This is a genomic window from Pedobacter nyackensis (genome assembly GCF_032678475.1).
Taxonomy (GTDB): Bacteria; Bacteroidota; Bacteroidia; order Sphingobacteriales; family Sphingobacteriaceae; genus Pedobacter; species Pedobacter nyackensis_A.
On sequence record NZ_JAVTSF010000002.1, the window covers coordinates 346,030 to 461,372 of the forward strand.

Here is a 115,343-nt window from a genome sequence, read left to right on the forward strand (position 1 = left end):
TACGCACAGCAGATTGCCGATGCAATGAAACTCGCTGGTGCTCCTGCCGATGAAGTGGCTAAAAAAATGGCTACGAATCTAAAAATATTTACAGCAATGAAAGACGCCAAAGATTCTCCGTTAGAGCAGGCGGCCCTGGAAGTTGAGCTTGCACTTCGCAAAGAACTTGATCTGATGCCATTAGAGAAACTGGACCGGGCCGGGAAGGAAACTATAGTTCAACAAACCCTTAACAATTACAAAAGACCCTGGTTCAGATATTTTATAGGCTTTGACCCAAGCCTTTACTTAACGAAGGTAAAATGTCCGGTATTAGCCCTTAATGGCACCCTCGACTTTCAGGTTGAATCCACTGCAAATTTAGCAGGAATTAAAACGGGACTTGAAAAAGCGGGGAATAAGCGTTTCGAAATCGTTCCAATGGAAGGACTAAACCATTTGTTTCAAAAGGGAACAACAGGTGCAGAGACAGAATATGGCAATATTGAAGAAACCATAAATGCTGCTGCACTTGAAAAAATTTCGACCTGGATAAAAGGTATATAATGCCTTTTATTGATGGGATTAGTTTAGCGTTAAACCGATCTGTTTCAGCAATAATGCAGCATTAAACGTTTTACAAGGGCCATGTTTTAATTTATAATCAAATTCCATTTCACCTTCGGCTATCTGTATATCGAAATGATAATTCCGGATCTTCGTAGAATGGTCTCCTTCCATCTCCGATAATTGCAGGTCATGTGTAGCAAATAATGCCGGAGTTCCTTGTTCAATCAGCTTCTCGATAAAAACCTTTGAACCGAGGTATTTATCTTTACTATTCGTTCCCCTTAACATTTCATCAATCAATACAAAGGAGTTTTGATTTGACTGTATTGCATCTAAAATCATTTTAAGCCTGTTCAGCTCTGCTTTAAATGTTGAGGTCTGATCATTTAAGGAATCTTTTATACGCATATACGAAAGCACTTTAAAGATAGATAAGGACATTTGCGCTGCGCATACCGGCGCGCCTGCAAAGGCCAACGTCATATTTATACCTACGGTTCTTAAAAAAGTACTTTTACCTGCCATGTTAGAACCCGTCACAATGTCAACGGTAGGTTTAGTTTCTACATTAAAACTATTTAATACCCTCACCTGCTCAGGTATAAGCGGGTGCCCTAATTCAACTGCTTTCAGTGTAAACGAAGGAACTATACCAGGGAAATTCCATTCTGGTTGATTATAAGTAAGAGTAGCAAAAGAGATTAACTCTTCAAAGCGACTAATCCTCCTCATTCCCTCTACAGTCTGTTCTGCAAACTGATCATGCCACTTACACAGTGCAATTGAACACCTTAAGTCCCAGGTCATAAAAACATTTAGAAAAAGGCTTACAATATCGTTAAGCCTGGCATCGAAGTCCTGTATAATGGAAGACAATTTATGAATCTGCTTACTAATGGGTTGCGTATGATTGGCATCGCCAAAAAGGCGTTGTATATAAGAACTTTTCCAGGCTACATCTTCCGTCCATTTAATTGTATCCGCAAATGCGCTTAGCAAACTGGACTCTTTACTAAACCCGTAGTAAACCTTATTAATATGGCTCATCTTAAAAAATGTTAAGCCCATATTAACCAGTGCAGCAAAGCCAAATAACTGCCAGGCCCAACTACCAAATATTAGTCCCAATCCAAATATTCCAACCATAATGAATGGAACAATTTTAACATATAAACGTAATGGCTTATTACGGGTAAAATTTAACTGTTCCGGCAATTGCTCCTGAAGTTTTCGAGTAATAAGCCCTAATTGTCCAGGTTTGTGGTTCTGAAGTTCCGCTCTAAAATGAAAAGTTTGATCAATATGTTCTTTTAATTCTACAATTGCGCCCTGTCTTTGCTCAATCGTAATTTGATCATTAGGCTGATTTAAATTAGCAGCCAAAATATCCATTCCTTCCTGGGTGTTACAACGGTTGACAAAAGCGTACAATGACCCCTGACCAAATATATCAAGATCCGATGTATAGGGGTGATATTCATCTACATAAATCGTCCCATCATTATAACCATTTTTTCCTATAGTCAGTTGATCTACTTCATTTTGATAAACCCAAAGCAGTTTCTCTGCATAGGTCAATTCCTTTTGTACTTTAATCTGTTTTTTTACAAGAGCCATGAACAGCAAAACCGGCACTACAGCCAATGCACCAAAGTACCATTCGTATCCAAAATTAATGATGAGGACAACAATAATAATCTCCGCAATAAATAATCCCAACCTTGAAAAAGAGATCGCAGTCAGCTTCCGTTTAAGGTTCGTAATTTCTTTTTGTTGCTTGTCTGTGTTATTTTGATAGTTGGATAAGATGCTATGTTTTGTTTTTACCATTATATTTGATTCCTGAATAATTGATGGGCTTTAGACTTTGACCCAGGTCAACATAAGATGTTACGAATTGTTTTAGGTATAAAGATAAAATAAATGAAGATCACTTTACTGGTTGTAGGTAAAACAGAAGATAAGTACCTGATTGAAGGTATTGAAAAATACCTAAACAGGTTAAAACATTATATAGGCTTTAACCTAACGGTTATTCCGGAGATTAAAAACACTAAAAACCTTAGTGAAGCACAGCAGAAATCTAAGGAAGCAGAATTGATCCTTAAACAAATCAGCAATCTTGACACTGTTATTCTGATGGATGAAAAGGGCAAAAAATACACTTCGGTTGCATTTTCAAGTTACCTCAACAAACAAATGATTGGCAGTGTTCAACATATGGTATTTATTATTGGAGGCCCTTATGGCTTTGATGGAAGCATTTATGCACGGGCGAATGGCAGCATGTCATTATCTGATATGACTTTCTCCCATCAGATGGTCAGGTTGTTCTTTGTAGAGCAGCTATACAGGGCATTCAGCATATTAAAAGGTGAACCTTATCACCACGAATAGTTTAAACTTACTTGTGGAAATTGTAACCGCAAAGCATCATTAAATAAAAGGAGGTTCTTATGTTACCCGGAGATTATAAAAGAGATTATAAATTTAGAAGCGACAAGAAAAAAGACAGAGTAACTTATATCATTGCAATCGCGATCTCAATTATTGCATTTTTGCTCATCTGGTTTCTGGTTTAAAACAGCTGTAAATCATTCCATAGGGGTAAACAGCCTGATTAAACCGAAGAATAAACGGGTACATACCGGCACATAGCAAAATAATGAGTCCATAGTCTCTCCATGTTAAGTCCATATCAGGTCCATGTTTCTACCTAAAAACGTGGATCTGAAATAGAAATATATTTGATTCATAATAGATTTATATGCCGGGAACTACCTTTTTAGTAATATTTCACTACGAAAAAAGGATACCCTTTTGAGATATCCTTTCTATTATTTTATTAAAAAGACGTTTAATTAAACACCTTTTTTACTTGTCATGTTTGCTTTTTTAGCTGGCTGAGCAGTTTTACTTGGAGCCTTAGCATTTGATGGCTTAGGAGCAGCTTTAGGCTTTTTATCCAACTTATCATCTGCTTTCAACGCATCGTGCTCATCTGCAGTGGTAGGAGCTTCCTCAGTAAATAAAGGAAGATCTTTAAGGATATGATACCAGCTTACAATTTTCTTCATATCAGAAGCGTAAACCTTTTCTTCATCATGTCCCGGTGCTACCTCTTTGAAAAATGCTCTTAAAACACCAGATTCAGCTTTTGCATCAGGAACATTACCTTTAGCAGCAACTATATTTGCTAAAACATCTGTTAATTTTAAATCGTCATCTTCACCATATACGGTAATATCTTCCAATGATGCAAGTTTTGTTGAAGTCATATTGGCTACAATTTTAACTTTCTGTGCATCCAGGCTTTCAAGAACATATCCTGCTTTATTCTGACCAACGAGTTTAAATAAACCTGGTCTTCCAGATACTGCTACAATTCCTCTTAAATTCATATCGTTTGTTTTTGAGAAGTTAAGAACTAATCTTCTATTACTTCTATGCTTAAAATCTTGTCACCTTGTTTGATGGCGTCAACAACATCAACATTCTCCACTACTTTACCGAAGCAAGTATGGTTTCTGTCAAGATGAGCAGTGTTATCTCTGCTATGGCATATAAAAAACTGAGAACCACCTGTATTTCTACCAGCGTGTGCCATCGACAATACGCCGCGGTCATGATATTGGTTCTCACCAGTTAACTCGCAATCAATTTTATAACCCGGGCCACCTGCACCAGTACCGGTTGGATCACCACCCTGAACAACAAAATTAGGAATTACCCTGTGAAATGTTACTCCGTTATAAAAGCCATCTTTCGCTAACTTTAAAAAGTTAGCAACTGTATTTGGTGCATCCTGATCGTAAAACTGAACAGTCATGTCACCTTTATCTGTTTTAATTATTGCTTTGCTCATGATAAAATTTTGTAGATGGCAAACTTAGAGAAATTTGCGCTGATATGCAAAAGCAGCTTTAGTCATTTAACATACACGATAGGATTAGTCGTCGTTGGCCTTTATTTCACTTGGCAAAATGCCAAAATAACGTTTAAAAGCATCAGTAAGATGGCTTTGATGATTGAAACCAACTGCAGTTGCAACTTGTCCCACACTTTTTTTCTCATCCAGAATAAGTCTGCGGGCTTCTTCCATTCTTAATCTTGTTACGTAACCATACACTGTGGTCCCGAAATATTCTTTAAATGCGCGTTTAAGTTTAAACTCATTTAGCGCAATTTGCTTTGAAAGTTCTATGATGGTTGGCGGATAGGTGTATTCCGCATCAAGAATATCTCTTGCTCTTTCAAGCTTTCGCAAATCATCCTGCTTAATGACATATTTATCAACCTCTTCAACCCCTGATTGCATTTGTTCCAGCTGAAGCATCAGAAGTTCGAGAATCCTGGATTCGGTATGCATCCGTTTCAATTCACCTGTTCTTTTACATTCGCAAATGTCATTGATTACCCGTTTCATTTCAGTCGTAACAGGTAGATCCTTAGCGGAAAAAGAGGTGTATTTCCCTTTTAAAATCCCCCGTACAAAATCAGTATGCAATAAAGAATGCTGATCGATCAGGTGAAAATAATATTGTTTGGAAAGCACCAGCAAGAAGTACTTATACTCAATATCAGGCACCATAGGATACTTACCCTTTATAGAGGGTATGTAACGTATATTATGCCTGCTTCCTTCTCTCCTACTACTTTTCGTATCCTTTTTATCAGCATTTGGACTAGCTCCATAGAAAATAAACTGGGAAGTAATGCTCTCCCCTTCTACTTCAGAAAGCACTTTAACGTTGGCATTAAATTGCATGGTCGAATGTACCAAAAACAAGCCCCCTGCGCTAAGCTGGTAATTAACCAGCTTCTGCGCAGGCAGACTTTTAATGTTTACATTCTTTTCTGAAAGCGGGGTATTAGGTGAGTAGTTGTCAGAAATTTCCTCGATAAACAACCAGTCGTCCGAGCCCTCGATTTTAGATTTAATTTTCATTGGAATATAATTTCATTACGCTACGGTAACTTCTCCAAAAACTTCCCCAAAATTCGAGAAAGTATCATTTGCAGTATCAATCGCTTCTTGCTCTTCAGCCTCGCTATTAGCCTGGGCATTTAATACAGCAACAAACTTACCCCACATCTGCCCGGTCGCTTCTCCGTAACCTGAGAAAAAAGACACACCTTTAGTGATGCCAAACTTTTCCAGCATTTTTACAATGATTGGTCCCCCCATGATAGAACCTTCCATTACGTACAAAGCGCCGAGGGCCTGTACGGCATTTTTAATCTCAGGTGCAGTTGCTGCAGGAAGTTCATTGACATTTGAACCTAACTCTTCAATATCTTGTTTTAAGTAAGAAGAATTACGGCGTTCTGCCTGATCTGGCAATAATTCTGTTGTAATATATGGTGCAATTGCTTGCTCAACCTGGTTAAAATAGGTGTAGAAATGTTTAAGAAAATCAGCGTAATCAGCATCACTGCGAATGGCTTTCATTTTTTGTACTACTTTTTTTTCGAGGTTTAAGTGAGCTTCTTTTGTTGCTTCTTTAATTGCGGTGCTTAACATGTGTTTATATATTTTAAGGTGTTATTGAGTTATTTAATTTGGAATTTGGTACTCCCTTTAGGCACAACTACGTATTCAAACGTAAAAAATGGTTTTGGTGTATCTATAAACATTTTATCTGCTGTAAATGCGTCTTTGTAAATGCTAATCATTTTTATTTTTGCGTAATCACCTTTTGCCGTACGGATCACCAGTGTACGTTTTTCAGGCATGGCATAAGCTACATGTTTTTTTCGTGCACTGCCATCACCTTTTATCAGTCCGGTCTCATCATACAAAAGCCATCCGGTTTCAGTAGCGCGGGAACCTTCTTTATCCAAACCGAACACATTTTTGCCCGTTTTAAACTCCGTAGCTGCAGGCACATCAGTTACCTGATCAAAAGGCTTTTCGATGATTGCAATCCCACCTATAGCATGACTTCCTGTACCATAGTTAGCATCATCAGTACTGTTGTTGCCACTTAAAAAACTGGTTAACATTCCACCAAATGCAAGGTCCCATTCCGTTGTTTTCACTTGTGTTGCTGCAACCTCCTTTTTAGTTTCAAAATTAAAATAAATTGTAGTCGCTTTATCTGTAGCAGAAACAAAATTCTCTACGCGCTCTAGCTTATAATAATGATTTGCAACCTCTTCAGTCGGTTCCTTATCTTTTTTGCACGAAGATAGAATTCCTACCGTCAGCATTAATAAACTACTGATTTTTACTGTTTTTGATATTAAATTGTTCATGATAAAATAAAAAATATGAATTGAATAATGTTTTAACTAGTCTTTAGTTGAGAGGTTTGTACTGCCATCCTGTTGTACGTAATATCTGAAAGTGAAGTAAGGCGATGGCCAGTTTAAATCGCTTACAGTAGCTGGGGCCCCTTTGTACATACTTACCAACTGCAATTTTGCATATTTGCCTTCGGCAGTCCGAAGAATATACGTTCTGTTTTTTACAGGAACAGCGATATGGGTATTCAATTCATAGAAATACCAACCATTGCCACTGCCCGAATCCCAACCAGCAACGTCAATGCCTTTACTGCTGAATTCAGCATCCGAAGGTGCTGTTTTTACATCGTCATAAGCCTGATTAACCACCATCATGGCTCCTTTTCCTGGCCCGCCAAAACCGTAACTCTCATTATTGGTACCGCTGTTAGGTGAGATATAAGAATTGTACTCTTTGGCAAAGGCAATATCCCATTCTGATGTCAGTACTTTACTTTTATCTACTTTGCCATTTGTTTTAAAGCTGAAATAAAATATTTCAAAAGGTTTTGCCCCACCTACCGTATTCCCAACATCACCGGGAACATCTTTTGCTACGGTGCTCTTCCCGTCTTCCAATTTAGGTTTAACCTCCTCTTTAGTACAGGAAACAGTTGCAATAGCCACTAAAGCCAATACTAGTGTTTGTTTTAAATAATTCGTTCTCATTGTTTTTCACAATTTATTGTTCAACTAAATCTGACAGCGTTAATTACTTTATTTCAAATTTTGTACTCCCTGCCGGTACAATGACATATTCGAATGTAAAATACATATGAGGGGTATTTCTAAACCATTTATCAGGTGTAAAAGCATCTTTGTAACAACTGATCATTTTTATCTTGGCATAGTTACCTTTTGCGGTACGCACAATCATGGTACGCGCTGGCACCGTGGTTCCATCCTTTAATTTTAAGGCACTACCCAAGGCATAAGCTACGTGCATTTTGTCGTGACTCGCATCACCTACAACATCACCACCAAAATCGTATAGGTACCATCCTATTCCTTCTCCAAATGCACCAGCATTATCGGTACCGATCAATATATTTCCTGTCTTAAATTGACTTTCCGCAGGTATTTCAACGACTTCATCAAAAGGTTTTTCTACAATCAGAATCCCTCCTTTACCCGGACCGCCAGTACCCGAATTTTGGCTATTAGCACCATTGTTGCCTGAAAAAAAACTATTATAAAGTCCGTTTAAGGCGATGTCCCATCTTGCAGTTTTTGCGTAAGTCAGTGGCATTTCAAGCTTAGTTTCCAGACTAAAGAATACTGCTTTTTTAGCCACGGTCGGGTTTTTATCATCTGCTTCGGCAGCAAGATTCTCAACTCTATGTACCTTATAGAAAGTTACCTGGGCCCCTTCCGGTGGCAATTCCGGTTCAGTTTCGGGTGAATTACTTTTTGAGCAGGCCAATAGCACTGTACCCATCACAAATACCATTAAAAAGTCCCTAAAGTGTTTCATATCAAATGTTTTGTTGTTATTTATAGTTCTAATACATAAGGCTCTTTAACTATTCATCTTTAAAAAACCGCCAGCTAATCCCAGCAATGATTGCTCTTCCTTGTTGAGCAGGCATTAACTGATCACGATAATTCATTAAGTTGTCTGCTGTAAGCTGAAACTGTAAATGTTTGTTGTAAAATGTTTTTTGTACCGCGGCATTTAACAAAAAATAACTACGAACATAGGTATCATAAGGATCTAAGAATTTATTAGCCATACCGTCTTCCATAAAGCCATATTTACTTCTGTAGTTCACTCTAAAACTCCCACTTAGACCAGATTTTTCATGCGTATAACTGACTTTTATATTGGCCATATGACGCGATCTGTTGTTTAAACCTACATAGTCTTTACGGGTCGATCTTCGAGGCTTATTGATTTCGGTATCATACACCATGGCATATAAACCAGTTCCATTTTTTATGGAATCAACAACCCCTTTATCTACCGCATAAAGGAGTTGATAACCTGCAGAGAGATTTAAAGATCTGGTAGCCGACCAGTTTAATCCGATTTCAGCTCCTGTGGTATAGGCCTTTGCAATATTCATATAAGAGTAAATCTCCTGCCCGTTTGTTTTTACTGCCACGCGCTCGGAATTGATGAAATCTTTCAGATCATTGTAAAAGACGTTGACATCAAACTTTAAGTTGCTGAATGGGCTGTAGTTAAAACCTCCACTGTAAGAGACTGATCGTTCAGGCTTAAGATTTCCTATATTCTGTGCACTTGGAAATACATTCATAACCTGCCCGGCATCCTGCAACAACTTTATTTCCTGCCAGAACTCTTCCGAGCCCAATACCGTATACCCGGTTTGGAGGTTTGTAAACACCATGTACAACTGTTGAAAATTAGGTGTTTTAAAACCTGTGGCAACCGCGGCTTTCAGGGTAAGATTTTTAAACATATGATATTGCAATCCCATACTTGGATTAACTTTCGCCCCATATCGATCATGATAATCATAGCGGGCACCAGTGGTAACCGAAAGGTTATTGGTTGCCTGCCAACTGGCCTGAACATAGCCGAAATAATTGGTCATGCTTTTTGCCCCCCTGTATGCGTTATTATTTAAAGATTCGTGGGCCGCACCTGCGCCACCCGTAAGTTCCAAAACGTTAGACAGAGACTTCCCGGCTTGAATTTCGGCACGATGTATATACTGCTCAAAACTATTACCCGGCATAATCACCCCACTATTGAGATCGGTAATATTCTGTTGTGTTTTATAACGTGTTATGTAGTATTGGCTTTTTAATTTCAGTCCGTTACCGAAATTATTATTTAAAGCAATTGACCCATTTAAGTCCTGCTCATCCAGCACGTCTTTAGTAGGCTGAACACCATAGGAGATATTGTTGTCGGAATGCCTGGTTACATACCTGCCATTAAAATTCAATGTACTTTTATCACTGAGCAGATACCGGCCCCTACCCTGAAATGCAAGGCTGTTAAATGGTGGTGCAGTTTTACCTTGATTAAGATACGGATTGGCATTAAAGCCATCCGTACGATAGTAATTCCCTGATAAATAAGCAGATCCTTTTTTACCTGCAAAAGGTGTCTCGCCTTCAACGGTAGCATCAACCATATTAAAACTTCCGTAACGTAAAGCGGCCATGGCTTGTGGGTGATTGATATTTTTACGGGTAACAATATTGATTACGCCCGCAAGCGCCTCGCTACCAAACAAACAAGATGATGCGCCCTTTATAATTTCTATTCGTTCTATGTTAGACACGGTAATACGTGAAAGATCAAAATTACCATTGTTACGACCGATCATTGGCTGTCCATCAATCATAATCATGGTGTAACCACTGTCAAAACCCTGCATCTGTAAACCTACAGCCCTGCTTCCTGAACCGATATCATTAACGATAGCCAGACCGGTTTGTTCTTTCAATACTTCATCAAGCCTTCTGCTACCCATCATTTCAATTTCCTGCCGGCTTATCACTTTGCTGGGCATTGCAGTCCGAATCATGTCTATGAAATTATCCGGATTACTATGAACACCGCTTACACTAACTTCGTTTAACTCCTTGCCACCCGGCTTTAACTGGATGCTGACTGAACTTGTTTCTCCATCCGCTACTGCAACTTCTTGCTTATATTTTATAAACCCAATTGCATCAATGGTTAAAGTATAGGTACCTGCATACAAATTCCCGTCAAATACAAACTTTCCCTGTGCATTGCTAACAGCTCTTTTGTTATCAGGTTGCAGGACAATTGTAATTCCGGCAAGGGGCTTCCCGGATTCATCAGCAACCAGCCCCATTAGTCTACCTTTTCCATTTCTGGCAAACGCCGAACTACTGACGAACAGCATTAGCATTAAGAAACGAATTTTTAGAATTTGGGAACAAGACATCTGCATCACCTGTATTTATTTTTAATCAGTCTAAATAAGGTCACAAATATGCTTACATTTGTCAATAATACAGCAACGCTAAAGGGATTATTTTTAACCATTTCGGGATTATATTAATGGAATCGGGATATTTTAAAGAGAAATCGGGATAAAAACAGGCGATAACCCGAGAAAAAACAAACAACATAACTAACTAAAAAACAACTATTTAATTACGATAAAAACACCACAGAAGCAGAATTAGCAGTTCAAAAAATAAAATATACCAATACCGTTAATCAATAGTAAATTATTTGGAATGATTTTAATTAAAGCTTCCTTTGTAAAACAAATCAAGAATAAAAACACCTTAAAATGTATAAAACAGTAACAACTCTGCTCCTTGTAATGCTTGGACATCTGGTTTCAGCTGGTACGGCAAAGCGCATTATTACTTTAAGCGGTGCGCTTACTGAGACAGTTGACGCCCTGGGTTATGGCGCTCAGATTGTAGCGGTTGATGTAACCAGCATCTATCCTTCTTATATTAATAAAATACCAAAAGTAAGTAAAGACAGAGCAATATCGGCTGAGGGAATCATATCCTTTTCGCCTGATCTGGTTCTTGCTCCTGAGAACATGATTTCAAAATCTTTGGAGTACCAACTGAAATCTACGGGGATAAAAGTTACAATTATCAAACAGGAATATACACCTAAAGGTGCGCTGACTTTCATCAGGCAGGTAGCCTTGGCAGTTGGAAATCCTGCTAAAGGGGAACAGTTGGCCAAACAAACTGAAGCAAAAGTAAATCAAGCAATTGAAGTAGTAAAAAAGAACCCCAAATCTCCTAAAGTATTATTCTTATATGCTCGCGGAACTGGGGTCATGATGGTAGCAGGTAAAGACACCAGTATGGATGCCATTATCAGAACTGCAGGTGGTAAAAATGCTGCGCAGGGTTTCTCAAAATTTAAACCTTACACTACGGAAGCTTTGGTAAACGCGAACCCCGACATCATTCTTATGTTTGATTTTGGCTATAAAAGTCTCGGAGGTATCAATAGTATATTAAAAATGCCTGGGGTAATGCTGACCAATGCTGGAAAGAACAAAAAAATAGTAGAGATGGACGGGGATTTACTGGTAAATTTTTCTGTAAGACTGGCCGAAGCGATTACTGAATTGAATAGTAAATGGTAAATAAACGCTTTTTTCTATACTTTTCTTTAAGTATTGCATTGATCGTTGCCGCGGCCTTTTCTATGAGTCTTGGCGCTGTAAAAATACCATTAGGTGATGTCATAATTATCATTGGCAAAAAAATCGGCCTCTTTAGCAAAACTGAAATTGCGATGCAACATGAAGGAGTAATGAACATTGTTCGCATTCCCAGGGTACTGCTTGGTTTACTGGTGGGCGCTGCTTTAGGGATCTCCGGAACAGCTATACAAGGTATCTTCAGAAATCCACTTGCTGAACCTGGATTGATTGGAATCTCTGCCGGTGCATCCTTAATGGCCGTTATTATTATTGTATTAGAGATTAGCCTGTTGACAAGCTTAAGTAATTTACTGGGTTATTATCTACTTGCCTTTGGCGCATTTTCGGGAGCTGGTATTGCGGCTTTAATTGTTTATCAGATTTCGCGCACTGACGGAAAATCGAACGTTGCAACTATGCTGCTTGCAGGCATTGCAATCAACGCCCTTGCTGGTGCACTTACCGGTTTGATTACTTTTGCCGCCGATGATCAGCAATTAAGAAATATTACGTTCTGGATGCTTGGTAGTTTAGGGGGCGCAACATGGGAAACGGTAATTGCTGTGTTACCTTTTATTGTTCTTCCTATATTATTACTCCCGCGCATGGGTAAAGCGTTAAATGCTTTCGCCCTGGGAGAAAACCAGGCAGCCCAGCTCGGTCTAAAAGTAAACACCATAAAAAGAAACGTAGTAATCCTTGCAACCATGGCTGTTGGTGCTGCAGTAGCTGTATCCGGCATCATTGGTTTTGTGGGCCTGTTGGTTCCACATACCATCAGACTGTTGATTGGGGTTGACAACAGGCATGTACTCCCCGCTTCGGCTTTATTAGGTGCACTGATGCTAACGCTCGCCGATATGCTTTGCAGAACAATCATTGCTCCAATAGAACTACCTATTGGCGTAATTACCGCCTTGCTAGGCACGCCATTGTTTTTATATATTTTAATCAAGGACAAAAAGAAACTCGTTTTATAATATGCTTGTAGCAGATTCATTAACATTTAAAGTAGGAAAAAGGGCACTTGTAAAAGACATTTCTTTTAGCATGCGCCCCGGCGAACTGCTGGTAATATTAGGCGCGAATGGTGCGGGAAAATCTACACTATTTCGTTTACTAAGTGGCGAAAAACCACCATCGACGGGTAGCGTAAAACTACAGGGAAAGTCCATTGCCGAATACTCCTTGTCGCAACTTGCTTTACAACGCGCAGTACTGAACCAGCAAAACATTGTAAGCATGGCTTTTACTGTCCTGGAAATCGTAATGATGGGCAGGTATCCGCATTACCGTAATAGTCCTTCTTTAAAGGATGATGAAATTGCAAAAGAGGTGATGGAACTAACAGGTATTTCTGCTTTTGCGGATCGCTCTTACCTAAGCCTGTCTGGTGGCGAGCAACAGCGTGTACAACTGGCGAGAGTGCTTGCACAGATCTGGAATGTACCAAATGCGCTATTACTTATGGACGAACCTGTTGCCAGTCTGGATTTACAATATCAGCAACAAACGCTTGCTATTGCAAAAATGTTAACCAAACGTGGCTTTATGGTCATCAGTATATTACATGACATTAATCTTGCCGGACAGTACGCCGATCGGATTATTATGCTTAAAAATGGAAGAAAGTGGTACGATGGTACCGTTGCAGAAGTGCTAAGTGCAAAAAACATTTATGAAGTCTTCGAGATCAACTCTGATGTTTATACGAATCCTAGAACATTAAAGCATTTCTTCATTCCAAGAAACGTTTTAGTTAATGCAAATGCCAGATAACATGTCAGAAAAAAAAACAGTTTTACTCAAGTGGTTGAAAAAAGTTGGTGTATGGGGCTTTTTATTCTTTTTGATCAAAGGATTAATCTGGCTCGCTTTAGGATATTGGGTTATTAAATAATGAGGGTTGATTGCCTTTCTACAATTGTAGGCTCCAAAACAACATGGCGTATATCATCGTATGGATTATTTTGTTTGATCATCTGTAAAAACATCTCTGCACAGTCCCGTCCCATTTGATTGGGGTGCTGATCTACCGTAGATAGGCCTGGTGTGATATATGCAGAAAAAGTTTCGTTCGCAAAACCTATTACCCCAATCTTTGGTGGAATCAGATCAACTTCTTTAAGCTTTTTAATTACTCCCAACGCTGTAAAATCATCTCCCGCTATTATAGCGTCGGGTATATTGTCTCCAAGTAGCAGCTTTTCAACGCCAGACTTACCATCTTCTATGGACAGCCCCCCCATAATAATCTGGTCATCATTTACAGGCAAATTATTAATTATCATCGCTTCTCTGTACCCACTCAAGCGATCTTCAAAAATTTTTACTTGATGACCAGTAGTTACAAATGCAATGTTTTTATAGCCCTGGTCAATTAAATGTTGAGTTGCCAGAAAACCAGCTCTAAAATCGTTCAGCGTTACAGTAGGTACTTTTAATTTTGTGCTGATTCTATCAAATAAAACAAGTGGTTTATTCTGCTTTATGATCTCCTGAAAGTGGGACACTTCACTGGTTTCAAGAGAGATAGAAGCAACGATCCCATCTACTTGCGCTTCCAGCAGTGTCTTAACTCCATTTATCTCATTTTCAACAGACTCGTTGGATTGATAAAGAATAATCCGGTAACCACTACCTTTCAATCCCTTCTCAATACTATGAATAACTGATGCAAAAAACTGTGATTGAACACTTGGAACAATTACGCCTACAATAAACGTCTTACCCGATTTAAGGGCAGAAGCTAATCTATTGGGACTGTAATTTAGTCTTTTTGCTACATCAATTACAGATTGCCTGGTCGATTCGCTAATTGCCGGGAAACCGCTGAGTGCCCTGGATACCGTTGAAACGGTTATGTTCAGTTCCTTTGCAATATCGTATATGGTTGCTTTTTTCTTCAAAATCTGGGATTTACAAAGTTTGTACAATTATACCAAAAATATTTTTAGGTCTTTATAAGCACCAGCTACATTACAATAAAGAGCCTGTATCACACAATCATGATCAGGCTCTTTAACTATGCTCATCCGTCTAAAGACGAGCCGTTTTTATTTTTACCAATATACACTATAAAGCGCTACAAGGAGGCCAACTACAATTAAAGCACCAACGGCAAAACCTGTTGAAGTTTTAAACATTGTTGCATCAATTTCAAGTCCTTTAGGATCTTCTTCTCCTTTGTTTTCAACCAGCGAAATGATAACCATCCCAATGATACAAAACAGGAATACAAAGCCCATTCTATCGATAAACGGAATTTCATAAATACCTGCAGAATTCTGAACAGCAAATCCAAACTCTGACATCCAGGAAAGATCAGTCATACCTGGCAGGAATTTAAGCAACAACGAAAGTGCAAAACCTCCTATTGTTGCAAATAAAGCTGCATTTGAAGTAGATTTTTTCCAGAAAAATCCCAAAATAAACATGGCAAAAATACCTGGTGATACAAAACCGGTATACTCTTGAATATATTGGAAACCACCTTTTTTATCAATACCTAAATGCGGAGCAATTAAAACCCCCAAAACCATAGATACAATAATTGCAATTTTACCTGTCACAACCAGATTTCTTTCCGTCGCGTCACGCTTAATTACTTTTTGATAAATATCTAAGGTAAATATGGTAGCGATACTATTTGCTTTTCCTGCCAGTGAAGCCACAACCGCCGCAGTTAACGCTGCAAAAGAAAGTCCTTTTAAGCCTGCTGGCAAGAGGTTAAGCAATACAGGATAAGCCCGATCCGGATTTACGGAACCATCCTGAAGCATTTCGGACTGAAAAGCACCATCTTTGTACAACACATAAGCTGCAATACCAGGAAGTACTACAATAACAGGCATCAATAATTTTAAAAACGCAGCAAATAGAATACCTGCACGAGCGGTTTTCAAGTCGGCACCCAAAGCACGTTGCGTGATGTATTGATTACAACCCCAGTAGTTCAGATTCACAATCCACATACCTCCTACCAAAACACTTAGTCCGGGCAGATCAATATAATTTTCATTCTCAGGTTTAAGAATCATATGGAAATGTTCTGAAGCTTTATTAGTCATCAGATGATAACCTTCCAATATACCTTTTGTCCCATAATGCTCAGACACCAGGCTCAATGCCAAATAGGTAGTCGCCAAACCACCCAGAATTAAAAAGAATACCTGGATTACATCTGTATAACCTATTACTTTCATCCCACCCAGTGTTATGATAATTGCAAAGGCAGCAATGGCATACATACAAAGTTCAATGCTAAAACCAGAAATACTGCTTACTGCCAGTGCTCCTAAATAGAGTATTGATGTTAAATTTACCACCACGTACAAAAGCAACCAAAAAACCGCCATTATCATTGCTACTGTTCCATTGTACCTTTGATGCAGGAACTGTGGCATGGTAGAAATTTTGTTCTTCAAATAAACGGGAATAAAAAAAACTGCGACTACAATAAGTGTTGCAGCAGCCATCCATTCATACGTTGCGATTGCAAGTCCCATTTTAAAGCCTGAGCCACTCATACCAATAAATTGCTCAGCAGAGATATTTGAAGCGATTAAAGACGCTCCTATGGCCCACCAGGTTAAAGAACCCTCGGCCAGAAAATAATCCTTAGATCCGCTTGCCGCAGATTTTTTCTTGTTATAAATGTAGAGCCCATAGGCTGCAACAATTATAAAGTAAATTAGAAATACGATGTAGTCTTTCGTATCCAGTACATTGGTTCTCATTAATATATTTAGGTTAGGTTTAGCTTAGTTGTCTGTAATAGACCTATTAAGGTTTTAAATATAGCGATTTATTACATTTTCCAAATATTCTTGTTTTCCGCTACGAACTTCGGGTTCACCATTTTGTGCTGCATAGTCTCTTAAATCTTCCAAGCTTAATTTTCCCTGCTCAAATTCTGCTCCTTTACCGCTGTCGAAAGAAGCATACCTATCCGTTCTTATTTTCTTATAATCTGATTTTTGCAATATCGCATCCGCGGTGATCAAAGCACGTGCAAAAATATCCATACCTCCCACATGTGCATAAAACAAATCAGCGGGATCAGTTGAATTACGACGAATTTTGGCATCAAAATTCACACCACCACCTTTTAATCCACCACCTTCTAAAATAATCAGCATGGCTTCTGTCAATTCATTGATGTCATTAGGAAACTGGTCTGTATCCCAGCCATTCTGGTAATCACCACGATTCGCATCAATTGACCCTAATAAACCACTATCTACCGCAACCTGTAGCTCATGTTGAAAAGTGTGTCCGGCCAAAGTAGCATGGTTAACTTCCAGGTTCAATTTAAAATCTGCCAGCAAATCATACTGCTGCAAAAATCCTCTAACCGTTGCAGCATCATAATCATATTGATGTTTGGATGGTTCACACGGCTTTGGTTCAATAAAGAAAGTACCTTTAAAGCCCTGTTTACGGGCATAATCTTTAGCTGTATGTAAAAACTTGGCCAGATGTTCCTGCTCACGTTTCATATTGGTGTTAAGCAAACTCATGTAACCTTCTCTTCCACCCCAAAAAACATAATTCTCTCCACCCAGTGCAATAGTTGCGTCTAATGCGGCTTTCACCTGTGCAGCACCATGTGCAAGTACATGAAAATCCGGGTTTGTAGAAGCACCGTTCATGTAACGCCTATGACTAAATAAATTGGCTGTTCCCCAAAGTAATTTCACACCACTGCTAGCCTGCTTCTCTTTAGCATATTCTACCAAAGTTTGTAATCTCCGTTCGTTTTCAACAACATCATCGCAATAATCAACCACGTCAACATCATGAAAACAATAATATGGCAATTGCATTTTGGTAATGAATTCAAATGCTGCATCCATTTTATCTTTTGCTCTTTCTACTACATCTTTCTTTTCATCCCAGGGAAAAATATGTGTAGCACCACCAAATGGATCGCTGCCGTTTCCGTTAAATGAATGCCAATAGGCACAAGCAAACTTAAAATGCTCATTCATTGTTTTTCCCGCGACTACTTTATTTGCATCATACCATCTAAATGCAAGTGGATTATCGCTCTGCAAGCCTTCAAATTGAATTTGTTCAATTCCTTTAAAAAATTCTTTAGCTCCTGTTACTACTTTTGTCATGTTGATATATTTTTATTTATAATGCTTTATTTAAAAGATCTTTCCATTCGGCATATACGCTTTCATATGCTTCAGAATTCTTTGGTTCTAAATACCTGATCAATTCATGTTGGGTAAATGCTTCTTCAGCGCTCTTAAAAATCCCTGCTCCAATTCCAGCTCCCAATGCCGCACCTACACTACCATCATTTTCGTATAATTCAACCGGGATCCCGGTTACATCCACAAATGTCTGGGCAAAAACATCGCTTAAAAATAAGTTCGCCATTCCTGCCCTGATGACTTTTGGCCGCATACCATTTTCTCGCATAATGTCGAGACCATAACGAAATGAGAAAGCGATTCCCTCTTGTACAGCTCTAAAAATTTCTGCCTGCGTATGTAAATTGAGATCAATACCCAACAATTGAGCACCGGTATATTTATTATTGAGCATCCTTTCAGCACCATTACCGAAAGGCAAGACCTTTAAACCTTTACTTCCAATAGGAGCTGTTGCAGCCAATTCATTAAGTGTTGCATAAGATAAGTTAGGAGCAAAATTGTGCTTTGCCCACCTGTACATACTTCCTGTACCATTGATACATAACAATACACCTGTATGTTTTTGTGCACTGGAATAGCTTACATGTGCAAAAGTATTTACCCTGGATTGCGGATCGCAGGTAAGGTCATCACTCACACCATATATTACGCCTGAAGTTCCGGCAGTCGCCGCTACTTCACCAGGCTTAAACACATTTAAAGAAAGTGCATTGTTAGGCTGATCACCCGACTTATAAGAAACAGGAATTCCTTCCCTTAGTCCCAACAATGCAGCAACCTCAACTTTAAGCGTCCCATGTACAGAAAAAAGCGGTTTAACTTCAGGGATTAAATCCTCATTAAACCCATAGTATTCCATCAATTCTTTTGACACTCCATCTTTTCGGAAATCCCAAAAAACCCCCTCAGACAGTGCTGCAATACTGGTACCTATACTTCCCGTTAATTTCATAGCGATAAAGTCACCCGGTAGCATTATTTTATCAATCTTGTTGTAAAGTTCAGGCTCATTATTTTTAACCCAGGCTAGCTTTGATGCTGTAAAATTTCCGGGAGAATTGAGCATATTATTCAAACAATGTTCATGACCTATTACATCGAATGCCCTTTCTCCAAGTTCAACGGCGCGGCTATCACACCAGATAATACTATCCCGTAAAACCTGTCGGTCTTTGTCCACTACTACCAGCCCATGCATCTGATATGCAATACCTATAGCCAGAATATCTTTTGTATTAAAACTTCCCGAATCCTTTAATTTTAGAATTGCATGAATAGCATTTGTCCACCAATCAGCCGGCGACTGCTCTGCCCAGCCCGGCTTAAGAGATTTAATCTCCGTTTCTTCTTCAGGGTATTGTGCCGTAGCTATCCTTTTCTGAGTCGCTATATCCACGACAGAAACTTTTATAGAAGATGTGCCTATATCAAGGCCTAGTAAATACATATATTCCTCGTTTTATATCTGATTAATGCAACCGTTTGCATAAAGATAACTGTAAATTCCTAAATCCCATATGTTTTGAAAAGAAATATACAAAATCCTTCTTAAGCGATTAATTTTTTTGCCTAGAGCAAAGCGCTATAATTTCCTTTTTTTTGTACCGTTATATAAGTACTTTCGTAATATGTGCCTGTTTATGATTTCAAAACGAGTAAGTCTTTTCTTTTTCTTCCTGCTATTGTGCATTACGCTTAAAGCTTCGTCTATTTTGATTTATATGGATGAAGACCAAAAAAATCACTTGAAAGCTTATGGTTTAGCATACTGGGGCATTAAACAACAGGCTGATGTGAGCTGGCTTTTAAATTACCGTGGAGGAAGTTTTTTGATTAAATACAATAAAGCGGTTGAAGATGAATGTAAGACCCGCGGTATATCCTATCAGATACTTGCCGACGGAAAGGTCACTGCGATTTTAAATGAAATTAGTGACCCCCAGGTAAACATGGAGATGGTGAAACTTGAAAAAGCACCTAAAATTGCCGTCTACTCTCCTAAAAGTAAACTGCCATGGGATGATGCGGTAACCCTGGTGCTTACTTATGCAGAAATACCTTATGATGTAATTTATGACGATGAGGTATTAAAAGACAAATTATCGGGTTATGACTGGCTACACATGCACCACGAAGACTTTACAGGCCAGTATGGCCGTTTCTGGAGCGCATTTAGAAATGCGACATGGTACAGAGAAGATGTAAAAAATCAGGAGGCTGCAGCAAAACGTAATGGTTTTAAGAAAGTTTCCGAAATGAAACTGGCTGTAGCCAAAAGAATAAAAGAATTTTGTGCGGGTGGAGGATTCTTATTTGCGATGTGTTCTGGGACAGACAGCTTTGACATTGCTTTAAGTGCCGATGGAATAGACATTTGTGAAAGCATGTTCGATGGTGATTCAGCAGATCCTCAGGCGCAAGCTAAAATCAATTTTAACAGAACTTTTGCCTTTAAAGATTTTCAGTTGGATCTGAATCCTGCCAATTATGAATTCTCGGATATTGATGTTACGCAAACACGAACATTAACACAGAATAATGACTTCTTCACGTTATTTGATTTTTCGGCGAAATGGGACCTGGTACCAACAATGCTTACCCAAAACCACGACAAGGTCATCAAAGGATTTATGGGACAAACTACAGCCTTTAGAAAGCGTCTGGTAAAACCTAGTATAACTGTACTTGGCGAAAATAAAGGCGCCGAAGAGGTTCGTTATTTAAATGGAGAAATTGGTAAAGGACAATTTACCTTTTATGGAGGACACGATCCTGAAGATTACCAGCATGCAGTTGGTGATCCCCCTACTGATTTAAACCTGCATCCAAATTCACCCGGATACAGGCTGATTTTAAATAATGTATTGTTTCCCGCAGCTAAAAAGAAACCACAGAAAACCTAATCATAGAAATTCCACTGTACACCGAATTTGAATAACAAGCGGTCTTGCATAGGATATTGATTAACGGTATAATAACCTTTAATAGGGAAGCCCTGGTTTACATAATCACATTTCACAAACAGATTGGCTTTCCTTAAGCTCGCTTTTACCCATACATCAATAATTGGTGTAGCATCAAAGGTTCTATCCTCGCCAATATAAAACTGACTGGCAGCAGGAGAATAAGAATAGTTTTTATAGGGAGTATTGTAACGAATATCGAAACCGACATTGGTTTTAAGCGCTTTAAAAAAAGTTTGGTTCAGATAGAAGCTATTAAAAGTATAAAACTCAGGTGTTCTTAATACCCCAGGATTATCTGTTTTCTGATATACGATATAACTGTCTAAATGAAACTTACCAAATTGAAATTTCTTGCCCACCGCAATTTTTAAAAGATTAATACTTCCACTAAGCTGGTCGGGCATAATTGTAAGGCTATCTGCCCGGCTTGAACCCACTACACCATATCCCCTGGATTTAAAATACAGGTAGTTATTTATCAGGTAATAATCTGCTGTGGCATCCAGTTTCAATTTATCGTTTAAATATTTAAAGGAGAAATTAACCGTTTTTGTTCGATCGAAGTTATTAATCCATTGATAATGGTTCCCAAAATACCGGTTATAGATTTCCTCAGGAGATTTGTTCTCAAAATAAGCTCCCAAAACAACTCTCCCCACCTTATTGCTAAGTAGAACATTGCTTTTAGCTTCATATAGGAAGTCACCAGTGTTTCTGCCCTGAAATATTTGTTCTACATCTACATTCAAATCTATACGGTTACTAAATCTATAACCTGCCGACCCCAGCAAAGTAATATTCTGAAAACTAGCGTTGTAATCGTAAAAATTAGTCCTGTCTTTATAAGCACCTATTTGTGTATAATTATAATATTCATGCCTTATTCCCGCATCCAGTTTCAACTCATTTTTAATGATAGAGCTTGACTTTGCTCTAAGGAAAAAGCTGTATATAAATTCATTTTGAATACGGTTATAACTAGTACTATCGTTGGTAAAAGTACTATCTGCAAACCCTTTTGGAATTACAGTATGATCATCGACCTCATCTTTTTGAAATGCATAGGACTTTTTATCGTATTTAAACGTATAGGTAATTTTGTTGGTAGGTAATATCTTATCTGATATTTCCTGCGCCGTGCTATCTATACGCCCCACAAAATACGACTGTTTAATCAAGAATGAACCTTGACGCCATATTTGCCTCGAATTATTTAAACGTGTCCTTTCCGCAATCCTGTTAATGATCTGATCAGGCGCACTGGTATAAATAGCTTTATTTTCGATAGAGCCATTTTCAGCAGCCTTTAAAGTATTAAAGACTCCATTACTCCATAAATTATAGCGCTTATTAGGTGACTGGTACCAGGTAAATAATGCTCCGTTGAGGTCATCACCTCTTTGTCTGGTGAATATTCCATTGGCTCCAATCCGATTAAAATTGGCCCCTATATTGAAATTTTTCTTTACATTTTGCGAGTGGATGACCTTAAAAACCTGTTCTGCGTCTCCTGCTGTTGCATAATAAAGGCTGGTAAAAGGGGTTCTTGCCTGATAATATTTAACATCATCATGGGTCATCGCATAAAAATCCAGGGAATGGAAACCCGGATCAAAACCTATTGTCTTTACCGGCTCGAATAACATTGGCATAGCAGCCAGGCCTAAATTTCCCGTACTAATTGTGGGCCTCCTTGGCTGAACAAGGACACTGAAATTTTGAAAGCCATTTAAACTGGTATCTAATGGGAGGGTCTGTATACTATCTTTAGTTAGTTTCAGTGTAGTATACCTTACATATTTTGAAGTAAACACAACCGAATCCAAGCCCTCTTCATCTTTTTTCCTCAAAGAATCCAGCTCCTTATTGTCTCTTACCGTGGTCTTCAAATCTTGTGCAAGCAAAGACCCTGTACTTAAACACAACAGCAAAAGAACAAATAAAACAATGCGTTTATACATTACAAAGTAGAAATTAACTGGCTCAATATTTTTGTCATCATTGGTTCTGCGGTTTTAGCAGTTTCCAGTATCTCTTCTAGACTTACTGGTTCAAGTACCTCTGTAAAACCTTCATCTGTTAATACAGAAATTGCAAATACAGGCACCTGCATATGGTTGGAAACAATAACTTCAGGAACAGTACTCATCCCAACTGCGTCCCCTCCAATTATTCTCAAATATTTATATTCTGCTTTTGTTTCCAGATTAGGCCCCGTCACAGAAACATATACGCCCTGATGACAGTTGATCTTTTCCTTTTTGGCAATTTTCAAGGCGCTATCGATCAGTTTACGGCTGTATGGCTGACTCATATCCGGAAATCGGGGGCCCATATCAGCATCATTATGCCCTCTCAATGGACTCTCAGGCTGTAAATTGATATGGTCATTAATGATCATCAAATCACCTTTTTTAAAATCCGGATTTAAAGATCCCGCAGCATTTGACACGAACAAACAATGGATACCTAAGGCCTTCATTGCTCTGATTGGAAAAGTGATCTGTTGCATACTATAGCCTTCATAATAATGCAAGCGCCCTTGCATAGCAATCACTTTTTTACCTTTTAAAGTTCCAAATATTAACTTTCCTGAATGAAACTCAAGGGTAGAAATCGGAAAATTAGGAATGTTAGAATACATTAAACTATACTCAACTTCTATTTCGTTAACCAGGCCACCGAGACCGGTCCCCAATACAATTCCAATTTCCGGTTCGAAATTATTGGTTTTACGTTTTATATATTCAACGGTTTCGTGTAGTGCTTGAAACATAGTTTAAAATCTTTTGATCAAATGTAGCTTTATCTTCTTTCTGTAAGTCAATTTTAATTGGCAAATAAAAGACTGGTAAATTTAGTAGTAATTCTTTGAAAGTAACATCTAATAAACGCTGTGCGTCCTTTTCTGTTGTAATAATGATTTTTTCTTTTCTAACATCACTATTAAACGCCTTAATCAGGTTTTCAATATTACTTTTACTAAACTGATGATGATCGGGATAATCGTGATGCTCAATATCAGTAGTGTAATTTTTAAGGTGATTTAACAGTGGCAATGGATTAGCAATACCAGTAAGCAGAAAAACAGCGGTATCCTTTGTAATTTTATCACAGGCTTGACTTGTTGAGGAGAACAAGTGTTCTAAATTACCATAGGTGATAAAGGAAAAAGACACATCGGCCACTGACTTATGATTAAACTTATCAATGCATTTTTCTCTGTCAATTTTGATTATTTGTACTGGAGCCTTTGTCACCAGTAAAGCCTGAGCTCTTTTATACCCAGCAAAGGGTTCTCTTAAATTACCGGCAGGTAAGAGAAATTGCTGCTTCAACAATTTTTGATATTCGAAAAGCAGTATACTAAAACCCGGCTTTACACTACGGTGCTGATAAGCATCATCCATCAGTATGATGTCGTGACTATCCTTTAACAGGTTAATGCCTTTTACCCGATCTTCACATACGGCTACAGTTACCTGCGGAAATTTATTGTAAAACTGCATTGGCTCATCACCTATCGTCTGTGCAGTTGCGTTATGATCAGCCAGCACGAATCCTTTGGTTTTCCGACCGTAGCCTCTACTCAATATTGCGATTTTATGTCCCTCAAGCAAATGAACAAGGTATTCAGTTACCGGACTTTTCCCGGATCCACCAACAACCAGATTACCTACACAGATGACCGGAATATCAAAACCTGTTGATTTAAGCAAGCCGAGATCATACAGTTTATTTCTGAGTACAACCACCAGTCCATACAGGATAGAAAAAGGAAATAAAAGTAATCTCAGGTATTTAATCATGCTTAGGGCTCAAAAATAAGAATTATTACAGCGTATTGTATCAACATAATACAGAATGAGCATTACCATCGTAATAAAAATAAAACCTACCTTTGTGGAAACAACTTATTACAATATGCTTAAAGGATTTTTTAACGTACCAATTCCTGTTAATGAGCCCATTTTGGGTTATGCTCCAGGAAGCAAAGAACGTGAACTTTTAATGGCAGCTATTGCCGATGCCCGTGCAAATCAGATTGATATACCAATGCATATTGCCGGTAAAGAAGTACATACTGACAATAAAGGGAAGGTAACTCCTCCACACGATCATCAACATATACTTGGACAATACAGCAAAGGCGAGAAAGCGCATGTAACGCAGGCTATTGACGCTGCTCTGGCTGCTAAAGCCAATTGGGAAAACCTGGCATGGGAACACCGTGCAGCAATCTTCTTGAAAGCGGCAGATCTAATTGCAGGACCATACCGTTACAAATTAAATGCAGCAACTATGCTTGGTCAGTCAAAAAATGCTTATCAGGCTGAAATTGATTCTGCATGTGAACTGATAGATTTCCTGCGTTTCAACGTAAGTTATATGTCGGATATATATAAGCAACAACCTCCTGTTTCTCCAAAAGGATCATGGAACAGAGTTGAACAGCGTCCGCTTGAGGGGTTTGTATTTGCTTTAACACCTTTTAACTTCACCGCTATTGCGGGTAACCTTCCTACTTCTGCAGCCATGATGGGTAATGTTGTAGTTTGGAAACCAGCAAATACACAGATCTATGCAGCCAATGTATTGATGCAGATCTTTAAAGAAGCAGGTTTGCCAGACGGTGTAATCAACCTTGTTTATGTATCAGGACCTGATGCCGGCGATGTCATTTTCAGTCACCCTGACTTTGCTGGTATTCACTTTACCGGTTCTACCGGCGTTTTCCAAAACATCTGGAAAACTATTGGTAACAACATTCATAAGTTTAAAACTTATCCTCGTATTGTTGGTGAAACTGGTGGTAAAGATTTTATTCTTGTTCATGGTTCTGCTGAAGCTGAAGCTTCAAGTACAGCAATTATTCGTGGTGCTTTTGAATACCAGGGACAAAAATGTTCTGCTGCTTCACGCGTTTATATCGCTAAAAGCATCTGGCCTAAAGTAAAAGAATTTATGTTACGCGATCTGGCTACCTTTAAAATGGGCGGTACAGAAGATTTCAACAACTTTATCAACGCAGTAATTGACGAGAATTCTTTTGACAAGCTGACCAAATATATTGACGAAGCTAAAAAAGATAAAGGTGTGGAAATTATTGCAGGTGGCGCTTATGATAAAAGCAAAGGATACTTTATTGAACCAACTGTTTTAGTTGTAGATGATCCTAAATACACAACCATGTGCGAAGAATTGTTTGGCCCTGTTTTAACAGTCTATGTTTATGAAGACAAAGATTTCGATCAGGTTTTAGACATTATTGATACTACCTCGATATATGCTTTAACAGGTGCTGTAATTGCACAGGACCGTTATGCAATTGAGAAAGCTTCACATGCCTTAAGAAATGCAGCAGGAAACTTCTATATCAATGATAAATGTACAGGTGCAGTAGTTGGGCAACAACCATTTGGTGGTGCTAGAGGGTCTGGTACAAATGATAAAGCCGGATCAATGATCAACTTATTGCGCTGGGTATCTCCACGTGCTATTAAAGAGACTTTTGATATGCCAAAAGATTACCGTTATCCGTTTTTAGGGTAAAAAATAACCGTTCGCCTCTGCATCCGGCATTTAACCCGGAGCTTAGTTGATTTTAATGGTCTCGTTGAGCTCCTTAAAGTCTACTTTTGCTGAAAAGCAAAAACGTCTTAGGCCGCTTCGGAGAAGGTAATTTTTATTCCACTAGACACAATAAAAAGGCCCTGACATATATTCTATGTCAGGGCCTTTATCCGTTTAAACAATAGACTATATGCTACTATTTCTTTGCTTGCATTTTAAATACCGGAGAAATCTCTTCAGCACCTGATGCGCTTACCTGCAAATCTTTAATCAATCCAGTCTCCAGGCTATATACCCAGGCATGAACAGCAAGTTCCTGACCTGATGCCCAGGCATTTTGAACGATAGAAGTACTCATAACGTTTGCAGCGCCTTCAATTGCATTGAGTTCAACCAAGCGGTTAGATCTCTTTTGAGGATCTTTAATCGTTTGCATCTCACGCTCATGCATCCGGATAACATCCTTGATATTTCTTAACCAATTGTCAATTAAACCAACTTGTTTATCACCCAGAGCCGCATTTACACCACCACAACCATAATGGCCACAAACGATAATGTGTTTTACTTTTAACACATTAACTGAATAATCCAACACACTCAGCAGGTTCATATCTGTATGCGTAACCACATTTGCAATGTTACGGTGCACAAAAATATCACCAGGCATAGTGTTCGTAATTTGATTGGCCGGCACACGGCTATCAGAACATCCGATCCAAAGAACCGGTGGAGCCTGTCCCGCTGAAAGTCTTTCGAAAAATTTTGGATCTTCTTTCAGCGTCTCCGCTACCCAATCCTTATTTCCTTGTAGTAAACCTTCGTATGTTATTTTATCTGTCTCTTGTTTTTCTAATTTTGCGCACATAATATTTTAATTATTAATTTCTTCGATTACTTTATTGTTCAATTTTGGGACGGTATATTGTTGTTTAATATTTTCTAAAACCACAATAATCCCTTTAGTATAAGCATTGTGCTTATAATTAAAAATGGTTTCCAATACATCAGGGTCTATATACCTGGAATTGGTCCCGTCAATAATTACATTTGTTTCTTTAGGAATTTTATTCAACACCACCTGAATGGCAGCTTTATTTAGAAAAGATACTTCTTCCGCCAGCTTAATTCTGATATTCTTTTTATTTCCTTCTTCCTGAATTTTATAGAAATAAGGGTTACGCATATTGGTACGCAACAAATAAAAGACAGAGAACAGCATACCTACGGCAACGCCTTTTAAAAGGTCAGTAAGCAATACAGCTATGATTGTGATCACGAACGGGACAAACTGGTCCCAGCCTTTATGATACATATGCTTAAATAATGCCACCCTTGTAAGTTTATAACCGGTTACCAATAGTATAGCAGCTAAACATGCCAAAGGTATCATATTTATCAGACCTGGAATAAAAAGTAATGATAAAAGTAGCCAGCAGCCATGAAAAATTGCTGACATCTTGGTTCTACCACCTGCATTTACGTTCGCAGAACTACGTACAATAACTGATGTCATTGGTAATCCACCAACCAATCCACTAACAATATTTCCCGTTCCCTGGGCCATCAACTCGCGGTTGGTTGGAGTAACTCTTTTTATAGGGTCTATTTTATCAATAGCTTCTATACTAAGCAAGGTTTCTAAACTGGCTACTACAGCAATCGTTGCTGCAACAACCCATACCTTCCCATCCGTTATCGCAGAGAAATCAGGAGTTGTAAATAAACCAATAAATTGAGAAAAGTCATTTACCACCGGAATTTCTACCATGTGACTTGCACCAAGTGCATAAGGTGTTCCCTGAAAAGCCAGAGCTAATGAAATTCCCAAAACAACCACCAATAGCGGTGCTGGTATTATACTTAACTTTTTAAACTTCGGCCAAAAAATAAGAATGGCAATTGATAATGAACTAATGACAATAGCAGCCAGGCCAAAATGGCTTAGCGCATTTCCTATGGCGGAGAATGTATTCTCGTTATCATTTTGGAAAAAGCTTTGATCACCAAAAAAATCTGAATCAACACCCAGCGCATGCGGCAATTGCTTTAGAATTAGTGTTAATCCAATCGCTGCGAGCATGCCTTCTATCACGCTTGACGGGAAATAATTTCCTATTGTCCCACCCTTTAATAAACCTAAAATAAGCTGCATTACACCCGCTAGTACTACTGCAAGTATAAACACCTGGTAACTACCTAATTGTCCTATAGCACCTAATACGATCGCTGTAAGTCCTGCAGCAGGGCCGCTAACGCTTAACTGCGATCCACTGAAACTGGCCACAATGACACCTCCAACAATACCAGTTATAATACCGGCGAATAATGGCGCACCCGATGCCAGCGCAATCCCTAAACACAAAGGTAGGGCAACCAGAAATACCACAATACTGGCAGGTAAATCCTTTTTTAAATTCTTTTTTAATATATACTTCTTCACTTCCAATCTTGAGAAGATTGAGCTTCCACTTTGCATAAAACTAAGTTTTAATGTTGTTACTAATTTAAAAAAAATGCATAGCTATCCCTTGCAGGACGATATGCTTCGAAAAATTAGCAATAGTTAGGAGGCGGTGTCGGCACCGATGGGTGAAATGGATCAAAATACCGTTTAAAGTGATCCAGAAAACTGTTACTTATGCCAAAATGACTAAGTATAGCTGAAAAACCATGATCATAATGCGTTTCTATTCTATAATCGAAGAGCTTCACCTTAGCTTTACCAGCATCACCATCTGCACTATGCTCTACTTCTATTTGCATAATAACAGAATTCATTATTTCCTTGTCGATATGGTTAAAAAACACAGGCGCACCAGAGATTATCATCTTTATTGAAAAGATGCCAAGAAAGGCTATGATAATATGTAAACGATATTTCCTTAAGAACATCTATCTCTGTTTTTTAGTTTTACAACTCATCAAAAATAACTCCAAAATAGCCGAAATCGCAAATCAACATGTAATAAAAATGTAATTTAGTTGTTATAAAAAGATTATTTTGAAAGTGACTTTCAAAATCTATACGCTTATTAATGGTAAAATGAACCATTAAGCGTAATTTAGCAGGCTTACAATATTTTCCGCCATTTATGAGACGTTTATTATTCTCTTTATTGCTTTTATGTCCTTTTTTCACATTTGCACAAAGTAATAATTCCCCATCCAGCTATGATGCACATGAGATTGCTATTACTGGTTATCTGCAAACTCAATACCAACGTGCACAGTCAGAAGGAATAGGTTCCTTTTCAGGTGGTGATTTTTCAAAAAACTCAAAGGATCGTTTCATGATTCGAAGAGGAAGGCTAAAAATCGACCGAGCAGATAAATACTCAAGCATTGTCTTTCAGATTGATGCAACACAAAATGGCGTTGCTTTGATGGATGCCTTTATACAGTTACATCAACCTGATTCCAAAGCCTTATTATTTACCGCCGGTTTATTTAACCGTCCTTTTGGACATTCAATTGTATATTCTTCCGGATACAGGGACTTCCCTGAAAGGGCCAGGGTATTCCAAACACTAATGCCGAGAGAAAGGGATTTGGGAGCCATGGTAACTTTTAAACCAGACCATAAAATGTTTAATTTTTTAACAGCAGAGCTAGCGGTAATAAATGGAAGCGGATACTCGGCAAGAGATTATGATTCTAAAAAAGATATTGTGGGAAATCTCGGCTTTAAGTTTGACAGTCTGGCCAACAAAAAACTACATATCGGTTTTGGCGGTTCAATATACAAAGGATCTGTACGCAATGACACGGAAAACTATTATACCTCTACGGCAGGCGGGTTTGTTAAAAACAGCAGCCTTGATAATGTAGGATGGAACGCAAAACGAGATTATTATGGTGGGAATCTGCAAATTCAATACGACAACACTTTTGGATCTACTCTTTTTAAAGCTGAATATGTAGGTGGTACACAACCAGGGGTAGCTAGTTCATCAAGCATTTCAGGACCTTTGGCTAGCCAGAGTTTTTCTACTCAACCTGCTACGGATCTTTATTTACGTCAATTCTCAGGATATTACCTTTGGTTGAGTCAGCGAATAGCTAAAAGCAGATTTACGGCGTTGGTTGCCTACGACTCTTATGATCCAAATACCGACGTAAAAGAAAATGAAATTGGCGTGATGAATAGCAATACAACTGCTGGTGACATTAAATTCAATACTTTAGGATATGGCATGACTTGCCAAATCAATGGCAGAATGAAATTAACGGTATACAATGAACATGTGCTAAACGACAATACTCAACTAGCTGGTTATATGAATGACCTAAAAGATGACGTATTTACAATGAGGTTGCAATATCGCTGGTAAAAAGTATATTTATAAAATTTGATAAAATCATTTTTTAATGAAGAGCAAAATAGAACTATTACAAGATAAAATAAACGAGGCTCAGAAAGGCGGTGGCGCAGCCAGAATTGAAAGTCAACATAAAAAAGGTAAACTTACGGCAAGAGAAAGAATTCATTTTTTAATGGATGAAAACTCTTTTGAAGAGATTGGTATGTTGGTTACCCATCGTAGTACCGATTTTGGAATGGAGCGCGAAAAATATCTTGGTGATGGTGTAGTTACAGGATATGGAAATATAAATGGCAGACTTGTGTATGTATTTTCTCAGGATTTCACTGTATTTGGAGGCTCATTATCAGAAACCCACGCTGAGAAAATCTGTAAGATTATGGATATGGCGATGAAAAATGGCGCTCCGGTTATAGGTTTAAATGACAGTGGTGGTGCACGTATTCAGGAAGGGGTCGTTTCCCTTGGCGGATATGCTGATATATTTTACCGGAATGTACAGGCATCGGGAGTTGTCCCACAATTGTCAGCCATTATGGGTCCTTGCGCCGGGGGTGCAGTATATTCTCCAGCAATTACTGATTTTATATTAATGGTTGAAAACACTTCTTACATGTTTGTTACAGGACCTAATGTGGTTAAAACGGTAACACATGAGGAAGTAAGTTCCGAGGAACTTGGTGGGGCCTCAACTCATGCTACCAAGTCAGGTGTAACACATTTTGCTTGTAGCAATGAACTAGACGCCATTAATCATGTAAAAAGATTACTGAGCTATATGCCTCAAAACTGTGAAGAAATACCTACACAGCTACCTTACGAAATAAGCAACGAAAACCGGCCGGCATTAAACGAAATCATGCCACAAAATGCGAACCAACCTTATGATGTAAGAAGCATTATTGAAGAAACAGTAGATACTGACAGCTTTTTGGAAGTACATAAAGACTACGCTGAAAATATTGTGGTTGGATTTGCCCGTTTAGCTGGCAGAAGCATAGGAATCGTAGCCAATCAACCGGCATATCTTGCGGGAGTTTTAGATAATCACGCTTCAACAAAGGCCGCAAGATTCGTTCGCTTTTGTGACTGCTTTAATATCCCTTTACTTGTTTTTGAAGATGTTCCGGGATTTTTGCCAGGAACCGACCAGGAATGGAACGGCATCATTACCAATGGTGCAAAACTACTTTATGCATTTAGCGAGGCAACTGTACCACGTATAACTGTGATCACTAGAAAAGCATATGGCGGTGCTTACGATGTAATGAACTCCAAGCATATTGGGGCCGATTTAAACTACGCATGGCCTACTGCTGAAATTGCTGTAATGGGGGCAAAAGGCGCAGCGGAAATCATCTTCAAAAAAGAAATCACTAGCGCAGAGAAACCTGAAGAAAAGTGGCTGGAGAAAGAAAAACTTTATTCAGATACCTTTGCAAATCCTTATAGAGCAGCAGAACGTGGTTTTGTTGACGAAGTAATCGAACCAGCTCAGACAAGAAATAAACTAATCAAAGCCTTTAAAATGCTGGAAAATAAAGTAGTTAATAATCCGCGTAAAAAACACGGAAATATTCCTTTGTAATGGAGCTGAAACGTACAGATGTCTTATTGATGGCCTTTTGTACAGGATTGATTGTAGCAAATATTTATTATTGTCAACCCTTAGTAATATTGGTTGCAAAGGAATTTAGTATTACAGAAAGTCATGCTGGAAAGATCACTTACCTAACACAAGCTGGGTATGCACTGGGTTTATTTCTGATTGTCCCTCTTGGGGATATGTTTGAACGCAGGAAGCAGATATTACTCATAACAGGAGTAGCTGTGGTGGCATTGCTAATGGCCGCACTTTCACATACTTTTTTTCTACTACAAATTGCATGTGTACTGATTGGCGCAAGCTCTATAGTTCCACAATTGATCCTGCCAATGGCTGCCAACCTTACTTCTGATGAAAAAAGAGGTCCTACAATTGGCATCATCATGAGTGGCTTACTGATTGGCATACTCGCATCGAGGGCGCTTAGTGGTAGCATTGCATTTATATGGGGATGGCGAACAATGTATTTTATTGCCGCAGGTATCTGCTCCCTACTATTACTATTGATGGCGGCTCGATTTCCGCAAAGCAAACCAACATTTAATGGCAATTATAAAGAACTGATGCAGTCTATGTGGCATTACGTAAAAACTCAACCAGTTCTTCGTGAAGCATCCATTATAAATTTTCTGGCATTCGCTATTCTTAGTGCCTTCTGGACAACCATGGTTTTGTTTCTTGCAAATCCACCTTTCAGCTATTCAACTTTACAGATCGGCTTGTTTGGAATTGCCGGAGCTGCCGGTGCACTTGCCGCACCCCTGGTTGGCAAATTAAGCAGTGGAAAAAATCCACGCAAAAATTTGCTCACCGGTCTGATTTTACAACTGCTAAGCATTGCTGGTTTTTATTTTACCGGCAGTCATCTGTATTTGTTCATTGCAGGAATTATTTTAATCGATATTGGCCAGCAAGCCATTCATGTAACCAACCAAACACGAATTTATGCACTAGTGCCTGAAGCAAGAAACCGGCTCAATACAGTATTTATGTCCGTTAGTTTTGTCGGTGCTTCCGTTGGATCTGCATTGGGGTTATGGCTGTGGGATAAAGGCCAATGGCCATTATTCTGCCTGGGAACAGCGCTCGTAGTTGTCCTTAACATACTTATTTACAATTTTTACAGCAGAAAGCTAACAACCTGACATGGAAAAAATTCAGATTGAACAAATCAGATTTGAATTAACCTGGCGAATAAGACATCAGGTGATGTATCCTGACTTGCCCTTTGACTCGATTAAGCTGGAAAATGATGCAGACGGAATCCATTTTGGTTTATATGCACAAGATCAGCTAACAGCCGTTGTCTCTCTTTTCAATATCGACCAGATCTATCAGTTTAGAAAATTTGCAACTATTGTTTCCGCTCAGGGTAAAGGATACGGCTCAATGCTGTTAAAATATATCATCGATTATGTAAAAAATATAGGTGCCGAAAAACTATGGTGCAATGCGCGCGTCTCTGCTACTGGTTTTTATAGTAAATTAGGATTCATACAAACAGACCAACGGTCTGTCAGCAATGGCATTGACTTTGTCATTATGGAGTTACAACTTAATAATTAACTTGAGGCTTAAGCCCAGATTTATATATTTGCTTATAATAAAAAACTGAATAATGGCTAAAAAGAAAGACGACAAGCACAATCATGTTGCTGTGGTTAATAAAAAATCACTGCAATTTTTTGAAGAATATATCAATAATCCCTCTCCAACCGGCTTTGAGTACCCTGGCCAGAAGCTTTGGTTAGACTATTTAAAACCTTATATCGATGAAAGTTTCATCGATAACTATGGCACCGCAGTAGGTGTAATCAATCCAAAAGCAGAGTTCAAAGTAGTTATTGAAGCTCATGCTGATGAAATATCATGGTTTGTAAACTATATTACATCAGACGGTTTAATCTATGTAATCCGCAACGGTGGTTCTGATCATCAGATTGCTCCTTCCAAAAGAGTAAATATCCATACCGATAAAGGAATGGTAAAAGCTGTATTCGGATGGCCAGCCATACATACCCGTAATGGCGGCGAAAAAGAAGAAGCTCCAGCATTAAAAAACATATTCCTGGATTGCGGTTGTACTTCAAAAGAGGAAGTGGAGAAACTAGGGGTTCATGTAGGTTGCGTAATTACCTACGAAGATGAATTTATGGTACTTAACGACCGTTATTATGTTGGGCGTGCACTTGACAACAGGGCGGGTGGTTTTATGATTGCTGAAGTAGCTCGCTTGCTTAAAGAAAACAAACAAAAATTGCCTTTCGGTCTATATATCGTTAACTCTGTACAGGAAGAAATTGGCTTACGTGGTGCTGAAATGATTGCACACAGAATTAAACCTCATGTAGCAATCATTACTGATGTAACACATGATACAACGACTCCAATGATCAATAAGATTACACAAGGAGACTTAGCATGTGGAAAAGGGCCAGTGGTTTCCTATGCTCCTGCAGTTCAGGTAAACCTGAATAAATTATTGATTGAAACAGCTGAAAAGAATAACATACCATTCCAACGCCAGGCATCATCGCGTTCAACTGGAACCGATACTGATGCTTTCGCCTATTCTAATGGAGGCGTTCCTTCAGCGTTGATTTCACTGCCATTGCGTTATATGCATACTACAGTAGAAATGATTCATAAGGAAGATGTTGATAACGTAATCAGCCTAATCTATCATTCGCTTTTAAATATCAAGAAAGATCACGATTTTAAGTACTCTAAGTAGGTATTTGAATTTAAAAAGAAAACGCGTGTTTGAAATTTCAGGCACGCGTTTTCTTTTTTACTTAAGTCTGTTTTACTACTTTTATATACAGCGCTTACTTTTTAACAAAAAACAACCGCCATATGAATGATCAGTCAGCAAATTTTATAGAAAAGATTAAAACGTCTTACAAACCAAGCGGTTCTTACATTTATTTAGGAGCAGGAATATTAGAGGGTAAAGTATTGGCTGAAGCCGAAGTAAACCTGCCGCTACATATGATGAACAGACATGGTCTGGTTGCAGGGGCTACCGGAACAGGAAAAACACGTACATTGCAACTGCTAGCTGAACAACTATCAGACGCAGGTGTTCCTGTATTTATGCTGGATGTAAAAGGCGACTTATCAGGATTAAATCAACCGGGTGCTATAAACCCAAAAATTGAAGAAAGGGCAACACAGCTGAACAAACCCTTCTCCCCTAGCGGATTTCCACTTGAGCTTTATTCACTATCTGGCAAGCTTGGTGCACAAATGCGCGCAACAGTCTTAGAATTTGGCCCTACATTACTGGCAAAAATCCTTGATCTGAATGATACGCAAACCGGTGTACTTGCTGTGATCTTTAAGTATGCTGATGATCATAAAATGCCAATAATCGACCTAAATGATTTAAAAAAACTTGTTGCTTACCTTTCTGATGAAGAAGGTGCTGAAGAAATTAAAAGTACTTATGGAAAAATATCAACGGCAACTTCGGGTACTATATTAAGGAAAATTGTAACCATTGAACAGCAAGGTCTTAGTGGCATGTTTGGAGAACGTTCTTTTGACATTGAAGATCTTTTTGGGAAAGTTGACGGCAAGGGTACGATTAGCCTCCTAAATATTTCCGACGTACAGAATCAACCTATTTTATATTCTACTTTTTTACTTAGTCTGCTTGCCGAAATATTTTATAATATGCCGGAGGCCGGAGACCTCGATAAACCCAAACTCGTCTTCTTTTTTGACGAAGCGCATTTACTATTTAAGAACTCGTCTAAGGCATTTCTAGAACAAATAGAAACAATCATCAGGCTAATCCGATCTAAGGGCATAGGCGTCTTCTTTTGCACTCAATCGCCGTCAGATGTACCCGAAAGTGTATTATCACAATTGGGTAACCGCATACAACATGCACTACGTGTATTTACACCAAATGATGCTGATGCCTTAAAGAAAACCGTAAATACTTACCCTCGCTCCGACTTCTATAAAATAGACCAGATATTGACAGCTCTGGGAACTGGTCAGGCCTTGATTACTGTATTGAACGAAAAAGGTATCCCCACCGAAGTAGCAGCAACTATGCTTACCGCTCCAAGATCTATTATGGGGCCATTAACGACCGCAGAATACGTTGCTCTGACGCAAGGAAGCGCAATGACAAAAAAATACCAGGAGACTATTGATCCAGAAAGTGCCTACGACATACTTACAAAACGGGTAAATGATAAACAGGCGGAACAAGAAAGTCAACCAGAGCCAGAGGAAGCGACTAAAAAAGGAGAAAAGAGCATTATTGAACAGGTAATGGGAGCGACAATAACCAGACAAATTGGTAAAGAAATTGTACGTGGTTTATTTGGCATGTTAACCGGAAAAAAAACAAGAAGCAGCGGTGGGAAGGGGATATTTGGATTTTAACTCAAAAAACTCTCTATACCTAGATCAAAAAATGTATTTTAGCCATATTATTTTACAGTTCACATTGACTATTAACCTTTTCATTATTTTATTTGCATGAAACCCACTTTATTAATACTAGCTGCCGGTATGGCAAGCCGTTATGGCAGCATGAAACAAATTGATGGCTTTGGCCCAAATGGCGAAACCATTATCGATTATTCTATTTATGACGCTATCAAAGCAGGCTTTGGCAAAGTAGTCTTCATTATTAAAGAAGAATTTGTAGATAACTTCAAAGCTATTTTTGAGCCTAAATTAGCTGGAAAAATTGAAACTGAATATGTATTCCAAAACTTCGATTTAAAGCAGTTTGGCATCGAAGAAGAAATCTACCGTGAAAAACCATGGGGAACTGCACACGCTATTCTTTCTGGAAGAAATGTAATCAAAGAACCATTTTGTGTAATCAATGCTGATGATTATTATGGATTTGATGCCTTTAAAAAAATGGTAGATTTTCTAAGCAACGAAGCAACAGATAGCAATTATGCTATTGTTGGTTATCAGATTGGAAAGACACTGTCTGATTTTGGTTCAGTATCACGTGGTGTCTGCAAAACGAATGACACTGGTTATCTGGAAGAAATTACAGAGCGCACACAGGTTTATAAAAAAGACGATCTTATCGTTTATGAAGAAAACGGTGTAGAGTATCCTCTAGAATATAACACCCCTGTTTCTATGAACTTCTGGGGATTCACACCAGCAGTTTTCAAATTAACTGAAGAGCTATTTAAAGTATTTGCACTGGAAAATAAAGATAAACCTAAGGCTGAATTCTTTATTCCTTTAATCGGAGAAAACCTGGTAAAAAGTAAAGCAGCAAGTTTTAAAGTAATTCCTACAGACAACCAATGGTTCGGTGTTACTTACAAAGAAGACAAGCCCTTTGTACAAAACAGCATAGATGAGCTGGTAAAAGATGGCACTTATCCTGAAAATCTTTGGGAATTAAGCATTTACTAATACAGTACGTCGCGGCCTAAAATAGGTTGACCGTATAACAAGAAAGGCCCCTGATCAAATGATCAGGGGCCTTTCTTGTTATAATTCACTTAACAATTACTTTTTATCGTCTTTAACTTCTTCAAAGTCAACATCAGTAACGTTATCACTGTGATCAGCAGCTTGTCCGTCAGCCTGAGCGTTTCCACCTTCTGGCTGTGCAGCACCATCCTGACCACCTTTATACATTTCTTCAGAAGCTGCATTCCATGCGTTTTGCAATTCTTCCTGAGCTGCATCAATATCAGCAAAGTTTCTCGCAGCATGTGCATCTTTCAGTTTTTTCAAACCTTCTTCGATAGGCGCCTTTTTATCTGCAGAAAGTTTATCGCCAAACTCTTTCAATTGTTTCTCAGTTGAGAAAATTAAAGCGTCAGCACTGTTGATTTTTTCAGCTTCTTCCTTAGCAGCTTTATCAGCATCTGCATTTTGTTCTGCTTCTTCTTTCATCCTTTTGATTTCCTCATCAGTCAAACCTGAAGAAGCTTCAATGCGGATTTTTTGCTCTTTACCAGTAGCTTTATCTTTAGCACTTACGTGTAAGATACCATTCGCATCAATATCAAATGCCACTTCTACCTGAGGAACTCCACGTGGAGCTGGTGGAATACCATCTAAGATGAAACGACCAATTGTACGGTTCTGAGCAGCCATAGGACGCTCTCCTTGCAAGATATGGATTTCCACCGAAGGCTGGTTATCAGCAGCAGTAGAGAAAGTTTCTGCTTTCTTAGAAGGAATAGTAGTATTAGCCTCAATTAATTTAGTCATTACACCACCCATAGTTTCAATACCTAAAGAAAGTGGAGTAACATCTAATAACAATACATCTTTAACTTCTCCGGTTAATACACCACCTTGAATTGCAGCACCAATAGCTACAACCTCATCAGGGTTAACACCTTTAGAAGGTTCTTTACCAAAGAAAGCTTTAACAGCTTCCTGGATAGCTGGCATACGTGTAGACCCACCTACTAAGATAATCTCATCAATATCACTTGTTTTTAAACCAGCATTTTTCAATGCAGATTTACATGGATCAATTGTACGTTTAATTAAATCTCCAGCTAACTGTTCAAATTTAGCACGGCTTAATGTTCTTACAAGGTGTTTAGGACCTGTAGCGTCAGCGGTAATATAAGGTAGGTTAATTTCTGTTGAAGTAGTACTTGAAAGCTCGATTTTAGCTTTTTCAGCAGCTTCTTTTAAACGTTGTAACGCCATTGGATCCTGGTGAAGGTCCATGCCATTTTCATTTTTAAACTCAGCAGCTAACCATTCAATAATGATATGGTCAAAATCATCACCACCTAAGTGAGTATCACCGTCAGTAGATTTAACCTCAAATACACCATCACCTAATTCCAATACAGAAACGTCATGAGTACCACCACCACAGTCAAACACAACGATTTTCATGTCTTTGTGTGCCTTATCTAAACCATAAGCTAAAGCAGCTGCAGTTGGCTCATTGATAATACGTTTAACGGTCAAACCAGCAATTTCGCCAGCTTCTTTAGTTGCCTGACGCTGAGCATCGTTAAAATAAGCAGGAACTGTAATAACAGCTTCAGTTACTTCATGGCCTAAGAAATCTTCAGCAGTTTTCTTCATTTTCTGAAGAATCATCGCAGAAAGCTCTTGAGGAGTATATTTACGATCGTCAATTTCTACACGTGGTGTATTATTGTCGCCTTTTACTACTTTATAAGGTACACGGCCAGCTTCTTTTGAAACTTCTGCAAAGCTGCTACCCATGAAGCGCTTAATTGAATAAATTGTTTTTGTTGGGTTAGTTATGGCCTGGCGCTTAGCCGGCTCACCAACTTTACGCTCACCATTCTCTGCAAATGCAACAATGGATGGCGTAGTACGTTTACCCTCACTGTTGGCTATAACTACAGGTTCGTTACCTTCCATTACGGCTACGCAAGAGTTTGTTGTTCCTAAGTCTATACCAATAATTTTTGACATGTTATTTATCTCTCTTTATGTTATGAAATCTTTATTATCTATTTCTGTTTAACAAGCAATGTGCCAATTGAATTTTGGCAGGAAATGACCTGTGCTAAGAATAATTAATGAAAATTATGGCCGAAAGCGGTTACAAAAATGTGACAGTATGACAGAAATATGCCTTTTATTACTGATCCAAATCAAGTAATCTTTCCAGGTGATGATACCCTATGCCAAAATACGCTTTAGTCTCCTGAATTTTTTTCAGAATTCCTTCTTTATGCTTTGCTCCCTTGTCCTTAACCTTAATTCCAACAACTAGTACGTTCTTAGGTGTATGCGCATCGGATATAAACTCAAAAACTTTTGTTTTATATCCAAAATACTCCAACACCAATGCTCTAAGACCATCAGTAACCATCTCTGCCTGTCGTTCGAGGAAAATACCATACTTCGTTAAAAATGACACCTCATTTTTAACTTTATTCTTTTCAATTTCTCTTCTGATCTGTTTGTGGCAGCAAGGGGCAACAACAATTAGCTTCGCATTCGCTTTAATACCTTTGTAAATAGCATCATCTGTAGCCGTATCACATGCGTGTAGCGCAATCAGCAAGTCAATTGCCGGAACGGTATAATCTTCTATAGTTCCTTGAACAAAATCCAATTGAACAAAACCTGATCGTTCCGCAATAGCATTGCACAACAACACCAGATCTTCCCGATATTCTACCCCTGTCACTTGTATCTTTTCGTTCAACAATTGTTGAAGATAATCATACAAAGCAAAAGTAAGATAACCTTTGCCAGAGCCCATATCCACAACATTCCTCACACTACCTACCGGCAGTTCCTTAATCAAACTGCTTAAAATCTCGATGTATTGATTGATCTGTTTATACTTGTCTTGCGCATTCTTAAAAACATTCCCCTCGATATCAGTCAATTTAAGATCGACCAAATAATTCTTCCCATCTGCCTTAATTAAACGCTTCTTTTCCTTATTGTGAGATAAACTTACTTGAATTGGTTTGATCAATGCTTTCTCACGTAACGTGACCAACTGCTTTTTACCGTACTCAAGGATAACCTCCTTCTCTGTAGTAAATAACGTAGCAATCTTAAAATCATTACTGATAAAATTCAGCACCAAAGCCACCCCCTCAACAATTGGAAAGTTCTTAATAATATCCCTGGTTTTATAACGATAAGTAAAAGACAGCATATCTGTTCTCTTAATATTTACCTTTCGTACATAAAGGTTCTTTAATTCCTTTTCATTCCCCTGGTAATTCCCCAATGAGACTTTTAAAAAAATATTAGAGGAAATACTTTCAGTTAACTGTGCCTGAAATTTCTGTAAATGGAGTTGATTGGACATGAATTTGAATTACTTTGCAAAGATAACCTTTTGAATTTAATTGTAAATTGGCTTTATGACGCATAACTATTTAATTGCCATACTTCCCCCATCAGAACTTTCTCTATTAATTGATGAGCTTAGAAAAGAATGCTCAAAAAAATTTAGGGTGTTCAAAGCTCTAAGGCCACCTGTTCATATTACCCTACTCTTCCTCCCAAATATCGACGATACTTCAGAACCACGATTAATCAACAGTTTGGAGGCGGCCAGGAACTTTAAACCTTTTACACAAGAACTGGAAAACTATGATGCATTTACAGACAATGAAGTTGTCTTTATAAAAGCTCTTGTTAATAAAGAAATAACAAGCCTTTACAGAAACATTAAAAAGATAGTTGGTGCTGTATCGAAAGATCTAAAAAGCCAAATCAGTCCTCATATTACCATTGCATATAGAGATTTAAAAGACAGGTTTCCAGCGATACATGAGCACTATAAAAACGAAAGATTTGAAGCAAGTTTTCAGGTCGATCACTTTACTTTGCTCAAACACGATCGTATACAGTGGAACATTCTAAAGCACTATAAGTCCAAACCCGGTGATGAACAAATGAAATTAGAACTATAAACAAAAAACCCTGACCGTTAATCCGATCAGGGTTTTCTTTATGATGATAAACGAATAATTATTCGCCTTTATCTTCAGATTTTGCTTCAGCTGCAGGAGCCTCTGGTGCTGCCTCTTCAGTTGCAGGAGCTTCTTCAGCTACTACTTCTGCTTTCTCAGCCTTAGCCGCAGGAGCATCAGATTTTTTAGCTTTGCTTCTACCACGACGTGTAGTTTTCTTCTCAGCAGATTCTGCTTCTTTACCATAAACCTCGTTGTAATCAACCAATTCGATTAATGCCATCTCAGCATTATCACCTAAACGATTGTTCAACTTAATAATTCTGGTATAACCACCCGGACGATTAGCAACTTTAGCTGCAACATCACGGAACAATTCAGTAACAGTTTCTTTATCTTGTAAGTATCCAAACACAATACGACGTGAATGCGTAGTATCAGTTTTCGATTTTGTGATGATTGGCTCAACATACATACGCAAAGCTTTTGCTTTTGCTAAAGTTGTTGAAATTCTTTTGTGCTTAATCAACGATGAAGCCATGTTTGCCAACATCGCCTTACGATGTGAATCTGTTCTTCCTAGGTGATTTACTTTTCTACCGTGTCTCATTTTTTGATTTATTCAATGTATACCGTCTCTATTATTAGAGGGAATTATACACTATTAACAATATTGTTATTTATATTTTTTACTTATTATTCTTCGTCTAATTTAAACTTAGACAAGTTCATACCGAATGACAAACTCTTAGATTTAACAAGTTCTTGTATCTCCGTTAAAGACTTCTTACCAAAGTTTCTGAATTTTAACATATCAGCCACATCGTAAGAAACAAGATCAGCTAAAGTGCGGATATCAGCTGCTTTTAAGCAGTTCAATGCACGAACTGAAAGATCTAAATCAACTAATTCAGTTTTTAAGATCTTGCGCATATGCAAGATTTCTTCATCAACTTCTTTAGTCTCTTCTTTTGCCTGAGATTCCAATACTAAATTCTCATCCGAAAACAACATAAAGTGCTGGATCAAAATCTTCGCAGCTTCTTTTAGCGCTTCCTCAGGATGGATTGAACCATCTGTTGAAATATCTAATATTAATTTTTCATAATCTGTTTTTTGCTCAACACGATAATTCTCAATCGTGTATTTTACATTTTTCATTGGAGTAAAAATCGAATCGATCGCAATCACGCCAACAACAGCATCATTTATTTTATTCTCTTCTGCAGGTACATATCCACGTCCTTTATTAATGGTAAGTTCCACTTCTAAAGTAACAGACTTCTCCATGTTACAAATAACGAAATCAGGGTTAAGAACCTCAAAGTTATTAGAGAATTTAGTAATGTCACCAGCAACAAATTGCTCCTGGCCATTAATCAAAATAAAAACTTTCTCCGAATCACCAGCATCACCTGATTTTTTAAAACGAACCTGTTTTAAATTCAGGATGATTTCCGTTAGGTCTTCTACAACACCTTTCATTGTTGAAAACTCATGAGATACGCCTGAAAAACGAATACTTGTAATGGCATAACCTTCTAAAGAAGAAAGCAAAATCCTTCTCAAGGCATTACCAATTGTTACACCGAAACCGGGCTCTAAAGGGCGGAACTCAAATGTACCATCGAAATCAGTCGATTTCTGCATGATTACTTTATCGGGTTTCTGAAATGCTAAAATTGCCATTTATAATGTTTTTAGATCGTTATTAAAATTATGTAACGCAAAAAAAGTTAATTGCCTATAAAGGCAATTAACTAAATATATTACTTAGAGTATAACTCTACTATAAGGTTTTCCTTGATATTTTCTGGTATCTCGTCGCGATTTGGATAAGTTAAGAACTTACCTGACAACTCACTAGCGTTCCAGTCTAACCAATTAAACTTATTGATTACTCTTCCTGCTACTGAATTAGTGATCGCTTCTAATGTTTTAGATTTTTCGCGTACTGCGATAACATCACCAGCTTTTAATTGATAAGATGGGATATTTACAACTTCACCGTTAACTGTTACGTGTTTATGGCTAACTAACTGGCGTGCAGCTGAACGTGTTGTAGCAATACCTAATCTGTAAACTGTATTATCTAAACGAGCTTCTAATAATTGTAATAAATTATCACCTGTAATACCACCGCGTGAAGACGCTTTGGTAAATAAGTTACGGAACTGACGCTCTAAAACGCCATAAGTATATTTTACTTTTTGTTTCTCCATTAACTGTACTGCGTACTCAGACTGCTTACCTCTTCTTTTAGAAGCACCATGTTGCCCAGGAGGGTAGTTTTTTCTGTCTAGTACTTTATCAGGGCCAAAAATTGGCTCTCTGAACTTACGGGCGATTTTGGACTTTGGTCCTGTATATCTTGCCATTGCTTTTTGTTTTAAAGTATCATGCAACCTAACGCTGCAGACTCTTAGCTTTAAAAATTAATAAATTAAACTCTTCTCTTCTTAGGAGGACGACATCCATTGTGTGGAAGCGGTGTAATATCTTTGATCGAGGTTACTTCAATTCCTGAAACTTGCAATGTTCTAATTGCAGATTCACGACCAGAACCAGGACCTTTAACAAATACCTCTACCTTACGTAGACCTAAGTCAAATGCTACTTTACCGCAATCAGATGCAGCTTGACCTGCTGCATATGGAGTGTTCTTTTTAGAACCCTTGAATCCCATTTTACCTGCAGAAGACCATGAAATAGTTTGACCATTGTTGTTTGTTAAGGTAACAATGATATTGTTAAAAGTAGCATTGATGTGTGCCTGTCCAACAGGCTCAATAACAACAATACGCTTTTTGGTAACTTTTTTACTCTTAGCCATAATTATTATTCAGTACTAATTTTATTTAGTAGCTTTTTTCTTGTTTGCAACTGTTTTTCTCTTGCCTTTACGTGTACGAGAGTTGTTCTTAGTACGTTGACCACGCACCGGCAAACCTTTTCTGTGACGTAAACCACGGTAACAACCGATGTCCATTAGACGCTTAATGTTCAATTGAACTTCTGAACGTAAAGCACCTTCTACTTTAACACCGTCATTAATAATGGTACGAATTGCTGATAACTCATCATCAGACCAATCCTGTACTTTCTTGTTAAAATCTATACCTGCCTCCGTTAATATACGTTGCGCAGTTGCTCTTCCTACTCCGAAGATGTAGGTTAGCCCGATCTCACCTCTTTTGTTTCTTGGTAAATCTATACCTGATATCCTTGCCATATTTGTATTTAGCGATTTTGATTTACGATCTTCGATTTACGATCTACGCTTTAAAGAGTTTAACCTCAATCCACGCAATCTACTTCCGTAAATCTTAAATCTAAAATTTAATTAACCTTGACGTTGCTTAAATTTAGGGTTTTTCTTGTTGATAACGTAAAGCTTACCTTTACGACGAATAACCTTGCAATCAGCACTACGTTTTTTAATTGATGACCTAACTTTCATTTTATTTATATCTATAAGTAATCCTGCCCTTTGATAAATCGTAAGGCGACATCTCTAATTTGACTTTGTCCCCTGGTAAAATCTTGATGTAATGCATCCTCATTTTTCCAGAGATATGAGCGATAATCTCGTGGCCATTTTCCAGTTCTACCCGGAACATAGCATTTGATAGTGCTTCTCTTATTACACCGTCTTGTTCAATTGAGGCTTGTTTAGCCATATAATATTGATTTTTACTGAATTAGCTGCTATTAAACAGGGTTGCAAAATTAAATAAAAAAAATTAATTATTTACTTTTTTTCTTTTAAAACTTCTTCAATGAATGAAAAGGTTGATAAAATATCTGCTTTACCCTTTTTTACTGCAACAGTGTGTTCAAAATGAGCTGAAGGCTTATCATCCTTACTGGTTACTGTCCAGCCATCAGACCAAAATTTAACACCTGCTGTACCTGCGTTGATCATTGGTTCTATTGCAATCACCATTCCCTCTTCAAGTTTAATTCCACTTCCTCTTCTACCGTAATTCGGTACTTCAGGTTTCTCGTGTAATTTAACCCCAACACCATGACCAACTAATTCTTTTACAACTCCGAATCCATTTGCCTCTGCATAAGATTGAACAGCAAAGCCTACATCACCTATCCTTGAACCAACAACAGCTTTTTCTATTGCAAGTCTTAAGCACTCCTGTGTAACCTCAACTAACTTCTTACGCTCAGCATCAATTTCTCCGATCGAAAATGTATACGCTGAATCTCCGAAAAAGTCATTCTTAATTACACCACAATCAACTGAAATCAAATCTCCCTCCTTAATCACATAATCACCAGGAAAGCCATGAACAACCTGCTCATTTGGCGAAATACATAATGAGTAAGGGAAACCGTTATAATTTAAAAATGCGGGGATTGCTCCATGATCTCTAATAAAAGTCTCCGCTAAATCATTCAGTTGTTTTGTTGTAACACCGGGACCAATAACTTTGGCTACTTCAGCCAAAGTTTTTGATACCAGTAAAGAACTTTCTCTTATCAGTTCTACTTCTTCTTTTGATTTATAATAGATCTTAGACATTCTATTTACTAAATCACAGCATTACTACCACTCGCAGCAGGAATTCCTGTACGACCAGTAACCCTACCCGTCTTCATCAATCCATCATAATGACGCATTAATAAATAACTCTCAATCTGCTGTAATGTATCTAAAACAACACCAACCAAAATCAATAAAGATGTACCTCCGTAAAAGTGAGCAAACTCAGATTTGATTCCAAATTTAACAGCCACCGAAGGTAGAATTGCTATGATAGCAAGGAAAATAGCTCCAGGGAAAGTAATCTTAGAAATCACATCATCAATAAATGACGATGTAGATAATCCAGGTTTAATTCCAGGAATAAATCCTCCATTCTTCTTCATGTCGTCTGACATCTGAGTTGGATTCACAGTTATAGCGGTATAGAAGAACGTAAATGCAATAATTAAAAAAGCAAATGTTAAACTATATGCCAATGAAGTGTAATCACTAAATTGAATCAACCAAGTGTTTTGTAATGACGGGAAAAAACCTGTTAAAGTAGCTGGGATAAACATCAATGCCTGAGCAAAAATGATTGGCATAACACCTGCAGCGTTTACTTTTAACGGAATATATTGTCTTACACCACCGAATTGTCTGTTACCCACAATACGCTTTGCATATTGTACCGGAACCTTACGTACCCCCTGAACAATCATGATGGTAAACATCACAACAGCAAAAAGCGCAACAATCTCCAATACAAGAGCAATCAATCCACCACCTTCACCAACAACTCTTGAACTCACCTCTTGATACAATGCGATAGGCAAACGGGCGATAATACCAACCATAATGATTAGTGATATACCATTACCGATACCTTTATCTGTGATCTTTTCACCAAGCCACATTACGAATAATGTACCGGCAGACAACACGAAAGTTGCCATCACAAAGAACAATGTATGGTCAATAATAATAGCTTCAGCAGGAACCTGTGTTTTAACGTAACCAATTGCCTGAACAGCAGTAATGGCTACAGTTAAATAGCGAGTAATCTGATTAAGTTTCTTTCTTCCGCTCTCACCCTCCTTTTGCATTTTCTGAAAAGAAGGAACGGCGATACCTAATAGCTGAACTACAATAGACGCAGAAATATAAGGCATAACACCCAGGGCCAATATAGATACCCGAGAAAATGATCCCCCCGCAAACATATCCAACAGACCTAAAATGCCTGACTTTGTATTATCGCCTAAAAGTGTCGCATCTACACCCGGTAAAACCGCATGAGATACAAACCTATAAACTAAAAGAATCATGAGCGTATAAAGTATACGCTCTTTCAATTCTTGAATTTTCCAAATATTACTTAAAGTAGTAAACAGCTTCTTCATTAATTACAATTTTTCGATTGAGCCTCCAACAGCCTCAATAGCTTTTTGTGCGGTTGCAGAAAAAGCATGTGCTTTAACTTCTATCTTAGATTTAACTTCACCACGACCTAAAATTTTAACTAAGTCGTTTTTAGATGCTAAACCATGCTGTTGCAAGATAGCAAAATCTATGCTTGTTAAGTTAAACTTTTCTGCCAAACCTTGTAATACATCTAAGTTTACACTTACGTATTCTACACGGTTAATAGGTTTGAAACCTACTTTTGGTACACGACGTTGTAATGGCATCTGACCACCTTCAAATCCAATCTTAGTTGAATGCCCTGAACGTGATCCAGCACCTTTATGTCCACGAGTCGAAGTACCACCACGACCAGAACCAGTACCACGACCAATTCTTTTACTATTTTTAGTAGAACCTGCTGCAGGTTTTAAATTACTTAAGTTCATTTTTAAACTTGTTGTGTTGCCCTTCGCTTTCACTAATCAGGGTCAACGGTTAAACAATATACAAAGGTTGCAAATGTAATTATATTAACTACATTAACAACCTTTTAATAATTTATATGCTCTCTATTGCGATTAAGTGATTCACTTTTCTTACCATTCCAATAATGGCAGGAGTAGCTTCAACTTCAACGCTCTGGTTCATTTTCTTTAAACCTAAAGCCTGCATTGTTCTTTTTTGGCGTTCGCTTCTGTCGATAATGCTTTTTACCTGGGTTATTTTGATCTTAGCCATAATATTATCCGTTAAAAACTTTATTTAAATCAACACCACGTTGCTGAGCAACAGTGTAAGCATCACGCATTTTTGTTAAAGCATCTACAGTTGCTTTTACCACGTTGTGAGGATTTGATGAACCTTTTGATTTTGCAAGTACGTTATGTACACCAGCACTCTCTAATACAGCACGCATCGCACCACCAGCAATAACTCCGGTACCCACAGCTGCTGGTTTGATTAATACAAAACCACCAGAAAATTTACCGATTTGCTCGTGAGGTACAGTACCGTTTAACAAAGGAACTTTTACCAAGTTCTTTTTAGCATCATCGATACCTTTTGCAATTGCCTCTGTTACCTCTTTCGCTTTACCCAATCCGTAACCTACGATCCCGTTCTCGTCTCCAACAACCACAATGGCTGAGAAGCTGAAAGTACGACCACCTTTGGTTACTTTGGCTACGCGTTGTATGCTAACTAAACGATCTTTTAATTCGATCTCGCTAGTCTTAACTCTTTTTATATTGATAGTTGACATTCTTATCTAATTTTCAGATTAAAATTCTAAACCAGCTTCGCGAGCACCTTCTGCCAACGATTTAACGCGGCCATGGTATAAATAGCCATTTCTATCGAAAACAACTTGTTTGATACCAGCTGCGATTGCTTTTTCAGCTACTAATTTACCTACAGCTACTGATTGCTCAGATTTATTGCCTGTACCTGAAAAATCTTTAGATAAAGATGAAGCTGATACAATTGTGCTACCGGTTACGTCGTTAATAATTTGAGCATAAATCCCTTTATTGCTTCTATAAACCGATAAACGTGGACGGCCTTCAGAACCTGTTAATCTTTTTCTGATTCCTTTTTTTATACGATCTCTACGAGATAATTTTTTCCCTGCCATGATGATTATTTTTTAGAAGCTGATTTACCTGCTTTTCTTCTTAACACTTCGCCTACAAACTTGATACCTTTACCTTTATATGGCTCTGGCGTACGTAACGAACGGATTTTCGCTGCTACCTGTCCTATCAATTGTTTGTCAATACTTTCTAAAATGATTTTAGGAGTCTGACCTTTTTCTGAGGTTGTTGTAACCTTAATCTCTTCCGGTAATTGGAATACATAGTGGTGAGAATAACCTAGAACTAAGTCTAATGTATTACCCGCATTTGTAGCACGGTAACCAACACCTACTAATTCTTGAGAAACTTTATAACCTTCTGTTACACCAACAACCATATTATTGATCAAAGCACGGTATAAACCATGTAATGCCTTGTGTCTTTTTTGTTCTGATGGACGTTGTACGGTTAATACACCATCTTCCTGACTTACAGTGATATCTGAATCTACTGCTTGAGTTAATTCTCCTTTAGGACCTTTAACAGTTACTACGTTATCTTTAGAAACGGTAATTGTTACACCTGCAGGTACATTAATTGGGGCTTTTCCTACTCTTGACATTTTGCTATCCTCCTTTAATTAATAAACGTGACACAAAACTTCGCCACCAATGTTTAGTTTAGCAGCTTCTTTATCAGTCATAACACCTTTAGATGTAGATAAAATTGCGATACCTAAACCGTTTAATACTCTTGGCATATTCTCAACGCCGGCATATTGCCTTAAACCTGGTTTGCTAATACGTGTTAACGTGCGGATTGCAGGGATCTTAGTAATCGCATTGTATTTCAAAGCGATTTTGATTGTTCCTTGAACCGTTGTGTCTTCAAATTTGTAGTTAGCAATGTAACCTTTGTCAAAAAGTACTTTAGTAATTTCCTTTTTCAGGTTTGATGCAGGAATCTCTACAATTCTGTGATTTGCCTTGATGGCATTTCTTACTCTTGTAAGATAATCTGCTATTGGATCTGTATTCATTTTTATATAGTTGTGATAGTGGTTTCCTTTCCGACCTATTCGGAACGACCTGCCATCGGTTAATTCTTTTGTTTACGGTTTAAGGAATTGAACCTTAAACACAAGTAAGCTGGTAATTACCAGCTTGCTTTTGTTACTCCAGGAATTTTTCCTGCTAAAGCCATATCGCGGAACAATACCCTTGATATACCGAAAGTACGCATATATCCACGAGGGCGACCTGTTAACTTACAACGGTTGTGCAAACGTACAGCCGATGAGTTTTTTGGTAACTTGTCTAATCCTTCGTAATCACCTGCAGCTTTAAGTTCTGCACGTTTCTCAGCATACTTAGCAACCAATTTTTGGCGCTTAATTTCGCGAGCTTTTACACCTTCTTTTGCCATTATTGCTCTGTTTTTTGATTTTTAAACGGTAATCCAAATTGCTTTAAAAGTTCCAATGCTTCAACATCGCTGGTAGCAGAAGTTACAAATGTAATATCCATACCCAAAATTTTGTTGATTTTGTCGATGTTAATCTCAGGGAAGATGATTTGCTCAGTCACACCTAAAGTGTAATTGCCTTTTCCATCAAAACCTTTATCATTGATACCTTTGAAATCACGGATACGTGGTAAAGCTACGGAAATTAAACGATCTAAAAACTCATACATGTTATTATCACGCAATGTTACACGTACACCTACCGGCATACCTTTACGCAATTTAAAGTTTGAGATATCTTTTTTAGATTTTGCGCCTACTGCTTGCTGACCTGCGATTGTAGTCATCTCTAAAATAGAGCTATCCATAATCTTTTTGTCAGTTACAGAGAAACGACCAACACCCTGGTTGATAGAGATTTTCTCTAACTTAGGAACCTGCATAACGCTTTTGTAATTGAACTTATCTTTAAGTGCAGTTACAATTTCCTCTTTATATTTACTTTTTAATCTTGGTACGTAAGCCATTATTTGATCTCCTCTCCTGATTTTTTAGATACCCTAACTAATTTCCCATCAGCATTAAGCTTTCTGCCAACGCGCGTAGTTGCACCTGTCTTAGGATCAATCAGCGCTACGTTAGAAATATGAAGAGCAGCCTCTTTTTTAATGATACCACCATTAGGGGTAGCGGCATTTGGTTTTGTATGTTTTGATACAAGGTTAACACCTTCTACAAGAATTCTGCTTTTAGAAATTAATACTGAAAGCACAGTTCCTTGCTGACCTTTTGAATCGCCGGCTATAACCTTTACTAAATCACCTTTACGGATTTTTACTTTTGGTGTAGTTACTTTATTTTTCATTTTATAATACCTCCGGTGCTAATGATACAATTTTCATGAATTGTTTTTCACGCAGTTCTCTTGCTACCGGGCCAAAAATACGTGTACCGCGCGGCTCATCTTGTGCATTTAATAATACTGCTGCATTGTCGTCGAAACGGATGTAAGAACCATCTTTACGTCTGATCTCTTTCTTTGTTCTTACTACAACTGCTTTAGAAACTGTTCCTTTCTTGATGTTTCCAGAAGGCAATGCACTTTTAACGGTAACAACGATTTTGTCACCAATAGAAGCATAACGCTTTCCAGTACCACCAAGTACACGGATAACCAATACTTCTTTTGCGCCGCTATTGTCGGCTACGTTTAATCTTGATTCCTGTTGTACCATGTTATTTAGCCCTTTCTAAAATTTCCACTAATCTCCAGTTCTTATTTTTACTCAGCGGACGAGTCTCCATAATCAGTACTGTATCTCCAATACCGCAATCGTTTTTCTCGTCATGAGCCATAAATTTGGTAGTTTTCTTAACAAACTTACCATAGATCGGGTGTTTCACTTTACGTTCTACCGCTACAACAATAGATTTATCCATCTTGTTGCTTACCACCAACCCGGTTCTTGTTTTTCTTAATTGTCTTTCCATTTCGACTCTAAAGTTATTTAGTTTCAGTAGCAGACTGAGCTTTACGCTTAGTCACTTCAGTATTTAATCGGGCAATATTTCTCCTAACCTTGCTAATGCGGCTTGGGTTTTCTATAGCCGAAATTGTATGCGCAAACTTTAACTTTACTAAGTTTTCTGTCTCTTCTGCAATCCTGGCTACTAGCTCTTCTTGTGAAAGCCCTGTAATTTCTGAGTTCTTCATTTTATTAATTTTTATTTTGCGGGTCCAGAGGTTGTAATAACAAGTTACTTACAACATTCAACCCTACACTAATTATGCTTCTACGTAATCTCTACGTACTACAAATTTTGTTTGGATCGGTAATTTTTGAGCGGCTAAACGCATAGCTTCTTTAGCAACTTCTAAAGGAACTCCTTCTGCTTCAAAAATGATGCGTCCAGGTCTAACTACGGCTACCCAATATTCAGGAGCACCTTTACCTTTACCCATACGTACCTCAGCTGGTTTCTTAGTCACCGGTTTGTCCGGGAATATTCTAATCCATACCTGGCCTTCACGTTTCATGAAACGAGTTACGGCGATACGGGCTGCCTCTATCTGACGACTGGTAATCCAAGTCGACTCTAAAGATTTGATCCCAAAAGACCCGAATGATAATTCAGCACCACGAGTTGCTAAACCTTTCATTCTGCCCTTCTGCATCTTTCTGAACTTCGTTCTTTTTGGCTGTAACATTTTATTCTAATATTATCGTTAAACGATCTGTTAACTAATTATTTACGAGGACCTCTGTTCTGAGTATTTCCGCCTCTATTATCTCTTCCTTGACCAGGACCTCCTTGACCAGGGCCTCTTCCGCCACGATTACCACCACCGCGGTTATCGTTTCTTCTGTCGCCACCGCCACGGTTATCTCTGTCTCTGCCACCAAAAGCACCTTCTGGTCTGCCACCTTTGCCTGGAGCATTGCTCGTTGCACCGATGTTTGGAGAAAGATCACGTTTACCGTAAACTTCACCTTTACAGATCCATACTTTAACACCTATTTTACCATAAGTAGTTAAAGCTTCTGCTAATGCATAGTCAATGTCTGCACGGAAAGTATGCAAAGGAATTCTTCCTTCTTTATACTGTTCGCTACGAGCCATCTCAGCACCACCTAAACGACCAGAGGTCATAATTTTGATACCTTCAGCACCCATACGCATAGTCGATGCGATAGTAGATTTCATTGCTCTACGGAATGAGATCCTTGCTTCTAATTGTTTTGCAACACCTTCTGCTACTAATTGTGCGTCAAGCTCAGGACGTTTGATCTCAAAAATGTTGATTTGAATTTCCTTTTTAGTCAATTTCTTCAACTCTTCTTTGATCTTGTCAACCTCCGCTCCTGCTTTTCCAATCACGATACCCGGACGAGCTGTGTGAATTGTAACGGTGATACGTTTTAACGTACGCTCAATTACAACTTTAGATACACCGCCTTTTGCGATACGTGCAGAAAGGTATTTTCTTATTTTTTCGTCCTCAACTAATTTATCAGCATAGTTGTTGCCACCGAACCAGTTAGAATCCCAACCTTTGATGATTCCTAACCTGTTACCTATTGGATGTGCTTTTTGTCCCATTTCTGTTAATTAGTTTGAGTTTCAACGTTTTTACTATCTACTACCAAAGTTACATGGTTTGAACGCTTACGTATTCTGTAACCACGTCCTTGAGGAGCTGGTCTTAATCTTTTTAACTGACGACCGCCGCCTACCATTATCGTTTTCACATATAACTGGCTTTCTTCAGGGCGAGAACCTTCATTCTTAGTTTCCCAGTTTTTGATAGCTGATAATAATAGTTTCTCAACTCTTATTGCTGCATCTTTATTGGTAAACTTTAAAATATGTAAAGCTTTCTCAACACGCTCACCTCTGATAAGATCTACAACCAAACGCATCTTACGTGGTGAGGTTGGACAATTGTTTAATTTCGCTACTGCTTCCATCTCTTAATTATTTTTTCTTTTCAGAGTGACCCCTAAATGTTCTGGTTGGAGCAAACTCTCCCAGCTTATGACCAACCATGTTTTCTGTTACGTATACCGGTATAAATTTATTACCGTTATGCACTGCAAATGTATGTCCCACAAAATCTGGTGAGATCATTGATCTGCGAGACCAAGTTTTAATTACAGACTTCTTGCCTGAATCATTCATAGAGACTACTTTCTTCTCTACGTTATGGTCAATATAAGGTCCTTTTTTAATCGAACGAGCCATTATTTCTTCCTTTTCTCTATGATGAAACGATTTGAGTATTTTGTAAGTGAACGGGTTTTGAAGCCTTTAGCCAAAACGCCTTTTCTTGAGCGAGGGTGACCTCCTGACGAACGGCCCTCACCACCACCCATAGGGTGATCTACCGGGTTCATCGCTACCGGACGAGTTCTAGGGCGACGACCTAACCAACGGTTACGACCTGCTTTACCTAACACTTCATTTGCGTGATCAGAATTCGAAACAGCTCCGATTGTAGCTAAACAAGTAACTAAGATAGATCTTACTTCACCTGAAGGCATTTTCAATGTAGCATATTTACCATCACGAGCAGCTAACTGAGCATAAGCACCGGCACTACGTGCCAACTGAGCACCACGACCTGGATGAATCTCCACGTTGTGAATGATAGATCCCAATGGGATATTGCTTAATTTCAAAGTATTTCCAACTTCTGGAGTTGCAGTATCACCTGACAATACTTTCTGCCCAACTTGCAATCCTTCCGGTGCAATAATATAACGCTTCTCACCATCTGCATAATGTAATAATGCGATACGTGCAGTACGGTTTGGATCGTACTCAACAGTAGCTACTGTTGCAGGAATATCAAATTTCTCACGTTTAAAATCAATTAAACGGTAAGATTTTTTGTGACCACCACCCATGTAGCGCATAGTCATCTTTCCTGAATTGTTACGTCCTCCCGACTTCTTAGAAGATACAACCAATGATTTTTCGGGCTTGGTTGCTGTAATCTCCGTAAAGCTGGCACCTACTCTAAAGCGGGTTCCCGGAGTGACTGGTTTAAATTTTCTTAAGCCCATAGTTATAAATTATTCAATTCTTATTAAATATTCGAGTAATAATCAATTGTTTCACCTGCTGCCAGGGTTACAATCGCTTTCTTGTATTTCGGGGTCCGCCCCGTAACTAATCCACCTTTAGTATTTCTGGACTTAACTTTACCATTTACAACCATTGTGTTAATGGCTAAAATGTTAACGCCGTACATTTTTTCTATGGCTGACTTAATCTGCAATTTATTTGCTTTGTGTTCTACTTTAAAAGTAAAGCGGTTAGACTTTTCTGTTAATGCAGAAGCTTTCTCTGTTAATATTGGTTTCTTTAAAAATTCCATATTACTTGGCAAATGCCTCCTCGATTGTTTTAACAGAATCCGCAGTTAACAAAAGTTTGCCACAGTTCAATACATCATAGGTATTTAACTGATCTGCAGTAATTACTTTCACTTTCTGAATGTTTCTGCTTGATAAATAGATATTGTTATTTTGTGAAGGTAAAACCAACAATGTCTTTTCGTTAGTCAGGTTCAACGCGCTAACCAAATTGATATAGTTTTTAGTTTTGATTGTGTCAAAAGTAAAATCTTCTAAAACCACAACATTATTGTCTTGTGCTTTGTATGATAAAGCAGACTTACGAGCTAATGATTTTAATTTCTTGTTCAACTTGAAGCTATAGTCACGTGGCTGAGGGCCAAATACACGACCACCACCATTGAACAATGGAGATTTAATACTTCCTGCACGAGCACCACCAGTACCTTTTTGCTTATATAATTTACGGGTTGATCCAGCAATCTCATTACGTTGTTTAGACTTGTGAGTACCTTGACGTTGATTAGCCAAATACTGCTTAACATCTAAATAAATTGCGTGGTCAACAGGCGTTATGCCAAATACCGACTCAGGAAGTTGCACCTTGGCACCTGTCTCTTTTCCTGAAATGTTTAATACTTTAACTTCCATCTGCTTACTTATCTAAGATTACGTAAGAACCCTTAGCTCCTGGAACGGAACCACTAACTACAACCAGATTTTGATCAGCATAAACTTTCAAAACTTGTAAGTTCTGAATTTTCACTCTGTCTCCACCCATTCTGCCCGCCATACGCATACCTTTAAATACACGAGAAGGATACGAAGCAGCACCCAATGAACCTGGAGCACGCATCCTGTTGTGCTGTCCGTGAGTTTGTCCACCAACACCACCGAAACCATGACGCTTTACAACACCCTGGAATCCTTTACCTTTTGACGTACCAACTACATCCACAAAATCACCTTCGTTGAAAATGCTAACCGTTACAGTATCACCTAAATTAAGCGATTCCTCAAACGGCTCAAATTCAACCAGTTTACGTTTTGGGGTAGTGCTTGCTTTCGCAAAGTGGCCTTTAAGAGGCATGGTAGTGTTTTTTTCTTTGGCTTCGTCGAAACCTAACTGAACTGAAACGTAACCGTCTTTCTCTTCGGTCTTTACCTGTGTAACTACACAAGGTCCAGCTTCGATCACAGTACATGGTATATTCTTACCATCTGCGTCGAATATGCTGGTCATTCCTACTTTTTTTCCAATAATACCTGACATTTTCTTTTTTTAAATTAACACCCATCGAAGCAGTAGGGCTTCGTTCAAGGTGGATACACATCCCACTTAAGGGAGGGCAAAAATAAGAAAGAAATCTTAATTTTCAAATAGTTAGCTAAATATATTTTCAAATAATCGCTAAAAATTTATTTTCATTGGGTAGCACGTAATTAAAGTAAGTTTTATCCGACCAACTTATCACTTAAGCTATATAAAATAATGGACAAAACCATTAAACCAATCACAACATATAGATAATCACGCTCTACAAGGAAGCTAAATATGGAAAAAACAACCCGGGCAATAGGGGTAAAAATCAACAATAAGGCGCCAAATTGAATAATAGCAGCGCCATCCAGCCTCTTTATTCCCAAAAAAATTGCCGAAATAGATGACAAACCCGATTTACCTGAGTCAAATTTATCATAATCAATCAGACTAGAATGATTAAAAAACAAATAAATAAGCCCTCCAATAAACACGACAGTCATAGAAGAAATGACACCAACCCTTAACAAGGTCCCCAGGATTACCTGAATATCCTTGTCAGCAAAAAAATTCTTATCCTCTTTGCTCATAATCTACCTGATAAACCATTATAAATCATCTGCAATGCTAAAAATGTAACCACCACAGCAAATACAACTTTCAACTTATCTGTGTTTGCCTTAACCAATATTTTCGATCCTATCGTTGCACCAAGCAATACACCTACTGTTACCGGCATTGCAATTCCAGGATCTATCTGTCCACGGTGAAGATAAACGATAGCACTCGCGGCAGCAGTTACCCCCATCATAAAGTTACTTGTGGTTGTCGACACCTTGAAAGGTATTCGCATGATGTTATCCATGGCAATTACTTTTAAGGCTCCGGAACCAATTCCAAGCAAACCTGATATAATCCCCGCAACAAACATCATCAAAAAACCACCCACAACATTATGCACCGCATATTTCTTCACTCCTTCATCTGTAGGATAAGTACCATTCAATTTAAAAAATACAGCAAGCTTCCCCGAAGTATCATTATCCGACCGGTCTACTTTCTTTCGCACCATCATTGCTGCCGAAAACAAAAGGATCAAACCAAAAATAACAGCAATATAGCCCGGATTAATGTAAACAGTAACCACAGCCCCGATAATTGCACTAATGGTAGTAGCAACCTCTAAAAACATTCCTATCCGGATATTCGTAATCCCTTCCTTAACATAAGCAGCTGCAGAACCCGATGAAGTTGCAATTACCGAAATAATAGAGGCGCCAATAGCATAATGAATATCAACCCCTAATGCCAGCGTTAACAGTGGAATGATGATTACCCCTCCGCCCAGTCCTGTAAGCGAACCTACCAATCCGGCCGCAAAGGCTCCTATTAAAACTATAATTGTAAATAGTAATACCGACATTGCTGCAAATATACTATCTACGAGGTCAACACAATAAAATTAGAATATCATTGTTAAATTAGACGTAACCAATACCCATATTATGAAAAAAGTCATACTCCCAATTGTTTCGGCTTTAATACTGAGCATCAACGCCCTCAGTGCTCAGGGCCAGCTTGTAAAAGATTCCATTAAAATTGTTGATCCCAGCCTCAAAGGTCAGTACCAACTCATGCTTTCGAAATCTAAAAGCTTAAACGGCTATAAACTTGTCAATCCGGCCCGACTCGGTGTCTTTTGGAAAAATGTAAATGACACCCTGGCAACGGGGCGTAAACAACTCGCAAATGCAACAAAAAAAATCAAAGAGCAAGAAAACAACATCAGTAGTTTAAAAGCACAGATCAGCGGGAATGAGAGTTCATTAGCCAGTTCAAATGCAAAAGTAAATGAGATTAGTTTCTTAGGAATATCATTTACTAAATCAAGCTACAATACAATAGTATGGACTATGATTGTTGTGCTTGCTGCAGCACTTGCTATTGTTATATTAAGATCAGCAAAGCATATTCATGAAGCAAAATATCGAAGCACCTTATACGAAGAAATCGCCCAGGAGTACCAGGCCTATAAAACTAAAGCCAATGATAAAGAGAAAAAACTTGCCAGAGAGCTTCAGGACGAGCGCAACAAACTTGACGAACTAAAAAACAGATAACAAAAAATAAGGCCTTCCTGAAATACTCAGGAAGGCCTTATTTTTTAAACTAAATATAGTTATACTTTAATTTCCACTTCAACACCGCTAGGCAATTCAAGTTTCATTAATGCATCAACTGTTTTTGAGTTAGAGCTATAAATATCTAACAAACGCTTGTAAGCACATAATTGAAACTGCTCACGTGCTTTTTTGTTCACGTGTGGTGAACGCAAAACAGTGAAAATTTTCTTTTCTGTAGGCAACGGAATTGGTCCGCTAACTACTGCACCCGTAGGCTTAACAGTTTTAACGATTTTCTCAGCAGATTTATCTACCAAGTTGTAATCGTAAGATTTTAATTTAATTCTGATTCTTTGGCTCATAATATATATGTATTAAAGCAGCCGGTTAGAGCTATTAATAACCGGCTACCAATTTATTATTCTACAGATTTGATTCTGCCTTTTGATTTAGCAATTACTTCATCCTGTACGTTTTTAGGAGCTGGCTCGTAGTGATCAAACTCCATAGTAGAAGTTGCACGGCCAGAAGTAATGGTACGTAACTGAGTTACATAACCAAACATCTCAGAAAGAGGCACAGTTGCTTTAATTACCTGGGCACCGTTACGTGAATCCATACCTAAAAGCTGACCACGACGACGGTTCATATCACCGATTACATCACCCATGTTTTCTTCCGGGGTAAGGATCTCGATTTTCATGATAGGCTCCATCAATACTGGGTTACACTTAGGTAATGCCTCACGGTAAGCCATCTTAGCTGCAAGCTCAAATGATAAAGCATCTGAATCGACAGCGTGGAATGATCCGTCAATTAAACGAACTTTCATGTCTGGTAGTGGATAACCAGCCAATACTCCATTAGCCATAGATGCTGCAAAACCTTTCTCAACAGAAGGAATAAACTCACGAGGGATTGCACCACCAGTGATTTCGTTTACAAACTGTAAACCACCTTTTTCCCAATCAGCATCGATAGGAGAAATAACAACCTGAATATCCGCGAATTTACCACGACCACCTGATTGCTTTTTATAAGTCTCACGATGTTGAACTGTTCCGTTGATAGCTTCTTTGTAAGCAACTTGTGGAGCACCTTGATTAACCTCAACTTTGAACTCACGTTTTAAACGGTCAATCAAGATATCTAAGTGAAGCTCACCCATACCAGAGATTACAGTCTGACCAGTTTCCTGATCTGTCTGAACTCTAAATGTAGGATCTTCTTCAGCTAATTTACCAAGACCAATACCTAATTTATCAACGTCAGCCTGAGTTTTAGGCTCAATCGCCAAACCGATAACCGGCTCTGGAAAGTCCATAGACTCAAGGATAATTGGGTTTTTCTCATCACAAAGTGTATCACCTGTTTTGATATCTTTAAATCCTACTACCGCTGCAATATCACCTGCTCCAACGTTAGGAATAGGGTTTTGCTTGTTAGCATGCATTTGGAAAATACGAGAAATACGTTCTTTGTTCTCAGAACGTGCATTATAAACGTATGAACCTGCTTCTAAATTACCCGAGTAAACGCGGATAAAGCACAAACGACCTACGAAAGGATCCGTTGCAATTTTAAATGCTAAAGCTGCAAAAGGCTCGTTGATATCTGGTTGACGGGTTACTTCAGCACCAGTTTCAGGATTAGTACCAGTGATACCATCTACATCCATTGGCGAAGGTAATAATTCCATTACCAGGTCTAACATGGTCTGAACACCTTTGTTTTTGAAAGATGAACCACAAACCATAGGAACGATTTTCGCATCCAAAGTTGCTTTACGCAATGCATCAAGAATCTCACGCTCAGTGATTGAATTAGGATCATCAAAGAATTTCTCCATTAATGACTCATCATAATCAGCAACAGCTTCTAATAAGTTCTCTCTCCACTCCGCAACATCATCCAACATATCATCAGGAATTGGCACTTCAGTAAAGGTCATACCTTTATCATGCTCATTCCAAACAATACCACGGTTGTTGATCAAATCAACCACACCTTTAAAGTTTTCTTCACTGCCGATTGGCAACTGCAAAGGAACTGCATGACTACCCAGCATGTCTCTTACTTGCTTAACAACCTTTAAGAAGTCAGCTCCAGAACGGTCCATTTTGTTAACGAAACCAATACGAGGAACTGCATAGTTGTTAGCTAAACGCCAGTTGGTTTCAGATTGAGGCTCAACACCATCAACAGCTGAAAACAAAAATACCAATCCGTCCAAAACACGTAATGAACGATTTACCTCTACGGTAAAATCAACGTGTCCAGGAGTATCGATAACGTTTACCTGATATTTGTTACCGCGGTAAGGCCAGAAAACAGTAGTTGCTGCAGACGTGATGGTTATCCCACGTTCAGCTTCTTGTACCATCCAGTCCATGGTCGATGCACCTTCGTGTACCTCACCAATCTTGTGGTTTACCCCAGCATAATAAAGGATACGTTCTGTTGTTGTAGTTTTACCTGCATCAATGTGAGCCGCGATCCCGATATTTCTAGTAAATCTTAAATCTCTTGACATTATATTAATTTCAAATATTAGAAACGGAAGTGAGAGAACGCTTTGTTGGCTTCAGCCATTTTATGCGTGTCTTCTTTTTTCTTAACTGCTGCACCTTCACCTTTAGCTGCTGAAACGATTTCACCTGCTAATTTCTCTTTCATTGTTTTTTCACCACGTTTGCGAGCGTATGAAATTAACCATTTCATACCTAAAGCAATCTTACGATCAGGTCTTACCTCTGTAGGAACCTGGAAGTTAGCACCACCAACACGGCGTGACTTAACCTCAACTGCAGGCATTACATTAGTTAAAGCACGTTTCCATACTTCTAACCCATTCTCACCAGATTTTTTCTCAGCTAATTCTACAGCATCATAAAAAATTGAATAAGCGATAGATTTCTTTCCGTCAAACATCATGTTGTTTACGAAACGCGTCACCTGAACATCGTTAAATTTTGGATCAGGAAGAATGATTCTCTTTTTTGGTTTTGACTTTCTCATTTTGTTTTCCTCCTAATTATTTCTTTTTACCTTTTGTTGGTGCCGCAGCTACTTGTCCTGGCTTAGGACGTTTTGTTCCGTATTTAGAACGACGTTGGTTACGACCAGCAACACCTGAAGTATCTAATGCTCCACGGATGATGTGATAACGTACACCTGGCAAATCTTTAACACGACCACCACGAATCAATACGATTGAGTGCTCCTGTAGGTTGTGACCTTCTCCAGGGATGTAAGCATTAACCTCTTTACCATTGGTTAAACGTACACGCGCTACTTTACGCATTGCTGAGTTTGGTTTTTTAGGGGTAGTGGTATATACACGTGTACATACACCTCTTCGCTGTGGACAACTGTCCAACGCCGGAGACTTACTCTTGAACTCCAGTGCTACTCTACCTTTTCTAACTAATTGTTGAATGGTTGGCATTGTTCTTTTTTGTTTTTCTAATTATGTTTAAAAACTTTACCCCTCAATAAGGGACTGCAAAGGTAAGACAATACATTTTATAAATCAAGGGGTTAACAAAAAAATAATCCCTTAATAAACAAAGGCATAATCAATTACCGAATAATTCCATAAAAATTCTTAATTCTTTAAGGCGTGATGAGGAATCCGAACCCCACAAAATCGGCCTCTGTTTTGTGTACATAGATTTTAGCTTGTATAGCCGCCCAATCCAATGCATTATACTTTAAACCCGCCGTCCAATACGTTTTAATATCTTTCAGACTATTGTAGTGCAAATAATATCCATATTTTGCCATCAAGGCCAATCTACCCATCCATAAATCCGGCCCAAGCGCAGTTCCGACTCTCCATCTGTCGAACGAACTCGCATTCGATTGATAAGTCGCACCATTTCTCAATGGATCATAAATCGTATGATAATACACCGCATCCACTCCGGCACCTAAACCAAAAACGGTATTTAGCCGATAATTATAACCAGCATACAAACCGGTTTTATACAATCCGTCTGTACTTCTATATACACCTCTACGCCCAATATTAACACCGAAATCTACACTATGCTTTTTATATTCAATAGGCTTCCTCCACGAACTTGTATCTCGTTCAATAACTCTCTTTGCATTTAAAGATTGAACAACCCCCAAACCAACACTGCTCACATTCATCCCGTTATTAGGCACCCGTGTTCCCGCATTCGAAAAGTGAAGAATATCAACACCCGCCGAAAGTTTCGTAGAAGGTGCTATTTGAGTCGTAACCTTTAATGCAATCCTCGAAGAAAAGTTAAGGTGACTACCAATCAATACATTTTGATTCGTAAACCAGGTTTCTCCCAAATATCCTAGTCCTAACCCCGGAGTAACCAACAGTTCTGTACCTTTGACTTTTAACAATGAAAAATTAAGCGCACCCAGCAAAGCATATGAATCACCAAATCTGTTTGGTCTTGGATCTGAAACCATCACAATGTCTCCCATATTCTTGTAATTAAATACAACATCAAAGCTTTTAACGTTCAAAGCCTTCATCCATGGTCTCGGATTCACTGTAGTATTTATATGATAAATCAGCTCTCCTCCATATGCCGTTTTGGCCAGCTTATTCTGAGCTGTAAAAACACCCAATGACGTTTGCGGGATAAACTCAATACTATTTTGTGCAGTCTTATTTTCCTGAGCATTCAAATTACTAATGAGAAAACTTAAAAGAAATGCAAGGAAGTAAATGTTTAATGGTTTTTGAAAGTTCATTTTTAAATGTTCTGGCTCAAATATTAAATTAATGAAAGGTATTAAGATATAATTTTTCCACCTTTTTCCTTGCCCAATCCGTCTTACGTAAAAATTTCAAACTCGAATTCATCGTAGGATTATTGTTAAAACAAGCAATCCGTATCAACTGACCAAGTTCTTCCCAACCATAATGCCATACCAATTGCTTCAATATAAATTCCAGTGTCTTACCGTGTAATGGATTATTCACCTGTTCTTTTTCTGCCATGGTGCAAAAATAATAAGAATAACTAGATTTGTATATCAACTTCAAGATTCGGATAAAAGACAGTAAACACTCCGAATCACTATTATACAATAATAATAAAAACACAACACATATGGATTTAAAACTAGGTGATTTTGTTCGTTTTGTAGACGAAAATATCGAAGGCTATATCACAAGAATTATAGATAAGGATACCATTGGTGTAACAGATTCTAATGATTTTGAAATCCCTGTCCTTGCATCAAAAGTAACATTGGTACATGGCGATGTTCACGATAATGACATCGTAAACAATAAGCCAAACGTAGTTACTCCTCAGGCTGAGTTCAAAAAAGAAGGCATATACCTTGCCCTGGTTGCAGATCAGCACAGTACCTCCGTTGCGCACTTTCATATCATCAATGAAACATCTTATCAGCTTCTTGCAAGCTTTACGACCGAGAAACAGGATACTTTTAAAGGAGAATTTGCAGGCACTATCGCTCCAAACTCAACAAAAAGGGTATATTCCGCACAACTGGCAGATATACAGATATGGCCGAAATTCCGATTGGAAATATTGACCAGCACAACAGCAAATGTTGAACCCAAAGCTCCTGTCATTTTCCACAAGAGCATTAAAGGGAAAGATCTTTCTGTTGCTAAAGAAGAAATCACTCTACTTAAACAAAAGGGCTGGCTAATCAAACTTGAAGAACCAAAAGTGGGAATAGATGCAGAGAAATTGAAGGCAAGTTTCTTCAGGTAACGGACAAAATAAGGAGCAAAATAAGCCATTCTGTTCACAGTCTGGAATCTTTTGCCCGCTGCGCTAAGAAGGCAAAAGTTCCTAGGCCTGTTCACAGAAGGCATATTTTGTTTCAAAGCATGATGCAGATAGTAAATGCAAATAACAAAGCCGTTTATTTACAAAGCAAATTGAACTCTGTAAATAAACGGCTTTGCTTAGCACACCCGCTGAAAGGAAAATATACCTTCTACGAAAAGGCCTCAGCGCTTTTTCCCTTCAGAAAAAGATGCAGCCTTAGAGTAGAATGGTTTATTTTCCACTCCAAGAATTATTCCCATCATTCACATCCGGCAAAACGTGGTTAGGATCTAGAACAACAGAGACAACCTCTTCACTAGTCGGATAATAAACCGTCCATACTTTGTTCCTCATCCATACATCTACAGGAACTTTAACGATTTCTGTTTTACCACTTTTAGTTTTAACCTCCAAAATGATCGGCATAGGCATCTTTTCCTGATTAGCCACAACAATGTTATAACCTATCGTAGCCTCATTTTCTTTAACTTCTTTCACCGCCACAATAGCCTGGTCCATTTTCCAGTTTTCCAGGAACCACCCCCTCCAAAACCAGGAAAGGTCCTCTCCTGCACCATTCTCAATCGAACGGAAAAAATCAAAAGGAGTAGGATGCTTATAAGCCCATTGGGCGATATAATTCCTAAAGGCATAGTCGAACCTGTCGACACCTAATATTTCATTCCTTAAAATATCAATCCCCCAACCTGGTTTGTAATATAAGTTCACGCCAATATTTGCCTCTTTCATCGCATCTGGACTTAACATGATATATTCCATATCCTGTTGTTCCGCCCTTTTAGCAACCATATGCATATCCGTTGGCCTATTTTTATACTCACCATTGTTAAATGCGGCAGTCGACAACCCATTGATAAATGTATTAAAACCCTCATCCATCCAGCCGAATTTACGTTCATTACTTCCAACAATCATGGGGAACCAGGTATGTCCGAACTCATGGTCAATCACTCCCCATGCGGCGGCACCTTTAGCAGTCCAGCCACAAAACACAATACCAGGATATTCCATCCCACCAACATTACTGGCAATATTCACTGCCATAGGATAAGGATATTCAAACCATTTTTCAGAATAATGCTCCACAGAGGCTTTCACATACTCCACTCCTCTTCCATAACTATCTTTGCCATTGCTTTCCACCGGGTGAGCACAAACAGCGATTGACTTCTTGCCACTTGGCAAATTTATCCGGGCGGCATCCAGCACAAAAGCTTTTGAAGAAGCCCAGGCTACATCCCTTGTATTCTTCATTTTAAACCTCCAGGTCAATTTATCTTTTGCTGGCCTAGATTTAGGATCTGTTACTTCCGACTCAGATCGGATGGTTATAGTTTTATCACTCCCTTTTGCCAGGTTCCAGCGTCTTAACTGCTCCGCTGTAAATACTTCCTGTGGATTCAACAACTCACCAGAGCCCATTACAATATGACTAGCTGGGGCTGTTACTGAAAAATCCACATCACCATATTCACAATAAAACTCTCCGGCACCCCAATAAGGCAACGTATTCCAACCAAGTACATCATCATATACACTCATTCGGGGAAACCATTGCGCAATAGAGAATATCTCTCCATTTTTCGTAGCTAAATGCCCCATTCTGTCAGAGCCATTAATAGGTATGACAAATGAGAAATTCATTTTTATCGTAATCACATCTCCGTTGGCTTCCATCGGGGCATCCAAGCGAATCTGCATACGCGTGTCTTCAGTTAAAGCGGTAAATTTTACTGGCTTCAGTTTTTGAACTACAGTTATACCATCGATTTTATATCCCCCCAATAGATTTTCGCCCCTAGAGCCATAACGACTACCGGCAGCAATTAAAGTATTCCCTCTCGAATCATTTGAAAACAGATTTTGATCTAACTGTAACCATAAAAAAGGCAAACGATCGGGACTATTATTTTTATAGGTAATGGTAACCGTTCCGGATACTGCATTTTTCACTTCATCCAAATTCGCGGAAATACTATAATCTGCACGATTTTGCCAATACTTAGGCCCGGGAGCCCCGTTCGCCGAGCGATACCCATTACCATTCTGTGTATAAAACAATGGACCGAATGCCACATGAGGATCGTAATTACTTGCTGGAAGAGTTACCTGCTGCGCAACACTGGCGAAACACCAGATACTTAGCACAACCCATAATAAAGTAGATTTATGAATCATATTAAATTGTTAGTTTACAATTTAATAAAGGTATAAAATGAAATGTGATCTACTCCTATTGTAACGGTATTATTAATTAGCCTTTAACTTAGGCATTGATGAGATCCTTCTTTCTTCTGGCGTTAGCTTTAACCATGCGTGATAAGACTTAACCGTATAATACGAATAATTAAAAGGTCTTTCGCTTTTTACCAATTCCTCAGGAGGTCTATAAAGTGACATAAAGTTTTTCAGGTCCTCTCCTTTTAGTTTGACAAGATCCGATACATATTCCTCTGTAAAAATGGCATTGATCTCTGCCTGATAACGATCACGTTCTTCCAACAGTCTGATTTTTTCCTGTTGTCTCTTATACTTCCCGTAACCAAGATTAAAAAGCAACCCACCCGCCCTATCGTTATTACCCTTCCCCTGAAGTCCATCAGTAGCCATACGCGTATAGGGTCTGGCCAAAGGATCCGGCGATAAAATCGAAGAATTCACTTTTGCACTCACAATTTCAACCTCCCTTAATGTAGTCGAGTTTCCCGGGAGGAATATAATCTTAGGTTCCAGATTAATCAGAAATAAAGTATCTGTATGATATCCGTTTAATGAGAATTCAACCAGATCACCAACCTTTGCAGGAATGGTAAACTGACCAGCAGCCTTTGTCTGCGTCACCTGACTATTGCTTAAATTTCGAACCTTCACATTTTGTATGGGGAACGTCCTGTTATCATAATCATATATAGTTCCCGAAACGGAACTCTGCGCCATTATTTTAAACGGAGCAACAATAATCAGGAGTAAAAAAAACTGTTTAAGCATAGTCAAATATAAAGCTGTTAAGATAGGTATTTTATCATTTAACAAACTTTAACAGGAAAAGTTTGTAGAACAAACTATTTAAGCACTTGAGTGTACCCTTCCTCATTGAAACTAATGAGAACAGGCTTACCGTCCACTTCAACAACCGGACGTTTTATCGCACTGTTATTTTGCAATAAAACAGCTACCGCAGACTGCTGATCGGTTACACTTCTTTGAACATCAGGGCTTAAATTCCTCCAGGTTGTCCCCTTTTTATTCAAAACAACCTCCCATCCAAAAACATCACACCATTCATTCAATTTCTCTGCACTAATGCCTTTCTTTTTAAAATCATGAAATTCTGGATTAAATCCATTTTCCTCCAGCCATACCCTGGCATTTTTTACTGTATTACAATTTGGTATTCCATATACGATCATACCCACAAAACTAAAACTTAATTCATCACTTTTTTATAAGGTTTCGTCACATTTTAAAATTTCGGAACAGTAGCGTTTGTATTATTGCATCACAAACTAAATACAAACACCTATTCCTATGAACTCAAAAGAAATCGCGAAATTAGAACTACTGATCGTTGCAGCTGCTATTGCAATTGGATTTCTATTCTCTCTTTTTAATAGTGGAGTCCCCCTGGATTTAAGTAACGTCCCCCGGTCTTTGATTAACACCATAACTGGTAATTTCTTGCCCAATTTTTTCGATTTCCTCGTTATATCCATCAGCTATATTCTACTGAGTTTTTATGTAACTCCCGAACTACACAAAGAAGAAGGGGCTGCAAAAAATGGTGTTCTCCTTACATTCACCCTCATTTCAATCGGCTTTATAGCAGGCGCAATTAATATTTTCTGGGCTACGCTACTTGCCATTAAGATCATATACATATTAGTAACCAGCAATCAAAAGAAAAATGAATTGCAATTAGAAGCAGGCTATCTGGTTAGTTTCTGGATCATTGTTACCTCCGTGCTCTTTTTCTCATACTCTTATTCAATTATCAAACTCTATGCATTGCTTATTGTACCCATCTCCATAACGTTGTACTTATATGCAATAAATAGCAATATACCAAAGGCATCAAAAAGAGTTTGGAAACGAACCCGGTACTTCTTTTCTATGCTCTTCATGGCCGCATTCTCTACAGCAATCCTTGCAGCAATCGCTATACCATTAACATTCGATAGCAATGGTCATTTCAATACCCCTTACATTACATCCTTTAACATCAACATTTCCATAAAACAGCTGCTGTCCGGTGGAGATAAAGAAGCAAACCTTCTGGTTGTATTACTTGGAAATTTTTTAACACAACTTATATTAGTTACTCCAATTTCCTGGAAAATCTATAAAGACAGAAATGCCTTAAAAACAGAAGAGATCGTTACCCTAAAAACAGAGCTTGGCAAGGCAGATGCAAACCTCAACTTCTTAAAATCCCAGATCAATCCGCACTTCCTTTTTAATGCCTTAAATACCTTATATGGCACAGCTTTACAGGAAAAAGCAGAGCGAACCGGAGAAGGCATTCAAAGGTTAGGGGATATGATGCGGTTTATGTTACAAGAAAATGTAGAAGATAAAATCATGCTCTCAAAAGATGTCGATTATCTAAACAATTACATTGCACTACAGAAACTACGGACCTCCACTTCTGCAGAGATAACAATCGAAACTCAGATTGAAGAACAAATAAATGACCTCCAGATTTCACCGATGCTGCTCATCCCTTTCGTCGAAAACGCATTCAAACATGGCATCAGTCTTCAATCACCTTCCCACATTAAAATCAGTTTGCAAACAAGTGGCAATACATTGTACTTTGACGTACATAACAGTATCCATACTAAACAAGAAAATGATCCGGAAAAATTGCAAAGCGGGATAGGTCTGCAAAATGTAAAACAACGATTAGCGTTATTATATCCTGGCAGACATGAACTCCTCATCCGCGAAAATGCGAAAGAATTTTTCATCCACCTTACACTGCAGCTTTCAGAAAATGACTAGCTTTAAGAAATGATTGCAATAGCGATAGATGATGAACCCATAGCTTTGGATGTAGTACGTTCTCACGCATCCAAAGTTCCTTTTATTGAACTTGTTGAAACATTTACGAATGCTTTCGATGCCATCTCCTTTCTTCAGAAAAATAAAACAGACCTCATTTTCCTGGATATCAAAATGCCAGATATCAACGGCATTGACTTCTTAAACAGTCTAAGCAACCCACCAATGGTGATTTTCACCACCGCCTACTCTGAACATGCGGTGAAAAGTTTTGAACTGGATGCCATAGATTATTTACTAAAGCCATTCTCGCTACCAAGATTTTTAAAAGCATGCAATAAAGCACAGGAGCTTTACAGTTTAAGAAACAATTCAAATGACATACAGTCACCTACTCATATCTTTGTTAAAGATGGCTATGAGCAAATTAAGGTAGAAATTAATGATATACTATATATCGAAGCCTCAGGAAATTACACACTAATCCACCTCAGCAATAACAACCTCCTCAGCACAAGAGTACCAATTAATGAGATGCTGCAATTCCTCCCGTCTAAAAAATTTATTCGTATACACCGCGCTTTCATTATCTCCAAAGAAAAGGTAACCAAATTCGATCGTAACCAGGTCTGGATTGGAGAGCGTTCAATACCTATTGGCCCTACGTACTCACAATGTTTACAGGAATTAGGTTAATTTTAACAACAAATAATACCACAGCAATCTGCTAATTAAATATAATCGTTAATATTGTTGAATATAACAATCATTGATTTCAACAATTACCGCAAAATATGTTTAAACTAACTTTTAAACAACAAGTATTAACAGGTTTTACCGTTTCCCTGCTGTTTGTTTTTGTATCTGCAATAACCTCATATTTCAGCATTGACAAGTTAAATAATGATACAAAATGGCAAAGCCATACTTATGATGTCATTAACCTATTAAATAACCTTAAATCCCAGGTTCTAAATTCCGAAACGGGAATAAGAGGTTATGTAATTGCCGGTAACAGAGAATATCTAACGCCTTATCAACAGAATGCTACAAAGATTTCACCCACAATTCGTGAGGTCAGAAGGACTATTTCAGACAATACTGAGCAGCTAATTATCCTCGACTCCTTAGAGTTTTATGCGAATCAGAAGCTCGATGAGATGAAAGAAGTATTGCGAATTTATGATATTGATGGAAACGAAAAGGCAGGACAAAGAGTCATGCTGGGCCCGGGTCAGCTTTTTCAAAAATAAGATCGTTGCATTATCTGAAAAGATGATTCAAAATGAAAACAAATTACTTATACAAAGAAAAGCCGACATCAACAAAAGTAGTTTTCGCAGCGAGTTAGTAGTCGTATTCAGCTCTGCTGTGATATTTGGTCTCATCGTATTTTTACTTTCTTATATAAGACGTACCTTCGATCAGCAGAAAGAAACAGAAGCCCAGATCAGAGATTCAAATCTGGAACTCGAAAAAATATCCGCACAAAATGAACAAAAGAACTGGTTACTATCAGGTGCAACAGCCATTAATGAAGCCATGCGCGGCGAACAGGAGATTGACGAACTAGCCACTAATATCATAACCAAAATCTGCAATTACATTAAAGCGCCTACAGGCGGACTATTTATCGTAAATCAAACAAAAAATACCATAAAATTTGAAGGGGGATACGCATGGCAGAACTCAAAAAGCAACCGCCACGAATATCATTTCGGCGAAGGTTTAATTGGCCAGGCTGCTATAGAACAACAACCAAAATTATTAGATAACGTACCTGCCGATTACCTTAAAATACATTCTGGATTAGGAGAAACCGCTCCGAATTCAATTTATCTTATCCCAATTGTATTTGAAGGCCAAACGCTTGCTATAGTTGAACTTGGGCTCACTCAGCATCCTGATGATTCAACTATACTGTTACTCGATACAATCACCGAGAGTATTGCTGTCAGCATAAACAGTGCTGTAGCTCGCATAAAACTAAGAGCCTTATTTGAACAAACTCAACAGCAAGCCGAAGAGCTGGAAAGCCAGCAGGAAGAATTACGCACCACAAATGAAGAACTGGTTTATAAATCAGAACAACTACAAGCCTCTGAAGAGGAGCTTAGAGTACAGCAGGAAGAACTGCGCCAAACCAATGCTGAGCTGGAAGAAAAGGCACAGCAATTGGAAGAACGTAACATTGCCATAAACCAGGCAAAAGAAGCTATGAGCTTAAAAGCTGAGGAACTTGAAATCTCAAGTAAATACAAATCGGAGTTCCTGGCTAATATGAGCCACGAATTAAGAACACCGCTTAATAGTATTCTTATACTTGCCCGAATATTAAAGGAAAACCGTCCCGAAAACTTAAACGAAGATCAAATTAAATATGCAGGTGTAATCCACAATGCCGGAACAGATTTGCTTACACTTATCAATGACATTCTTGACTTATCTAAAATCGAATCCGGGAAAATCGACCTTTCCATATTACCTTTAAAACCTGTAGCCATTAAGCAGGATATGGAAGCTTTGTTCTCAGAATTAGCCAAGAGCAAAAAGATTGCTTTCCATACGGTACTCGACCCCGCACTACCAAAACAAATTGTTACTGATCAATCAAGAGTAGAACAAATCGTAAAAAATCTTTTATCTAATGCTTTCAAGTTCACACCTGAACATGGAGAAATCACGCTCGAAATCAGCAACGCAAAACCAGAAACGAAGTTTTTCTCCGGACACCTGAAAACATCTGAAGAACAAATTATAGCGATCAGGGTAAAAGATTCCGGAATCGGGATTCCACCAGAAAAACAAAAATTAATATTCGAAGCCTTTCAACAAGCAGATGGATCAACAAGTAGGAAATATGGGGGCACCGGACTCGGATTATCCATCAGCAAAGAGTTAGCACATATTCTTGGAGGAGAAATCCAGGTTGAAAGCAAACAAGGACAAGGAAGCACATTCACATTTTTCATTCCGGAGAAAAACTTATTCGCTGACCAGGAACATCATGAAGCTTTACCGGAAACAACAGAACATATGATCACGTCTATTGCTCCAACCCCTAGACTAACTACAACTGATGAGCAATACAGACAAAAATTACTCATTGTTGAAGATGATTTGGTTTTTGCCGATGTACTTAACGATTATGCTATCGAAAAAGGTTTTAAACCCATTCTAGCACATAGCGGTGATGTTGGACTTGAGATGGCCTTTTCAGAACTTCCTGATGCAATTGTACTCGACATCATGTTACCGGTTATGGATGGGTGGACCATTCTGAAAAAACTCAAAGCAGATCCAAGAACAAAACACATTCCTGTACACATGATGTCAGCAGGTAATGAAAAGATAGGAAAAGCGAAGAAAGAGGGTGCTATCGGTTTCCTTAAAAAACCAATTGAAAAAGAACAACTGGACGAAGCCTTCGATTTACTCAGCGCTGCTCATCTAAGATACAATCTCAATACTGTTCTCGTTATTGAAGACCAGGAACTGCAGAGCGCGATGCTTACCCAACAATTAACGGATAAAGGAGTCGACGTAAAGCAAGCTTTTACCGGTAAAGAAGCGCTAGCTATCTTGGAAGAGCACACCTTTGATTGTATCATCCTCGACCTACGACTTCCAGACATTTCCGGTTTTGAGTTACTGGATACCATTAAAGCAATTCCTACATTGGCACATATTCCAGTCATCATCAATACTGCTATGGAGTTAGATCAGGAAAAAATGTCCCATATCATGAAACACACTGAAGCCATGGTATTAAAGTCAAATAAATCAAATGACAGGCTCATGGATGAAGTAAGTCTGTTCATGAATAAGTTAAAGAACGACGGCCCGGCACCACTGCCTTCACCTTCTCTTAATACACTTAATGGAACCAAGGCTTCTTCCACCATGGAAAAAGTGCTGAAAGATAAAACCATCCTAATCACAGATGATGACATGCGTAATATCTTTGCACTATCAAGTGCCCTACAAGCATATGACCTTAAGATTGTCATCGCAAATAATGGCCGTGAGGCTATTGAAAAGCTGGAAGAAGGCAATCAGGTCGACCTTGTATTAATGGACATCATGATGCCTGAAATGGATGGCTATGAAGCCATGAGGATCATTAGAACTAAAAAAGAGTTTGCAAAACTACCTGTCATTGCCCTAACCGCAAAGGCAATGAAAAACGATAAAGAAAAATGTATTGAAGCCGGTGCAAACGACTATATATCTAAACCAGTAGATATGGACAAATTACTTTCAATGTTAAGAGTATGGTTAAGCTAATATGCATAGAGGAACTGACACCATAACATACGAAGAGCTTAACAGCCTCATCGCTTTTATCAAAAACGTACATGGTTTTGATTTCGCTGATTATTCAGCAGCATCACTAAAACGCAGGGTAACCCGGGTTATGGAATTGCAAAGATTGAGCTTGTTCGACCTACGCACCCTGCTCACCAATGATGAAAATTACTTTGAGTCATTTCTAATTGAAATTACAGTGAACGTAACGGAGATGTTTAGAGATCCGTCATTTTATCAATCCCTGGCTGATAATGTCATCCCCTACCTCAAATCTTACCAACGCATAAAGGTATGGAATGCAGGCTGCTCTACCGGAGAAGAACTTTACTCTTTCGCTATTATGTTTGCTGAAGAGAATTTATATGAACGCTGCTTTTTTTATGGCACGGATATTAATGCAGATGTATTGGAAGATGCTAAAAATGGAATTTACAATTTGCAGAAAATGAAACAATACTCCGAAAACTTCCAACAAACGGGAGCAGCAAATACATTATCTAGCTATTATACTGCAAAGTATGATGCTGCATCAATTAATCACTCTCTAAAAAAAAATATTCTTTTCTCTGTTCACAATTTGGCATCCGATGGCGTTTTCAACGAATTCCAGGTAATTTCCTGTCGTAATGTGCTTATCTACTTCAACACAGAACTGCAAAAAAGAGTGATCGAACTATTTTATAATAGTTTAGCTAATTTTGGCTTTTTATGTTTAGGTTCAAAAGAAACTTTAAGAAGTACGGAACTGGGTCGCTTTAAAATAATAGACAAAAAGAACAACATTTACCAAAAAATAGCTTAGTGGCCGAGACCACTTAAATTAAGACTGAAAAGCATGGAAAAAATTAACATACTAATTGTTGATGATAGACCCGAGAATATTATTGCCCTTGAAGCCCTACTCCAAAGAGATGATATCAATATCATTACCACAACAAACCCCAACGAAGCACTAAGACTGTCCTGGGAAATGGATATCGCCATTGCGATGATCGATGTACAGATGCCAGAAATGGATGGCTTTGAATTGGTAGAAATCCTGAAAAGCAATCCAAGAACAAAAGATATACTGATCATATTTGTTACCGCCATATCCAAAGAAACCAAGTATGCAGTTAAAGGATTGAATACCGGAGCAGTCGACTATCTATATAAACCACTTGATCCTTTCGTAACTTCAGCAAAAGTTGATTCTTTTATACAATTTGTTAGGAACCAAAGAGAAATACAAAAAAAGAACAAGGAACTTGAAGCCTATCAAAAGGAGCTGATTAAAGCTAAAGATCTGGCCGAACAAGGTAAACGGATCAAAGAGAACTTTCTGGCCAATATGAGTCATGAAATCCGTACCCCTATTAATGGTATCATCGGCATTGCGCAGCTTTTAAAGAAAACTACCCTTAGCGAGGAACAACATGAAATGGTTAACCTACTTGAGATTTCCTCTAACTCATTACTCGGCGTAATTAATGATGTGCTGGATTTATCAAAGATAGAATCAGGCAAATTTAAGATTAATCGTATCCCAACAGACATTACGAAAATTTGTAATGCTGTAGTCGACCTCTTGCGCATCCCCTCAGTTGAAAAAAAGCTTGACCTGATTATTGAACTTGACCCTGACCTACCACAATCGGTACTTGCAGATTCACTTCGTTTAAATCAAATCCTGATGAACCTGATTGGTAATGCCATTAAGTTCACCCATGTTGGCGGAGTTAGGGTAAAAGTAGAAATACTCGACAAAAAAGGGAACAACGTATTACTTAAATTTTCTGTTATTGATACCGGCATAGGTATCGCAAAAGAAAACATAGAGAAGATTTTTGAAACTTTTGAACAAGCTGATGAACAAACTACCATTAAATTTGGTGGAACGGGACTTGGTCTTTCTATTGTAAAAAACCTTGCAAAACTTAAGGGCGGAACATTAGAAGTACACAGTGAAGAATTTAAAGGCAGTACATTTAGTTTTACAAACTGGTACGAAATATTTAAGGAAATGGAAGTCGAAAAAAAACCTATAGAAGAAAAGTTACTACCGCTTATTAACACCAAAATCCTCGTTGCCGAGGACAATCCTATTAATAAATTTCTAATCATTAAAATCCTTCAAAGCTGGCAGGTAGAAATGGATGTGGTTGAAAATGGAAAAGAAGCCATAGAAAAACTACGGGAAAATAATTATGATCTTATCCTAATGGACACCTTTATGCCGGTAATGAACGGACTGGAAGCCATCAAATTGATCAGAGAAGGTTATGCCAGCGGAAAAGAGAATATTCCTATTATTACTTTTTCGGCCGCCGTATTAGATACAGATAAAGAAACTGCAATAGCAGCCGGTGCCAATGATGTTATTAGTAAACCATTTGAGCCTGCTGTACTTTACAAAAAAATACAGGAACATACTACTGGTTAAAAGCGGTCATAGTTTTAGCAGGGCCAACAGTAACAAAACTTTTAATCAGTTCAACACTTTTATCTATTAATGCAGGTAACTCTGGCAATTCATCTTTATCAAATGGGGCAAGGACATAATCCGCCTGCTGGCCCCTGCCAAAATTGTCACTAATACCAAAGCGGAAACGAGGGTAACCTTGTCCGCCACAAAGACCTTCAATACTCCTTAACCCATTATGCCCGGCACTGCTTCCCTGTAATTTCAGGCGCAGTTTGCCAAGTGGCAAAGCCAGGTCATCTACTATTACAAGCACGTTTTCTATCGGAATACGCAATTCCTGCATATAATAGTTTACCGCTTTTCCACTTAAGTTCATATAAGTAGTAGGTTTTATAACATGGAGTTTCCTCCCCTTAAAACCAACTTCAGCATGATAAGCCAAACGAGTATTAGAAAATGTACCTTCAAGCTGCTTTACCAGCTCATCAGCAATCATAAAACCAATATTATGGCGTGTATAGGCATATTCAGGACCAATGTTCCCCAAACCAACAATTAAGTACTTCATTTCCCCAAATATAATAGTAAATTTCTAACCCCGACAAAAAAGAGCTGAGCATTTGTTCTGCACAGCCTCCTCTTGCCAGGGTTTTGACCAGGAGATTACGCCCCTCCAAATAAATACCTTTGTTGTTATTGGGCTGCCGTTACTACCTTTACCTCCGTTGTATCCTTTGCTAAGGTTGGCACCTGATAATTTCCAGAATCTATCAGCACTTTAGGGAACAACTTTTTTATGGTGTTCCAATCTTCTCTTTTAACATTTGTTTGATAAAGATATATTGATTTAAGGCTCTTCAACTTACTCAATTGAGCCAATCCTTTAGCGCTTACTTTTGTACCTACCAGACTTAGAGATTGAAGCTGGTCCATGTTCTTTAAGTTTTCAAGTCCCTTATCAGTTATTTGAGTATGATTTAAACTTAAACGAATTAAATTCCTGCAATCCTTTATAGATTTTAAACCTACGTCATTTACCGATTTATGCTCCAACTTTAACCATACCACCTGATCCTTCACGGCTTTTAAAGCATTCATCACGCTATCCGCTGTCGAATGGGCATTGATAAAGTTTGCGGTTAAATAATTGCTATTTTGTGCAACCGGAAAAATCATTACACCAGCACTATGTAAACGCTTAATGTCTTTTTCATTTGCCGCATCAACTTCCTTTACCGGAATATCCAATTGCTTACTGACAATAGTTCCCGCCGTACCTTTTTCCAGTGCAGCTAAAACAACCTTAATATCATCAGGCTGTTTTATGTCTTTGACTTTTTTATTGAATTCAGCTCCGTTGTTTATCCACCAGTGTAACAGTGCAACTTCATTCTGACTAAGCTGTGGCTTTTCTTTGGGCGGCATGTGTTTTTCATTACTAGCCGGCAATAAAAGACGTTTGATGAGTTCGCTTTCAGCTGCTTTACCTTTAAGGAGCGTATTACCTTCTTCCCCTCCTTTTAAAATATAGGCTTCCAGGTCTAACCTTAGTTTACCTTTTTGCTTTTCACTACCATGACAACTGTAACACCTGTTTTTTAATAAAGGTTGAATCGCGTCCTGGTAAACAAGTGCCTCCTGAATATTTGGGATGGCTGGAATGGCCGCTCCTGCCTTAGCCCCATCTCCTTTAAGAGGAGCGGTTAAATAATCAGAACCATGAGTTAACGAGCCGCCCAAATGCCCGGTAGCAGAAACCAGCACAAGTAACAACACGGCCATAATAGTAGATATTCGACTATCGGCCTTAGTATATTTATGGATACACAGCAGTAAAACAGCCAAAACTGCAACTCCTATCCCCATCCACTGATGATTATTAACCAATTCCCCTTCATAATCACCACTATTGGCTAAAAAATAACCAGTGATACAAGAGAAAACAGCACTTAACATCCCAAAAAATAATAAAGCGCCTATTGCTGGTCTCAGATTTGCAAATTTTGGAACGAGAATAAGTACCAGAAAAAGACAGGCAATAAGTAGAATCCCGATAGGTAAATGAACCAAAACAGGGTGAAAACGGCCAAAAAATTCTAACATTATAAAACTGGGGTTAAGATTGATATCGCTTTCTTAATAAATTCATCATATACACGTTAATAGCCCATTGATCAGCTAGAGGTTTACGCGTATAAGGCATTGTCGGCATATAGTCCGCCGGACCAAATTCGGTTAAAATTGTCATGCGTTGTCCATTTTGCTTTTTTCGTTCCACAACTTTGTCCCACCATGCCAAATGGGCCTTCACCACTTGTTCCCATTCCGGAGCTCTTGGATCGTTTACCTGTGGCCCCTCTGCATGTCCAATCCGCGAATGAATGTGATCAACCCTGTTCAATAGAAAATCTACAGTTTCCTTTTGATCAGCCAATAAACTTTCATGCACGTTACACCAATGTGATATATCTAAAGTAAGCCGAAGATCAGGGTTCCTTTCAGCAAAATCCTTGGCAACTGTGGTCGCAAATAACATCCTGCCACGATGCGTTTCGTGATAAATCGGAACACCTGTTTCTTTTGTCTTTGCTGTAGTATAATCTATAAAGAGCTTGTTTTGTTCGTAAGTAAAATAATCTTTTCCCGAATGACAATTTATATAAACCGGCTTCTGATAAGTATTTGCACAAATAGCATCAAGGTTCTTCTTGAAAAGCTCAAAATGGTCCGCTGCAACCGACTGGTACCCTCCACATAAAAAACCGATCTGTAAGTTATACTTCTTAACAGCATCAAATAGTGCCTTTTGATCTTCAGCCCTATCCCCAGGCCACCAAACTTCAATTCCCTCATAACCTTCTTTTTTTGCTGCTGCACAAAATTCGTCTCTGCTGCCTGCAAAGCCCCAGTCGGTCTGCATAAACAACAGTTCAAAGCCTTCCTTAGCTGGCACTTTTGGTGTTTCAGCGGCAGCGAATTCTTTGAATGGATTTAACAACGCTACAGCGGTTAAGCCAGCCGATTTTTTAATAAAATTTCTTCTTGTCTCAGACATATTACTAATTATGCTATTATTTCATTAATCACTTTTCCGCCGACATCGGTCAGCCTAAAAGGCCTACCCTGGAAAGGGTAAGTAAATTGTTCATGGTTAAATCCTAACTGGTTCAAAATCGTTGCCTGAATATCAAAAGCATCTACTTTTCCACTAATCCCACTATACCCAATTTCATCTGTCTCTCCATGTGTAAAGCCCTTTTTAATGCCTCCACCGGCCATCCACATTGTGAATGCTTCTGTATGGTGATCTCTGCCCTTGAAAGGATTTTGAGCACCATTCCTGTTTTCCATCATTGGCGTACGACCAAATTCTCCTCCCCAAACCACCAGTGTTTCGTCTAACAAGCCTCTTTGCTTCAAATCCAGTAATAAGGCCGTAATTGGTTTATCAATACTTCTGCATTTATTCTTTAGCCCCACATTTAATGAGTTATTTGGACTATCGCCGTGTGCATCCCATCCCCAATCGAACAATTGTACGTAACGAACCCCCTTTTCTACAAGTTTTCTCGCTAAAAGAACATTGTTGGCAAAACATGCTTTGCCAGGTTGTGTACCATACATTTCATGGATATATGCAGGTTCATCGTTAATATTCATCACTTCCGGCGCCGATATCTGCATACGGTAAGCCATTTCATACTGGGCTATACGCGATAAAATCTCCGGGTCATTATACTCCTGATATTGTTGTTCGTTTGCTTCATTAATGGCCTGAATAGAGGCTTTACGCAAATCTCTGTTCATCCCATCCGGATCTTTTATAAACAATACTGGATCCCCTTCACTACGACATTGAACCCCCTGATAAACTGAAGGCAAAAAGCCGCTGCCCCATACACTTTTGCCGGCATCAGGAAAACTACCACCACTGGTCAATACCACATAGCCAGGTAAGTTCTGATTTTCCGTTCCCAATCCATAAGTTACCCAACTACCGATACTTGGCCTACCTAAACGTGGTGTTCCAGTATGTACAAGCAGCTGCGCCGGAGCATGGTTAAACTGATCGGTATGTACCGCTTTTAAAAAACTCACGTCATCTACCATAGTAGAGAAATGAGGTAAGTTATCACTTACCAGTGCTCTACTTTGACCGTGTTGTGCAAAATTAGCCTGAGGGCCAAGCATCTTCGGAACACCAGTAATAAAGGCGAACTTCTTTCCGGCCAATAATGAAGGCGGACAATCCTGCCCATCCATTTTCATGAGTTCAGGTTTATAATCAAACAGTTCCAACTGCGAAGGTGCCCCCGCCATGTGCAAATAAATAACACTTTTAGCTTTCCCTACAAAAGGAGGAGATTTAGGCAGCAGTGGACGTGCCGGATCATAAGCTATAGTCGTTTGCGGACTTGAAAACAAATTGCCACAACCGCCAAATAAAGAGCCCATTGCCAATGCACCAAGCCCCATGGCACTTTCCTTTAAAAAATGTCGTCTCGTGATCCCACTCAACTGTGCTTCCTGAGCCTCTTTAACCAACCTATAGGCATTTAATTCATCTCTGGTCATGTCTCTCCCGTTAATTTTTAGTTACTACCTCGTCTAAATTCAGCATGGCATTAGCTACCAGTACCATTGCAGCATCTTCTGGTCTCACCTGTTTATTCGGATCCCCCATAAATGCTGATGCACTCGCACTATCTTTTTTAAATGTAGATAATGCTTTCGCATACAATTCCTCAAAAATTTTCAATCTATTCTTCGGAATAGGTTTATAAAGCATCATTGAATAGCCTTTTGCAATTTTAAGCGCAGCATCTTTTTCACCCGTCTGCTGGATTCTTTTAACAAAATGCCTGGCCATATCTACATATGCAGAATCATTCAGGGTTACCAGTGCCTGCAAAGGCGTATTTGTTCTAATTCGCCGCGGACTGCAAACCTCGCGAGATGCACCGTCAAAGGCAATCGCGGATGGATAGGGGGCCGTTCTTTTCCAATACGTATAAATTCCACGGCGATATTGGTCTTCGTTAGCACTTTTTACCCATTTCGCACCATTATATGGCGAAAACCAAATTCCTTCAGGCTGCCAGGGCATCACCGGGGGGCCGTACATCTTCGCACTTAAAACACCACTAATCCCTAAACACTGATCCCTGATCTGTTCTGCACTCAAGCGTACTCTCGAAGCTCTGGCATAAAACTTATTAAACAGATCTTTTTCTTTCAGCTCTTCGGATACTTTGGAATCCTGTCGGTAAGTAGCCATCATGACCAATTCTTTTAACATCTTTTTTACACTCCAGTTGTACTTGTGCATAAACTGGTAAGCCATATAATCCAGCAATTCCTTATGTGTTGGCGCCATTCCCTGTGTTCCCATATCTTCCAACGTTTCCACCAGCCCAGCGCCATGCAATTGTTCCCAAAGCCTGTTCACCATAGTCCTCGACACCAATGGATTACGTTTATCCGATAACCACATAGCTAAACCAACGCGGTTCTCAGGTGCATTTTTTGGCATCGCATAAGCCAATGATTGCGGCACTCCTACTTGTACCTCTTTTCCTTTCGATGTCCAGGCGCCACGGTCAAATACATGATTCTTCCTTTTCATCGCTGCCGGATTTTCAATCATAACTGGTGTGGTGGGTGCATAAGCATTTAACAAATCATTAAATGTTTTTTTATACCGCTCATAACCCGGCTTTCCTTTACCCGGAAATTGTTGTGAAAAATGGAACCAGTCAAAAAACACCACCAAATCTTCAGGCTTCGTTGCACCTGTATTACTGTAGCGGATATAAACATCATGTATACCTTTTTGTTTTTTAAAGTCAACATATACTGTTCGATAACCCGGTCCTACAGCCAATGGCCAGGAGGTTAAAACAGGGCCATTGGGCGCATCAATATGCAAACTCATTCGGCCACCCGGGCGGTCAGAGCTATATTTAAAGATCATTTGATCTACATCCTGAAGATCAACATGTTTTAACCTGGCAACAGCATTGTTTCTAAAAAACAAAGCAATGTTGTTGTTCCCAATCACGGCATTTTTCAGTGAGTCCGCACTGGTAGAGTAAATAGCGGGCTGACCAGTTTTCAAAAACAGGTTGATTTCTTTTGCTCTCCGCTCCGAAGAAACGGTCTTTACCCAGTTAGTTAATTGATGTAGTTCTGTTGTCAACGAATCATTAAACTGCTTAAGCAATGGATATTCTGCTGGCACATCCTCATCCCTTGTATTGTTAAAATACGACATGAACTTATAATATTCATCGTGTTTAAAAGGGTCGTAAGGGTGGGCATGGCATTGTACACAGGAAAACGTTGTACTCATTAAACCCTCCCAGGTGGCATTTACCCGATCCAATACCGCAGCTGTCCTAAATTCTTCGTTATCGGTCCCTCCTTCATCATTGGTTGGCGTATTCCGGCTAAATGCAGTCGCAATGTATTGTGCATCAGTAGGGTTTGGCAAAAGATCACCTGCAACCTGATCAGTAATAAACTGATTGTAAGGCATATCCTTATTGAAGGCCTTAATTACCCAATCGCGATAAGCCCAGATATTCCTGTTCGGATCTGACTCATAACCTTTCGTATCGGCATACCGGGCAATATCCAACCACATTGAAGCCCAGCGCTCCCCATAATGCGAAGAAGCCAGTAGTGAATCGACCAAAATATCATAAGCTTTATCTTCGTCTTTAGCCTTTAAATAAGCCTGCGCAATTTTTTCTGACGGATACATACCTATAAGATCCAGGCTAACACGCCTTAATAGGGTTGCCCTATCGGCCTGAACTGAAGGTTTAAGGTCATTTTCTTCCAGCTTCGCATAAATAAATTTGTCCAGATTATTACGGATCCATTTATTGTCGACATCCGGCAGTTCCGTATCCTTTACAGGCAAATATGCCCAATGATCGCCCCATTTTGCACCTTGTTTCACCCATGTACTTAAAATATCTATCTCGTCTTCATCAAGGGCAGGATGTTTATATGGCATCCTTTCCTCCGGATCCTTAGCGGTTAAACGTTTAATAAACTCGCTTTCCTCGGGATGTCCGGGAATGATAGCTGGTTTTCCACTTTTTGTGACAGCCAGGGCCTCCTCTCTAAATAAAACGCTAAACCCGCCCTGCTGTTTAACTCCACCATGACAAGAAATACATTTTTTATTAAGAATAGGTTTTACATCTACATTAAAGTCTATCTGCTTTTCCGCAGAGAAGAAAGAAAATAAGATCAGCGCCACCGCTACGGCGAGGCCGGACGTAATAAGTATTTTTCTTTTTGAAACCATATAACCATTTGTGTGTGTGTGTTTATTTAGAAAGCTTAACATAGCTAAAAGACCGTATTATAAAAATGGACAATACCGCCTTAAAGATGGACTATACTGCCACAATCAACAACATCGAAGCTTTCTACCAAAATATAATATTAAAAAACAGCGTAATAGCCAAAACAATCAAACCTAAATATAGCGGATTTTTATACCAAATCTTTTCGCGGTCATCCTGTTTGGGTGTAAGGCTGTATACAAGTCCAATCAATTCCTTTTCCTCTTTGGCTTTCGTCAATAAACTTACCACTACCGTTACCGCAAAACAAGCTAGAAACGCTAGCGAAGCAATCATGAATGCCTGCCCTGTAGCAGAATAAAATGTAAATTCTTCCACTATCCACCCACCTTTTCCTTCAGCAACAGACAAACCATGAACAAGGGCTGCAGTAAATGTACCGGCAATCAGTCCCCAAAAAGCACCGTGCCCGGTAGTTCTTTTCCAGAACATACCTAGAAAGAAGGTCGCAAACAATGGTGCATTAACAAAGCTGAATACCAATTGGAGTAAATCCATAATGCTATTAAAACCACTAGCCACATATGCCGTTGCAATAGAGATTAAAATACCAAAAACAGTAGCTGCTTTACCTACATAGAGATAATGTTTATCCGAAGCCCCTTTTTTAATATGGGTTTGATAAATATCATATGTCCATACGGTATTAAAAGCTGTAACATTCCCTGCCATACCACTCATAAACGACGCCAATAAAGCTGTAATTCCAAGCCCCAATAATCCGCTCGGATATAGCTTTTGTAACAACAAGGGAAGGGTCATATTGTAATCTTTATCACCAGATGAGTTTAGCGGCAAATCAAATCCGTCAAACTGGTTTTGCAACGCCAGTAAAATGATCCCGGGAAGAATCACAATAGCTGGCATCAGGATTTTTGGAAAAGCAGCCAATACCGGAGTACGTCTTGCGTCATTTAGATTTTTACTGGCCATGGCACGTTGTACCACCAAAAAATCGGTACACCAATAACCAAAGGCCAAAACAAAGCCCAGACCGAAAACCATACTAAAAGCATCAACACCCATAGGGTTATTCTGAGGACTGTCCAGTCCTTTCCATACATGTAGCTTTGCATCTTCCACATGCATCACAATGCCTTCCCATCCACCCGCTTTATCTAAGCCGATGTAAACCAGGGGAGCAATACCGATAATGATCAGAAAAAACTGCAGTACCTCATTATAAATTGCACCAGTTAAGCCACCCGAAAAAGTGTACACCAGTACCACACCCGCAGCAAGCCATATGGAAACATCAAAATCCCAACCCAATATGGTTTGCATCAGCATAGCAAGAGCATATAAAGAAACCCCAGAGGAGAAAACCGTCATTGCCGCAAAAGTCAGCGCATTTAACGTTCTGGTCTTTTCGTCAAAGCGTAGCTTTAGATATTCCGGAACACTTCGTGCTTTACTTCCATAATAAAATGGCATCATGTATACACCTAGAAAAATCATTGCCAGTGCAGCCCCCAACCAGTAAAAATGCATCGTATACATACCGTATTTAGCCCCATTTGCAGCCATCCCGAGTACTTCCTGAGCGCCAAGATTTGCAGAGATAAATGCCAGACAGGTAATCCACAGTGGAATATTCTTGCCACTCATCAAAAAATCATCCCCGGTTTTAACCTTCTTCTTGAGCAACAGGCCAATCCCCATTACAAACAAAAAATAAAGGGATATGATAAAATAATCAATAAGTTCTAATTTCATTGTTTAATATTTGGTTTGTTTGATTCTATAAATTTTTGAATGTATTGCCTGAAAACCCGCCTATACCGGGTTGGACAATAAACAATGAACCACTATCGGGGAACTTTTCCAGCTCTTCTGCTGTTAAGCCATCTGCCGCTGTACTAATTAGTAATTCTCTCCCATCCTTTCCCCCGAAAGCACATGAAGTAACATTTAGGGCTGCAACCGATACTTTTCCGATCAGCTTACCATCATGGGGATTATAACGGTTTACACACGCTCCGCCCCATATGGCAACCCAAAGCATTCCCTCTTCATCTATACACATTCCATCAGGTAACTCCATCGGATGATTTAACTCAACAATAACCTCTTCGTTAGTAATCTGCCCACTGTCAAGGTCAAAATCAAATCCCTTAATGTTACGGTCAAAGGAATCTATGTAATACATCTTAGTATGGTCGGTAGACCAGCAGATGCCATTTGAAACACTGGTTCCCTCAATCATTTTCCTTAGTGTTCCGTCAAAGCAATATAATGCACCCTCCTTAGCCTTTGCATTTTTATTCATGGTACCAAACCAGAACCGTCCCCTCGCATCACAAGCACCATCATTGCAGCGATTATCAGGTTTTTCGGGTTCTACGGCTACAAGAATCTTTTTACTTCCCGTCTGAGGATCCATTTCTTCCAGCCCATCTTCCATCGCCAATAATAGGTTTCCATTTTGCACGGGCACTGCCTTTCCAATCATTTTGTCCAGTTGCCTGATCTTTACCTCGACAGTAACGGAATCAACTGTCCCCATTAACTTTCCCTTGATATCAACAAATAGATAATTCTGTTCTTCCGGGTTCCAGCAAAGACCTTCACCAAGTTTAAATCCGGCCTTATAAAGCACATCCGATTTCCAGGTCTGCATATTTCCTAACATCAATTATCCTGCATTAAAGCACTACGTCCACCATCAACCAGGTAAGTCGTTCCCGATGCAAAAGCCGCGTATTTACTTGCTAAAAAAACACACCAACCCCCAATTTCTTCGGGTGTACCAATCTGCTTTACAGGGTGCAAATCAATTGTCTTTTCCCTTTGCGCTGTCGGATCATCGAAAGTATCAAACCAAACCTGGTTTCCGGGTGTATCAATAAACCCTGGAGCAAGGCCTACTGTCCGAATAGCAGGGGCCCATTCAATAGCCAAACTTTTAACGAGCCCGGTTAAGGCAGTTTTGCTAACATTATATGGAAAACAACCAGGAATTGTTGCATATGCATGGTTAGAGACCATGATAATGATTGTCCCATTATTCTTTTCAAGGTAAGGCTTACAATATTTCGCCAGACGCCAATGAGCTCCTAAGTTTAGCTGCATATTCTGCTCCCAGCTTTCTTCATCACAAAGCGCAGCTCCTTTAAATACATTTCTTCCCGCATTGGAAACCAGAATATCGATCGCACCATTTCCAAAGGCCGAAACTTCAAGAGCTAGATCCGGGATACATTCCGGATTCGAAAGATCAGCCGTAATATATACCGCCTTCGCCCCCTCCTCCGTCATTGTCTTTAAAAAAGACTCTGCTTCTTCACTTTCGGCTGGCAATTCCGCACAGCCGGCAATGTTACAACCCGCCCTGGCCAGCATTCTAGCTATCCCTAATCCTATTCCGGAAGTAGCACCTGTTACCAAAGCAACTTTACCTTTTAAATCAATATGAAAAGCCATATATGTAATATCTATACGTAAAATCCAGCTCTGGGCTCCAATATACCCGGATGTTTTTCCATCTCCGACTCAATGAGATCAACACCTAAACCAGGTCTATCCGTAAGCTTAAGATGTCCGTTCTCCACCATATCTTTAATTGGATGATCAATTACCTCATCTCTCCATGGCACATCATTAAACATAAATTCCTGTCTGAAGAAATTAGGTACCGAAGCACAAACATGTGCTGAAGCCAATGTAGATAATGGTCCATTGGGATTATGCGGAGCAAGCAAAACGTTATATGCCTCCATCATGGTTGCCATTCGTTTCATTTCCGATGGCCCACCACAGCGGGTTATATCTGGCATCATAATATCGCAGACATGTTTTTCCAGCACATCCCTGATTCCATGACGCGTATAATGACGCTCTCCTACACAGATAGAAACATTTGAAGGGATCCTATCTCTCATCGCCTTTAACGTATTTGCGTTTTCAGGACCTGCCGGCTCCTCGTACCAGGTTATATTTAATTGTGAAAGTCTTTCTGCCATAACAACCGCCACGCGGTAATTTAGCATAGCATGAGTTTCTATCATAATATCGAAATCAGGACCTACAGCATCTCGCACAGCTTTACTTACTTCAAACGCCAGATCTTGTTGTGCAGGAGTAAGCTGCAAATTCGAGGAGAGGTCTTCTCCATACAAATAATTCGTATGTGCAAAAGGGTCGAACTTTAAACCGGTAAAACCAGCTTCCTTAACTTTTTTTGCCTGCATGGCATAATCTTCTGCATTATGACCACCACCTGTAAACCAATAATTAGCATAAAGCAGGATATCTTTTCTAAAAGCACCACCCAAAAGTTCGTAACAAGGCACGCCCAATACTTTCGCTTTTAAATCCAGCAAAGCCATATCTATCCCGCTAATTGCACACATGCTCGCCCCAAAAGGGCCCATCCAATTTAAATCTCTATATAATTTTGTCCAGATAAAATCTGTCCGCATTGGATCTAAGCCTATAATACGTTGACCAACATGTTTTGCAGCCTCAAATACAATAGGACTGCCCGGCCAGTTCGTAGCTTCTCCTACACCGGTATGTCCTGTATCCGTATATATTTTTAATAATGTCCAATTGTATTTTACTCCCTCTACGAGCCATACTTTTACATCTGTAATTTTCATTAGAATGTATTTATTTTTTAACGGTTATTGTAATTTGAAAGTTACACTTCCTTTTAATACTTTTCCTTTAATATTAATACGCCCATCGGTAAATGGCGATCCGTAAAATGGTTCTGAACCACTATTGCTATAATCGGCAATCAGTAACTGGATTTTTTCATCTTGCAACCAGGTACGTAAAGCCTGTTTACCATTAGACTGGATGACAATACCTTCATGGCCATTGTCCAGTTTCGCCTGCAAAATATGATGCTTTGTTGCCCTGAAATCATTTGACCCCATCTCGTTGGCATCATCCTTCCAAAGCATAGCAGAGGGTTTCCCAAACGCTTCTACCGACGACAACCATTTGGCATTCAATTTGGCTGTTCCCTTAGCTCTGGCGATATCATCAGCGGAATACACGGAAAACTCACCTTTACGTTCCCAACTTAGCTCATCAAAATTCTTAGGCAATTGAAAAACCATACCATACTGATAAGGCTGTTCTAAACCAGTTTTCACTTCGTAACCCACTTTGGTATCACCACTTGTAAAAAAAGTATATGTTAAATTGCCGTCTCCATTCGTATAAGTCGCCTTTATTTTAAAAGTAATAGAATCAGCCTTTTTATCCACCTGAATGGCATTAGCAAAAATGGTATAAAGCGGATAATTTTTTATCGGATAGATGTTATTTTGGTAGGTTTCACCAGCTACGTTAGGTTTACCCCCATCCTCCCTGTTCATCAGCACCACCCCAAACACCGGTCCCTGTTCTAAAACTTTTACACCTTTCTTATTCGCACCCGAAATCACACCGGTAATTTTATTAATAGTGTAAGTGATATCCCCCTGCACAACAAAATACGCCATTTCATTTTCAGTAACAGCTATAGCTACTTTATCAGTTTTTGTTGCAGGTCCTGTGGGTTTTAAAACTATCAATTCTTCATTTACAATATTACCTGAAGGATCCGTAAATGAAAGATATACTTCCTTAGTCCCGGCTTTTACAGGGATTTGCAAAACTCCTTTTTCACGAGGTTTAATCAGTGACTTTAAACGCATGTTTGTACCATCAATTTTACAATTAATTTCAACGTCGCTAAGCGCAATAAAATCATGGCGATTTTCTACTTCCAGCAACAGCTTGCCGTTCTTTACTAAAGGATTGTTTACATTTTTCACGACTACCGGTGAATAGGCCTTTTTCATTCCCCAATATTCAGGCTTTAACCTTCTCCAGGCATCAATCGGCCCCCAGGGACCATAACCTACTATATTTCCGTCAGGCAGATGAAAAGTATCATCAATACCACTCCAGATAGCACCACCCAAATTGCCTTTATGCACATACATACTATCGTAATATTTAACCAGCACAGGACCATAACTTGCTCGTACTCCCGGATCGGTTAACAGCTCACGTCGGTTATAAGTGCTTAAATGCGCATATTCTCCAAACAAAGTAGGCCTTTTCATGGTATCAGTAGCTTGTGGGCCGTTCATTCCAGGATAATGATAGTTGGCAATTTCAACTTTGTTTCCTCCATTATTAAACCCACCCCAACATTGGTCGTGAAATGATATAGGACGGGTCGGATCTAATTTCTTAGCTTCACGATAAACTTTATCCCACAAAGGACTCCAATAACTCTCATTACCCAAAGACCATATAATAACCGAAGGATGATTTTTTCCGGCCTGCATTTTTTCGATATTGGCTGCAAGCATATATGGATAAAACTTCTCGTCTTTATAGTTCCACAACTTCCATATTGGTGACGCTCCGTGCTGTATCCAGGTTAAAGAGCTTTCATTTTCTATAAATAAGCCAATACTATCTGCTACTTCCAGAAACCTTTGACTGGGTGGGTAATGGGAAGTGCGGATATAATTACAATTGCCCTGCTTAAATAGCACAGCATCTTTCAATTCCAGGTCGTCGCTAATACTACGCCCGGTAAGTGGATGTACCGAATGGCGGTTTACTCCTCTTAACTTAATCGGCATTCCATTTACCAGAAGTTGGTTACCCTTTACTTCTACCTGCCTAAAACCTATTTTTTGGCTATGGGTCTGCGTTGCCTTGCCTTCAACCATTAATGCGGTTGTTAATTGATAAAGATAAGGCTTATCGGTATTCCATTTAGCAGGATTTTTTACAGGGATAACCGTTTCCAGCAACTTCCTTTTGGCGCCTTGTAATTGCGAAAAAGAAGCTTTTGAACTCGCAATTAATTTTCCATTAGCATCAGTCAAAGTATATGATAACTGTCCGGAAGTAACCTTTTCGCCTTCATTAACTAATAAAGTTTTTAGGGCAAGCGTGGCATTGGAATAATTTTTATCCAAAGTCGTTACCACGGTAAAATCACCAATATTTACAGATGGCAAGGCAAACAGCGTTACATTACGCAAGATACCACCCACCGTATGCACTGCATATTGTGAGGTACAGGCTAAAATATCACTAATGGTGTTGGCCTGAACATCAACTTCCAATAAATTATGATCCGCTTTAAGTGCATCGGTAATATCAATTTCGAAGGGGACAAAACTACCTTCGTGTTCAGCAAGCTTTTTGCCATTTATCTTAACTACTGCATGCGAACTTACACCATCGAAACGCAGCTTAATCCTGTTCCCCTTCCAATCGTCAGGTAAACTAAATTCACGACTATAAGTTGCTGTTTCGCCAGTATTTACAGTATACCCCTGCATTACCCACTCCCCAGGAACTTTAATACTTCCCTTTTTACCAGTTTGCGCAAATTTCCATTCCCCATTTAGTGAAACTGATGGTTTCCTGCTATTTTGTACAGCATAAGGTATAGGCGATAAAGTTGATGATACACCTGTTTGCTGCGCCAAAAGTTTTGTAGATATCAGTGCTATAAAAAAAGCAACTATCAATATCCTTCTTCCTATTGTTTGTTTATTCCTGGCCATACCCTTACTTTAACTGAAGATTGATATTATCCTGTATGAGATCTCCAGCTTTTAAAGGACGGTCCATTTTTGCTGCATGGTCTCTAAAAAATCTTTCGGTTCCCATATTACTGTATCCTGCTACCAAAGCTTTAATACTATCTTCATATCTCCAGGCCCTAATGTGCTGTAAACCATTGGATATTACATCAAAAGTAGAACTACCATTGGTTAATTGGGCCCTGTTAATGTACATTTTAGTAGAACGAAAATCATTGGTCCCCAACTCATTTCTATCCAAACTCCATGGCGTAGTTGGCAAAGTAGATGGGCCGGCCGGGCCAGAAATTTTAAGGTCCGACATTAATTTTGCCTTTCCGGCTGTTCTGCCGATATGATTTGTAGGATAATAATCCCAAAGCCCATTTCTGCTCCAGTCTAATTCCTGGAAAGTTGAAGGCAGACCAAAAACTAATCCCCACTGACGTGGATTGACATCTTTTTTGATGGTGTATTTATAGGCTATATTTACCATACCATTAGCCGTAAAATTGTAAGTTGTTATACCTGCAGCTTCGGTATACATATCTGTAACACTTATCACCAAACTATGTTCACCTTTATCCAGCTTAATTTCTTTTACTATACGGTTTTTACATACATCGGTAAAAGGATCAAATTTTTTGTTGTCGCCTGTCATCTGTACACCATTCCCTTCTCCCGTTAGTGGCAATACCATTAATCTTGCTCCGCCATTCCAAACATTTTTACCATTATTGGTTACTTGCGTTACATCACCGTCGATCAAATTAAAAACGACCTGCATAGTCCCATTTTTAGCGGTCAACATAGATCCCTTTTCACTATAAGTCCATGATCGGCCAGTTGTTATTGCAGGTGAGGCAATCTGACTAACTGATGGCACGACAGCAAACTGATAAATATCAACTAAAACACCACGTGGATCATAAACTTTAATGGTCATTTTATCAGTTGACAATGGCTTTTTATCAACAGCTACCATCACTGTAGTTTTACCATTTCTTTTCAAGTCGGCAGTTATACGGCCGCTCTCTCCTGCCAGATTCCATTCAATTTTACACTCATTTAAATTACTAAACAGCAATCTGTTTTCCAGTTCCACTGCTATCTTCCCGTTACTCCAGTTGCTTAACAATTTAATTTTAACCGGCGAGTAGATTTTCTTCATATGCCAGTATTCCGGCTTTTCTCTCCTCCAGCCATCAAGTGGCCCCCAAGTGCCATAACCTACTGTTTTTCCATTAGGCAGGAAGAATGTATCATCAATTGCAGCCCAAATGGCACCACCCAAAACAGCATCGGTTTTATACATCTGTTCCCACATCGCCTCGAAACCGATTCCCCAGGCATCACGCACTCCTGGGTCAGTAACCAGTTCCAGACGGTTATAAGCATTAAGATGCACATACTCGTCAAAAACGATAGGGCGCTTATAGTTGTTATATTTTTCTGGTCCGGTTGGTCCCGGATAGTGATGGTTAGCAATTTCCAGATCGCCCTCATCAGCATCTGGACCCCATTGACTAAAATTACGTGGGCGGGTCGGATCAAACTGTTTTACCAATTTTCCCGTCTCCTTAAAATACTCCTTATATTTTAAACTCTCGTTACCTAAAGACCATATCAGCACTGAAGGATCGGACCTGAAATAGTTCATCATATCCATAGTCTGATCCACCAGTAAAGCTTGATAAAGCTCTGTACCAGCAACTACAGCTGTATTTTGCGCCCAACAAAAGGGTGCCTCGACTTCTAAAAACATCCCCAAACGATTACAGGCATCAACCAGTTCTTCGGCAGGCGGATAATGTGAAGTACGGATATAGTTTACATTTCCTTCCCGGAACAATTGTATATCTTTTTCCCACATGTTATCGTTTACCGATCGGCCGCGCAAAGGCATGGTCTCATGATGACAAACTCCGCGTAGCTTAACAGGCATATTGTTTACAAAAACCCTGTTCCCTCTTACTTCTATCTGACGGAAACCGATACTTTTCGTAATTACATCCTGTATTTTATCCCCTTGCATAATACTGAGCTTAACCACATACAAATTAGGATGTTCAGGATCCCACTTGGCAGGCTTTAGCACTTCGAAACTGATATTTTGCTGCAAATATTCTCCCTTACTTATACCTTTATCAATCCTTACTACCTTCTCTCCCACCTTACTGGTACCATCGGCTTTAAAAAGTTCCGCTTTAACACTAAGATTATCCGCTTTTCCGTTTTGTTCATTGGCGATAATTACATCGGTGCTAAGCGTAGCATTTTCATATTTTTTATCCAATAACGTCTTAACATCAGCATAAGCGAAATTTACCGGAGCTATCCCCATCAAATAAACTTTTCGCGAGATTCCCCCCAAAGGATGTACCGCGTATTCTGATGCACTGGCCAATGAATCAGCCTTACTGTCTGACTTTACTTTTACCAACAGCTCATTGCTGCCATTCCATTTTACAAAATTATTGATGTCGATTTCAAAAGGAGTAAAACCACCTAAATGACTGGCTGCCTTTTTCCCGTTCAACCAAATTTCTGCTTCACTGAATACCGCATCAAAACGAAGTTTAACACGTTTATTTTTCCAATCCGTAGGTATCTCAAATGTTCTTTTGTAGCCAGCAAAAACCCGCTTTTGCACTTCAAAACCCTGCATTACCCATTCTCCTGGTACCTGGATATTTTTATCACAAGGCGTCAAATTAACATCGGTTGAAAATTGCCAGGTACCATCTAAAGATATTTTATTTGGTTGTTTCGAACCTGCAGGTGATATCCTGTTGAGTTTAAGAACCTGTTGTTCAGCTGTGGTATAACTGATTTTTTGAATTTGCGCGTGTACCGAACTCCCCAGAACGGATAAAGCAACCAGTAATTTATAAAAACGTTTCATTTGTGTGTGTTTAGATTAATCGATTACATGATACCATAAGTTGCAAATGCTTCCTTTGCACTCATACCTTCAAGTATTTTCTTGTGAACAAGCTTCTCTCCCCTGGCCTTTTCAATAGCCAGACTAAATATCTCTTCCTCGTGGGCTTTAGGTACAATACAGACACCGTCAATATCTCCCACTACAATATCTCCCGGATTCACCCTAACTCCACGAACTTCGATCGGCGTTCTAAAGTCGATCACCTTACCACGCGGCGCCTGGTCCTGCGCATAAGAACCATAAGAAAACGTTGGAAAATTTAATTCCAAAATACCTTTTGTATCTCTTGAATACCCATCAACAACTGCTCCGGCAGCGCCAAGCTTTATCGCACGTGCACTCATCAGCTCTCCCCATAATGCATAATCTGGCGAAGCTCCGGCACAAATGTAAACCTCATCTTTCTTCAGGTCGTCCAGTGCATCCAACATCAATCCAAATGATTGATTCAACACCGGGTTGTTACTAACGTAACTCCCTGGCTCCTGAACATCTGCCTCTAAAACAGTCATTGCCCTACCCGCAATAAACATGTCAGCTCTGAGTGGCTGTATTTGCGGAGGCATAAACTGGTGTAACAGTCCCAGTTTATCCATAATATCTCCAATTACTGCCGTATACAATTCATCTCTTATAATCTTAAAAAGTGATTCATCGTTGGTCCATTTCATAATCAATTCAATATTGTTTTACTTGTGTGTGTATACTCCTTCAAAATTCCATGATTTAAATGATGAATTAGCCATCCCTTTTACCCACTATTAAAACTTTTTTACCATATTTCACTATAAAACACGCCAACAAAGGATAATAAACAACAAATATTGGATACAACGATACGCATATCCAACACAGATAGTCGCAATACAAATATTGAAATGGCGCACCTACTTCTTCAACTTCCCTCTATATTCGGAAGGCTTCATACCTTTTATTTCCTTAAAGAATTTATTGAAATTGGTAAGATTATTATATCCGCTTGAAAAACAAACATCTGTGATGGAATAGTCCGCGTTCTGTAGCAATTTACAGGCATGGCCTATCCTTATTTCGTTGATAAACTGCGTGAGTGATTTTTGCGAGCGTGCTTTAAAGAACCTGCAAAAAGAGTTTGTAGTCATATTGCATAGATCGGCTACCTCCTGTAAAAGGATATCACGTTGAAAATTTTCCATTAAAAACTGATAAACCTTATTTATCCTGTTGCTGTCTTTTTCATCATACTGATTTTTAAAGACAATACTAGCCAGATAGCTATACTCATTAGAATTACTTAATATTTCTAAAATTCTAACAACTGAAATGATTCTTTCAAAACCATTTTGATGATGCAACTGCAATAAAATCTCTTTGACCTTTTCATTTGTCTCCCCTGTAAATTTCAATCCTCTGCCACCTCTGCCAATCAGGTCCTGTGTCCTGGAAAGGACATTCTGATCGTCGGTTAAATTGGTTAGAATATTTGCCGGGAAATAAATTACCGTCGACTTTACCGCTCCTTCCTTGCTATTCAAAAAACTTTTGTCATTCTGCCAGATATGGGGAAGATCAGGCCCCATAAAAACAAGATCATTATCCTCAAAGTCACCAATATGATCGCCAACAATTCTTTTCCCATGGCTTTTTTCGATCCAGACCAATTCGCACATATCATGAAAATGGAAAGAGGAAATCAGCATATGGGTATCTAATTGCTTAATCCTAACGTTTTTGGCTCCAGCCGGATGTACATCAATCAGTTCGGGTTTCATATTAAAATACTGCAGTGAATACAACTAAATTAATCATATAAATCAAAAAATAAGAAAACTGGGTAAAAAAGTTTAATGATTTACAATTTTAGTTTTACAATTCCCGCAAAACTCGCCGTTAAATTTACATCAGGTTTATCAGCCTCAAATACAGGGATAAAAAATTGAACAAAGATTGTCACTTGTTTTTGATGCCGATAAACACCACCAACCAACACCATCATTAAGGAATAATCACCACAAAGATTAAGTTTTAAAGATCCTATAAACCAAATTTTAACTATATGAAGAGAGTACTACTATTATCATCTGTAATCTTACTGTTCTCCCTCTACTCGTTTTCTCAAAACAAGAAAACGATAAGGGGAACAGTAAAAAGTAACGAGAAGGAATTGCTCGAAGGTGTAAGTGTGGGCGTAGTCGGTCAAAGCCGGTCTACCCAGACAGACCGGCGGGGCGAATTCTCCATTGAAGTGCTAAACCCTGCTACGGCAAGGATCAGGTTTAGCTTTGTAGGTTACCAAACCCTGGAAGTTGCCGTTAAAGATTCCACCAACATTAATATCATCCTTCAAAATGACGACAAGAACACAATGGAGGAGATTGCCATCGTTGCGTTTGGTACGCAAAAGAAAACCTCGCTTACCGGCGCAGTAACCAGCGTCAGCATAAAAGACCTTAAAGGACCAACCAGTAATCTTACCACTACCCTGGCCGGACGCGTACCGGGTATTATCGCTTTTCAGCGAAGTGGCGAGCCTGGGCAGGACAATGCTAACTTTTTTGTCAGAGGTGTCGGGACGTTTGGAGCAGGTAAACAAGATCCATTAATATACATTGATGGAATAGAAAGTTCCCCAACAGACCTGGCAAGAATGCAGCCAGATAACATTGATAATTTTTCGGTGTTAAAAGATGCGGCAGCTACTGCCCTTTATGGTTCAAGAGGAGCAAACGGAGTATTACTATTGACAACAAAACATGGTTCAGAAGGTAAAACCAGAATAAATTTCAGAGGTGAAAACCGAATTTCCGGAAATACCAAAAGCTACAAACTAGCAGATAATATTACCTATATGAAATTGGCAAACGAAGCCATTCTGACCCGTGACCCACTCGGGCAAACACCTTACGATCCAAACAAGATAGATAATACTGCCGCAGGTATTGACCCTATTCTTTTCCCGAATAATAACTGGGTAGATTTATTAATTAAGGACTATACCAATAACTATGCGGCAAACATAGATGTGAGTGGAGGTAATGAAAAATCCAACTTCTATGTCAGCTTAACTTATGATGAAAACAACGGTTTGCTAAAAACATCCGACTTTAACAACTTCAACAGCAACGTAAAAGCCCGCACGTATTCATTGCTCTCAAACATTAACATTAAACTTACCAGTACTACAAAAGCATTAATTAGTGTACGTGGTATTTTTGATTCCAACAATTCACCAGTTGGTGGCGGTTCAAGAATATTTACATTGGCATCGTCAAGTAATCCAGTTGCATTTCCGGCAGTATATCCACAACGCTTTTTACCTTATGTACAACACCCCTTATTTGGTAGCGCTCTATTACCAAATTCAACCAACATACTGTACACCAATCCTTTTGCACAATCTGTTTCGGGCTTCCAGCAATACAACAGGTCGCAGTTAATACCACAAATTACGATTAACCAGGATTTAGCGGGAATTACTCCTGGCTTATCAGCCAGGGTAATGGGCTTTACACAAAGAGATAATGACTTTACGCTAATCCGTAGATATAGCCCTTTTTATTACCAGGCCAGAACTTTGGATGGGCAAACTACCCTAATACAGCTTAACCAGGCAACACCTGGCCAGCCACTAATTGGAGCTGAACCAACAGAGTATTTAACTTATGAACCCGGCGCCAAAAATGTAAGCCAGGTTATATATGGTGAAGGTGTAATTAATTACAACCGTACATTTCAGGACAAACATACGATTGGGGGACGTGTCATCACTACTGTCAGATCTTCGCTCACAGGCAATGCTTCTACCTTACAGCTTTCCTTACCTAAACGCAATTTAAATTTCTTAGGACAGGTTAACTACGGCTTTAAAGACAAATACATTGTAGATTTCGCTTTCGGTTACAACGGCTCGGAACGCTTTGCCAATGGCAAACGGTATGGCTTTTTCCCTGCAGTAAGTGCTGCATGGATTTTAACCAAAGAGAAGTTTTTGGAAAATTCTAAAGTACTAACCAATTTAAAACTTAGAGGAAGTTACGGTATTATCGGTAACGACCAGATTGGCTCTGATGCTGACCGTTTCTTTTACTTATCAGAAGTTAATTTAAATGCAGGAAACGGATACACATTTGGCGAAAATTACAACTACTTAAGACCAGGAATTCAAATTAATCGTTTTGCGAACCCTCAAATTTCCTGGGAAAGATCTGAACAAACGAACATAGGCCTGGAGGCGACTTTATTTAACGATTTCAATATCGTCGTTGAAGCCTATAAACAGAACAGAACAAGCGTATTGTTAGAGAGAACAAACATCCCTTCATTAGTTGCCTTACAAACAGTTAATCCAGTAAACAGCGCATTGGTATATCCCAGAGCAAACATTGGTAAAGCTGAAAGTCAAGGCATAGATTTCTCGTTTAACTACAGCAAAAACTTCAGCCAAAATTATTGGATGAAATTAAATGCAAACTTTACTTATGCCGCCAGTAAATTGATATTTAATGAGGAACCTAAGTATGATGCAAGTTTAGCACATCTCAGCAAAAGAAACCAGTCAGTAAATCAACTATATGGTTTAGTTGCCGAGCGTTTATTTACTGATGATGTAGAAGTAAGAAACTCTCCGAAACAAAACTTTGGAGAATACCGAGCAGGAGACATCAAATATAGAGATATCAATGGTGATGGTAAAATCAGCACTTTAGATGTTGTACCCATCGGACTGCCATCTGCACCAGAAATTATTTACGGTTTTGGCGGCTCATTCGGATTAAAGCAGTTCGATTTCAGCTTCTTCTTCCAGGGTTCTGCCCGTTCATCATTCTTTATTGACCCAAGCTCAAGACGGGATAACAACGGGAATGTAATTGGTATTTCTCCATTCGCTACTGTTGGGGGCTCGCAATCAGGCTTACTCGATGTGATTGCAAAAGACCATTGGAGCGAAGACAACAGGAACGCATATGCCTTTTGGCCAAGATTGAGTTCTGAAGTCATCAATAACAATGCACAAACATCAACATGGTGGTTACGCAGAGGTGATTTTTTACGGTTAAAACAAGTAGAATTAGGTTACAACATTTCCAATAACCTGGCAAAAAGGATTGGACTTTCCAGTGCAAGGTTATATACAAGTGCACTAAACCTATTCTCACTTAGCAGCTTTAAAACATGGGAAGTAGAAATGGCGGGTAACGGATTAGGCTACCCATTACAAAGGGTATACAACTTGGGTTTAAAACTGGGCATATAAAGTATAAATGAACATGAAAAAAATTAATCAAATCAGTAAAAAAGCATTGATACATAAAATGCGTATTTATCTATATTTTTTATTTATAGCTTCCCTTTTTACATCATGTAAAAAAAGCTTTTTAGATGTGGCACCAGACAATCTGGCCCGAATAGAAAATGCCTTTACTTTACGTGCAGAGGCAGAAAAATATCTGTTTACCTGCTACTCTTATATTCCTGATGATGGAAATACAGTTTCTAACCCTGCATTTTTAGGTGGTGATGAAATGTGTACGCCAATTGTTAGCCGATCTAACAGTTTTGCTGCGAACATCCCCCGCGGCAATCAAAACGTGGTGAACCCCTATTACAATTATTGGGACGGGACCAACGAATCACAATCCATGTTCAGGGGCATAAGAGATTGTAATGTCTTTATTCAAAACATGAAAGACATGACTAAAGTACCCGATATCAGTTTAGACGAAAGAAACAGGTGGATAGCTGAAGGACAGTTTTTAAAAGCTTATTATCATTTTATCCTAATGAGGGCCTATGGTCCAATTCCTACGGTAGACGTAAGTCCAAATATTGATGAGCCAATTGAGAACATGAAATTAAGCAGAATGCCCGTTGACAGTGTAACTAATTTTATTGTTAAGTACCTGGACATGGCTGCAGTTAATTTGCCGGATAACATACAAAACACAGCAAATGAATTAGGCCGGCTAACCAGACCAGCTGCTTTGGCAATGAAAGCGCGCGTCCTGGTTTTAGCAGCAAGTCCTTTGTTTAATGGAAACCCTGATTATACCAGCTTTAAAGATAAAAAAGGCGTTCAACTGATCAACACTACTTATGATGCCAAAAAGTGGGAAAGAGCTGCACTTGCATGTAAAACTGCTATTACTTCCTGCGAAAACGCCGGGTTAAAACTTTTCGAATTTCCAGCTTCTTTATTTAAAATATCAGACAGCACCAAAAGACAAATGAGCCTGCGCAATGCAGTAACTCAAAAATGGCAGAACTCTGAACTGATTTGGGGTAACTCCAGATCGAACACAAACAATCTACAACTGATAACCGTAGGCCATTTTGATGGAAGAAATGGTCGGGGCGGGAATGCAGGCGCGATTGCCGATGTAGGAGCCACCATGAAAATGGCCGATCAGTTTTATACTGCTAATGGTGTACCCATCAGTGAAGATAAAATCCTGACTTTCGGAGATAAGACTGAGCGTAGAGTTGGCGTACAAGCGGAACGTTTCAACAACATTCTTGGTTACACTTCATCCCGGTATAATTTTGACAGAGAAGGGCGTTTTTATGCTTCTCTATCATTTGACGGTGGTGTTTGGTACCAGGAAAGCAGTCCATCTCGTACCGACGAAAACACTTACAACATACAATCACGATTAGGTGGAACCAGTTCCGGCACACCACTACCAATAACAGGGTACTTCTGCAAAAAACTAGTTAACTGGAAGTTTTCCTGGGGTGATAACAACAGTATTGGTATAGAAAGATACCCATGGCCAACTTTCCGTTTAGCAGACCTATATCTCCTATATGCAGAAGCACTGAATGAATTTTCAGGCCCAGGTGATGATGTTTACGAATACTTAAATAGAATCAGGATCAGATCTGGCTTAAAGACTGTTCAGGAGGCATGGACGACTTATTCAAACAACCCGGGTAAATATCAATCCAAAGATGGACTAAGAAGTATCATCAGACAAGAACGCACTATTGAGCTAGCTATGGAAGGAAGCCGTTTCTGGGATTTAAGAAGATGGAAGACCGCTTCTTTGGAGTTAAATGGTAACGTGCAAGGCTGGGATATACAACAAAGCAACCCAATATTATATTACAGACAACTTACATTTTTTAGTCAGCGTTTTGTAGGTCCGAGGGATTATTTATGGCCGATAACCGAAAATACATTATTAGTTAACGAGAATCTGGTACAAAACCCAGGTTGGTAATCTTTTAAAAAATGAAGAATATTATAAACAAATTTAGCGTATTATTAGTCATAATCGCTTTAGGTACATTTGGCTGTAAAAGTGATATTTTAAATGGGCCAATAGAAAACAGTGCTGAAAAACCTGGGCCGGTAACTAACGTTTCTGTTGTAAATAAAAGTGGTGGAGCACTGTTAACCTATACCTTGCCAGGTAATGAGGGTTTGTCTTATATCAAAGCAGAATATGAGATCAGACCGGGAGTTAAACGGGAAGTAGTGAGCTCCTATTACACTAATGAACTTTTGATAGATGGTTTTAACTCAACTGATGAGCGTGAGATAACTTTATATTCAGTAACCAGAAGTGAAGTTAAATCAGACCCTATCAAAATTAAAATAAAGCCTTTAAAATCACCCATTCAAAATGTTTACGAGAGTTTAAAAGTTGTAGCAGGTTTTGGCGGTCCGAATATCAAATTTGCCAATACAGATAAATTGCCAATAACTATTGTTCCATTGATGAAAATCAAAACCGGGGAGTTAAAAGGTTTAGACAAGATTTATTCGCAATCAGCATTAGGCAACATTACCATACGTGGTCTAGAACCTGTCTTAACTAAATTTGGTTTTGTGGTAACAGATCGTTTTGGTAACCATACTGATACATTATATCAAGACTTAACGCCCTACAGCGAAATTAAGCTCGACAAAACCAAATTCTCTTTATTTACATTGCCTGGTGATGCCAAACCAGCTTATCCTGAGGCCCTGCTCACCTACCTGTGGGATAACAATTATCCAACAACAGCCACATGGCCAAGAGCATTTACCACAGAAGGAGCCATTACTCCGCAAACCATTACCATAGATTTAGGCGTAACCACTGCGCTCAGCAGATTTGTCTTCTTCCCCAGAACAGAAACCGGTGGCAAATTTTACGTAAGAGCAAACTTAAGAGAATATGAAATCTGGGCGACCAACAATCCTACTGCAGATGGCAGCTACAATAACTGGACATTAATATCAACCGCTGCAGTTATTAAACCCTCCGGATTACCAGCTGGAACTGAAACTGCCGAAGATCTAGCTTATGCACTAAAAGGCTGGAGCACAGAGTTTGAGCCAGGGCTACCTGCATTCAGATATTTCCGTATTAAATCCCTGCGGAATTGGGAAAACAATTTTGCTATCATGGCCGCACAAATTGACATTTATGGCAGTAAATAAACAAATTATGAAAAAGAACATTTTATACATATTAACAATATGCTCTGTATTAACGGCATGTTCCAAGATCGATGACTACAAGGCTGAATTTCAAGGAGAAAAAGAAATATCATACCCAGGAATTTTAGACTCGTTAAAAGTATTTTCGGGTAATAAAAGAGTTATGGTTTATGGGCTTTTTACATCTGATCCTAAAATTGTAAAGTATCAGGTGTTTTGGAATGGCAAACAAAATGTTATAGAAAAAACTATAAAAAGAACCTCTGGAGTAGACACTGTTAAATTAATAGTGGATAAATTAGAAGAAGGTGGGATAAATTTCGAAGTGAGAACATTTGACGACAAAGGGAATATATCTGTACCTGTTACCGCGCCCGGAATAGTATATGGAAATAATTACGCTACCGGTATCATCAACAGGTCCTTCAACCCCACCACTACGGTGTACGATGTTGCTAAGCAGCTACTAACCATTGATTGGCTTGGGATAGATCCCAGTGCGATTTTTACTACGGTAGAGTATACAAATACAGATGATGTAGCGAAGGTAATAAAAGTGACCGTCAACGAATCTACGCTGACAAGAATTTCGGATTACAAACGAGGAACGGATATCTTTTATAAAACCGCTTATCGCCCGGATCCGACTGCAATTGATACATTTTACGTAGCGAAAAAAGACACCTTTAAAAGGTAAAATTGATCTCTATATCGAATTGAATCTGAATAAAAAAAGAGCTGTCTCAAATGAGACAGCTCTTTTTTTATTCAATGCCACTGAGTCGCGTCAGATTCCCTGAAATAACTTTTATCTTTTCCGAAAACATTTGCTCATTTACAACAGGCCGTCAACCATCTTTTTAACTTCCTCATTTCCAGGAAAACCTGTAAATTTATTGATGAGTACACCTTCTTTATTATATAATAGATATGACGGAATACCTTCGAACCCAAAATGGTTCATGATATACTCCCACTGAGCGTCTTTCAGATAATAATGTTCACTTCCTATTCCTTTAATTTTTTCTTCCCATAGCGTTCGAGGTGAAGACGCGTTAGTTATATATACAAATGCAACATCCTTATCCCGAAACTCATTTTTTGTACTTCTGAATTGCTGCATTGCATCCAGGCAAGGAGTACACCATGTTGCCCATAGGTCAATAAAAATAACCTTGCCCTTATGTTTAGAGACAATCGTTTCCATAACTTTATCTTCCGAAACTGATGAGATGTCATTTACAACAGTTGTTGATTTGAATTTATTCAATTCAACAACCTGTTGGTTTTTTCGAAATAGTATTTTTGCAATTTCTCCTTTTTTCCAATAATTTACGATATTCTGTTTTTGCTTTTCGCTTAGCGGCCTTACCTCTTCATTTAGCTGTCTGCTATAGGCATTAGCCGCTAAAACATCATAGTATGGGCCATCGTCGAATCCGACCAAATCTGATAAAATAACTTTAACCTTTGCTAACCAGGAGGGAACATCACTTTCTCCGATCATGGGGAGCTTTAATATTTCATTTTGAAGAATTTCTGTTTGAAATTCCTGGAATGTAAAACCAATCAAATATTGTGGATCATTGAGCTTAAAATCTTTCAGGAATCGGTAATACGACCTATCAATCTTTTGAATATCAAGCTTTTTGCTTTTATCCTTATTTGTATTGTGATAATTAATCGTCATGAATTTTCCGTAATCAAAGATATATGTACTATATAGCAATAAACGAAAATCTTTAGACAGAATTTCTCTTAGTTCCTTTGATATCAATGTATCGTTATTTACGACCTCTAATCTTTCCGATAAAGCATTTTTAGCAAAATTCAGAAAATAGTCCGTGCTTTTGTCATACATAGGTTGAGGTGCCCTATCCGACTGATATGCAATCATTTTATTCCTGATCTCAAAGCCTCTGGTCATATCATTTTGATTCATACCAGGCGTAATGTCTATATTTTCGACATCATCATCCGAATTATAAGCAACATTAATATTGGTAACACCACCACTTGTCAATTTAACAAGAAGGTACTTTTCTGAATTTAGACTTGTGCTTAAGGCAATTAGAGAGATATCTGTTTCAACGTCAGCATCCATAGAGAAATTCCCCGATTGATCAACAAACGATTTATATTTGACATACTCTCCAGAAATTGGATGTGGAACAATAACATTTACAATAATGTTTTTCTTGTTCCTGTCATTCGAACTTATTATCCTTCCTATTATTTTAGCTGTACCTGCTTTTATAATAGGTGGATCTATTACCATACCAAAAGACTGTTTACATGATAACAAGAACAAAAGGCATAATAACAATAAGGTTAGTGAATATTTCATATTGAGATAGCAATTAATGTCAATCTAATATAGCGGTAATATTCTGAGTATTCTCCCCCCCCCCTTAATTGGGGTTTCGTTTTTTCCAGACTTCTGAATCAGACTATCAGTTTATGGGATCATTGAAATGGCAAAAAAAATGAATAAAAAAAAGCAGCACCGTTTGGTACTGCTTTTTATACTCATTTGCTAAGCAAAAATTATTTTTTACCAGCTGCTTGTTCTGCTTGTTTTAATGCTCTTGACATACCTACAGAAACGATAGTGTCTTCACCAGTGTTAGTAATTGTGTATGCAGCTTTTGCAATGTCACGTACACGGAATAAGTTACCAACTTCTAATTTAGCGATGCTCACTTCAACAGTTTGAGGCATGTCTTTCGGCAATGCTTTAACACGAAGTTTACGTAATTTCTGAACTAATTTACCACCCATTTTAACACCTGGAGAAGTACCGGTTAATTTAACAGGGATTTCCATAAGGATTTCTTTGTCATCAAATAACTGAAGAAAATCTACGTGTAACAACACGTCTGTTAATGGATGAAATTGTAATTCTTTAATGATGGCATTGATTTTAGTACCATTCAATTCAATTTCAACAAAGTTTGCTTCTGGAGTGTAAATAGCATCCTTTAAATCAGTGATCAATACAGCAAAATGTGCTTGTTCTTTACCACCATACAATACTGCAGGAACTTTACCTTCGTAGCGAAGCTCTTTAGCATCGCGTTTCCCTACGTTCTCTCTTGGAGAACCGCTAATTGCGATTGTTTTCATTTTTTATTTATTTTAATTTTTGTAATTATTCTTAAACATTAAACAGGTCGCTGATTGAACCATGCTCATTTACATTGGCAATTGCTTTTGCAAACAATGGAGCAGTACTCAGTACCCTTATTTTTGCACTTTCCTGTTTCAACGGAATCGTATCCGTAACAATCAGTTCAGTTAGCATTGAATTTTCTACAGTTTCATATGCTTTTCCAGACAATACCGGATGCGTACATACAGCTCTTACACTGTTAGCACCTTTTTCCATAATTAAAGCAGCAGCCTTAGCCAGGGTACCGGCAGTATCGCAGATATCATCAATCAACACAACATCCTGCCCAACAACATCCCCTATGATTGACATAGATTCAATTTCATTGGCACGTTTACGTCTCTTATCACAAATAACAACTTCTGCATTAAAAAACTTAGCAAAAGTACGTGCACGATAAGATCCACCCATATCAGGTGAAGCAATGATTAGGTTATCAAGTCCCAGACTTTTAATGTAAGGAACAAAAATCACCGAACCATCTAAGTGATCAACCGGAATATCAAAAAATCCCTGGATCTGTGCAGCGTGCAAATCCATAGTCATGATTCTGTGTATACCCGCTGATTTTAAAAGATTAGCCACCAATTTTGCACCTATTGCAACCCTTGGTTTATCTTTTCTATCCTGTCTCGCCAAACCATAATAAGGAACAACTGCTGTAATGTAATGTGCTGAAGCTCTTTTTGCGGCATCAACCATAAGCAACAATTCCATTAAATTATCTGAAGGTTGGTAAGTAGATTGGATAAGAAAAACGTCACAACCACGTACAGTTTCATCATAAGAAGGCTGAAACTCACCGTCGCTGAACCTGTTTAAAGTTACATCTCCAAGTGGTTTGCCGTATTGTTCGGCAATTCTTTTTGCTAATTCTTTTGTACCTGTTCCGGCAAAAAGTTTAACGGGGTTAAATTGCAATGGCATGATTAAAGGTATATCAATGCTGGTTAAAAAAAATCGGATTGTGAATTAAACCCACAATCCGAATATTGTTTTGTTGTCCGACCTGGATTCGAACCAAGACAAACGGTACCAAAAACCGTTGTACTACCCTTATACTATCGGACAATCTTCCCTTTTTAAAGCTTCTTTCGAAAAAGAGTTGCTTTGAAATGGAATGCAAATGTACGCAGATTTTTCTTTTTTGCAAGGGGTGACGCAAAAAAAAGTAAAATAATTTAGGCCATTTTTCAGCATCCCAAAATAACCCCTTAAAAATGAGGAATTTGTTCCCGCAACTTTTTTCAAAAAAAATACAAAAATATTTTTCTGTCCCCCTCCTTGTCGTTCATGTGCTAAAAAAAGCACCCTGACTTATCTTATTTTAACGTTGCTTGAATTACAGCTAAAAAAATATTTCTATCAGATGCCAGAATAAAAGGGAAATAAATAAAGAATAAGTAAGGAATAAACAGAGGGTTGCTTTATCCTTGCTTTACCCTCTCTTTACCCTTCCTTTACCATTGCTATACCCCTAGGGTAAAGAAACCCTAAAGGAAGGGTAAAGAAAGCCTAAAGAAACTAGTAACTAATCCTTAGTTTATACTTTAGACATATCTAAGATATTAAGAACACGAACCTAATGATACTACAAGTGTGCATGGCAGTAACGGCGATATTTATATTGCAAAAAAATGTTAAACTCATGGCTACATTACGTTAGTGTCAATCTAATTCTTTATTTTCGGCTGCATTTTAATCGCCTATTGGCATACATTAACTATTCAATAAAGAAATGAATTATTCAAAAATTAATAATCTTACTGGCTGGCTTTGCTTTCTTATCGCTACTGTCACGTACATATTAACCCTGGAGCCATCTGTAAGCTTCTGGGATTGTGGTGAATTTATTGCCTCTGCATATAAAATGCAGGTTGTACACCAGCCAGGTGCTCCATTATTTTTAATGATTCAGCGTTTCTTCTCACTGTTCGCTTTTGGTGATACGGATAAGATCGCCTACTTTATGAATGTTGGTTCTGCTATTGCCAGTGCTGCAACAATTTTGTTCTTGTTCTGGACGATCACCGCTTTAGCGAAAAAAGTCCTGATCAAAGAAAACGAAGAAGTTTCTAAAGGTAACCTGATCGCCATTATGGGTGCCGGTGCAGTGGGTGCTTTGGCTTATACGTTCTCAGATAGTTTCTGGTTCTCAGCAGTGGAGTCGGAAGTGTATGCCTTGTCTTCTTTATTTACAGCAATCGTTTTCTGGGCTATTTTAAAATGGGAAGCTCATGCTAACGAGCAGGGCGCCGACAGATGGTTACTTTTCATCGCTTATATTATGGGTTTATCAATAGGTATCCACTTATTGAACTTATTAACCATTCCAGCAATTGCGTTTGTATATTATTTTAAAAAAGCAGAGAAACCTAGTTCTGCAGGCATGATTAAAGCCGGCATTATTGGCATACTTATCCTTGCCGTTATACAATATGGTATTATACAATACCTGGTTTCATTCGGTGCATACTTCGACTTATTCTTTGTGAACACCTTAGGAATGGGTTTTGGTTCAGGAGTAATCTTCTTTGCCATCCTGGTGATCGCCGGTTTGGTTTGGGGTATCCGTTATTCAATTCAACACCAGAAAAGAGTTTTAAACCTTGCTTTACTTTCAACTGTCCTCATCATATTTGGTTATTGCTCATTTGCGATGATTATCATCCGCGCTAAAGCTGATCCAAACCTCAACAATAGTGACCCCGATAATGCATTCTCATTCCTTAGCTACCTGAACAGGGAGCAGTATGGAGACAGGCCCTTATTGTTTGGTCCTAACTATAATTCACAAAAAGTTAACCTTACGCAAGGTAAAACGCTGTACAGAAAAGGTGATGAGAAGTATGAAGTAGCCGGAAAAAAGACCGACTATGAGTACGACAGAACAACGCCGTTCCCTAGGATGTATAGTGATGATGCACGACATGTAGGTTATTATAAAGACATGATGGGCTTTAGTGATGATCATTTCCCAGGCTTGTTCGATAATATTGGTTTCCTTTTCAAATATCAGATTGGTCAGATGTACATGCGTTATTTCATGTGGAATTTCGTAGGTCGCCAAAATGACGATCAGGGACAGGGAAGTTTATACGAAGGTCAGTGGTTAAGTGGTGTTAAACCCATTGATGCGATGATGCTTGGTGATCAGAAAAATCTGCCTCCATCCATTGTAGATAGTAACGCTTATAACCGTTTCTTCTTCCTACCACTTATTCTTGGTTTATTGGGTGCCATCTGGCATTTCAAACGCAATCAGAAAGATGCTGGTATTGTAGCTTTATTATTCTTTTTTACTGGTCTCGCCATTGTACTTTACCTGAACCAGAAACCGATGGAACCAAGGGAAAGGGACTATGCTTACGCAGGCTCTTTCTATGCTTTTGCCATTTGGATCGGTCTTGGTGTATTGGCTATCCGTGAATGGCTGGTTAAAAAGCTTACGCCGGTTAATGGCGCAATATTGGCTACCGCAACAGGTTTATTAGCTGCTCCGGTTATAATGGCTGCCCAGGGATGGGATGACCACGACAGATCAAGCAAAATGGTTGCGCATGACATTGCAGTCGACTACCTTCAATCCTGTGCTCCTAATGCCATACTATTTACTTATGGAGATAATGACACTTACCCATTGTGGTATGCACAGGAAGTTGAGAATATCAGACCCGACATTAAACTGGTTAACTTAAGTTTATTTGATACCGATTGGTACATCAATGGCTTGAAACGCGTAACTAACGAATCCGCAGCATTGCCTATATCCATGAAACCTTCTCAATATGTGCAGGGTGTTAGAGATGTAATGTACTATCAGGATTATAAAATTGCTGGTTCTGTAGAGTTAAGCAACATCCTCGCAATTCTTTTATCAGAAGATCCGGAAGATAAATTACCATTACAAGATGGTAGCAGAGAAAATTTTATCCCTACCAAAAACTTTAAGCTTACCGTAAATAAAGCTGATGTACTTAAAAATGGTGTGGTAAGTGTTGCTGATTCAAGTAAAATTGCACCTGCACTGGAGTGGACATTCAATAAGGGCTATGTAACTAAAGGTACACTGGCATTCTTCGATATCCTGGTACACAACAACTGGGAAAGACCAATTTACTTTGCCAGTACTGTGCCTTCTGATCAATACAATGGTTTAGACAACTATTTATATAATGAAGGTTTAGCTTTACGCCTAATGCCTTTAAAAGCGGATACTTCAGCAAATAAGCCTGAACTCATTAACACACCTGTTCTTTACAAAAACGTAATGGATAAGTTTGTTTGGGGTAATATTAAAAATGCGAAATATCTTGATCCTCAGTCGGCAGATGACATTTCCATCTTCACCAATATTTTTAACAACACCATCTCTGGATTAATGAGAGAGAATAAAGCGGAAGATGCTAAAAAAGTAGTAAACCGTTATTTTGAAGTAATGCCTGAGCGTTTTTATGGCATGCGTTCTATGATGGGCACATACTTTATGGCAGAGAATCTATATTTGTTAGGTGATGTTAAAAGAGCGAATGCACTGATTGAAAAGTCGGCCGCTTATATTCAAAAGGAACTAACTTACCTGGCCGATGTTTCTGCAAGCAAACGTAGGTTTATTGGTGGACAAAATGTTCAACTGGGATTATCATTCCTGAACCAAATGTCGAAGACTGCAGCGCAGCATCAGCAGACAAAATTGAGTGAGAGCTTGAACAACCAGTTTCAAGGTTTGGAAGCAAGATTTTCACAATACTTCAGCCAGCAATAACTGATAAATGCCGGTCTTGGGCCGGCATAGCTACAAAATAAAAGGCCTGCAATTCTAAATTGCAGGCCTTTCTTATATAATTTTAACGCTCTTAGTAACTTTATACACTTACCGCTTATAGTTTTTGTACCTCGCTATAAGTCGGTAGAAGCGAGTTTTCTGCGAACCGGCCTAGCCCCTTATTCAAGCTTCTTCAGCGAAGAATCAATGCAGCCGGAGAGCAGAATGTGAGCTTATTACTCATTGACAACCCCCATTGCACAGAATTTGTCAATTCTGGCGGCAATCATCTTTTCTGTTTTTTCTTTCTTAAGCACTTTAAGATCTGCTACAATCTGAGTTTTGATGGTTTCTGCCATCAGTTCAGGATTTTGGTGTGCACCTCCCAGAGGCTCTTTAATAATCCCATCGATAAGTTTATTGTTAAACATATCATCAGAGGTTAGCTTTAAGCATTCTGCGGCTCGCTCTTTATAATCCCAGCTGCGCCATAAAATAGATGAGCAGGATTCAGGAGAGATTACAGAATACCAGGTATGCTCCAGCATATATACTTTATCGCCGATACCGATACCCAATGCACCACCTGAGGCACCTTCGCCTACAACAATACAAATGATTGGAACTTTCAGTACTGACATTTCCAGTAAATTACGTGCAATGGCTTCACCCTGACCACGCTCTTCAGCCTCAAGACCAGGATAAGCACCCATGGTATCAATAAAAGAGATTACCGGCTTATTGAACTTCTCGGCCAAACGCATTAAGCGCAAAGCTTTACGGTAACCTTCAGGATTAGCCATACCAAAGTTACGGTATTGTCTTTCCTTCGTGTTTTTACCTTTCTGATGTCCAATAATCATTACGGTTTCGCCATTTATTGTTGCAAAACCACCAATAATTGCCTTATCGTCCTTAACTGTTCTATCGCCATGCATCTCGATGAAATCATCACAGATCATGCTGATATAGTCTAATGTCTGTGGCCTTTCAGCATGACGGGACATCTGGACTTTTTGCCAACCTGTAAGATTGCTATATAATGTTTGCTGGGTAGCATCCAGCTTTGCTTCAAGCTCTGTTAAGGTAGCAGACATATCTACTTTGGTTTTTTCGGCAACTTGTTTAACCTTTTCAATTTGCTGTTCTAACTCAGCAATAGGCTTTTCAAAATCAAATGATGTTTTTATCTGTTCCATAATCGGGCTGTAAAAATAGACATTTTATTTTAAAAACCTTATTTATTTCATCCGCCATTAAGTGCCGTCCTGCTGTAGATATGGTATTCGCCCGGAGCAAGGGTTTTGGTATAGCTGGCACTATTTAGCGTTATTGTTCCTCCACTAAACACATCATGCCATAATCCTGAAGCACCAAAATCAATACTTGCATCTTTGCTCGTTACATCAAAATTACCTACCACTATCACCGTACTTGCTCCTTCTGTTAGTTTGATATATTTTATTCCTCCAGCCAGACTATATGTTGCATTAGTAGCATTAAATATATTGTTCTTCTTTTTCAGGTTGATGAATTTCGCATAGGCATCGTATAAAGCTTTGCGTTCTGCCTGTTGAAAATACTCCCAGTGAATGGGCTTATTCCCTGTCCTGCCATTAAAGTTTATGCTGATATCGTAGCCCAGTTCTTCGAACTGCCACATCATTTTTGGCCCTGGTATTGCAAAAAGGAAAGCCGCAGCCATCTCTTCTCTTTTCAAAGCTACAGCAAGGTTCTTAATATTATAAGTAACGGTTGCATTTGCAAAATTAAGGTTTTTGTACATGGTACGCTCTTCATCATGACTTTCAATAAAATTGATCAGGTTTTCGGATTTTGCAAAGCCATGTCTCGCAGAAAATGCCCAGGAGAAGTCTGAGTTCGGTAGCCAGCCCATCATACCCTCGTTCATATTTACATTTAAACCATTCCAAAGCATCATCCCATCATCGGCCAGTACTTTTTCTTCTGAGGCATCGGCAAAATGCTCCAGTATGACATAAAAATTATTGGCGTCAATGCTTTTAATATAGTTGTTGTAGTCTTTCCATATGGCCACTCTGCTGGCATCATAAGCACTAAAGGAAGCGTCATCGGTTGATACTTTTTGCGTAAAGCCTTTAGACAGATCGAAACGGAAACCGTCAATTTTATATTCCTGCATCCAAAACTTCATTACATTCTTGGCAAATGTTTTTGTAGCTGCACTTTCGTGGTTAAGATCATACCCAACATTGTAAGGATGGGTATCAGATCTGGTGTTGAACCATGGACTAATGGCCAATGGTTTACCCGAAGGCTGATCGAAATAAAGCTGCACCATAGGCGACTGGCCAAAAGAATGGTTCAGCACCATATCCAAAATAACTGCTACCCCTTTACCATGACACTCATCAATAAAGTTCTGAAGTGCGACTTTTGTTCCATAATATTTATCCGGGGCAAAATAGAATGAAGGATTGTAGCCCCAGCTTAAGTTTCCTTCAAACTCATTTACTGGCATCAATTCGATGGCATTAACACCCAAACCTACCAGGTAGTCTAATTTTTGAAGGGTTGACGCATAATTGTGTTCGTTTGTAAAATCCCTTACCAGCAACTCATAGATAACCAGGTTGTTTTTTGCAGGTCTTGTAAAGCCTGCCGTATTTTTCCAGCTATAGGTGGGCTGGTTGGCCTGCATTACACTTACAATTCCAGTAGTTTTACCTTTCGGATAAGCCTTTAGTGAAGGATAAGTTACTTGATCAATATGAACATCATTAGGTTCATCCAGTATCTTTTCGCTATACGGATCGGCCACTTTTAGTGTTTCATCAACCAGGAATTGATAAGCATATTCGGTATTGGGGTTCAGGTTATCTATCTGTACCCACCAGATGTTTCCATCGGTTGTATTTCTCATGGGTGCAGCTTTCCAATCGTTAAACTCCCCAATTAAAGCGACGGTTTTCTTATAGGGTGCGTATAGGGTGACAATGGCCGATGTGCCATTATTGATAAATACAACCCCGTCCTTTGCTGCTGTTGGTAAAACCGGATCTGGCGTAACAGGTGGATTAGGTGTTACAGGAACCACCGGAGCTGTTGGCTCTGGGGTAACCTTCCCTTTTTTGCATGCGGTGGCCAATACCGATAAAATCAGTACCACCAGGTAAATCCTTTTCATTAGTTTATGGTTTAATTTTATTGATCTCTTCCTTCAATAGCAAGTTTATCCGCTAAAGCCTGATCTGTCTTACGCGGCTCTCTTATAAAAACGTAACAAATAATTGCGGCAATAATCATCAGGCCTCCACCCAGCTGTACAGCCAAAAGCCTGTCGTTATGCAGCACTTCCCGCATTAACCAGCCAAAACCCAGTGAGGCAATAATTTCGGGCAACACAATAAAAAAGTTAAATATGCCCATGTAAATTCCCACTTTATCTTTTGGCAAAGAACCACTCAACATGGCGTAAGGCATAGATAAAATACTGGCCCATGCTATTCCCACTCCAGTCATACATAAATAAAGCATATTCTTATCCTGTACCCAGGCTACACTGATTAATCCTAAAGCGCCACATAATAAACACAATGCATGTGTAGTTTTACGGCCCAGTTTGTCGGCGATTTTAGGCAGGACCAATGCAAACAAAAAAGTAATCACACTATAATATGCCAGTGTTAAACTCCCGAAATCGGCACCATGGGCATACACCGGATCACTCGCATCTTTGCCTCCAAATACATTTACAGCAACTGCTGTGGTATAATAGAACCACATTAAGAACAAGCCTGGCCAGGTAAAAAACTGAACCAAAGAAATAATCTGCATTCTTTTGGGCATATTTAATAGGGAATGCCAGATTTCTCTTGCTCCTGCACCAAAGCCTTTGTTGCTTTCTAATACCTTTTCTTTAAAGTCGACATCGGCAGGTGGATATTCTTTAGTGGTAAAAACTGTATATAATACGGCCCCCAGGAAAAAGAAAGCTCCTATATAGAAAGAGAATTTTACATTTTCGGGGATATTACCCTGACTGGCTGTATTACTCAAATGGAAAACATTATTCATTAACCAGGGCAGGGCCGACGCGATACTTCCTCCAAGTCCGATCATCATACTTTGCATGATAAAGCCTCTGTTGACTTGCGAATCGGGCAATTTATCAGTTACGAATGCTCTGAAAGGTTCCATCGCCACATTACCTGCCACATCTAAAATCCATAGCAAACCTGCAGCCATCCACAGCGCGCTGCTATGTGGCATAAATATCAATGCAATAGAACTTACGATAGCGCCAATCATAAAATAGGGTCTTCTTCTACCCCATTTTGGGTGCCATGTACGATCGCTCATATAGCCTATTATTGGCTGGACCAGCAATCCGGTTAAGGGAGCTGCTAAAA

108 protein-coding genes (2 of these 108 only partly in view) are annotated in these 115,343 nt (G+C 38.8%); 28 read left to right on the forward strand and 80 right to left on the reverse strand.

The window, feature by feature from the left end; genetic code table 11:
• Window positions 1-546 carry the 3' portion of an alpha/beta hydrolase family protein gene (locus R2Q84_RS09000; RefSeq protein ID WP_316816211.1) on the forward strand. It extends 870 nt beyond the left edge of the window, so 546 of the gene's 1,416 nt are visible here — the last part of the coding sequence; its start codon lies beyond the left edge, outside the window; the stop codon is at window positions 544-546.
• A gap of 18 nt (window positions 547-564) precedes the next feature.
• On the opposite strand, the gene R2Q84_RS09005 is transcribed toward R2Q84_RS09000, so the two are convergent.
• Complete coding sequence (locus R2Q84_RS09005) at window positions 565-2,379, reverse strand: MutS-related protein (protein WP_316816212.1); 1,815 nt, start codon at window positions 2,377-2,379, stop codon at window positions 565-567.
• 93 nt (window positions 2,380-2,472) lie between these two features.
• Between R2Q84_RS09005 and rlmH the strand changes: the two genes are divergently transcribed.
• A complete protein-coding gene (gene rlmH, locus R2Q84_RS09010; RefSeq protein ID WP_316816213.1) occupies window positions 2,473-2,946 on the forward strand; it encodes a 23S rRNA (pseudouridine(1915)-N(3))-methyltransferase RlmH in 474 nt (157 codons plus the stop codon).
• Between the two features lie 464 nt (window positions 2,947-3,410).
• Here rlmH and R2Q84_RS09015 read toward each other — a convergent pair whose 3' ends face one another.
• The 8 genes from R2Q84_RS09015 to R2Q84_RS09050 form a co-directional block, all read right to left on the reverse strand.
• Window positions 3,411-3,950: a DUF5606 domain-containing protein gene (locus R2Q84_RS09015; protein WP_316816214.1), complete on the reverse strand. Its 540-nt coding sequence runs from the start codon at window positions 3,948-3,950 to the stop codon at window positions 3,411-3,413.
• A gap of 26 nt (window positions 3,951-3,976) precedes the next feature.
• Window positions 3,977-4,414, reverse strand: coding sequence for a peptidylprolyl isomerase (locus R2Q84_RS09020; RefSeq protein ID WP_316816215.1), 438 nt, complete (start codon window positions 4,412-4,414; stop codon window positions 3,977-3,979).
• A gap of 84 nt (window positions 4,415-4,498) precedes the next feature.
• The gene (locus R2Q84_RS09025; RefSeq protein WP_316816216.1) at window positions 4,499-5,497 is read right to left on the reverse strand and encodes an AraC family transcriptional regulator; all 999 of its coding nucleotides are present in this window, start codon (window positions 5,495-5,497) and stop codon (window positions 4,499-4,501) included.
• A 15-nt stretch (window positions 5,498-5,512) separates the two neighbouring features.
• Window positions 5,513-6,073, reverse strand: coding sequence for a biliverdin-producing heme oxygenase (locus R2Q84_RS09030; protein WP_316816217.1), 561 nt, complete (start codon window positions 6,071-6,073; stop codon window positions 5,513-5,515).
• A 29-nt stretch (window positions 6,074-6,102) separates the two neighbouring features.
• Window positions 6,103-6,807, reverse strand: coding sequence for an HmuY family protein (locus tag R2Q84_RS09035; protein ID WP_316816218.1), 705 nt, complete (start codon window positions 6,805-6,807; stop codon window positions 6,103-6,105).
• A gap of 36 nt (window positions 6,808-6,843) precedes the next feature.
• The gene (locus R2Q84_RS09040) at window positions 6,844-7,506 is read right to left on the reverse strand and encodes an HmuY family protein (RefSeq protein ID WP_316816219.1); all 663 of its coding nucleotides are present in this window, start codon (window positions 7,504-7,506) and stop codon (window positions 6,844-6,846) included.
• 43 nt (window positions 7,507-7,549) lie between these two features.
• Window positions 7,550-8,311 carry an HmuY family protein gene (locus R2Q84_RS09045; RefSeq protein ID WP_316816220.1) on the reverse strand — a complete coding sequence of 254 codons (762 nt, stop codon included), beginning with the start codon at window positions 8,309-8,311 and terminating at the stop codon, window positions 7,550-7,552.
• A gap of 49 nt (window positions 8,312-8,360) precedes the next feature.
• Window positions 8,361-10,697, reverse strand: a complete 2,337-nt coding sequence (locus R2Q84_RS09050; RefSeq protein ID WP_316816221.1) for a TonB-dependent receptor — start codon at window positions 10,695-10,697, stop codon at window positions 8,361-8,363.
• A gap of 390 nt (window positions 10,698-11,087) precedes the next feature.
• Between R2Q84_RS09050 and R2Q84_RS09055 the strand changes: the two genes are divergently transcribed.
• The 3 genes from R2Q84_RS09055 to R2Q84_RS09065 are packed head-to-tail and all read left to right on the forward strand — an operon-like array spanning window position 11,088 to window position 13,754.
• Window positions 11,088-11,915 (forward strand): hemin ABC transporter substrate-binding protein, encoded by an 828-nt coding sequence (locus R2Q84_RS09055; protein ID WP_316816222.1) that lies wholly within the window; start codon window positions 11,088-11,090, stop codon window positions 11,913-11,915.
• Entirely contained in the window at window positions 11,909-12,955 is a 1,047-nt protein-coding gene (locus tag R2Q84_RS09060) for an iron ABC transporter permease (protein WP_316816223.1), read from the forward strand. The genes R2Q84_RS09055 and R2Q84_RS09060 overlap by 7 nt, the downstream gene beginning before the upstream one ends.
• A gap of 1 nt (window position 12,956) precedes the next feature.
• Complete coding sequence (locus R2Q84_RS09065; RefSeq protein WP_316816224.1) at window positions 12,957-13,754, forward strand: heme ABC transporter ATP-binding protein; 798 nt, start codon at window positions 12,957-12,959, stop codon at window positions 13,752-13,754.
• A gap of 113 nt (window positions 13,755-13,867) precedes the next feature.
• On the opposite strand, the gene R2Q84_RS09070 is transcribed toward R2Q84_RS09065, so the two are convergent.
• The 4 genes from R2Q84_RS09070 to R2Q84_RS09085 form a co-directional block, all read right to left on the reverse strand.
• Entirely contained in the window at window positions 13,868-14,884 is a 1,017-nt protein-coding gene (locus tag R2Q84_RS09070; protein ID WP_316816225.1) for a LacI family DNA-binding transcriptional regulator, read from the reverse strand.
• 153 nt (window positions 14,885-15,037) lie between these two features.
• Window positions 15,038-16,714, reverse strand: coding sequence for a sodium/sugar symporter (locus tag R2Q84_RS09075; RefSeq protein ID WP_316816226.1), 1,677 nt, complete (start codon window positions 16,712-16,714; stop codon window positions 15,038-15,040).
• Window positions 16,715-16,768: 54 nt separating this feature from the next.
• On the reverse strand, window positions 16,769-18,100 hold the full coding sequence (gene xylA / locus R2Q84_RS09080; protein WP_316816227.1) for a xylose isomerase: 1,332 nt from the start codon (window positions 18,098-18,100) through the stop codon (window positions 16,769-16,771).
• Between the two features lie 16 nt (window positions 18,101-18,116).
• The gene (locus tag R2Q84_RS09085; protein ID WP_316816228.1) at window positions 18,117-19,592 is read right to left on the reverse strand and encodes a xylulokinase; all 1,476 of its coding nucleotides are present in this window, start codon (window positions 19,590-19,592) and stop codon (window positions 18,117-18,119) included.
• 274 nt (window positions 19,593-19,866) lie between these two features.
• Between R2Q84_RS09085 and R2Q84_RS09090 the strand changes: the two genes are divergently transcribed.
• Window positions 19,867-21,048, forward strand: a complete 1,182-nt coding sequence (locus tag R2Q84_RS09090) for an asparagine synthetase B (protein WP_410478419.1) — start codon at window positions 19,867-19,869, stop codon at window positions 21,046-21,048.
• Here the strand turns inward: R2Q84_RS09090 and R2Q84_RS09095 are convergent.
• Genes R2Q84_RS09095 through lpxK form a run of 3 tightly spaced genes read right to left on the reverse strand, consistent with a single transcriptional unit; the run spans window position 21,045 to window position 24,920 of the window.
• The gene (locus R2Q84_RS09095; RefSeq protein ID WP_316816230.1) at window positions 21,045-23,072 is read right to left on the reverse strand and encodes a putative porin; all 2,028 of its coding nucleotides are present in this window, start codon (window positions 23,070-23,072) and stop codon (window positions 21,045-21,047) included. The two genes, R2Q84_RS09090 and R2Q84_RS09095, sit on opposite strands and share 4 nt — an antisense overlap.
• The gene (locus R2Q84_RS09100; protein WP_316816231.1) at window positions 23,072-23,887 is read right to left on the reverse strand and encodes a purine-nucleoside phosphorylase; all 816 of its coding nucleotides are present in this window, start codon (window positions 23,885-23,887) and stop codon (window positions 23,072-23,074) included. The genes R2Q84_RS09095 and R2Q84_RS09100 overlap by 1 nt, the downstream gene beginning before the upstream one ends.
• Window positions 23,859-24,920 carry a tetraacyldisaccharide 4'-kinase gene (lpxK, locus tag R2Q84_RS09105; protein ID WP_316816232.1) on the reverse strand — a complete coding sequence of 354 codons (1,062 nt, stop codon included), beginning with the start codon at window positions 24,918-24,920 and terminating at the stop codon, window positions 23,859-23,861. Before lpxK ends, R2Q84_RS09100 begins: the two co-directional genes overlap by 29 nt.
• Window positions 24,921-25,035: 115 nt before the next feature.
• Between lpxK and pruA the strand changes: the two genes are divergently transcribed.
• Window positions 25,036-26,664, forward strand: a complete 1,629-nt coding sequence (gene pruA, locus R2Q84_RS09110) for an L-glutamate gamma-semialdehyde dehydrogenase (protein WP_316816585.1) — start codon at window positions 25,036-25,038, stop codon at window positions 26,662-26,664.
• 217 nt (window positions 26,665-26,881) lie between these two features.
• Here pruA and R2Q84_RS09115 read toward each other — a convergent pair whose 3' ends face one another.
• The 3 genes from R2Q84_RS09115 to R2Q84_RS09125 all read right to left on the reverse strand — a co-directional run bounded on the left by R2Q84_RS09115 (window position 26,882) and on the right by R2Q84_RS09125 (window position 29,451).
• Window positions 26,882-27,553 carry a carbonic anhydrase gene (locus tag R2Q84_RS09115; protein WP_316816233.1) on the reverse strand — a complete coding sequence of 224 codons (672 nt, stop codon included), beginning with the start codon at window positions 27,551-27,553 and terminating at the stop codon, window positions 26,882-26,884.
• Between the two features lie 6 nt (window positions 27,554-27,559).
• Window positions 27,560-29,164 carry a SulP family inorganic anion transporter gene (locus R2Q84_RS09120; protein WP_316816234.1) on the reverse strand — a complete coding sequence of 535 codons (1,605 nt, stop codon included), beginning with the start codon at window positions 29,162-29,164 and terminating at the stop codon, window positions 27,560-27,562.
• Window positions 29,165-29,241: 77 nt separating this feature from the next.
• Entirely contained in the window at window positions 29,242-29,451 is a 210-nt protein-coding gene (locus R2Q84_RS09125; RefSeq protein WP_316816235.1) for a hypothetical protein, read from the reverse strand.
• Window positions 29,452-29,780: 329 nt separating this feature from the next.
• Between R2Q84_RS09125 and R2Q84_RS09130 the strand changes: the two genes are divergently transcribed.
• The 7 genes from R2Q84_RS09130 (at window position 29,781) to R2Q84_RS09160 (ending at window position 38,028) form a co-directional block, all read left to right on the forward strand.
• The gene (locus R2Q84_RS09130) at window positions 29,781-31,019 is read left to right on the forward strand and encodes a porin (RefSeq protein WP_316816236.1); all 1,239 of its coding nucleotides are present in this window, start codon (window positions 29,781-29,783) and stop codon (window positions 31,017-31,019) included.
• Window positions 31,020-31,056: 37 nt separating this feature from the next.
• Window positions 31,057-32,598, forward strand: coding sequence for an acyl-CoA carboxylase subunit beta (locus tag R2Q84_RS09135; RefSeq protein ID WP_316816237.1), 1,542 nt, complete (start codon window positions 31,057-31,059; stop codon window positions 32,596-32,598).
• Entirely contained in the window at window positions 32,598-33,761 is a 1,164-nt protein-coding gene (locus R2Q84_RS09140) for an MFS transporter (RefSeq protein WP_316816238.1), read from the forward strand. Before R2Q84_RS09135 ends, R2Q84_RS09140 begins: the two co-directional genes overlap by 1 nt.
• Before the next feature lies 1 nt (window position 33,762).
• Complete coding sequence (locus R2Q84_RS09145) at window positions 33,763-34,182, forward strand: GNAT family N-acetyltransferase (protein ID WP_316816239.1); 420 nt, start codon at window positions 33,763-33,765, stop codon at window positions 34,180-34,182.
• 52 nt (window positions 34,183-34,234) lie between these two features.
• Complete coding sequence (locus tag R2Q84_RS09150; protein WP_316816240.1) at window positions 34,235-35,350, forward strand: M42 family metallopeptidase; 1,116 nt, start codon at window positions 34,235-34,237, stop codon at window positions 35,348-35,350.
• Between the two features lie 122 nt (window positions 35,351-35,472).
• Complete coding sequence (locus tag R2Q84_RS09155) at window positions 35,473-37,020, forward strand: helicase HerA-like domain-containing protein (RefSeq protein ID WP_316816241.1); 1,548 nt, start codon at window positions 35,473-35,475, stop codon at window positions 37,018-37,020.
• Window positions 37,021-37,116: 96 nt separating this feature from the next.
• Window positions 37,117-38,028: an NDP-sugar synthase gene (locus R2Q84_RS09160; RefSeq protein WP_316816242.1), complete on the forward strand. Its 912-nt coding sequence runs from the start codon at window positions 37,117-37,119 to the stop codon at window positions 38,026-38,028.
• 96 nt (window positions 38,029-38,124) lie between these two features.
• On the opposite strand, the gene dnaK is transcribed toward R2Q84_RS09160, so the two are convergent.
• Together dnaK and R2Q84_RS09170 are read right to left on the reverse strand one after the other, a co-directional pair.
• Window positions 38,125-40,041, reverse strand: coding sequence for a molecular chaperone DnaK (gene dnaK / locus R2Q84_RS09165; RefSeq protein ID WP_316816243.1), 1,917 nt, complete (start codon window positions 40,039-40,041; stop codon window positions 38,125-38,127).
• Window positions 40,042-40,210: 169 nt separating this feature from the next.
• Entirely contained in the window at window positions 40,211-41,404 is a 1,194-nt protein-coding gene (locus R2Q84_RS09170) for an SAM-dependent methyltransferase (RefSeq protein ID WP_316816244.1), read from the reverse strand.
• A 55-nt stretch (window positions 41,405-41,459) separates the two neighbouring features.
• Here R2Q84_RS09170 and R2Q84_RS09175 point away from each other — a divergent pair, with 55 nt between their 5' ends.
• On the forward strand, window positions 41,460-42,014 hold the full coding sequence (locus R2Q84_RS09175; RefSeq protein ID WP_316816245.1) for a 2'-5' RNA ligase family protein: 555 nt from the start codon (window positions 41,460-41,462) through the stop codon (window positions 42,012-42,014).
• 58 nt (window positions 42,015-42,072) lie between these two features.
• Here the strand turns inward: R2Q84_RS09175 and rplQ are convergent, their stop codons facing one another.
• The 31 genes from rplQ to R2Q84_RS09330 all read right to left on the reverse strand — a co-directional run bounded on the left by rplQ (window position 42,073) and on the right by R2Q84_RS09330 (window position 58,485).
• Window positions 42,073-42,624, reverse strand: a complete 552-nt coding sequence (gene rplQ, locus R2Q84_RS09180) for a 50S ribosomal protein L17 (protein ID WP_316816246.1) — start codon at window positions 42,622-42,624, stop codon at window positions 42,073-42,075.
• An 86-nt stretch (window positions 42,625-42,710) separates the two neighbouring features.
• A complete protein-coding gene (locus R2Q84_RS09185; protein ID WP_316816247.1) occupies window positions 42,711-43,703 on the reverse strand; it encodes a DNA-directed RNA polymerase subunit alpha in 993 nt (330 codons plus the stop codon).
• Window positions 43,704-43,783: 80 nt separating this feature from the next.
• Window positions 43,784-44,392, reverse strand: coding sequence for a 30S ribosomal protein S4 (rpsD, locus tag R2Q84_RS09190; protein WP_316812995.1), 609 nt, complete (start codon window positions 44,390-44,392; stop codon window positions 43,784-43,786).
• 65 nt (window positions 44,393-44,457) lie between these two features.
• Window positions 44,458-44,847 (reverse strand): 30S ribosomal protein S11, encoded by a 390-nt coding sequence (rpsK, locus tag R2Q84_RS09195; RefSeq protein WP_048907426.1) that lies wholly within the window; start codon window positions 44,845-44,847, stop codon window positions 44,458-44,460.
• A gap of 21 nt (window positions 44,848-44,868) precedes the next feature.
• On the reverse strand, window positions 44,869-45,246 hold the full coding sequence (gene rpsM, locus R2Q84_RS09200; RefSeq protein WP_012780794.1) for a 30S ribosomal protein S13: 378 nt from the start codon (window positions 45,244-45,246) through the stop codon (window positions 44,869-44,871).
• Window positions 45,247-45,357: 111 nt separating this feature from the next.
• Complete coding sequence (ykgO, locus tag R2Q84_RS09205) at window positions 45,358-45,474, reverse strand: type B 50S ribosomal protein L36 (protein WP_008244551.1); 117 nt, start codon at window positions 45,472-45,474, stop codon at window positions 45,358-45,360.
• Between the two features lies 1 nt (window position 45,475).
• Window positions 45,476-45,694: a translation initiation factor IF-1 gene (gene infA, locus R2Q84_RS09210; RefSeq protein WP_008244555.1), complete on the reverse strand. Its 219-nt coding sequence runs from the start codon at window positions 45,692-45,694 to the stop codon at window positions 45,476-45,478.
• A 71-nt stretch (window positions 45,695-45,765) separates the two neighbouring features.
• Window positions 45,766-46,551: a type I methionyl aminopeptidase gene (map, locus tag R2Q84_RS09215; RefSeq protein ID WP_316816248.1), complete on the reverse strand. Its 786-nt coding sequence runs from the start codon at window positions 46,549-46,551 to the stop codon at window positions 45,766-45,768.
• 8 nt (window positions 46,552-46,559) lie between these two features.
• Window positions 46,560-47,897: a preprotein translocase subunit SecY gene (gene secY / locus R2Q84_RS09220; protein ID WP_316816249.1), complete on the reverse strand. Its 1,338-nt coding sequence runs from the start codon at window positions 47,895-47,897 to the stop codon at window positions 46,560-46,562.
• A gap of 3 nt (window positions 47,898-47,900) precedes the next feature.
• A complete protein-coding gene (rplO, locus tag R2Q84_RS09225; protein ID WP_316816250.1) occupies window positions 47,901-48,347 on the reverse strand; it encodes a 50S ribosomal protein L15 in 447 nt (148 codons plus the stop codon).
• 112 nt (window positions 48,348-48,459) lie between these two features.
• Complete coding sequence (gene rpmD / locus R2Q84_RS09230; protein WP_316816251.1) at window positions 48,460-48,639, reverse strand: 50S ribosomal protein L30; 180 nt, start codon at window positions 48,637-48,639, stop codon at window positions 48,460-48,462.
• 4 nt (window positions 48,640-48,643) lie between these two features.
• Window positions 48,644-49,162, reverse strand: a complete 519-nt coding sequence (gene rpsE, locus R2Q84_RS09235) for a 30S ribosomal protein S5 (RefSeq protein WP_008244566.1) — start codon at window positions 49,160-49,162, stop codon at window positions 48,644-48,646.
• A gap of 18 nt (window positions 49,163-49,180) precedes the next feature.
• Window positions 49,181-49,534 (reverse strand): 50S ribosomal protein L18, encoded by a 354-nt coding sequence (gene rplR, locus R2Q84_RS09240; protein ID WP_090777435.1) that lies wholly within the window; start codon window positions 49,532-49,534, stop codon window positions 49,181-49,183.
• A 5-nt stretch (window positions 49,535-49,539) separates the two neighbouring features.
• A complete protein-coding gene (rplF, locus tag R2Q84_RS09245; protein WP_316816252.1) occupies window positions 49,540-50,097 on the reverse strand; it encodes a 50S ribosomal protein L6 in 558 nt (185 codons plus the stop codon).
• Between the two features lie 18 nt (window positions 50,098-50,115).
• Window positions 50,116-50,514 (reverse strand): 30S ribosomal protein S8, encoded by a 399-nt coding sequence (gene rpsH / locus R2Q84_RS09250; RefSeq protein WP_062550428.1) that lies wholly within the window; start codon window positions 50,512-50,514, stop codon window positions 50,116-50,118.
• A 116-nt stretch (window positions 50,515-50,630) separates the two neighbouring features.
• The gene (gene rpsN, locus R2Q84_RS09255) at window positions 50,631-50,900 is read right to left on the reverse strand and encodes a 30S ribosomal protein S14 (protein ID WP_316816253.1); all 270 of its coding nucleotides are present in this window, start codon (window positions 50,898-50,900) and stop codon (window positions 50,631-50,633) included.
• Window positions 50,900-51,466 carry a 50S ribosomal protein L5 gene (gene rplE / locus R2Q84_RS09260; protein WP_316816254.1) on the reverse strand — a complete coding sequence of 189 codons (567 nt, stop codon included), beginning with the start codon at window positions 51,464-51,466 and terminating at the stop codon, window positions 50,900-50,902. The genes rpsN and rplE overlap by 1 nt, the downstream gene beginning before the upstream one ends.
• Window positions 51,466-51,804, reverse strand: a complete 339-nt coding sequence (rplX, locus tag R2Q84_RS09265) for a 50S ribosomal protein L24 (RefSeq protein WP_316816255.1) — start codon at window positions 51,802-51,804, stop codon at window positions 51,466-51,468. The genes rplE and rplX overlap by 1 nt, the downstream gene beginning before the upstream one ends.
• A gap of 1 nt (window position 51,805) precedes the next feature.
• Window positions 51,806-52,174: a 50S ribosomal protein L14 gene (rplN, locus tag R2Q84_RS09270; protein ID WP_008244575.1), complete on the reverse strand. Its 369-nt coding sequence runs from the start codon at window positions 52,172-52,174 to the stop codon at window positions 51,806-51,808.
• Window position 52,175: 1 nt separating this feature from the next.
• Window positions 52,176-52,430 (reverse strand): 30S ribosomal protein S17, encoded by a 255-nt coding sequence (gene rpsQ, locus R2Q84_RS09275; RefSeq protein WP_048907439.1) that lies wholly within the window; start codon window positions 52,428-52,430, stop codon window positions 52,176-52,178.
• Window positions 52,431-52,443: 13 nt separating this feature from the next.
• A complete protein-coding gene (rpmC, locus tag R2Q84_RS09280) occupies window positions 52,444-52,653 on the reverse strand; it encodes a 50S ribosomal protein L29 (RefSeq protein WP_012780782.1) in 210 nt (69 codons plus the stop codon).
• Window positions 52,654-52,725: 72 nt separating this feature from the next.
• Window positions 52,726-53,148, reverse strand: coding sequence for a 50S ribosomal protein L16 (gene rplP / locus R2Q84_RS09285; RefSeq protein WP_048907441.1), 423 nt, complete (start codon window positions 53,146-53,148; stop codon window positions 52,726-52,728).
• A 38-nt stretch (window positions 53,149-53,186) separates the two neighbouring features.
• Window positions 53,187-54,041: a 30S ribosomal protein S3 gene (gene rpsC, locus R2Q84_RS09290; RefSeq protein WP_316816256.1), complete on the reverse strand. Its 855-nt coding sequence runs from the start codon at window positions 54,039-54,041 to the stop codon at window positions 53,187-53,189.
• Between the two features lie 5 nt (window positions 54,042-54,046).
• Window positions 54,047-54,409: a 50S ribosomal protein L22 gene (gene rplV, locus R2Q84_RS09295; protein ID WP_316816257.1), complete on the reverse strand. Its 363-nt coding sequence runs from the start codon at window positions 54,407-54,409 to the stop codon at window positions 54,047-54,049.
• 7 nt (window positions 54,410-54,416) lie between these two features.
• Window positions 54,417-54,683 (reverse strand): 30S ribosomal protein S19, encoded by a 267-nt coding sequence (gene rpsS / locus R2Q84_RS09300; RefSeq protein WP_008244581.1) that lies wholly within the window; start codon window positions 54,681-54,683, stop codon window positions 54,417-54,419.
• Window positions 54,683-55,507, reverse strand: a complete 825-nt coding sequence (gene rplB, locus R2Q84_RS09305) for a 50S ribosomal protein L2 (protein ID WP_316816258.1) — start codon at window positions 55,505-55,507, stop codon at window positions 54,683-54,685. Before rplB ends, rpsS begins: the two co-directional genes overlap by 1 nt.
• Before the next feature lie 23 nt (window positions 55,508-55,530).
• A complete protein-coding gene (gene rplW / locus R2Q84_RS09310; RefSeq protein ID WP_316816259.1) occupies window positions 55,531-55,821 on the reverse strand; it encodes a 50S ribosomal protein L23 in 291 nt (96 codons plus the stop codon).
• 1 nt (window position 55,822) lies between these two features.
• Entirely contained in the window at window positions 55,823-56,452 is a 630-nt protein-coding gene (gene rplD / locus R2Q84_RS09315; RefSeq protein WP_316816260.1) for a 50S ribosomal protein L4, read from the reverse strand.
• Between the two features lie 4 nt (window positions 56,453-56,456).
• Complete coding sequence (rplC, locus tag R2Q84_RS09320; RefSeq protein ID WP_316816261.1) at window positions 56,457-57,074, reverse strand: 50S ribosomal protein L3; 618 nt, start codon at window positions 57,072-57,074, stop codon at window positions 56,457-56,459.
• 182 nt (window positions 57,075-57,256) lie between these two features.
• Window positions 57,257-57,652, reverse strand: coding sequence for a DUF1634 domain-containing protein (locus R2Q84_RS09325; protein ID WP_316816262.1), 396 nt, complete (start codon window positions 57,650-57,652; stop codon window positions 57,257-57,259).
• A complete protein-coding gene (locus R2Q84_RS09330; protein ID WP_316816263.1) occupies window positions 57,649-58,485 on the reverse strand; it encodes a sulfite exporter TauE/SafE family protein in 837 nt (278 codons plus the stop codon). Before R2Q84_RS09330 ends, R2Q84_RS09325 begins: the two co-directional genes overlap by 4 nt.
• A gap of 82 nt (window positions 58,486-58,567) precedes the next feature.
• Here R2Q84_RS09330 and R2Q84_RS09335 point away from each other — a divergent pair, with 82 nt between their 5' ends.
• Entirely contained in the window at window positions 58,568-59,182 is a 615-nt protein-coding gene (locus tag R2Q84_RS09335; protein ID WP_316816264.1) for a hypothetical protein, read from the forward strand.
• A 59-nt stretch (window positions 59,183-59,241) separates the two neighbouring features.
• On the opposite strand, the gene rpsJ is transcribed toward R2Q84_RS09335, so the two are convergent.
• The 6 genes from rpsJ to R2Q84_RS09365 all read right to left on the reverse strand — a co-directional run bounded on the left by rpsJ (window position 59,242) and on the right by R2Q84_RS09365 (window position 64,178).
• Window positions 59,242-59,547: a 30S ribosomal protein S10 gene (gene rpsJ / locus R2Q84_RS09340; RefSeq protein ID WP_008244591.1), complete on the reverse strand. Its 306-nt coding sequence runs from the start codon at window positions 59,545-59,547 to the stop codon at window positions 59,242-59,244.
• A 56-nt stretch (window positions 59,548-59,603) separates the two neighbouring features.
• A complete protein-coding gene (gene fusA / locus R2Q84_RS09345) occupies window positions 59,604-61,718 on the reverse strand; it encodes an elongation factor G (protein WP_316816265.1) in 2,115 nt (704 codons plus the stop codon).
• A gap of 17 nt (window positions 61,719-61,735) precedes the next feature.
• Entirely contained in the window at window positions 61,736-62,203 is a 468-nt protein-coding gene (rpsG, locus tag R2Q84_RS09350; RefSeq protein WP_084287544.1) for a 30S ribosomal protein S7, read from the reverse strand.
• 16 nt (window positions 62,204-62,219) lie between these two features.
• Complete coding sequence (rpsL, locus tag R2Q84_RS09355) at window positions 62,220-62,633, reverse strand: 30S ribosomal protein S12 (protein ID WP_008244597.1); 414 nt, start codon at window positions 62,631-62,633, stop codon at window positions 62,220-62,222.
• Between the two features lie 167 nt (window positions 62,634-62,800).
• The gene (locus R2Q84_RS09360; RefSeq protein WP_316816266.1) at window positions 62,801-63,928 is read right to left on the reverse strand and encodes an acyloxyacyl hydrolase; all 1,128 of its coding nucleotides are present in this window, start codon (window positions 63,926-63,928) and stop codon (window positions 62,801-62,803) included.
• A gap of 28 nt (window positions 63,929-63,956) precedes the next feature.
• Window positions 63,957-64,178, reverse strand: coding sequence for a VF530 family protein (locus R2Q84_RS09365; protein WP_316816267.1), 222 nt, complete (start codon window positions 64,176-64,178; stop codon window positions 63,957-63,959).
• A 112-nt stretch (window positions 64,179-64,290) separates the two neighbouring features.
• On the opposite strand from R2Q84_RS09365, the gene R2Q84_RS09370 reads away from it, so the two are divergent.
• The gene (locus R2Q84_RS09370) at window positions 64,291-64,926 is read left to right on the forward strand and encodes a hypothetical protein (RefSeq protein WP_316816268.1); all 636 of its coding nucleotides are present in this window, start codon (window positions 64,291-64,293) and stop codon (window positions 64,924-64,926) included.
• Window positions 64,927-65,217: 291 nt separating this feature from the next.
• Here R2Q84_RS09370 and R2Q84_RS09375 read toward each other — a convergent pair whose 3' ends face one another.
• The 3 genes from R2Q84_RS09375 to R2Q84_RS09385 form a co-directional block, all read right to left on the reverse strand.
• Entirely contained in the window at window positions 65,218-67,185 is a 1,968-nt protein-coding gene (locus R2Q84_RS09375; protein ID WP_316816269.1) for a M1 family metallopeptidase, read from the reverse strand.
• Window positions 67,186-67,257: 72 nt separating this feature from the next.
• Complete coding sequence (locus tag R2Q84_RS09380; RefSeq protein ID WP_316816270.1) at window positions 67,258-67,995, reverse strand: hypothetical protein; 738 nt, start codon at window positions 67,993-67,995, stop codon at window positions 67,258-67,260.
• A 74-nt stretch (window positions 67,996-68,069) separates the two neighbouring features.
• Window positions 68,070-68,417 (reverse strand): arsenate reductase, encoded by a 348-nt coding sequence (locus R2Q84_RS09385; RefSeq protein WP_316816271.1) that lies wholly within the window; start codon window positions 68,415-68,417, stop codon window positions 68,070-68,072.
• 118 nt (window positions 68,418-68,535) lie between these two features.
• On the opposite strand from R2Q84_RS09385, the gene R2Q84_RS09390 reads away from it, so the two are divergent.
• The 6 genes from R2Q84_RS09390 to R2Q84_RS09415 all read left to right on the forward strand — a co-directional run bounded on the left by R2Q84_RS09390 (window position 68,536) and on the right by R2Q84_RS09415 (window position 76,741).
• Window positions 68,536-70,008, forward strand: a complete 1,473-nt coding sequence (locus R2Q84_RS09390) for a sensor histidine kinase (protein WP_316816272.1) — start codon at window positions 68,536-68,538, stop codon at window positions 70,006-70,008.
• 9 nt (window positions 70,009-70,017) lie between these two features.
• Window positions 70,018-70,704 (forward strand): LytTR family DNA-binding domain-containing protein, encoded by a 687-nt coding sequence (locus tag R2Q84_RS09395; protein WP_316816273.1) that lies wholly within the window; start codon window positions 70,018-70,020, stop codon window positions 70,702-70,704.
• 98 nt (window positions 70,705-70,802) lie between these two features.
• The gene (locus R2Q84_RS09400; protein WP_316816274.1) at window positions 70,803-71,261 is read left to right on the forward strand and encodes a CHASE3 domain-containing protein; all 459 of its coding nucleotides are present in this window, start codon (window positions 70,803-70,805) and stop codon (window positions 71,259-71,261) included.
• Entirely contained in the window at window positions 71,200-74,295 is a 3,096-nt protein-coding gene (locus R2Q84_RS09405) for a response regulator (RefSeq protein WP_316816275.1), read from the forward strand. The genes R2Q84_RS09400 and R2Q84_RS09405 overlap by 62 nt, the downstream gene beginning before the upstream one ends.
• A 1-nt stretch (window position 74,296) precedes the next feature.
• Entirely contained in the window at window positions 74,297-75,121 is an 825-nt protein-coding gene (locus tag R2Q84_RS09410; protein ID WP_316816276.1) for a protein-glutamate O-methyltransferase CheR, read from the forward strand.
• Between the two features lie 33 nt (window positions 75,122-75,154).
• Window positions 75,155-76,741, forward strand: coding sequence for a response regulator (locus R2Q84_RS09415; protein WP_316816277.1), 1,587 nt, complete (start codon window positions 75,155-75,157; stop codon window positions 76,739-76,741).
• Here the strand turns inward: R2Q84_RS09415 and pth are convergent.
• From pth to R2Q84_RS09480, 13 genes are all read right to left on the reverse strand, one after another.
• On the reverse strand, window positions 76,731-77,291 hold the full coding sequence (gene pth, locus R2Q84_RS09420; protein WP_316816278.1) for an aminoacyl-tRNA hydrolase: 561 nt from the start codon (window positions 77,289-77,291) through the stop codon (window positions 76,731-76,733). The two genes, R2Q84_RS09415 and pth, sit on opposite strands and share 11 nt — an antisense overlap.
• A gap of 125 nt (window positions 77,292-77,416) precedes the next feature.
• The gene (locus R2Q84_RS09425; RefSeq protein WP_316816279.1) at window positions 77,417-78,826 is read right to left on the reverse strand and encodes a c-type cytochrome domain-containing protein; all 1,410 of its coding nucleotides are present in this window, start codon (window positions 78,824-78,826) and stop codon (window positions 77,417-77,419) included.
• A gap of 13 nt (window positions 78,827-78,839) precedes the next feature.
• On the reverse strand, window positions 78,840-79,778 hold the full coding sequence (locus R2Q84_RS09430) for a sugar phosphate isomerase/epimerase (protein WP_316816280.1): 939 nt from the start codon (window positions 79,776-79,778) through the stop codon (window positions 78,840-78,842).
• Between the two features lie 8 nt (window positions 79,779-79,786).
• On the reverse strand, window positions 79,787-81,298 hold the full coding sequence (locus R2Q84_RS09435) for a DUF1501 domain-containing protein (RefSeq protein ID WP_316816281.1): 1,512 nt from the start codon (window positions 81,296-81,298) through the stop codon (window positions 79,787-79,789).
• Between the two features lie 10 nt (window positions 81,299-81,308).
• Window positions 81,309-84,044 carry a DUF1553 domain-containing protein gene (locus R2Q84_RS09440; RefSeq protein WP_316816282.1) on the reverse strand — a complete coding sequence of 912 codons (2,736 nt, stop codon included), beginning with the start codon at window positions 84,042-84,044 and terminating at the stop codon, window positions 81,309-81,311.
• A 124-nt stretch (window positions 84,045-84,168) separates the two neighbouring features.
• A complete protein-coding gene (locus tag R2Q84_RS09445; RefSeq protein ID WP_316816283.1) occupies window positions 84,169-85,821 on the reverse strand; it encodes a sodium:solute symporter family protein in 1,653 nt (550 codons plus the stop codon).
• 25 nt (window positions 85,822-85,846) lie between these two features.
• Entirely contained in the window at window positions 85,847-86,737 is an 891-nt protein-coding gene (locus R2Q84_RS09450; protein ID WP_316816586.1) for an SMP-30/gluconolactonase/LRE family protein, read from the reverse strand.
• Window positions 86,737-87,528, reverse strand: a complete 792-nt coding sequence (locus R2Q84_RS09455; protein WP_316816284.1) for an SDR family NAD(P)-dependent oxidoreductase — start codon at window positions 87,526-87,528, stop codon at window positions 86,737-86,739. The genes R2Q84_RS09450 and R2Q84_RS09455 overlap by 1 nt, the downstream gene beginning before the upstream one ends.
• A gap of 11 nt (window positions 87,529-87,539) precedes the next feature.
• A complete protein-coding gene (locus tag R2Q84_RS09460) occupies window positions 87,540-88,706 on the reverse strand; it encodes a mandelate racemase/muconate lactonizing enzyme family protein (protein ID WP_316816285.1) in 1,167 nt (388 codons plus the stop codon).
• Window positions 88,707-88,730: 24 nt separating this feature from the next.
• Entirely contained in the window at window positions 88,731-91,640 is a 2,910-nt protein-coding gene (locus R2Q84_RS09465; RefSeq protein WP_316816286.1) for a glycoside hydrolase family 2 TIM barrel-domain containing protein, read from the reverse strand.
• Window positions 91,641-91,644: 4 nt separating this feature from the next.
• Window positions 91,645-94,563: a glycoside hydrolase family 2 TIM barrel-domain containing protein gene (locus tag R2Q84_RS09470; RefSeq protein WP_316816287.1), complete on the reverse strand. Its 2,919-nt coding sequence runs from the start codon at window positions 94,561-94,563 to the stop codon at window positions 91,645-91,647.
• Window positions 94,564-94,586: 23 nt separating this feature from the next.
• On the reverse strand, window positions 94,587-95,276 hold the full coding sequence (locus tag R2Q84_RS09475) for an RraA family protein (protein ID WP_316816288.1): 690 nt from the start codon (window positions 95,274-95,276) through the stop codon (window positions 94,587-94,589).
• A gap of 216 nt (window positions 95,277-95,492) precedes the next feature.
• Window positions 95,493-96,356: an AraC family transcriptional regulator gene (locus R2Q84_RS09480; protein WP_316816289.1), complete on the reverse strand. Its 864-nt coding sequence runs from the start codon at window positions 96,354-96,356 to the stop codon at window positions 95,493-95,495.
• Window positions 96,357-96,640: 284 nt separating this feature from the next.
• On the opposite strand from R2Q84_RS09480, the gene R2Q84_RS09485 reads away from it, so the two are divergent.
• The 4 genes from R2Q84_RS09485 to R2Q84_RS09500 are packed head-to-tail and all read left to right on the forward strand — an operon-like array spanning window position 96,641 to window position 103,709.
• Window positions 96,641-99,838, forward strand: a complete 3,198-nt coding sequence (locus R2Q84_RS09485) for a TonB-dependent receptor (RefSeq protein WP_316816290.1) — start codon at window positions 96,641-96,643, stop codon at window positions 99,836-99,838.
• Window positions 99,839-99,851: 13 nt separating this feature from the next.
• The gene (locus tag R2Q84_RS09490) at window positions 99,852-101,804 is read left to right on the forward strand and encodes a RagB/SusD family nutrient uptake outer membrane protein (protein WP_316816291.1); all 1,953 of its coding nucleotides are present in this window, start codon (window positions 99,852-99,854) and stop codon (window positions 101,802-101,804) included.
• Between the two features lie 11 nt (window positions 101,805-101,815).
• Window positions 101,816-103,012 (forward strand): DUF5000 domain-containing lipoprotein, encoded by a 1,197-nt coding sequence (locus R2Q84_RS09495; protein WP_316816292.1) that lies wholly within the window; start codon window positions 101,816-101,818, stop codon window positions 103,010-103,012.
• Between the two features lie 7 nt (window positions 103,013-103,019).
• On the forward strand, window positions 103,020-103,709 hold the full coding sequence (locus R2Q84_RS09500) for a DUF4998 domain-containing protein (protein ID WP_316816293.1): 690 nt from the start codon (window positions 103,020-103,022) through the stop codon (window positions 103,707-103,709).
• 138 nt (window positions 103,710-103,847) lie between these two features.
• Here the strand turns inward: R2Q84_RS09500 and R2Q84_RS09505 are convergent, their stop codons facing one another.
• The 3 genes from R2Q84_RS09505 to R2Q84_RS09515 form a co-directional block, all read right to left on the reverse strand.
• Entirely contained in the window at window positions 103,848-105,290 is a 1,443-nt protein-coding gene (locus tag R2Q84_RS09505) for a TlpA disulfide reductase family protein (protein ID WP_316816294.1), read from the reverse strand.
• Between the two features lie 269 nt (window positions 105,291-105,559).
• Window positions 105,560-106,138, reverse strand: coding sequence for a 50S ribosomal protein L25/general stress protein Ctc (locus R2Q84_RS09510; RefSeq protein WP_316816295.1), 579 nt, complete (start codon window positions 106,136-106,138; stop codon window positions 105,560-105,562).
• A gap of 31 nt (window positions 106,139-106,169) precedes the next feature.
• Window positions 106,170-107,111: a ribose-phosphate pyrophosphokinase gene (locus R2Q84_RS09515; RefSeq protein ID WP_316816296.1), complete on the reverse strand. Its 942-nt coding sequence runs from the start codon at window positions 107,109-107,111 to the stop codon at window positions 106,170-106,172.
• Window positions 107,112-107,922: 811 nt separating this feature from the next.
• Here R2Q84_RS09515 and R2Q84_RS09520 point away from each other — a divergent pair.
• Window positions 107,923-110,949 carry a DUF2723 domain-containing protein gene (locus R2Q84_RS09520; protein ID WP_316816297.1) on the forward strand — a complete coding sequence of 1,009 codons (3,027 nt, stop codon included), beginning with the start codon at window positions 107,923-107,925 and terminating at the stop codon, window positions 110,947-110,949.
• A gap of 236 nt (window positions 110,950-111,185) precedes the next feature.
• Here the strand turns inward: R2Q84_RS09520 and R2Q84_RS09525 are convergent, their stop codons facing one another.
• The 3 genes in view from R2Q84_RS09525 to R2Q84_RS09535 are tightly spaced (at most 47 nt apart) and all read right to left on the reverse strand, a layout consistent with a single transcriptional unit that may run on beyond the window.
• Complete coding sequence (locus tag R2Q84_RS09525) at window positions 111,186-112,148, reverse strand: acetyl-CoA carboxylase carboxyltransferase subunit alpha (RefSeq protein WP_316816298.1); 963 nt, start codon at window positions 112,146-112,148, stop codon at window positions 111,186-111,188.
• 47 nt (window positions 112,149-112,195) lie between these two features.
• The gene (locus tag R2Q84_RS09530; RefSeq protein ID WP_316816299.1) at window positions 112,196-114,118 is read right to left on the reverse strand and encodes an alpha-amylase family glycosyl hydrolase; all 1,923 of its coding nucleotides are present in this window, start codon (window positions 114,116-114,118) and stop codon (window positions 112,196-112,198) included.
• A 17-nt stretch (window positions 114,119-114,135) separates the two neighbouring features.
• Window positions 114,136-115,343 carry the 3' portion of an MFS transporter gene (locus R2Q84_RS09535; RefSeq protein WP_316816300.1) on the reverse strand. Its footprint extends 166 nt past the window's final position, so the window shows 1,208 of its 1,374 coding nt (coding positions 167-1,374); the start codon falls outside the window, past its right edge; it ends in the stop codon at window positions 114,136-114,138.

Bases quoted from the DNA above. Each gene is read 5' to 3' on its own strand.
- R2Q84_RS09005 (WP_316816212.1), bottom strand. From the start codon at position 2,379: ATGGTAAAAACAAAACATAGCATCTTATCCAACTATCAAAATAACACA.
- rlmH (WP_316816213.1), top strand. From the start codon at position 2,473: ATGAAGATCACTTTACTGGTTGTAGGTAAAACAGAAGATAAGTACCTG.
- R2Q84_RS09015 (WP_316816214.1), bottom strand. From the start codon at position 3,950: ATGAATTTAAGAGGAATTGTAGCAGTATCTGGAAGACCAGGTTTATTT.
- R2Q84_RS09020 (WP_316816215.1), bottom strand. From the start codon at position 4,414: ATGAGCAAAGCAATAATTAAAACAGATAAAGGTGACATGACTGTTCAG.
- R2Q84_RS09025 (WP_316816216.1), bottom strand. From the start codon at position 5,497: ATGAAAATTAAATCTAAAATCGAGGGCTCGGACGACTGGTTGTTTATC.
- R2Q84_RS09030 (WP_316816217.1), bottom strand. From the start codon at position 6,073: ATGTTAAGCACCGCAATTAAAGAAGCAACAAAAGAAGCTCACTTAAAC.
- R2Q84_RS09035 (WP_316816218.1), bottom strand. From the start codon at position 6,807: ATGAACAATTTAATATCAAAAACAGTAAAAATCAGTAGTTTATTAATG.
- R2Q84_RS09040 (WP_316816219.1), bottom strand. From the start codon at position 7,506: ATGAGAACGAATTATTTAAAACAAACACTAGTATTGGCTTTAGTGGCT.
- R2Q84_RS09045 (WP_316816220.1), bottom strand. From the start codon at position 8,311: ATGAAACACTTTAGGGACTTTTTAATGGTATTTGTGATGGGTACAGTG.
- R2Q84_RS09050 (WP_316816221.1), bottom strand. From the start codon at position 10,697: ATGCTAATGCTGTTCGTCAGTAGTTCGGCGTTTGCCAGAAATGGAAAA.
- R2Q84_RS09055 (WP_316816222.1), top strand. From the start codon at position 11,088: ATGTATAAAACAGTAACAACTCTGCTCCTTGTAATGCTTGGACATCTG.
- R2Q84_RS09060 (WP_316816223.1), top strand. From the start codon at position 11,909: ATGGTAAATAAACGCTTTTTTCTATACTTTTCTTTAAGTATTGCATTG.
- R2Q84_RS09065 (WP_316816224.1), top strand. From the start codon at position 12,957: ATGCTTGTAGCAGATTCATTAACATTTAAAGTAGGAAAAAGGGCACTT.
- R2Q84_RS09075 (WP_316816226.1), bottom strand. From the start codon at position 16,714: ATGAGAACCAATGTACTGGATACGAAAGACTACATCGTATTTCTAATT.
- xylA (WP_316816227.1), bottom strand. From the start codon at position 18,100: ATGACAAAAGTAGTAACAGGAGCTAAAGAATTTTTTAAAGGAATTGAA.
- R2Q84_RS09085 (WP_316816228.1), bottom strand. From the start codon at position 19,592: ATGTATTTACTAGGCCTTGATATAGGCACATCTTCTATAAAAGTTTCT.
- R2Q84_RS09090 (WP_410478419.1), top strand. From the start codon at position 19,867: ATGGATGAAGACCAAAAAAATCACTTGAAAGCTTATGGTTTAGCATAC.
- R2Q84_RS09095 (WP_316816230.1), bottom strand. From the start codon at position 23,072: ATGTATAAACGCATTGTTTTATTTGTTCTTTTGCTGTTGTGTTTAAGT.
- R2Q84_RS09100 (WP_316816231.1), bottom strand. From the start codon at position 23,887: ATGTTTCAAGCACTACACGAAACCGTTGAATATATAAAACGTAAAACC.
- lpxK (WP_316816232.1), bottom strand. From the start codon at position 24,920: ATGATTAAATACCTGAGATTACTTTTATTTCCTTTTTCTATCCTGTAT.
- pruA (WP_316816585.1), top strand. From the start codon at position 25,036: ATGCTTAAAGGATTTTTTAACGTACCAATTCCTGTTAATGAGCCCATT.
- R2Q84_RS09115 (WP_316816233.1), bottom strand. From the start codon at position 27,553: ATGTGCGCAAAATTAGAAAAACAAGAGACAGATAAAATAACATACGAA.
- R2Q84_RS09120 (WP_316816234.1), bottom strand. From the start codon at position 29,164: ATGCAAAGTGGAAGCTCAATCTTCTCAAGATTGGAAGTGAAGAAGTAT.
- R2Q84_RS09125 (WP_316816235.1), bottom strand. From the start codon at position 29,451: ATGCAAATAGAAGTAGAGCATAGTGCAGATGGTGATGCTGGTAAAGCT.
- R2Q84_RS09130 (WP_316816236.1), top strand. From the start codon at position 29,781: ATGAGACGTTTATTATTCTCTTTATTGCTTTTATGTCCTTTTTTCACA.
- R2Q84_RS09135 (WP_316816237.1), top strand. From the start codon at position 31,057: ATGAAGAGCAAAATAGAACTATTACAAGATAAAATAAACGAGGCTCAG.
- R2Q84_RS09140 (WP_316816238.1), top strand. From the start codon at position 32,598: ATGGAGCTGAAACGTACAGATGTCTTATTGATGGCCTTTTGTACAGGA.
- R2Q84_RS09145 (WP_316816239.1), top strand. From the start codon at position 33,763: ATGGAAAAAATTCAGATTGAACAAATCAGATTTGAATTAACCTGGCGA.
- R2Q84_RS09150 (WP_316816240.1), top strand. From the start codon at position 34,235: ATGGCTAAAAAGAAAGACGACAAGCACAATCATGTTGCTGTGGTTAAT.
- R2Q84_RS09155 (WP_316816241.1), top strand. From the start codon at position 35,473: ATGAATGATCAGTCAGCAAATTTTATAGAAAAGATTAAAACGTCTTAC.
- R2Q84_RS09160 (WP_316816242.1), top strand. From the start codon at position 37,117: ATGAAACCCACTTTATTAATACTAGCTGCCGGTATGGCAAGCCGTTAT.
- dnaK (WP_316816243.1), bottom strand. From the start codon at position 40,041: ATGTCAAAAATTATTGGTATAGACTTAGGAACAACAAACTCTTGCGTA.
- R2Q84_RS09170 (WP_316816244.1), bottom strand. From the start codon at position 41,404: ATGTCCAATCAACTCCATTTACAGAAATTTCAGGCACAGTTAACTGAA.
- R2Q84_RS09175 (WP_316816245.1), top strand. From the start codon at position 41,460: ATGACGCATAACTATTTAATTGCCATACTTCCCCCATCAGAACTTTCT.
- rplQ (WP_316816246.1), bottom strand. From the start codon at position 42,624: ATGAGACACGGTAGAAAAGTAAATCACCTAGGAAGAACAGATTCACAT.
- R2Q84_RS09185 (WP_316816247.1), bottom strand. From the start codon at position 43,703: ATGGCAATTTTAGCATTTCAGAAACCCGATAAAGTAATCATGCAGAAA.
- rpsD (WP_316812995.1), bottom strand. From the start codon at position 44,392: ATGGCAAGATATACAGGACCAAAGTCCAAAATCGCCCGTAAGTTCAGA.
- rpsK (WP_048907426.1), bottom strand. From the start codon at position 44,847: ATGGCTAAGAGTAAAAAAGTTACCAAAAAGCGTATTGTTGTTATTGAG.
- rpsM (WP_012780794.1), bottom strand. From the start codon at position 45,246: ATGGCAAGGATATCAGGTATAGATTTACCAAGAAACAAAAGAGGTGAG.
- ykgO (WP_008244551.1), bottom strand. From the start codon at position 45,474: ATGAAAGTTAGGTCATCAATTAAAAAACGTAGTGCTGATTGCAAGGTT.
- infA (WP_008244555.1), bottom strand. From the start codon at position 45,694: ATGGCTAAACAAGCCTCAATTGAACAAGACGGTGTAATAAGAGAAGCA.
- map (WP_316816248.1), bottom strand. From the start codon at position 46,551: ATGTCTAAGATCTATTATAAATCAAAAGAAGAAGTAGAACTGATAAGA.
- secY (WP_316816249.1), bottom strand. From the start codon at position 47,897: ATGAAGAAGCTGTTTACTACTTTAAGTAATATTTGGAAAATTCAAGAA.
- rplO (WP_316816250.1), bottom strand. From the start codon at position 48,347: ATGAACTTAAGTAATTTAAAACCTGCAGCAGGTTCTACTAAAAATAGT.
- rpmD (WP_316816251.1), bottom strand. From the start codon at position 48,639: ATGGCTAAGATCAAAATAACCCAGGTAAAAAGCATTATCGACAGAAGC.
- rpsE (WP_008244566.1), bottom strand. From the start codon at position 49,162: ATGTCAACTATCAATATAAAAAGAGTTAAGACTAGCGAGATCGAATTA.
- rplR (WP_090777435.1), bottom strand. From the start codon at position 49,534: ATGGCAGGGAAAAAATTATCTCGTAGAGATCGTATAAAAAAAGGAATC.
- rplF (WP_316816252.1), bottom strand. From the start codon at position 50,097: ATGTCAAGAGTAGGAAAAGCCCCAATTAATGTACCTGCAGGTGTAACA.
- rpsH (WP_062550428.1), bottom strand. From the start codon at position 50,514: ATGAATACAGATCCAATAGCAGATTATCTTACAAGAGTAAGAAATGCC.
- rpsN (WP_316816253.1), bottom strand. From the start codon at position 50,900: ATGGCAAAAGAAGGTGTAAAAGCTCGCGAAATTAAGCGCCAAAAATTG.
- rplE (WP_316816254.1), bottom strand. From the start codon at position 51,466: ATGGCTTACGTACCAAGATTAAAAAGTAAATATAAAGAGGAAATTGTA.
- rplX (WP_316816255.1), bottom strand. From the start codon at position 51,804: ATGAAAAATAAAGTAACTACACCAAAAGTAAAAATCCGTAAAGGTGAT.
- rplN (WP_008244575.1), bottom strand. From the start codon at position 52,174: ATGGTACAACAGGAATCAAGATTAAACGTAGCCGACAATAGCGGCGCA.
- rpsQ (WP_048907439.1), bottom strand. From the start codon at position 52,430: ATGGAAAGACAATTAAGAAAAACAAGAACCGGGTTGGTGGTAAGCAAC.
- rpmC (WP_012780782.1), bottom strand. From the start codon at position 52,653: ATGAAGAACTCAGAAATTACAGGGCTTTCACAAGAAGAGCTAGTAGCC.
- rplP (WP_048907441.1), bottom strand. From the start codon at position 53,148: ATGTTACAGCCAAAAAGAACGAAGTTCAGAAAGATGCAGAAGGGCAGA.
- rpsC (WP_316816256.1), bottom strand. From the start codon at position 54,041: ATGGGACAAAAAGCACATCCAATAGGTAACAGGTTAGGAATCATCAAA.
- rplV (WP_316816257.1), bottom strand. From the start codon at position 54,409: ATGGAAGCAGTAGCGAAATTAAACAATTGTCCAACCTCACCACGTAAG.
- rpsS (WP_008244581.1), bottom strand. From the start codon at position 54,683: ATGGCTCGTTCGATTAAAAAAGGACCTTATATTGACCATAACGTAGAG.
- rplB (WP_316816258.1), bottom strand. From the start codon at position 55,507: ATGGGCTTAAGAAAATTTAAACCAGTCACTCCGGGAACCCGCTTTAGA.
- rplW (WP_316816259.1), bottom strand. From the start codon at position 55,821: ATGGAATTTTTAAAGAAACCAATATTAACAGAGAAAGCTTCTGCATTA.
- rplD (WP_316816260.1), bottom strand. From the start codon at position 56,452: ATGGAAGTTAAAGTATTAAACATTTCAGGAAAAGAGACAGGTGCCAAG.
- rplC (WP_316816261.1), bottom strand. From the start codon at position 57,074: ATGTCAGGTATTATTGGAAAAAAAGTAGGAATGACCAGCATATTCGAC.
- R2Q84_RS09325 (WP_316816262.1), bottom strand. From the start codon at position 57,652: ATGAGCAAAGAGGATAAGAATTTTTTTGCTGACAAGGATATTCAGGTA.
- R2Q84_RS09330 (WP_316816263.1), bottom strand. From the start codon at position 58,485: ATGTCGGTATTACTATTTACAATTATAGTTTTAATAGGAGCCTTTGCG.
- R2Q84_RS09335 (WP_316816264.1), top strand. From the start codon at position 58,568: ATGAAAAAAGTCATACTCCCAATTGTTTCGGCTTTAATACTGAGCATC.
- rpsJ (WP_008244591.1), bottom strand. From the start codon at position 59,547: ATGAGCCAAAGAATCAGAATTAAATTAAAATCTTACGATTACAACTTG.
- fusA (WP_316816265.1), bottom strand. From the start codon at position 61,718: ATGTCAAGAGATTTAAGATTTACTAGAAATATCGGGATCGCGGCTCAC.
- rpsG (WP_084287544.1), bottom strand. From the start codon at position 62,203: ATGAGAAAGTCAAAACCAAAAAAGAGAATCATTCTTCCTGATCCAAAA.
- rpsL (WP_008244597.1), bottom strand. From the start codon at position 62,633: ATGCCAACCATTCAACAATTAGTTAGAAAAGGTAGAGTAGCACTGGAG.
- R2Q84_RS09360 (WP_316816266.1), bottom strand. From the start codon at position 63,928: ATGAACTTTCAAAAACCATTAAACATTTACTTCCTTGCATTTCTTTTA.
- R2Q84_RS09365 (WP_316816267.1), bottom strand. From the start codon at position 64,178: ATGGCAGAAAAAGAACAGGTGAATAATCCATTACACGGTAAGACACTG.
- R2Q84_RS09370 (WP_316816268.1), top strand. From the start codon at position 64,291: ATGGATTTAAAACTAGGTGATTTTGTTCGTTTTGTAGACGAAAATATC.
- R2Q84_RS09375 (WP_316816269.1), bottom strand. From the start codon at position 67,185: ATGATTCATAAATCTACTTTATTATGGGTTGTGCTAAGTATCTGGTGT.
- R2Q84_RS09380 (WP_316816270.1), bottom strand. From the start codon at position 67,995: ATGCTTAAACAGTTTTTTTTACTCCTGATTATTGTTGCTCCGTTTAAA.
- R2Q84_RS09385 (WP_316816271.1), bottom strand. From the start codon at position 68,417: ATGATCGTATATGGAATACCAAATTGTAATACAGTAAAAAATGCCAGG.
- R2Q84_RS09390 (WP_316816272.1), top strand. From the start codon at position 68,536: ATGAACTCAAAAGAAATCGCGAAATTAGAACTACTGATCGTTGCAGCT.
- R2Q84_RS09395 (WP_316816273.1), top strand. From the start codon at position 70,018: ATGATTGCAATAGCGATAGATGATGAACCCATAGCTTTGGATGTAGTA.
- R2Q84_RS09400 (WP_316816274.1), top strand. From the start codon at position 70,803: ATGTTTAAACTAACTTTTAAACAACAAGTATTAACAGGTTTTACCGTT.
- R2Q84_RS09405 (WP_316816275.1), top strand. From the start codon at position 71,200: ATGGAAACGAAAAGGCAGGACAAAGAGTCATGCTGGGCCCGGGTCAGC.
- R2Q84_RS09410 (WP_316816276.1), top strand. From the start codon at position 74,297: ATGCATAGAGGAACTGACACCATAACATACGAAGAGCTTAACAGCCTC.
- R2Q84_RS09415 (WP_316816277.1), top strand. From the start codon at position 75,155: ATGGAAAAAATTAACATACTAATTGTTGATGATAGACCCGAGAATATT.
- pth (WP_316816278.1), bottom strand. From the start codon at position 77,291: ATGAAGTACTTAATTGTTGGTTTGGGGAACATTGGTCCTGAATATGCC.
- R2Q84_RS09425 (WP_316816279.1), bottom strand. From the start codon at position 78,826: ATGTTAGAATTTTTTGGCCGTTTTCACCCTGTTTTGGTTCATTTACCT.
- R2Q84_RS09430 (WP_316816280.1), bottom strand. From the start codon at position 79,778: ATGTCTGAGACAAGAAGAAATTTTATTAAAAAATCGGCTGGCTTAACC.
- R2Q84_RS09435 (WP_316816281.1), bottom strand. From the start codon at position 81,298: ATGACCAGAGATGAATTAAATGCCTATAGGTTGGTTAAAGAGGCTCAG.
- R2Q84_RS09440 (WP_316816282.1), bottom strand. From the start codon at position 84,044: ATGGTTTCAAAAAGAAAAATACTTATTACGTCCGGCCTCGCCGTAGCG.
- R2Q84_RS09445 (WP_316816283.1), bottom strand. From the start codon at position 85,821: ATGAAATTAGAACTTATTGATTATTTTATCATATCCCTTTATTTTTTG.
- R2Q84_RS09450 (WP_316816586.1), bottom strand. From the start codon at position 86,737: ATGTTAGGAAATATGCAGACCTGGAAATCGGATGTGCTTTATAAGGCC.
- R2Q84_RS09455 (WP_316816284.1), bottom strand. From the start codon at position 87,528: ATGGCTTTTCATATTGATTTAAAAGGTAAAGTTGCTTTGGTAACAGGT.
- R2Q84_RS09460 (WP_316816285.1), bottom strand. From the start codon at position 88,706: ATGAAAATTACAGATGTAAAAGTATGGCTCGTAGAGGGAGTAAAATAC.
- R2Q84_RS09465 (WP_316816286.1), bottom strand. From the start codon at position 91,640: ATGGCCAGGAATAAACAAACAATAGGAAGAAGGATATTGATAGTTGCT.
- R2Q84_RS09470 (WP_316816287.1), bottom strand. From the start codon at position 94,563: ATGAAACGTTTTTATAAATTACTGGTTGCTTTATCCGTTCTGGGGAGT.
- R2Q84_RS09475 (WP_316816288.1), bottom strand. From the start codon at position 95,276: ATGAAATGGACCAACGATGAATCACTTTTTAAGATTATAAGAGATGAA.
- R2Q84_RS09480 (WP_316816289.1), bottom strand. From the start codon at position 96,356: ATGAAACCCGAACTGATTGATGTACATCCGGCTGGAGCCAAAAACGTT.
- R2Q84_RS09485 (WP_316816290.1), top strand. From the start codon at position 96,641: ATGAAGAGAGTACTACTATTATCATCTGTAATCTTACTGTTCTCCCTC.
- R2Q84_RS09490 (WP_316816291.1), top strand. From the start codon at position 99,852: ATGAAAAAAATTAATCAAATCAGTAAAAAAGCATTGATACATAAAATG.
- R2Q84_RS09495 (WP_316816292.1), top strand. From the start codon at position 101,816: ATGAAGAATATTATAAACAAATTTAGCGTATTATTAGTCATAATCGCT.
- R2Q84_RS09500 (WP_316816293.1), top strand. From the start codon at position 103,020: ATGAAAAAGAACATTTTATACATATTAACAATATGCTCTGTATTAACG.
- R2Q84_RS09505 (WP_316816294.1), bottom strand. From the start codon at position 105,290: ATGGTAATAGATCCACCTATTATAAAAGCAGGTACAGCTAAAATAATA.
- R2Q84_RS09510 (WP_316816295.1), bottom strand. From the start codon at position 106,138: ATGAAAACAATCGCAATTAGCGGTTCTCCAAGAGAGAACGTAGGGAAA.
- R2Q84_RS09515 (WP_316816296.1), bottom strand. From the start codon at position 107,111: ATGCCATTGCAATTTAACCCCGTTAAACTTTTTGCCGGAACAGGTACA.
- R2Q84_RS09520 (WP_316816297.1), top strand. From the start codon at position 107,923: ATGAATTATTCAAAAATTAATAATCTTACTGGCTGGCTTTGCTTTCTT.
- R2Q84_RS09525 (WP_316816298.1), bottom strand. From the start codon at position 112,148: ATGGAACAGATAAAAACATCATTTGATTTTGAAAAGCCTATTGCTGAG.
- R2Q84_RS09530 (WP_316816299.1), bottom strand. From the start codon at position 114,118: ATGAAAAGGATTTACCTGGTGGTACTGATTTTATCGGTATTGGCCACC.